Below are 115,343 nucleotides of genomic sequence, written 5' to 3'. Positions count from 1 at the left end.
ACCTTGTCCTGGTCCAGCCAGCCGTTCTGGAAGGCCGCCATGTGCATGGCGTATTCGCCACTGACCTGATAGGCATACACCGGTACCTTGAACTCGTCCTTCACCCGCCGCACCACGTCCAGATAGGGCATGCCGGGTTTGACCATCACCATGTCGGCCCCTTCGGCCAGATCCAGGGCAATTTCATGGAGGGCTTCATCGGAATTGGCCGGGTCCATCTGGTAGGTGGTCTTGTCCGCCTTGCCCAGGTTGCCGGCGGAGCCCACCGCGTCCCGGAAGGGGCCGTAGTAGGCGCTGGCGTACTTGGCGGAGTAGGCCATGATGCGGGTATGGATGTGGCCGTGGGCTTCCAGGGCGTTGCGGATCTCGCCGATGCGGCCGTCCATCATGTCAGACGGGGCGATCACATCCGCGCCGGCCTCGGCCTGGGACAGGGCCTGTTTGACCAGGGCGTCCACGGTCTCGTCATTGAGCACATAGCCGTTGTCATCAATGATGCCGTCCTGGCCGTGGGTAGTGAACGGGTCCAGCGCACCGTCAGTGATGATGCCCATCTCTGGCACGGCTGCCTTGATCGCTCGCACGGCGCGCTGGGCCAGCCCTTCCGGATTCCAGGCCTCGCGGCCGTCCAGGGTTTTGACGTCCGACGGGGTCACCGGGAACAGGGCCATGGCGGGAATGCCCAGCCTGGCCAGCTCCTCCGCTTCCTTGACCAGCAGGTCGATGCTCATGCGTTCGACCCCCGGCATGGACGGCACCGCTTCGGTCTGGTTGCTGCCTTCCAGCACAAAGACCGGGTAGATCAGATCGTCCACGGTCAGGGTGTGCTCGCGCATCAGACGACGGGAAAAATCATCGCGGCGCATACGACGCAGACGGGTGGCGGGCCAGGGGGCACGGGTGACAGACATGGGGTGGAATCCTCTAGTAACATGGGGCGCCTGATGCGAACCCTGCCGGTGGCAGCCATGTGTGCATGGCAATCCGGGCTTCGGGACGATCCCCACAGGCGCGGTGCCTGAGGCCGGGTCGTAGAGATGACATCAGACGCAATCACGAGAGTTTAGCAAGAGCCGTAGACGATGGAAAAACAGCCGGCCTTTCATCTGGCCTTTCTGGTAAATGATCTGGAAGACGCGGCAGATTTTTATGTCCGGGTGCTGGGTGGTCGCCGTGGTCGCGATGCCCCGAACTGGATCGATATCGATCTGCACGGCCACCAGTTATCGTTGCACAAGGGTGAGGGTCTCACCCCGATCCAGGGCTACAGCGAGGTGGATGGTCATCCTGTTCCCATGCCTCACTTTGGGGTGGTGCTGGATTTTGCGAGCTGGGAAACCCTGGCGGCGCGGATCCATGAACACCAGTGGCCGTTTCTGCTCAAGCCTCGCGAGCGGTTTATGGGGCAGCCTGCCGAGCAAGGCACATTCTTCGTGCAGGATCCCTCCGGGAACACCCTGGAATTCAAGGGGCTGCGCGAGCTGGAACGGATTTTTGAGGTGTAGCCATGGGCCGCTGGCGACCGAAGGGCAAGCCCGCCTCCAAGTACATTACCGCGGAAGGCTACCGCAAACTGAACGATGAGCTGCAGTATCTGTGGAAGGTCAAGCGTCCCGAGGTGACCCAGGCCGTGCAGGAGGCTGCCGCTCAGGGGGATCGTTCGGAAAATGCGGAATATATTTACGGCAAGAAGCAGCTGCGGGAAATCGATCGGCGAGTGCGCTTTCTCAGCAAACGACTGGATGACATGACGGTGGTAGAGCGGCTTCCGGAAGACCAGAGTCGGGTGTTTTTTGGTGCCTGGGTTGAGCTGGAAAACGAGCACGGTGATCTTGAGACCTATCGTCTGGTGGGACCGGACGAGACTGATGCCGAGCGTAGCTATATCAGTATTGATGCGCCGTTGGCACGGGCCTTGCTGAAAAAACAGGTAGATGACGAGGTAGAAGTGCGAACCCCGGCGGGGGAGCGTTGTCTGTTCATCAATCGTATCTGGTACGTGAAAGCGTAACCACCGAAGGGCGGAAATAGGCGTGAGCCCATCCCCGCCATTGTCAGCGGAGATTGCCGAGACAATTTCCACCCTGCGAACAGAGGAATTATTCGCCCATGAGAGCCAACCGACGCGTCTGGTTTTTTATCCGGAAATCCCTGCTGGGCGGGCTGACCATTCTGTTGCCCATCTCCATCATCGTGTTCTTTTTCCGCTGGATCTACCAGACGGTGACGGACATGATTTCCCCGTTTACCTCGGTGTTCATCAATGCCTTTGGACTGCCCAAATTTGTAGCCGACTGGCTGGCGGTGCTGGCGGTCATGGTGTTGTGTTTTCTGGTTGGTACCCTGGTGGCAACCCGGTTGGGCAGCTGGCTGTGGCAGCAGTGGGAAGAGAATGTCATGACCCGGTTGCCCGGCTATACCACAGTGCGGGAAGTGATTGCGCAGCTGATGGGCAACAGCAGCGACAGCCCGTTCAGCCGCGGTGAGGTGGCGCGGGTCTGGCTGTATGGCCGCAACGTGGATGTGTCGGTCACTGCCCTGGTCACATCCCGCCATGCCGATGGCCACGTTACGGTGTTCGTGCCTACCGGCCCCAATCCCACCAGTGGCTTTATCTATCATGTGGATGAAACGCTGGTGGAACTGCACCCGGAAATCGGTGTGGAAAACATGATGAAAACCGTGGTCGCCTGCGGCGCCGGCACCGCATCGTTGTTCAAGACAGACTCCCCGAAAAAACCGTAACCTGCTCCGCGCTGAAGCCGCTGCAGGAGTCCGGAAAACCGGGCGGCAGCGCGGAGTTAAAAGGGCCTCACAATCGAGTCACGAAAAGCGAGTTTCGAAAGGCAACAAGTTTGTGGCGTTTGAAGGCCCAGGTCTTGATCTTCGAAACTCAAAACTCGCCCGACATTCTCTCCGCACTCAACTCCACCGATTTCTCTGCCAGCGCATCGTGCATGAAATCCCGCATGGCTTTCAGATAACGCCCCTGATCCAGATGCAGCATGTGGTTGCCCGGGAACCAGTGGATATCGCAGTCCTGCCAGTGTTGTTTCAACAGGAAACTGTGCTTGGGAGGCGCAAAACGATCGCCGGCACCGCCGATGATCATGCGGCCCTTGTGGGGTACCTGGCAGGGCCAGGTGAGCGGCGAGTGTAGCGCCGTGAGTTGGCGCAAGCCGGCCAGATCCGTGTCGTATACTTTGTGGAACAGCGGGAACTGCAGGTTCACCGGGAACCAGCTTTTCATCAGGTCCATGATGCTGACCAGTGGTACATTGGGAATGGCGAAGGACAGGTCTTTTTCCAGTGAGGACAGCAAGCCGGTGGTGTAGCCCCCCAGCGAAATGCCGGTGGCGCCGATGGCCGGGCTGCCCTCGTCGCGCAACATGTCGAGAAAAATGCGCAGGTCATGAATCGCCTGGGCAAAGGTCTCGTTCAGCATGGCCATGCCCTGGCTGAAGAACTGCGCGCCACTGAACGGTGCCAGCGCGCCCTTGCGACGGCCATGGAAGGGCAGGGTGTAGAGCAACACATCAAACCCTTGTTTGTAGAACCAGGGCAGGGCCAGCCAGCGGGTGTTCAGCCAGTACGGATCGGCCACAAAGCCATGAATCATGACCAGGGTCGGGCGCGGTTCGCCGTGGTGCTTCCAGTGTTGGGCGCAGGCAATGCGGTTGCGACGGTGTGCCTGGTAACGTTCGCTCAGGGCCGGGTTCACGGTGTCGAACGGGGAACGAAACTGCAGGGTGTGGGCCTGGCCGTCTTCCGGCTGGAAGTGGTAGCGGGCCACCGGGCCTCGCTGGATTCTGGGGCGCACGGTGGGCGGGCGGAAAAAGTGTTGCGGGTCACCGCTGTCCAGATACTGGCGATAAAACGCCACCAGGTCGCGCTCTTCTTTTTGCTGGCGCACATTCAGGCTGGCGGGCAACGCGGCGGCGCCGGCCATGCACGCCAGCCCGGTGCGGGCCAGGGTGTCGACGCCGGCGGTGTAATCGATGCGCCAGCGCGTGTCGTTGTCGGCCAGGAAGTGGTCTGGCATGGCGTGAAACCCGCGTGGCAGGGTTTGCCACCAGGGTTGGGTCAGCCGGGGAAGATCATCATCACAATAGTCCTCCGGCCGGATGCGCGGCAGTTCGGTCATGGCCTGCTCCCGTCGTTATTCTGCGATGTCTCAGTAGACGCTGCAGGAAAGAGTGCTGCAATGACCGAATCTGTCGCAGGGTAGGCGGTCAGAGGCTTTTGATGAAACCGACAATGCGTTTCAGATCCTGGCGGGCTTCCGGCAGTAGCGGCACCATGATCGGCCAGACATGGAACAGGCCGGGGCGCTCGATCCATTCCACCTTCACTCCCGCCTGTTCGGCCGCCCGGCGTACCAGCTTGCTGTCTGAATAGAGCACTTCGTCCGGGGTGACCGTGATCAGTAGTGGGCAGATGCCTTCATAGTTGCCCTTGCAGGGCGATGCATAGGGATGGTCGCGGTCATTTTCATTGGGGATATAGAGGTTGATGGCCGAGCGCACAATGTCGGCTGACAGCATGGCGTCACTGGCATCCAGTGCATCCAGCACGCGGTCGTCCGGAGTGGCGTTGCTGCCCGGCGACAGCAGGACCGCACAGCGCGGCTGTGGCAGACCCTTGTCACGGATATGCAGCAGGGTGGCAAGGGTAAGCCCGCCGCCAGCGGAGTCGCCAGTGATCACAATGTCCTGTGGCTGTTTGCCAAGGCCCAGCAGGTATTCATAGGCCTCCATGACCCGATTGACCGCCTCCGGGTAGGGGTGCTCGGGGGCAAACGGGTAGGTGGCCAGATACACCTCGCCTTTCAGTTTTTTGGCCAGACGACCGGCAAGGTTGTGGTAGGTGCGGGTGACGCCGCCAACATAGGCGCCACCATGCAGGTACAGCACGGTGACGGCGGGGTTCGCCACACTCAGGCGTTCGCCACGAAACTGGGGCTGATCCACCTGGCTGAGTTTTACCCCGAAAGGCATCAGGGTCAGGCTGGGGGTGCTGTTGAACACCTTGCGAAGGTGGCGAACCACCTGCTCATCACTCAGTCCTGAACGTTTGATGGTGCGACGGGTAACGGCTTTAACGAGGGTCGCCTGAAGACTCATGGGGAATCCGCTGTGTTGTTATTCAGGGCATCTACCTTAATGGCCGTTCCGTCTGAATGGCAGGGGTGAAGAGGCCAGTAAACAGTCGCCTGGGGTCAGGTTTGCGGCATAACAGGCCAATCGGGTTGATCGAGCTTGTGGTATGCGGGCGGCTTGCCTATGTTGCAGTGTGGTTTTTACGACATTGAGGCAGGTCATGCAGTCAGGAACAGTCGCCAGCAATGGTATTGAGCTTTTCTACGAAAGCCGTGGCCCCGAGAATGGGGAAGCGATCGTGTTCGTTATGGGGCTGTCTGCCCAGATGGTGTTCTGGCCGGAATCGTTGCTCGACAGTCTGGTTGAGCGGGGCTACCGGGTGATCCGCTTTGATAATCGGGACGTGGGCAAGTCATCGCGTATTCGTCGGCGTCTCAAGCATGGTCCGCTCACGGCCATCATGCGGGGTTATATCGGTCTGTCTGTCGATGCCCCCTACACGCTTCATGACATGGTGGACGATACCGTGGGCCTGCTGGATGCGCTTGCCATCGACAAGGCCCACCTGGTTGGGGCATCCATGGGCGGCATGATCAGCCAGCTGATGGCGGGTAAATACCCCGAGCGGGTGTTGTCACTTAGCTCCATCATGTCGAGCAACAACAGCCGTCTGGTGCCGCCGCCGAAGCCGGAGGCCCTGAAGGCGCTGGTGGCGCCGCGGGTGAAGATTGAAACAGAAGACCAGTTTGTGGCGTTCGGTCTTGAGATGATGGGCAAGCTGGCGGGCACTCTGCCCCAGGGGCGGGACGAACTGGCAGACATTTATCGCCAGTGTTGGGCGCGCGGCATCAACCCGCTGGGGATTCGTAACCAGTTCCTGGGGATTGTCGCTACCGGTGCCCTGACGCCCTGGCTGAAGAAAATCACCTGCCCGACCACCGTTATTCACGGTGGCGCGGACCCGCTGATTCGCCCTGCAGGCGGCAAAGCTTCTGCCCGTCATATTCGCGGCGCCAAGTTGGCGATCCTGCCGGGCATGGGGCACGACTTCCCGCCGTCCTTGCTGCAGCGTATGGGTGAGCTGATTGCCGAAACCGCGGGGCGTGCCAATTCGGTGGGACAGCCAGCGGTGGCATGAGAGAGTGAACAGTGAACAGCGCGCGGTGGCGGGCTGTTTTTGCTGGAAGGGATGAGGCCGCCCCTGTCAGAGGGGGCGGCCTTTTGTTTGGCTTATCGCGGATTTCCGGGAAAGCCTGATTTAATCCTCCTTTGCCGTAGGAGCGTCGCTGGCGGCGCGATTCCCAACGCCCAAAATCGCGCCGCCAGCGACGCTCCTACAAAGAAACCGATCCGCGCTCTGTACCCTGGTGATGCCACCTGTGGGAGCTTGCCTGCAAGCGATTCTCTCCCACATCGCCTGCAGGCAGGCTCCCACACACAAATAGAAAACACCCTGCAAGGAGAGTCGGTTCTTCGCTCGCTCACCTTGCGGGCGTTCCTTCGCTACGCTCGCTGGCGGCGCGATCCCGGACCAAGATCAAAAGCATTTTCACCAAAGAGGGCACAAAGGGTACTGAGGAAAGACGGCTGTTCTCTGTGGGCGATTCCCGTTAATCCGCGATGTGCCTTTTGTTTTTTTGGGGGGCGTTACTGGGGTGGAGCTTAGGCTCGATCCATGGGGAAGCTGATGACCTGATCGATGCGGCCGGCCTTTTGTTGTGCCATGAGCAATCTTTCTACCCCCATGGCCACGCCGCTGCAGTCTGGGAGGCCGTGATTCATGGCTGCGAGCAGGTGAGTGTCCGGAGCCATGGGGGGGAATCCCTGCTGTTTTCGCACGGCGTTGTCCTGCTGAAAGCGGCGCGATTGCTCCTGCGGGTCGGTGAGCTCCTGGTAGCCGTTGGCCAGCTCCAGCCCGCGGTAATAGATCTCGAAGCGTCTTGCGACCAGTGCGCCGTCACTGTCCTCATGGGTTTGTGCCAGCGCGGCGGCCCAGCCGGGGAAGTCACTGACCACCGAGAGCTGGTCGACAGGCAGGGTGGTTTCGACCTGTGTCGCCATCAAGTAATCCACTGCCGCGGTTTTTTCCAGACCTGCCGGGGCGCCATGATGCTCGGCGCATTTTCTCAAGGCTTCGTCTGTGGCGGTCAGGGGGTCCAGGCCGGTGGCCTGCAGGAAGAGGGAGCGGAAGCGATAGTGCTGACGGCAGGCATCCGGAAACAGCTCGGCCAGCAGCGCCAGGCACTCGTCGATCAGCTCCTTGAGCGCAAAGCCGGGGCGGTACCACTCCAGCATGGTGAATTCCGGGTTGTGTCTCCCTCCGGCTTCGCCATCTCTGAATGCCTTGCAGGTCTGGTAGATCGGTCCACTGCCGGCGGCCAGCAGGCGCTTCATGTGATACTCGGGGGAGCTCTGCAAATAGCCGTAGCCGGGTACCGGTATGCACTGGATGTGGGGGTCGCTGACGCCGAAGTGCGCCAGTTGTGGGGTGTCCACTTCCAGCACTTTGCGGGCATCAAAAAAGGCGCGCACCGTGCCTAGCAGCTCGGCGCGCGCCTTGATGGCCTCGAGGGAGGCGGTGGGGAGCCAGTCGCTCACGCCTAGCTCTTGATGCGGCCCACGTAGTCACCGGTACGGGTGTCGACCTTGACGATTTCTCCGGTCTGAACAAACAGCGGAACACGGACCACTGCACCGGTGGTCAGGGTGGCAGGCTTGCCGCCAGTGCCCGCGGTGTCGCCCTTCAGGCCCGGGTCGGTTTCCACGATTTCCAGTTCCACGAAATTGGGGGGGGAAACGGACAGCGGCTCGCCGTTGTAGAGGGTGATCTCGCACACGTCCTCTTCTTTGAGCCACAGCTTGGCATCGCCCACGGCGGCCTCATCGGCGGCTTTCTGTTCGAAGGTGGTCTGGTCCATGAAGTGCCAGAACTCGCCATCGGCATACAGATACTGCATGGACACGTCCATGACATCGGCACCTTCCAGAGAGTCGCCAGACTTGAAGGTGCGCTCCCAGACCTTGCCGGATTTCAGGTTGCGTAGCTTGACGCGATTGAAGGCCTGGCCCTTGCCGGGCTTCACAAATTCGTTCTCGATGATGGCGCAGGGGTCGCCGTCGAGCATGACTTTCAAGCCAGACTTGAATTCACTGGTAGAATAGTTGGCCATAAATAATGTTCCAAAGGTTGATGTATGGCATTGGAAAGGCTGGCAATGATAACGCAGGACGCGCCCGGTTGGGAGTTACCCGACTGGCGGCGTCAGCAGGCCGATCTGATCACGGATCCGGCGGAGCTGCTGTCAATGCTGGGATTGGCAGCGGATGCATTGCCCGAACAGCTGGCGGCGGCCCGGGATTTCCCGCTGCGGGTGCCCCGTGCCTATGCGGCGTTGATGACGCCCGGTGACCCGGATGATCCCCTGTTGCGGCAGGTCATGAGCGTGCCGGAAGAGCTGCTGGAGCAGCCGGGGTACACCGCCGACCCGTTGGACGAGTCCGATCACACCCCGGTGCCTGGCCTGCTGCACAAGTATCACGGTCGCGCCCTGCTGGTGGTGACGGGCGCCTGTGCGGTGCACTGCCGCTACTGCTTCCGCCGGCATTTCCCTTACCAGACCCATCTGAGCGGCAAGCGCTGGGAGCAGGCTCTGGCATGGTTGTCAGAGCGGCCGGATATCAACGAGGTGATTCTCAGTGGCGGTGACCCTCTGACGCTCAACAACCGTCGCCTCGGGCAGTTGCTGGAGGGGCTCGCCGCACTCCCGCATCTGGTGCGGTTGCGGGTTCACAGCCGGACCCCGGTGGTGATTCCGGAGCGCCTGGACGACGGATTGCTGGCGCTGATGGCCGACCCGCGCTGGCGATCGGTACTGGTGTTGCACGCCAATCATCCCCGGGAGCTGTCGCCGTCGCTGCTGGAGCGTACCCGGCAGTGGCAGCGGGCCGGCATCACGCTGCTGAATCAGAGCGTGTTACTGGCGGGGGTCAACGATGACCTTGAGACGCTGGTGAGACTGTCTGAGCGTCTCCATGAGGGGGGGATTATGCCGTATTACCTGCACCTTCTGGACAAGGTTCAGGGGGCGGCCCATTTTGCCGTGTCGGATGATCAGGCAAGGGGCCTGCATCACCAGTTGCGCGGTCGTTTGCCGGGCTTTCTGGTTCCGCGGTTGTCCAGGGAAGAGCCGGGTGAGGCGGCCAAAACGGTGCTCGCTGGCTGAAAGCCTGAAATAGCAAGAACTTGCGACATTTACAGTCATGTAACTGTGTCGTAAAGTCATGTGACACAGGACTCATAATAAGGAACCCGGTTTGGCGCCTCGCATGCGCTGGCTTCTGGCCCGCAGGGGGAATAGGTGCTACGCAAAGGGTTTCTCAACAAGAACCCGCAGGTAGCCTGGATGCCGCCGAGATAAGGACTATCTTCATGGAGCAACCAGCCCAGACGGTACGGTTGAAACTGCCCGAGCAGGACTTGCCGCACCTGACGCTAGGCGCTGACCAGCCAAAAAAATTGCAGCAGTGGGTAGACGCTCTGCCGGTAATGAACATGGGGGAAACGGCCAAGCAGCTGTACCAGTTCATTCAGGAGCTAAATCGCTTGCCGCTGGATTCCAAGGTGCGCTTCCAGTTACTGGAAATTGTCCGCCCTTCTATTCTGCACGTCTGCCAGTCCCTCCAGAAACATTACCTGAACCAGGCTCTGGTGCTACCGGAGAAGGCTCGCCGGGTGGCGAGCCTGGCTCAGGCGTTGCAAGGGCATCTCGCCAACGGCTATAAGCTGGTTTCTGTCCGGGCGGTGCGTCGTTTTGGCGACAAGGCCGCCCGTAAATCCATCACTATTTCGATTCACCGAGCGATTTCTGCGCTTGGCGACACTTTGCTGCGCTGTTATCAGTTGTATTTCCCCAGCCCTCGTAACCTCTGGCTGGAGTTGCATCAGCTGTTCTTGTTGGCAGAGCTTCACGGTATTGCCGATAGTCCGGTTGAAGATGTGGGGGGCGAGTCTACGATTCAAGCGGCGTATGCGCGCTGTTTGCTGCTGGCAACAAGCAAACCCAATCAATTGCGCCAGCAGGAGCTGGCGTTAGTGTATCAAGGGGCATACAGCTGGGCGTCACTGGTCTCCATCCGTGAGGCCAGCAGCGACGACGACTTGTTTGTGTTTGACCTGCAAGCCGACCGTCCACCGGTTTACCGGACCCATGCATCGCAGGCTTCTGAAAGCTGGCGTTACATCGATTCTGCGAAACTGACCGAAGCTATGTTGGCCTGGCGCAGTGATCCGGATGAGGAGACCCTGGCGGTACCGAAGGGGCTGGAAGAAGGATTGATGGATCACCTGCAACAGGTCTGGGGCGCACTTACCGAACGCGCATTCAAGCGGATGCCGGAGAATGGTGAAGTCGAGCTTTGCTTCGGGCTGGTGGGGGTGCACTACTTTCTTTCTGGCAAGGTGCCCTTTGAGGCTATCGTCGAACGAGGCAATCTTTCGGTGCTGGGCGAAGAGGAAGAAAATAACCCTTTCCTGCTGAACATCAAGATGACCTCCAAGGAAAAGCAGCATAAGTCAGACCCTTGGGCGTCGGCGTATCAGTCTGACTTCGTCGGTGAAACCATTGAGATGGATAGCTCTACCGGCAGTAAAGCGGCAGAAGTGCGATTGCCTGAGAGCTATCACTGTCAAAAGGTCAATGCCAGTCCGGGAGGCTACTGCCTCTCCTGGCAGGGGAATACCCCCAGTCTGCTTCGCACCGGAGAATTACTGGCGCTTCGCGACAGTACGCATAGCCAGTGGATGCTGGCGGTGGTTCGCTGGGTGACGCAGTTGCCAAACCACGGTGCCCGTTTTGGTGTGGAGCTGCTGGCGCCAGGCGGGCGGCCTGTGGCGGCCCGGGCGCTGCGCAAACAGGGACAGGAAAGTGATTACATGCGCGCCATCCTGTTGCCAGAATTGTCGGCGGTAGGGCAACCTGCCACCTTGTTGCTCCCTACCGTAGGTTTTAATGAGGGGGTGAAGGTGGAATTGGTTGAGCAAGGTGAGCCCAGTCGCGTACAGTTGCTGCGACGCGTGCAGGGGGCATCAGGGTTCAGTCAGTATCCGTTTCGGGATTTGGCGGCGCCTGCGACTCCCCCACCGAAGCCGCCTTCCGAGGACGGTGAGGACGATGAACTGGATTCTATCTGGTCCAGCCTATAATAATAAAAGAGGGTGGCGGATACCGGCACCTGAATACTGAATTTGCCGTGAGGATGCGGCAACTGAAGTTGTTCTGCCATGGGTCAGGTGCTTCCCTTGTGCTGGGTGTATGGGTTTCCATGCTTCGGCTGTTCGGAAGTTGCCATAACAGGATTGTTCGACGGTATGGCAGACAGAAGTGGTGACTGACCCATGAGCTATGCCCTGGACAACCTGCGTTTGCTGATCGCCCATGATTCACAGGACGAGGCGGAGCAGTTGATCAATATGCTCCGGAATGCGGGCAGGGCCACCCGGGCGCAGTTGGCTCTGGGAGAAGATGACCTGCTGCGGGCACTTAAAGCCGGCGCATGGGAGTTAATGCTGTGCCGCCCTACCTTTGGTGATGGCACCTTCGAGAGTGCCATGGGGCACCTCAATCGGTTGGGGAAGGCGATCCCCGTTATCCTGCTTGAAGATGATTTTTCCGCCAAGACCCTCAAGGCGGGCCTGGAAATGGGCGCCCGTAGTGTTGCGCCAGCAGGTGACCGTGAGTTGCTGGCTCTTATGGTCGATCGTGTTATCGAATATGTGCGTGTCCGCAAAGAGCTGCAGCATTCCGAGATCGCCCTGCACGATGCCGAGAAGCGCCTTTCCCTGCTGATGGATCAAAGCCGCGATGCCATTGCCTATGTGCTGGACGGCATGCATATCCACGCCAACGATAACTATGTCGGCATGTTTGGCTACGAGAATCCTGACGATTTGGCCGGTGTCCCGATCATGGACATGGTGTCGGCCGCAGATCATGACAAGTTGAAGAAGTTTCTCCGCAGCCGCGCTCAGGATGAAAACCAGACCCAGGAGTTGGAGTGCAAGGGGGTGAACACCAATGGTGAAGAGTTTGATGCCACTTTCACCTTTTCCCCCAGTACCTATGACGGAGAGACTTGCACCCAGATTGTGATTCGTACTTCTGGTGTGGATCAAAATGATCTGGAAGAGCGTCTTCAGGAGATGAGTCAGAAAGACCAGGTCACGGGGCTGTTCAGCCGATCCTGGTTTGTCGACCAGCTTGATGATGCCGTTGCTGCAGCGGCCCGTGATAGCCAACTGGCGGCGGTGCTCTACCTGCGTCTTGATGATTTTGAACACCATCAATCATCGCTTGGGATCGATGGTGCGGACGATATTTTACGTGCGGTGGCGCAGTGGTTGCCCTCGGAAATCGCGGAGGCCTGTCTGGCGAGAGTCGACGGCGAGGATTTTGCCGTGTTGTTGCCGGTGGAAGATACCGACCAAGCGGCTGAGCTTGCGGAAAGACTGCGAACCGGGGTTGAAACCTTGATGCCGGAAGTGTCCGCCCGCACCGTGCAGATCACTGCCAGTGTGGGGGTGTCATTCGTGCGCGAAGATGCGCGCAGCAGTCAGGATACCCTGACTACTGCTCTCAAGTGTTGTAATCAGGCGCAGAGAGATAACGAGGGCAAAGGCAACAGCGTCAAGGTGCATGACCCCATGGATGAAGTGGCGGCAGGTTCTTCGGAGGCCATTGCCATGCAGCTTCGTCAGGCGCTTGAGCAGGGTGGGTTCAAGCTGCACTACCAGCCCCTGATGAGCCTTGAAGATGATGGCGAGCATATGTTCGAGGTGTTCGTAAGCCTGCCCCAGAAACAGGGCGATGTGCTGCAAGCGAAGGACTTCATGCCTGTCGCGTCGGAACAGGGGCTTGCGGGGACGGTGGATCGTTGGGTTGTTCTGAATGCCATGCGGGCCGCGGCGGCAATGACGGTTCCAGTCAAACTGGTCTTCAATATCAATGGCAGTTCCCTGGCAGATGCCTCTCTGGTTGATTGGCTGCTCAAGGCCATGAAAGCAGCAAAGATGGATGGCGGCTCACTGGTTTTCCAGCTGACGGAAGGGGATGCAACAACCTACCTCAAACAGGCAGGCGTCTTCGCGCAAAAGGTAAAGAGTGCAGGCTGTGGGGTGTCAATCAGCCGTTTCGGTGGGGGGCTGGATCCGTTCAAGCTGTTCCAGCACATTCCGGCTACCATGGTGAAATTCGAGGGTTCCTTTACCCAGGAGCTGTCCAAGGCAGAAGGCCGTCAACGTCTCGCCGAGATCGTCAAACAGGTCAAAGAAGGGCATCGCAAAACCGTCATCGGGTTTGTGGAATCCGCGGCCCAGATGCAGGCCCTGTGGACTCTGGGCGGGGTGGATTACCTGCAAGGGTTCTATCTGCAAGCGCCGATGGATAGCTTGCAGATCCCGGAAACAGCGTAAAAGGCAGTTAACAGTTAACAGTTAACAGCGACGCGGGCGAGGTTGTCTGTTGGTAGAAGCAAAGAGGCCGCGCCCAAACCATGGGCGCGGCCTCTTTCGTTTCAGGTTAATGCCACGTTTCGTCGCGCAGCTGTCAACTGCTCTTGAGTAGCTCAGCCTGGTCCTTGTCCCGCACGCCGATCAAATACAGGATACCGTCCAGTCCCAGGGTGGAGATGGCTTGTTCGGCGTTTTGTTTGACCAGGGGTTTGGCGCGGAAGGCGATGCCCAGGCCGGCTTCGCCGAGCATGGGCAGGTCGTTGGCGCCGTCGCCGACGGCGATCGCCTGTTCCAGGCTGATACCTTCCTGGGCGGCGATTTCCCGCAGCAGCTCGGCTTTGCGTTGGCCGTTGACGATCTGGCCGACCACCCGGCCGGTAACCTTGCCGTCTTCGATTTCCAGTTCGTTGGCGTGGACATAATCAATGCCCAGCAAATCCTGTAACCAGTGCCCGAACCAGGTAAAGCCGCCAGAGAGGATGGCAGTACGATAACCCAGCGCGCGCAGTGTGCTCACCAGGCGTTGGGCGCCTTCGGTGAGCTGGATGCGCTCGCGCACCCGTTCCAGGGCGCCTTCATCCAGACCTTTAAGCAGGGCGACACGGGCAGAGAAGCTCTCATTGAAGTCCAGTTCTCCGCGCATGGCGCGCTCAGTAATTTCTGCCACCTGATCGCCTACTCCTGCTTCCACGGCAAGTTCATCAATCACTTCAGAGCGAATCAGGGTGGAGTCCATATCGAAGACTACCAGTCGGCGATTGCGGCGGTAGGCATTGTCGCGCTGGAACGCGATATCCATGTTCTGTTCGTTGGCGATCCCCAGGAAGGCGGCACGCATGGCGGAGGCGTCCCTGGGCTCGCCACGCACCGAAATCTCAATGCAGGCCCGGTTGTCTTCGTTCAGGGATTCGCCTTCCAGATGCACGCGCCCGGATAACCGGGTAATGCTGTCGATATTCAGGTCGTTGTCAGCCACGGTCGCGGTCACCGCGGCCAGCTGCTCGGCGGTAATCTTGCGGGCCAGCAGCGTGATGATATGGCGATCTTTACCTTGTCCAGCCACCCACTCTTCGTAGCGGTCCTCGTCGATGGGGCGGAAGCGCACATTGATGTTCAGTTTGTGGGCCTCGAAGAGCACATCTTTGAGTACCGCAGAGGAATCTGCGTCCTTGGGGGTTTCCACCAGCATGCCCAGTGACAGGGTGTCGTGGATCACTGCCTGGCCAATATCAAGAATGTTGAGCCGGTAACGGGCCAGAATCCGGGTGAAGGCGGCAGTCAGGCCGGGGCGGTCACTGCCGGATACCTGAATCAGAATGATCTCGCGCACGCAGGGGGCTCCAGTGGCTGAACTCAAACGAAGGGAAGCAGACCGCTCCCGGTAAAAACCGCGTAAGAGTAGCAGATATCTGCCGCCTGACATACGCCAACACCCAGCAGACCCGCGTAGGTGTTATGTCAGCTTGCAGTGCCCGGTTCCGTCAGGAGCGGTGTTGTCATCCCGGTCAACGCAAAGTCGTCCGGTCAGGGTATACTCCGGGCCAGACAAAACCGGATGGAAACCCCTATGTCCCTTTGGGAGCAATGGCGATCATGGATCGGTCGTCAACACACGCTGCTGCGCGAATTGATCCTGATGCTGCTGGCGATGCTGGTGGTGGGGATTTACTTTCTCGAACACTTTTCCGCGCGCCTGGAAGAGGAGCGCGAAGTGCAACTGTTGGCGCTGGCAGAGCAGACCGCCAAACGGGCCGCCGAAGCGCTGGCCAGTGAAGATTCCATCAGCATTAACCTGATCGGGCGTGAGACCGTGGCGCTGGAGCCTGTGGCCGGAATCCGCTTCCAGAATCCGGCAGAAGTTCAGGTCGGACTGGCGGGGTTGAGTGAGTCGACCCTCAGGGTATCGGTGCCGGTGGCCTTGCCTGATGGAGAGTTGGCGGGAAGTCTGACTTTGCTCGGCGATGATACGCTTATCCCGCGTCAACAGATTGAGGCGGGTTTTGTGCTTGCCGTGCTGTGTGTGTTGCTGTTGCGCCTGGCATTCACTGTGGCGCGTGAGCGCCTTGTGCCTCCGGTGCCACTCGCTGTGCCAGAGTCGCAGGCTATACCTTGCAACGAGTCGAATGCGGACCCTGCGCTTTACCGACAGGAAGGGGGAGTGGCAGGCCTGGCGTTGCCCAACTCTGAGGATGTCTCGGCACAGTTGCGGATCAGCATTGTGAATTTCGAATCTATTCGCCAGCGTTTCACGCAGGATGCGCTTGACGATGTGCTGGCGGATTATCAGCAGATTCTGGTTCGGGCGGCTGGAATATACGGTGGTCAGGTCAGTGTTCCTGTAGGTAAGCAGGCGGCGGTTGTGTTCACTCAGCAGCCGCCTTCCCAGGCTGGCTTTGCCGCATTATGTTCCGGTCTGCTGTTTCTGCGTGTCGTGCGGCTGCTGGCGGCACAGCGAAAGGAGGCCGGCCAGATGACCCTGGAATTCAAGGCGCTGATGACCACGGACAACGATCAAGATGAGGCCTGGTCTTTGTGTGTCGCGGGTGTGCCTGGTCGTTTGCATGTACCAGAAACACAATTGTCCAGCACAGAGCTGGATGTGAAAGCACTGTATCAGCCAGAGAAAGCGCAAGTGGTTATCGCCGGGGATCATCGCGTGCGCCTGCAGCCTGTGGAGCAGTTGGCGCACCGGTACCAGATGTTGTTACGGACTCAGGCGGAGACGCTGGTATCCGAGGCCGGGGAGGCCACCGGGCCCAGCAAATAGCGCTGCATGGCCTCGGAGACACGCGTTGACAGGTCTGGAATGCCGGTATTGCCGAACAGCCGGTTGAATTCCAGGATATAGGGGTGGCCATCCACCATGGCTACATCAAAACCCGCGTGGTTGATGTCCAGATACCGTGCCAGTCCCGACACCAGTGATAATGCCGCTTCTGGCACAGGGAGGTCGGTGCGAACGCGGCCGCCCTGGCTGACGTTATTGAGAAAGCCGGACCCTTCCCGCCAGTAGCTGGCCACGATCTCTTCACCGACAACCACAATCCTCAGATCGCGGACGATCGGCAGCAGTGTCTGCACGTAAAGTACGGATTCGCGTTCGGCATACTCATACAGTTGCTGACGGTTTTCGATCATCCACACGCCCATTCCCTGACTGGAGCGGACCGATTTGGCGACAAACGGAAATGACCATTGATCCAGAATCTGGCTCAGGCCGTAGCTGTCCGCGCTGGTGATCAGCGTTGCCGGTATGTGATCGGGGCAAGCGGTTTGCAGGGCACGGGTCATTTCCACCTTGTCATGGCCAAGGTGGTAGCTGCTCATACTGGGAAAAATGCGCCGTTTCAGAACGTAGTGAAGGCTATGTATCTGCCAATACCCGGGAAATAGCAACCAGTCAGCCGCTGCCAGCTCTTCACGGTGCTGCTGCATGTGTTCAGGCTTGATATAACGGACGCCGGGCAGGCCCAGGGTGCGAAAAGGGTCAAAGGTAACCAGCTTCACGGATGGCATCTCAGGTAAGGTGCGCTTTTTTAATCAGCTTTGACTGGCGGGTCAATCATTATCTGTCGTGATTCGCCCTTGGCAGGGGAGGGCGCTGCGGCTAGCCTTGCTCGACAAAATACTTTGGGAGAGTCGTCGTGACCATGCCGACATTGGAAAGTGATCTGATTCTGGTGAAAAACACCGAATCTGTAATGGAAATTACCCTGAACCGCCCGGACAAGCTCAATGCCCTGAGCAGTGTCATGTACTGGGATCTGGTCAAGCTGCTCAAGGCAGCGGAAGAGAGCGATGATATCCGTGTGGTGTTGTTCAGTGGTGAGGGCAAGTCCTTCAGTGCCGGTAACGACCTGGTGGATTTCCTCAATGCTGCGCCCGGCGAAGCCCCGGCTGCTGCCGCATTTATCGAAGCTATCCATGATTTCCCCAAGGTGGTAGTGGCCGCTGTGCAGGGGAATGCAGTCGGCGTGGGGACCACCATGCTGCTGCACATGGATCTGGTGGTGGCCTCCGAAGACGCCAAGTTCATCACTCCTTTTGCGGATTTGGGCGCGGTGCCAGAAGCCGGCTCTGCCAAGCTGATTCCTGCCTGGCTGGGTTATCAGCGGGCCGCTCGCCTGCTGCTGTTGTGTGAGCCGATGCTGGCACAGGAAGCCTACGAAACCGGGCTGGTGGCCAAGGTGGTGAAACGTGAAGAGCTGGAGGCCACCGCACGCAACTGGGCCGTGGCACTGGCGAAGAAACCGCCCCGCGCTCTGCGCGAGAGCAAGCGCCTGATGCGCGAGTCCATCAACAAGCCCCTTTACGAAGTGGTGAAGGAAGATCTTGCCTTGTTCGGTGACCTGCTGCAGGGCGACGAAGCCAAGGCCGTTATCGCGGCCATGCTGAGCAAGAGTAAAGGCTAAGAGCCGTTGAAAGTTTAAACGCGGTATGGCTCGGCGGGGTTTGCCTCGCCGTGCCCGCGATTCAGGGGCTTGGTCGCGGGAGCGACACCTGACCTGCTGCCGATTTACCAGGCGCTTTTCAACTTTGAACGTTCAACTCAAATAATCCCCGCATCCAGCCCCGCTGCCAGATACATCCCCAGCTCCTCCACCTTGGCTTCAAACGCATCTTGCCAGTCGCCGCGTAGCACCAGTGGATCCTGCACCCAGTTCCAGCGTAATCCTGTGACGATGGTCTCCACTGCACGCCGGGTGCCGGTGCCGTCGTGGCCGGCGCGGATGTAGATCGCACAGGGCAACCCCTGTTTTTCTTCCAGCACTGGATAGTAGCTGCGGTCAAAGAAATCCTTGAGAGTTCCGCTCATGTAGCCCAGGTTTTCGGTGGTGCCGAGCAGAATGGCATCACAGGTCCGAACATCCTCCGGTCCCGCCTCCAGTGGTGCCTTCACCGTCACGCAGACGTTCTCGATATCCTCATGCCCGGCCCCGCGGGCCGCAGCCTCGCGCAGCTTGAGCGTATTGGGTGAGGGGGCGTGGGCGACAATCAGTAGATGTTTCATGATCCGAATATTCAACGCGGTCGATGGAGGCAGCATATCAGCTGCTCCTCACGCCTCAACATAGTTCAACGGCAGCGCCGCCGTATCCACCACCCGCCGCATGACAAAGCTGGAATGCACCCCGCTGACGCCTTCAATGCGGGTGATCTGGTTGAGCAGAAAATGTTGGTAGGCGTCGATATCCGGTACCACCACTTTCAGCAGGTAATCCGCATCCTGTCCGGTAACCAGATAGCACTGCTGGACCTCCGGAAAGCTGGCCACCTTGTCCTCGAAGTTGGCGAAGCGCTCCGGGGTATGGCGATCCATGCTGATCTGGATCACCACGGTCAGATCCAGCCCCAGCTTGCGGGCATCCAGCACGGTTTCCCGTTTGATGATGATGCCGGCCGCTTCCAGCTTCTGTACCCGCCGTGAGCAGGGCGAGGGCGACAGGCCCACGGCTTCCGCCAGCTGCTGGTTGCTCAGGCCGCCATTGCCCTGCAGCGCTTCAAGAATGCGCAGGTCGGTGCGATCCAGTTTTGCCAGTTCTGACGTCTTCATGTGTGGTTTCTCTCGTGATCTGCGATTTTTGGCAATAATATTGCCAATAAAGCCGAAATCGGGCTGATAAAGCAAGCACATTGCGCGCGTTGCGCCGTAAAGTATCTCTCGTAGGGTGATGACGCAGACGGCCACAAGCCAGGCGCCTCTCTTTGCCGCTACCGGTGCCTACCGGCGCCCTGATCGACAACTAAGGAGTTATTCAGAGGCTCCTTAAGATCACGACATGATTGTTGGCCGCATCAAGCAGTATCCCTGGGAGAGCCGGTTAGACATTCTGGGGGGCAGAGTCTGCCCCTTTTTACTTTGAGGATTCGACATGAGCTTTGATCACACCAAATACCAGCCATTTCCTGTTATCGACAAGCCCGACCGACGTTGGCCGAGCCAGCGGATCGAGAAAGCCCCCCTGTGGGCGGCGGTGGACCTGCGTGACGGTAACCAGGCGCTGATCAAGCCCATGTCCGTGGCCCAGAAACGCACCTTCTTCCAGATGCTGGTGGAGCTCGGTTTCAAGGAAATCGAGGTGGGTTTCCCGTCTGCCAGCCAGATCGATTTCGACTTTTGCCGTGCCTTGATCGAAGAGGATCTGGTGCCCGATGACGTGCACATTCAGGTACTGACCCAGGCCCGGGAAGACCTGATCGCGCGGACCTTTGAATCGTTGAAGGGTGCAAAAAACGCCATCGTGCATATCTACAATGCCACCTCGCCCACCTTCCGTGAGCAGGTGTTCAATGTGGACAAGGCAGGCTGCAAGACCATTGCCGTGCGGGCGGCCGAATGGGTGCGTGACTTCGCCGCGCAGCAGCCCGATACCCACTGGAGCTTCCAGTATTCCCCGGAAACTTTCAGTGCCACCGAGACCGATTTCGCCATCGAAGTGATCGATGCGGTGAACGCGGTATGGCGCCCGGACCAGGGCCAGCGGGTGATCATCAACTTGCCGGCCACTGTCGAGGTGAGCACCCCCAATGTGTTTGCTGATCAGGTGGAGCTGGTCCACGAAAAGATTCAGTACCGCGATGATGTGATCATCAGCGTGCATACCCACGATGACCGGGGCTGCGGTGTGGCTGCGGCTGAAATGGCGGTGATGGCTGGCGCTGACCGGGTGGAAGGCACCTTGCTGGGTAACGGTGAACGCACCGGCAACATGGATCTGGTGACCGCCGGTATGAACCTGTACAGCCAGGGGATCGACCCGCAGATCGACTTCTCGCGAATGAAGGAAATCGTCGCGTTGGTGGAAGAGATTACCGACATCCAGACACACCCGCGCCATCCCTACGCAGGGGATCTGGTGTTCAGCGCCTTCTCCGGCAGCCATCAGGATGCCATTCGCAAATGCCTGGCCCGGTATCAGGAAGGCGATATCTGGAACGTGGCCTATCTGCCTATCGATCCTGCGGATGTGGGGCGCCGCTACGAAGAAGTGGTGCGCATTAATTCCCAGTCCGGCAAGGGGGGCGTGGCCCACGTGCTGGAGCGGGATTTCGGCATCGACTTGCCGCGCTGGTTGCAGCAGGAGCTGGCCAAGGTGGTACAGCAGGACGCCGAGGAAGACGGTGGCGAAATTACCAGCGAGCGCGTGCACCGTCGTTTCAACAGCGACTACCTGAGTGTGCCAATGGGGTGGGTGTTGCGTTCCTACGATCTGAATCGCAGCAACGATCAGGTGCAGGCACAGATCAGTATTGGCGATAACAGCCAGCCGGTGACCTTGTTGTCCGGCCGCGGAGACGGTGCCATGTCAGCGTTGGTGGATGCCCTGAACCGTCGCATTGGTGGTGACGTCAAAGTGGTGTCGTTCGACGAGTATTCGTTGGGCGACAACACCGAAGCCAACGCCATGGCCTGTGTGCGGGTGCAGGTGGGGGAGACCGTGCAGAGCGCGGTGGCCACCGCGGCCGACACGACCGCTGCGGCCTTGCAGGCGATCCTGTCTGCTGTGGGGCGCGTGCAGGCTGCCGCCGAGGTTCGCGACGTCGTCGACGCCTGAGGGAACACAACACCGCCTTGATGGGGCGGTGTTTGTAGTGGGAACTCGTCTGCGAGAGTGTGCTGATCGTGGGCGGATCGCTTGCAGGCACGCTCCTGCAGGTTGTTTCCCTGCCAGCCTTTCCTGCTCTCTTCTCGCGGTGGTTCCTCCGCGAATAAAGACCGGGGCGAGAGCCGTCGCGGTCGGGCGACCGCTCCCACTTGACTGCCCTGCCGATTGAGAGGGTCAGCCGAGAAACGTGGTCAGCACCCGGCCCAGTAACAGGCGAGCCTGATCGAAGCGCGGTGTCTTGCCCAGCAGCGTGTCGCGCGGTTCTACCCACTGGCCAGGTGAGAGATCGTCTGGGCACGCCTCGCAAAGCGCCTCGGCATTCTCTTGTGCCAGCTCCAGATGGAACTGCAGCGCCAGCACATTATCCCCGTAACGAAACGCCTGGTTCGCGCAGCCGTCGCTTTCCAGTAGCGGTACAGCACCCTGCGGAATAGCAAAGGTGTCACCATGCCAATGCAGTACCTGGGGTTGGCTGGCAAACAGTTTGCCGATGCTGTCCGTAACGCCCTGACGGGTGGGGCGCACGGCAAACCAGCCCACCTCTTTGTCCGGGTTGGCGGTGACAGCGGCGCCCAGCACCCGGGCAATCAGTTGTGCCCCGAGGCAGACCCCCAGTACCTTTTTTCCGGCCGCGATGCTTTCCCGAATCAGGGCCTTTTCGGCCGCCATCCAGGGGTGATCGCTTTCGTCATCGGCGCCCATGGGGCCCCCCATGACAATCAGTACATCGAAGTCATCCACCCCGGGAAGCGGGTCGCCCTGGTAGAGCAGGGAGTGGCTGATGCTGGCATCCCGCTCCCGGAACCAGTCGGCCATGGTGCCAAGTTGTTCAAAGGGAACATGGGACAGGTAATGAATGCGCATGGCCGCTCCTGGTCGGTTCAGAAATAGATGGCCTGAAAGCTGGCCACCGCCTGGTCTTCGGCGTCGAACAACGTCAGTAACTCACCTTCAACACGATAACGCCGGGTATGTTTCAGGGCATCCATCATCCCGGATTCGGTGTTCATGTCCGGGCAAGCCTTGCGGGTCAGCCCCAGCTGCGACAGCGCCAGGTTGTCACCCTGTTGTTCGTACTGGCCTTGCAAGGTGTTACAGCCTGCCAGGCCGCGGACGCTGCTGTCGTTGCCGAACACCAGGTGTGGTGGGCGCTCTTGATCGGCAGTGCTCACGGCGTTGTCGCCCAGGTGGGTCAGCTGCCAATGGGTATTGGCAAACTCGGCAGTGGGTTGTTCGCAGGCGCTTTTCAGGGCCTCAAACGCATAGCTTTCCACGCTGAGGGCAGCTTCAGTGCTGCCTGCTTGCTGCCCCGGCACCTTGCGCACCAGGCCGCTGATGGTGGCCTGACGGGGTTGGTGCGGGTACTCCGCGCTATCCTGAAAATCTTCCAGAATCGCTTCCTGCTGCGGGCCAGTCAGCAGCAGACGCCGGTCGGTGTTGCAGGGGATGAAAACCGTTCGACCGGCTTGCCATACGAGGGTGCCGGCCAGTGTCTCGCTGTCCGTCATGACGGCGCTGAGTGCCAGCACAGCGGGATCGAAACCATTGGTCTTATAGGTCACGGTCAGTGGCTCGGAGCGGTAGTAGATGCCGCCGCTGGCCAGCACCTGGGCAAACAATTGGTACTCGCTATCTGCGTCCAGGGCCCCGGAGGGGAAGTACAACCGGAACGGCGGGACGGGCTCGCCGGCGTCGAGCGGGATGACCCGTTTCACGACGATGTCGCTATCGGTCAACAGGGATACGGTCAGGAATGCCTGATCCGGCAGTTCGCTGTCTGGTGGCAGCTGGATCTCACCACTCAAGTGACCGACCGCCGCATTGCTGCGCGTGTAGGTGCCGCTGAACTGTGGTTCGCTAGCCGGTGTGTTGCTGTCTGTGTCTTGCGTTGCCGATGCTGGGCTCGGGTTCAGTGTAAGCGTGTCGCCCTGTTGCAGGCCCTCTCGTGAGACCCGCTCCACGGTCATGGCTTCAGAATCCAGGAATTGCAGCGAGAACTGACCGTCATTGTTGTCCCAGTGCAGCCCCTGGCGATTGGCATCATTGGGCAGATAAAGGTCGCCATTGTTTTCCAATACCAGAATCTGTTCTTCCTGTTGCCAGACCCCTGCCACCGGGTTGCCGGTGTCTACCGTCGCCGGCTGGCTGGCGGGTGAGGAGGGTGTATTGTCATCACAGCCTGTCAGCGCCAGGGCGCCTAAAAAAAACAGGGCATACTGCTTCATTGAGAGGTTCCTTCAAGGGTGCCTTCGGTGCTCGTGTCTTGAGCCGGGTCGTTGGTGGTGTCGATGGATTGTACCGGGAGCGTATTGCGGCCAGGGTTGGCCGGTTGCTCAACAGGAGCGGCCTCTGGTGTCGAGCCCGGTTGTGCTGGGGTGTCGGTAGACACCGAGGGAGCCGGCACCGGTGCTTGCGTGTCCGTGTCGCTTTTTTCAGCAGGCTCAGGAGCTGGGCTGGCAGGCCACACATTGAGCGCCGGGTCCGGGATACGCACCAGCTGCATTTGCTCCAGAATCCAGTTGGCGCGCTGATTGAGATGGTCGGTTGGGCCTTTGAAATCGTAGTAGTTTGGGCGCGGTAGCATGGCGGCGAGCTGGGCGGCCTGAAACGGACTCAACTGTGCTGCGCTCACCTGGAAATGGTGGCGGGCCGCAGCCTCGGCACCATAAATCTGGTGGCCCCACTGGGCCATATTCAGATACAGCTCCAGAATCCGGCGTTTGCTCAGGCAGATCTCCAGCAGTACGGCAATCATGGCTTCCTGGGCTTTGCGCAGATAGGAGCGCTTGCCGGAGAGATACAGGTTCTTGGCGAGCTGCTGGGTAATGGTGGACCCCCCGGCAACGGGCTTGCCGGCTTCCATGTTGCGTTTGATGGCATAGCGAATGCCGTCCCAGTCGAAGCCGGTGTGCTCGGTAAAGCGGGCATCCTCGGAAATCAACACGGCGCGCTTCAGGTAGTCGCTGATCTGATCATAGTCGCGCCAGGACTGCTGCACCTTCCCTTGGGCCTCGGCGCGCTCCATATAGGCGCTCTGGGTTGGGTTATGGTGCTGTAAGCGCATGACCAGCCCGGTATACCAGAGCACGTAAAGCCCCAGGCCCATGGCCAGTAGTGCAAGCAGTTGTCCGAATCGTCTTCTCAGCCTCATGGTCAGCCCGGTGGGGCAGCAGTCTCCCTTGATCTGGGGGCAGGCTTGGCACGAACGCCATGGCCTGATGCTTCAGGAGCTTCTGAATCAGGTCTTGCGGGTTCAGCATGACCCGGAGACAAGGCGCAGCAGATGGGCGCTCGGGGCCTCGGGGCAGTCTGAAAGACGGCGTGATTCAGAGGCTTTCGTTGTTACAGGCCCCCAATTGTCGGTGAAAGTTCCATTTTTGTCAGGTCATGGTGGTAAGCTGTCCCAAGGCAGTTCAAATAGTAATCAAAAGAATAATTCTGCTGGATGCAAATAATGTCGCTACTGCTGATCGGGGCAGCAATGATCTCCGGGGTTCTACTGGGGCTGATGGGGTTTTCGTGGCTGTTGAAGAAACGTCATGGGCAGCGAATGGCCGCCCTGGAACATCGGTCCCGATTGCTGGTGGAGCAGGCGGCCACCGGAATGGCGTTTTTAGACTCTTCGGGTAAGTGGGTACATGCTAACCCCTCGTTTCTCTCCTTTCTTGGAATTGATCGTTCTCGGCTGAAGGGCAGGAGCCTTGTTTCTCTGGTTTATCCGGATGACATGCCGTGCTTGCCGGATTTATCCCGCTTCAATATTGGTGGCCAACCCTTTGTCGAGGAGCTGCGTTTTGCAGGGCCTGAGGGCAGCATCAGGTGGGCCCGGCTCACCCTGTCGCTGATTGAGCCGCAGCTGTACCTCATTCAGATTGACCCGATCCAGGCGACCAAGGATGCCGAGAAGGCCTTGCAGGAGAACCGTCGCCGGCTGGAGCTGGCGGTAACCGCTGGCGGTGTTGGAATCTGGCAATATCATCTGGGACGCGATGAGCTGCTGTGGGACGACAAGATGTACGAGTTGTACGGTGTCACACCCGGCGGGGAAACCGAGGGAACCCTGGCCATGTGGAGCGACCGGGTACATCCAGACGATCTTCCGGCGGCAAACGAGGCGCTGGCAAAAGCCATTGATGAGCAGGGCGAGCTGGATATTGGCTTTCGGGTTTTTCGGCCAGATGGAGAGCGTTGTTTTATCCGTGCCAAGGCGGTTTATCTTCCTGGCGACGGAGATGGCATGGTGCTCGGAACCAACTGGGATATCACTGCCGAGCAGGCCATGCAGGCTTCGCTTGCCCGAGAGAAGGAACAGCTCAGAGTCACGCTGAGTTCCATTGCCGATGCGGTCATCGCTACCGACCACAACGGCATAATTACCTTCATGAACCCGATTGCTGAATCCCTGACCGGCTGGCGAGAAAAAGAGGCTTGTGGTCAGCATGTGGACAGTGTCCTGGTGTTGTCCACGGAAGAGCGACGGGGGCCCAAAATCAGCCCTGTCAGTGTGGCCCTGAATGGGGGCGATGTTTGTTTTCTGAGAGAAGGGTCATTCCTTCTGAGTCGTGACGGTAGCCGTTACGAAATCCAGGATTCTGCCGCGCCCCTTAAAGACAATGCCGGTGTGGTGACTGGCGCCGTCATGGTATTCAGGGATGTGACCACCCGGCGTGCCATGCAGAAAAAACTCCGCTATCACGCAACCCATGATTCTCTCACCGGGCTTACCAACCGGCGGGAATTCGAGAATATCCTCCAGCTCACACTCGATGAGCGAGAGAAAGAGCAGGGCATGCTCTGCTTTATTGACCTGGACCGTTTCAAAGTGGTCAATGATACGGCGGGGCATGTGGCCGGGGATGCGTTGCTGCGTGAGTGCGCCCGGGTTATCGCGCGTCAGATCCGGGACGGCGATGTACTGGCCAGGCTCGGTGGGGATGAGTTCGGGCTGCTGTTACGCGGTTGTCCTGCCGATCAGGCGGTGCAGATTGCCGAACGGTTGATACAGGCGCTTGATGAGATGCGCTTTGCCTGGAAGGACTCGCTCTACGATATTGGCGGCAGTGTTGGTCTGGTGCAACTGGATGAAAATGTTGCCACCGTGGAAGAGGCGATGAGCCGGGCAGACGTTGCCTGTTATGCGGCCAAGCACCGTGGCCGAGGGCAGGTGTCGGTGTACACACCGGATGACAGTGAAGCCTCTCGCCGGCATGTTGAGTTACAGATGGCCGCTGGCTTGCGGGAATCGTTGGAAGCGAACCGGTTCCTGTTGTTTGCCCAGGAGATACGGCCGATTGCCAATCCCGATTGCCCCGGGCATTACGAAATCCTGCTGCGACTGCGTGACAGGAATGGTGACATTCTGAATCCCGGTGCCTTTATCCCGGCGGCAGAGCGCTACCAGATGATGCCGCACATCGACCGCTGGGTACTCACTCAATTGCTGGTCAAACTCGGTGAGCAGCTGCTGGCGTATCCAAAGTTGAATCTCGCAATCAACTTGTCGGCGACCTCCCTGGATGATCCCTCGTTTATTCCCTTCCTGGATGAGTTGCTGGCGGCAACACCGGTGCCGCCCCAGCGGCTCACCTTTGAAATTACCGAGACGACGGTGGTGAACCAGCTCTCTACCGCCAGTGAGGTTCTGAGCCGATTGCGCGAGCAGGGCTGTAAGGTCGCACTGGATGATTTTGGCAGTGGTTTCAGTTCTTTCAATTACCTCAAGCATTTTCCGGTAGATTTCATCAAGATTGATGGCAGCTTTGTCCGCAACCTGATGTTCTCCAGTGTCGATCACACCATTGTGGAATCGATTAATGAGGTGGCGCACCGTTTGGGAGTGAAGACCGTTGCCGAATATGTGGAGGACGACGCCCTGATACCGGTGTTACAGAAAGCCGGTGTGGACTACGTTCAGGGCTACGCGATCGGGCGCCCACAGCCCCTGGATTACTTGCTGGAGCAACTTTCCAAACCGGCGCAGCCGGATCAGCCGAAAAACAGGGCAATGGCGTCACCCCGATCCTCATAATACGGGCTGGTGCTGTGCCATCTTTGAGCAGTTGCCGGCACCTTCTTCCGTGTTTACCCGCCGCCCGTTGGGCAGGGGAGGGTGTCTGCATACGTCAGCGCGAATGACGGTGACGTCGCGCTTCCCCCTCCACCCTGCCGTCCTGAAACGGTGCTCGATCTGACCCTCTCCCTGAGCCGCATTCGAGGATCTGCCCGCCGGGCCCCTGCCTGTGGTTCGGCAAAGCCCGTTACAGCGGGGCGTACCCGGCATGCTTGAAAAGTACCCGCGCCGGCGGCATCTGATAACACGAGGCATGAGCGCGGGACATGCTCTGTTAGGTAATTCCTATGGATGCCATAAATGCTTTTGAATTTACCAATTGCCAAGAATTACGCATCCTGTCTCTGGCCTAAACGACTTAATGACCAACACCTAGGGAGTCTTAGACACATGGCACTTATCAACAGTGAGATCAAACCGTTCAACGCCACCGCATTCAAGCAGGGCGAATTCGTTGAGATCTCTGAAGCAGACGTAAAAGGCAAGTGGGCGATCTTCTTCTTCTACCCGGCCGACTTCACTTTCGTTTGCCCCACCGAGCTGGGCGACGTGGCTGACAAGTACGAAGAGCTGCAGAAGATGGGCGTGGAAGTGTTCTCTGTCTCCACCGACACCCACTTCACCCACAAAGCGTGGCACGACACGTCTGACACCATCGGCAAGATCAACTACTACATGGTTGGCGACCAGACCGGCACCATCACCAACAACTTTGAAGTGATGCGTGAAGGCCAGGGCCTGGCAGATCGTGCGACCTTCCTGGTCGATCCGGATGGCATCATCCAGGCCATGGAAATTACTGCCGAAGGTATCGGCCGTGACGCGGACGACCTGCTGCGCAAAGTGAAAGCGGCCCAGTACGTCCGTAACCATCCCGGCGAAGTGTGCCCGGCCAAATGGAAAGAAGGCGAAGCTACTCTGGCCCCGTCTCTCGACCTGGTCGGCAAGATCTAAACCGGCCTCACCCACTCCCTGATTTTCCTCCATGTATGGAGGCTCCTCTCCCCTGTCATGGGGGAGGGGCAGGGGGAGGGTTTGCCTTCATGTCACTGAATACTGAATCACGTTAAGGGAATACACATGCTCACGAATGAAATTTTGCAGGCTCTCAAGGGCTACGCCGCCAACATGCAGAAGAAAGTCACTTTCGTGCTGCAAAGCGGATCCCATGACAAGCGCGACGAACTGGCCAGCTTCCTTTCTGATATTGCCGGTGTCAGTGACAACCTGGCGTTTGAAGAACGCGATCTGGGTGACACACTGCGCAGCCCGATCAGTTTCCTGCTGGAAGCCGACGGTGAAGACACCGGTATCCGTTTCTCCGGTATTCCCGCAGGCCACGAATTCAATTCCCTGGTGCTGGCTTTTTTGCAGGCATCCGGGACCGATATCAAACTGGATGACAGCCTCCAGCGTATGGTGGCAGGCGCCAAAGGCGAGCTGAACTTTGAAGTGTTCATCAGTCTCAGCTGTCACAACTGCCCGGATGTGGTCCAGGCGTTGAACCAGTTTGCACTGCTTAATCCGAATATCACGGCAGAGATGATCGACGGCGGCCTGTATCAGGACGTGGTAAGCGAGCGTGATATTCAAGGTGTGCCCAGTGTCTACCTGAATGGCGAACTGTTCGCCAATGGCAAGGTGACCGCTGCCGAGCTGATCGACAAGCTCATGGCGCACGACCCGACCCTCGCCCAGGCGGGCGCGGGCGAAAAACTGCCGCTGCAGGACGTGACCGTCATTGGGGGTGGCCCGGCGGGTGTCGCCTCTGCGATTTACAGTGCCCGTAAAGGCCTGAAAGTGACCCTGATTGCCGACCGTATTGGCGGCCAGGTGAAAGACACCATGGACATCGAGAACCTGATCTCGGTGAAGAAGACTACCGGTCCGGAATTGTCTGGCGCCCTGCAAGCGCACATGAACGAATACGATGTCACCGTGAAAGAGCACCTGAAGGTGGCACGCGTTGAAAAAGGGGAAATCAAAAAGGTCGTGCTGTCTTCCGGTGAAGAGATCGACACCAAGACCCTTATCGTCGCCACCGGCGCCAAATGGCGCGAGCTGGGTGTGCCCGGCGAGAAAGAGAACGTGGGCAACGGCGTGGCCTACTGCCCGCACTGTGATGGGCCCTTCTTCAAAGGCAAGGATGTGGCGGTGATCGGTGGCGGTAACTCTGGTATCGAAGCGGCCCTGGATCTGGCCGGCATCGTGAAGTCGGTGACCGTGTTCGAATTCATGCCGGAGCTGAAGGCCGACAAGGTGCTGGTCGACAAGGCAGAAGAAAAAGCCAACGTCACCATTCACAAGAATGTGGCCACCCGTGAAATCAAGGCGACCAATGGCAAGGTCAGCGCTATCGAGTTTGTGGATCGCGCGACCGAAGAAGTGAAAGAGCTGCCATTGGAAGGTGTGTTCGTGCAGATCGGTCTGGTGCCCAACAGCGAGTTCCTGGGCGATGTGGTGGCCCGCACCCGCTTTGGTGAGATCGAGATCAACGAAAAATGCCAGACCTCCGAGGAAGGCATTTACGCAGCTGGCGACGTCACCACCGTGCCGTACAAGCAGATCGTGATCAGCATGGGTGAAGGCGCCAAGGCTTCGCTGGCCGCCTTTGAATACCTGATGACCCAGGGCGATCGACTCGAAGCCCTGTACGAGAAGAGCAAGGACGAGCAGAAGGAATCTGCCGTCGCCTGACCCGCAGGCGCTCACCCGCGGAACCCCCAAAAGCCACCGCATTGCGGTGGCTTTTGGGTTTATGTGCAGAGTCGTCAGTGCAGGCGTAGAGGTCTTCACCTTTCCTGTACAGGCTGTCTTCCATCATGCCCCGTAAAGGTGAATATCCGCAGGGGGCATGGGTGAAAATCGGTATCATTCTCGGCGATCAGCTCAGCCTGAGCTTGCCAACCCTTGCGCACCTGGATAAACAGCGGGACAGGCTGGTCATGGCCGAACTGGCCGATGAAGCCACTTATGTAAAGCATCACAAGCAGAAGATCGCCCTGATCTTCAGTGCCATGCGCCACTTCGCCACCGACCTGCAGCAGCAGGGCTGGCAGGTGGATTACTACCCGTACGGCGAGCACCGTCACCGCGATTTCGAGTCCTTGCTGGCCGACCATTATCGAGAGGCGCAAGGCATCGTGGTCACCCATTGTGGTGAGTACCGCTTGCAGCAACGCATCGATCAACAGTGGTCTGCGTCCTGCGGGGTAGAGGTGACTTGCCTCGATGACACACGTTTTCTGTGTGCCCCCGGTTTTTTCCCGCGCTGGGCGGCGGGCAAGAAACAGCTGCGCATGGAATTCTTTTATCGCGAAATGCGTCGCCATACTTCCCTGCTGATGGAAGGAAGCGAGCCGGTCGGCGGCAAGTGGAATTTCGACAGCAGCAACCGCCAACCCTACAAGGGCAAGACGCCACTGCCACCTGTCCTGACCTTTACACGCGATGCGATAGACGAGCAGGTGCTGGCGCTGGTGGCGGAGCATTTCGCCGATCACCCCGGTTCACTGCAGCATTTCCAGTGGGGCACCACTAGCCGGCAGGCGCAGCAGGCGCTGGCGTATTTTATCGAACACCGGTTGCCGTGCTTTGGCGACTACCAGGATGCCATGGTCACCGGCGAGGACACCCTGTTTCATAGCTTGCTGTCCCCTTACCTTAATCTTGGTCTGCTTGATCCCATGGCCGTCTGCCAGGCCGCAGAGCAGGCCTATTATGATGGCGATGCGCCACTCAATGCGGTGGAAGGGTTCATTCGCCAAATCCTTGGCTGGCGGGAATATGTGCGCGGAATCTACTGGCTGTTGATGCCGGATTACGCAAAGGAAAACCGGCTGGGTAATCACCGGCCTCTGCCGTCGTACTATTGGACCGGCGAGACCAAAATGCACTGCATGGCGGAGTGCTTTCGCAATACGCTTGAGCATGCCTACGCTCATCATATTCAGCGACTTATGGTCACCGGTAACTTCGCGTTGTTGTTGGGTGTGCTGCCCGATGCGATCTGCCAGTGGTATCTGGAGGTCTATGCCGATGCGTTTGACTGGGTGGAATTGCCCAACACCCTTGGCATGGTGATGCATGCCGATGGCGGCTACCTGGGGAGCAAGCCCTACGCCGCCTCGGGCAGTTACATCAATCGCATGTCGGATTATTGCAAGCACTGCCAGTACGATGTCAAAACCGCTAGCGAGTCAGACAGTTGTCCTTTTAATAGCCTGTACTGGCATTTTATTCACCGGCATCGTGGACAATTTTCCACTAACCACCGGATGAAAATGATTTACCGCAATCTTGATCGCATGGACAGCGACAAGGTGAATGCCATGCTCACGCGAGCGGAATCCTTGCTGGCCAACCCGGACCTGTTATGACCGCCAGGACCGCAAGTGCGAAATGGAAAGGTAACAAGGCCGCCTTGCCCAGCAAGATCTGCACGGTCTGTCATCGCCCGTTCCAGTGGCGAAAAAAATGGGAAAAGCACTGGCACGAGGTGGTTTATTGCAGCCAACGGTGTCGTCGCGGGCGCGGCGCTCGCGTACGCCGGCAGATTGAAACACCATGATCACGGTAGTGTGGTTTCGCCAGGACCTGCGCGTCCACGATCAGCCCTTGCTGCATCGGGCGGCGGCACTGGGGGCGCCGGTGGTCCCCTTGTATGTGTTGCCTGCTCACTGGACAGTCCCCGGGCCGGAAGGTGAAGACCGGCTTGGGGCGCCCAAGTCGGCATTTCTGGAGGAGTGCCTTGCGGATTTGTCCCTGTCGCTGGAGGCCCTCGGGTTAGCGCTGGTTACCGTGGTTGCGTCGCCTGTGACGCTGCTTGACGATTGGCATCAGCGCGAACCCCTACAGGTGGTCACGGCTGAAGCGGATGCCCCGGAGGAAGCGCAGGCCATTGCGTCGTTGCGGGCCCGGGGGCTAACGGTTCACGAGGTCGGTTCGCGGACATTGCTGGCCGCCACAGCGTTGCCCTGGCAAGGCACGTTTCCTGCCACCTTCAGCCGTTTTCGTCGTCAGGTTGAGCGTCATTCGGGCCCCTTCGTCGACAGGCCGGAGGGGAAGCCTCCCGCGCTGGGCTCTGCCCTCGCGCCCCCCGTGCCAGCAGGGACAAAGGGGGTGGCTCCCGTGCTGGCACAACGGCGTGCCGGCTGGCAGCGTTGCGATAAAGACTATTTCTCCCTGCCCGGGGGAGAGCAGAGCGCCCGGCAGTGGCTGCAACGCTATCTCTTTGACGCGCGGCACATTGCCCATTACAAGCAGACACGCAATCAGCTGATCGGCGAGGGCTACTCCAGTCGGCTCAGTGCCGCGCTGGCCTGGGGCTGCCTGTCGGTACGGCAGATCTGGCACGCGATCCTCGAGTATGAACAGCACTATGGAGCGAACAGCCACAGCTATTGGCTGCGATTTGAACTGCTATGGCGTGAATTCTTCCACTGGTCCCTGCGTGAGCACGGCGTGCAGAGTTTTTGCTTTACCGGCCTGTCAGACCGCCAGGCTGAGCCCCCCTGCCTGGACTCGCTTGCGCAGCGACGCTGGCTGGCCTGGCAGTCCGCCACCACAGGGTTGCCCTTCATCGATGCCAGTCTGAGGGAGTTGCTGGCGACGGGATATGTATCCAATCGGGGACGTCAGGTATTGGCCAGTTTTCTGGTACAGGATTTGGGGTTGGACTGGCGCCTGGGGGCCCGCTGGTTTGAGCGCCACCTGGTGGATCATGATGTGGCGTCAAACTGGGGGAACTGGGCTTATATCGCGGGGTATGGGCATGATGCCCGTGGCGGTCGGCGTTTCAGTCCGACCCGCGAGTGGTGGCGTCATGACCCGGATGCGAGCTACCTGTATTACTGGTTGCCAGAACTGGCAGGGCTAAGCCGGGCAGCCTGTCTGGAATGCCATTTTCGTTCCGTGGATCAGTATCATGAGCTGGCGTATCCCGCGCCGGTCATTTCCCTGCCGGATTCTGACCGGGTTGTGTCATGACCGTGCAAGTGGTCTGGTTCAAACGCGATCTGCGCATCCGTGATCACTGGCCTTTGGCTAATGCCTGTCGGGCTGGGCCGGTATTGCCGCTGTACATTATTGAGCCCGCGTACTGGCAGCAACCCGATAGCAGTGCCCGGCAATGGGCGTTTATTGCTGAAAGTCTGCGCGAGCTGCGCAATCAGCTGGCCACCCTGGGTTTGCCTCTGTGGGTGGTGGAGGGGGATGCGCAAGCCGTGTTGAGCGGGCTGCACAAACGGTTTGCGGGCATCGCCCTGCACAGTCATCAGGAATATGGCGTGGCATGGACCTATCGCCGCGACCGACAGATCAAACAATGGTGTCAGCAGCAGAGAGTGGAATGGGAGGAAACGCCGCCCTTTGGTGTAATGCGCCCATGCCTCGATCGCGACCTGTGGGGAAGTCACTGGCAAGCGTTCATGACCTCGCCTCAGGCCCCTTTGCCAACCGCAATCCAGGCCGCCGCGCCATCGCCGTCGTGGCCATCCTTGAATGCCCCGCGAGGCGTGGGCCGTGACCCTTGCCCCGGGCGTCAATGTGGCGGCGCAGAGACGGCTGAGTCGGTCTGGGCCAGTTTCCTGGAGCACCGGGCCAAAGGCTATCGTGGAGGTATCAGCGCCCCTCAACGGGCCGAGCACAGTGGCTCACGTATCAGTCCTTATCTGGCGTGGGGGTGTCTGAGTTTGCGTCAGGTTGTGCAACAGTTGTGGGAGGCGCAGGACGCTGCTCCGTCTGGTTCACTGTCTGCTGGCCTTGCGGCATTCGAGTCTCGCTTGTGGTGGCATTGCCACTTTATCCAGAAGCTCGAAGATCAGGTGGAGATGGAGCACCAAAGCCTGCATCCGGCGCTGCGTAACCTGCGCGAGGCGCCCGGCAATCCGGGCTGGTTACTGGCCTGGCAGCAGGGGCAAACCGGTTGGCCGCTGGTGGATGCCGCCATGCGCTACCTGCACCACCACGGCTGGATCAACTTCCGCATGCGCGCCATGTTGGTGTCCATGGCGTGCTATCCCCTGTGGCTGGACTGGCGGCAACCCGCCCTGCATCTGGCCCGGCTGTTTGTCGATTACGAACCCGGTATTCACTATCCCCAAGTGCAGATGCAAGCAGGGGTGACGGGCATCAATGCCTTGCGAATGTACAACCCCACGCTTCAGGCTCAAAAACTCGACCCCCAAGGACGATTTATCCGCCGTTGGGTGCCTGAACTCAGAGAGGTGTCGACCAGCTGGATTCACCAGCCATGGCGGATGGGCGCACGCCAGCAACAACACAGCGGGGTTCGCATTGGTGAGCACTATCCGGCCCCGTTGGTGGATTTTGACGTTGCGGTGCGTCACGCCAGAGCTCGCTTGGCTGAAGCCCGCCAGCAGGCCGGCTTTCGCGAGCAGAGCCGTGCGGTGAACCACCGCCACGGCAGTAGACGCCGGCGCACAAGGCCATCACGCCGCGCTGACGACGATCAGTTGCCGTTGTTCTGAAGGTCAGACCCGCGTGCATGTCGCGTGACCCAAAGTCACAAGCGCTTTTCTGGTGACACAAAAAAGCCGGCGCACCAGGAGGATAACGCCGGCAATGCTTAGGCAGAAACGGTCAAGGAACGATGGCGCTCCTCAAGGATTGGTCAGCAGGGTGTATGTGCCGGAACCACTTTGCGCGCTAACCTGCCAGCGATACACGCCGCTGCCCACATTGGTGTGGATTTCGGCCATGCCCCCTTGCGGGCTGGCGGAGGCCACATTGTTCCAGCTGCAGAAGAACAGGAAGCAGCTCTGGCTTTGCAGTGTCACGGTAAAGGTGGCGCCGGCAGGGCTTTGCAGCCAGCCGTCAATGGGACCGCCGGCGTAGCTGAAGCCATTGGACGGCAGCACTACGCTGCTCCCGCCATTCAGTTGGCCTTCGTAGCGAGTGCAGTCCGGACAGGGAGAGGTCTCGCTACCCACCGTCACGGTTTGCTCCGTGGAGCCGGTCTGGTTGGCGGTATCTGTCACGGTCAGGGTAATGGTGAATTCCCCCTCCGCCCCGTAGTCATGGCTGATTTGCTCGCCACTGGCCACGTTGCCATCACCCAGGGTCCAGTCCCAGGCGGCTACCGCCACGTCATCGGTGGAGCCACTGGCATCCAGTGAACACACCGTGCCCTGACAATCCGCGCTAAACGCCGCGGTCGGTAGCCGGTCAATGCCAGAGCCATCCTGTTGAGTGATTTGCAGCAGACGGTTAGGGGACTGGCTGCCCACGTTGCCAATCACCCCGGTGACGGCATCGTTGACCAGGGCCAGGTTGACCGCCGATGGTGACGCACTGGGGTTGGCCGCCAGGTAGAGTGCCGCGGCCCCGGCCGCATGAGGGGCGGCCATGGAGGTGCCGTTCAGACTTGCGGTCTGGGTATCAGATTGATACCAGGCCGAGGTGATATCGCTGCCCGGAGCAAACAGGTCCACACAGGCACCGTAATTGGAGAACGACGAGCGCCGGTCTTCACGAGTTGTCGCGCCGACGGTCAACGCTTCCGCTACACGGTTAGGTGAGCCGTTGCAGGCATTCACGTTGTCGTTGCCCGCCGCCACCACCATGGTGACCCCCGCATTGACGGCATTGCGGACAGCCGTATCCAGCGCGGTTGAGTTAGTGCCCCCAAGCGACATATTGGCTACGGCGGGTTTGCGGTGATTGCCGGCTACCCAGTCAACCCCGGCAATGACACCGGAATTGCTGCCACTGCCGTTACATCCCAGCACGCGAACCGGGGCAATGTTGGCCTGCTTGGCGACACCCCACGTGGTGCCCACCGCCGTGCCGGCCACATGGGTGCCGTGGCCATTACAATCTTCGGTATCCGCAGGGTCGACCGAGCCCCCGCCGAACAGGAAACCGCCCGAGCTGACAAAGTTGCGGCCTGGCGAGACGCGGCCGGTAAAATCGCTGTGGGTGGAGCGCAAGCCCGTGTCGACCACATAGACGGTGACATCCTGACCGCCACTGTTGGGGTACTGATAACGGTTATCCAGGGGAAGCAGAGGCTGGTCTACGCGATCCAATCCCCAGGTCGCGTTGTTTTGTGTGGCAATGGCGGCCACAGTGCGATCTGGTTCAATGGCCAGCACCCCGGGCAGTATGCCGAGCAGTGAGGCCTGCAAGTCTGTCAGCTGGACGGTCATCCCTGTGAGGGCGTGCTGGTAGGTAAAAAGCACATCGCCGCCACCAATGCCCGCGAGCAGGGTGCGGATCGCGGTGGTCAGGTCATTGACGCCCAGCAAGTCAGTAATGTTGGGGGCCAAAGTGACAATATATTGGTTCTCAATGATATCGCCTGCTACGGGCGCAGAGTCTGTGGCGCTGTCTGCCCATGCGGGTGACAGCACGCTTCCCCCAAGAATAGCCGCCAGCATAGCGGCGTTGAATGTCGATCGCGGCATTGCGTTCCCTCCAGTACGTGAGTATCAGAACGCTATGGAAACGCCGTGTATCTCTCCATGGGTTGGGTGTAGTGTTTTTGTTGTCAAAAAAAGCGCTTAGGCGCGGAAAGCCCTTGTATCAAGAGGGTTTGGCAGAAATGTGAACTGGTCGTGAACAATGCGTGAGCTCGTGGTCCCCGTGCACGATTGGCGGCCAGCAAGCAACCCCCGCTATAACCGCTTTTCCAGTTGCGCCCGGGTTTTCCACACCAGCATCTGCATTCGTTGTGAATTGATCGCAGGCCTCGCCAGGCAGGCAAACACCATATCCTTAACTGGCCAGATGCTGATGCACCCCTGCCGACAGCGGATAAATATCTCTTCGCTGTGCCCCAGCTTCAGATTGCGAAGCACCCGGTCGCAGGCCTTCCTCATCTCGAAAAACAGTGCACTTTGATCATCAAAATCCAGCCCCTCACCAAAATGCACCACAGGCAGCCCGTCATGGCTGATCAGAGAGACCAGAAGAATGTCGTCGCAGGAGGCATGCAGAGCTTCCAGAGGCGGGGTGAGAGTGGTGAGCTTCATTGTTGTTATCCATCCGTGGCGCTTTTGTTCAGCTTAGGGGTGGGCTTGCGGAGGGTCAAAGAGAAGCAGATGAACGTTACTTATCGCGGGCCGGTGCAGCACTTAGGGGGGAGCTTCCCAGGCATTTTGCCTGATTGTTGGGCTTAGAGGCTGAGGGTAAAAAAGGGGGCAGTAAGGAGTGCGCATGAAGTTTGAAGTGAATTACTTGTATCGAGATGCCAGCAACTACAAGCAATATGAATCTGTCGTTGTGGAGTTAGAGGGAGTCGAAAGCCCTGAGGAAGTTGAAAGCATGCTGCGTGATCGGTTTTCCGATCTGCAGATCTGGCCCGATGTTTTGCATTTTCGACCAGAAGATCTGGGTTGGCCTACGGCCTACTTTGAGGGCCATGGTTTAGATGGTGATGATCTGGCTCTTCATGAGATCGAATCAATCTCTAAGTCGACTTAGCTTGTTACAACGAAGTTGGCAGACGTCCTGTCATGATAATTTCTGCTTTGGCGACTCGCTCCCGTGCTGTTAGGCTCTGAAAGCTATGGGGATTCAATAAGTTAAGGGTGGTCATGGCGAATACGCTAGATTATTACAACAGCAACGCCAAGGCGTTTGTGGACGCGACGCTTTCTGTGGATATGCGGAAAATTTACGATGATTTTTTGCCTCTCGTCCCCGAGGCAGGCCATATCTTAGATGCAGGTTGTGGGTCCGCTCGTGACGCACTGTATTTTCAAGGCTTAGGTTATCGAGTTTCTGCATTTGATGGATCTGAAGCGATTGCCAAACTGGCTTCTCAAGAAACGGGAGTAGCGGTTGAGCAGCGTCTATTCTCTGATGTGAAGGAGCGGGCTGCCTATGATGGAATTTGGGCTTGCGCCAGTCTTCTTCATCTTCCAAAGCATGATTTAGTGATTGCTATTCAGGCTTTATGGATCGCATTAAAGCCCGGCGGCGCTTTTTATATGAGCTTTAAAGCCGGCAGCGGTGAGCGAGAAGAGTTAGGACGGCACTTCACTGATGCCAGTGAGGAGGTTGCTAAAGATTGGGTTAGCCAGTTAGATCAGGTTGATAGTCAGCGTTTCTGGCATACAGAAGATACCCGTCCAGAACGGGATCATGGTTGGTTAAATATCGTTGTGGTCAAGAAAAAGGAAAAGCCTCAAAAGTTGATCGCGGGTGGGAAATACCAGCATTTTCTGCCGAGATTGTGCCAATCAATTAGCCAGGCAAGCCAGATTGATTTGGCTGTGGCATTTGTGAAAAAAACAGGGTTAAACCTAATTTATCCTGATCTACAGAATGCGATTAGCGACGATGAGTTAAAAAGCCCGGCACAGATTCGAATTCTTACTAGTGACTATCTCGACATTACTGACCCGGCTGCCCTCAGAGCGTTGCTGTTACTCAAACAACAGGGGGCTGATGTCCGGGTTTATGAAAGTAAGGGATCTAGCTTTCATCTAAAGGCGTATCTATTTTCTGGCCATGATCATGGTTCGAGAAGGTGGGGGCGCGCTTTTATCGGGTCTAGCAATATTAGTGCTCAGGCATTGCAGGCGGGTATTGAGTGGAACTATCAAGTGGATTTCCCGCCTGACGAAGGTTTCTTAGAAGCTGCGCAGCGTTTTGACGAGCTTTTTGAATCTCCTAATGTGGTGGGGCTTTCGGATCAGTGGGTCGATGATTATGAGGCGCGGCGAGTTCCTCCACCTATAGCCATTGCTCCAGGTAGTGACGAAGCTGAGGCCCCTCCTGTGCCAACCCCGGTACAGAGTGCGGCATTGAGTGCTCTCGACAAGACCAGAGAGGAGGGGTTTGGACGGGGGTTGGTAGTTTTGGCAACGGGGCTAGGGAAAACCTGGCTTTCTGCATTTGATGCCAATCAAATGGGGGCGAGGAGAGTGCTCTTTGTCGCTCATCGAGAGGAAATTCTAAAGCAAGCCGCGAAGACCTATATCCGAATTAGACCTAAAAGCCGTGTGGGGTACTATATGGGCAGTGTCCGCAATAAGACCGCGGATATACTCTGTGCCTCGGTGCAGACGTTGGGGAAAGAGGAGCATTTGCGCGAGTTTGACCCTCGTCATTTCGACTATATCGTTGTTGATGAATTTCATCATGCATCGGCGCCGACCTATCATCGCTTGCTTGATTACTTTGCTCCACATTTCTTACTTGGCTTGACAGCGACGCCTGATAGAACGGACAGATCTGACATTCTTTCGCTGTGCGACGACAACCTTGTTTATGAGTTTCCATTGCTTGATGGGGTGAAGGAGAAGCACCTTGTTCCCTTCCATTACTATGGAATCTTTGATGAATCAGTGGATTACAAAGAGATTCCTTGGCGAAATGGGACGTTTGACCCCGGGCTGCTGGGAAATAAATTGGCCACCATGGCACGGGCAAGGCATGCCTTGAGAATATGGCGACAGCACTGTCAAACCAGGACGTTGGCGTTTTGCGTTTCAAGAAAACATGCTGATTTCATGGCTGAACAGTTTGCTAAGGCTGGAGTCTCCTCGGCTTCGGTTCACGGGGATTCTGCAATGTCCCGTGGAGAGGCTCTGGAGCTATTGAGTAATGGCGAATTACAGGTTGTTTTCTCCGTTGATTTGTTCAACGAGGGGGTGGATCTCCCGTCTATCGATACTGTTCTTCTGCTTAGGCCTACCGAATCTAAGGTTCTATTTCTTCAGCAAATTGGTAGAGGGCTGAGAAAAAGCCCGGGTAAAGAAAAGCTAGTCATCATGGATTTTGTGGGTAACCACCATTCCTTTCTACATAAGCCCCAGGCTTTGATGGGGGAGTCGATGACCCATCGGCAGCTGGTAGATTTTGCTCGTAGAGCAGAATCCGATGAGCTATCTCTGCCTGATGGCTGTTTTGTTAATTATGATCTGAAGATTATTGAGTTCCTTAAAGGGTTGGCTTCCACAGGAATCGAAGATGAGTACCTATCCTTAAAAGAAACGCTGGGGAGAAGGCCAACGCTAACCGAGTATTACCGATATGGTGCTAGCGTATCTCGGATGAGAAAACAGCATGCAAGCTGGTTTGATCTGGTGGGGGGGATGGAGGATCTGCAGCCTACTCAGATTGAGATATTCAAAAGCCATAAGGCATTGCTTTTAGAGATCGAGACAACAGCAATGTCGAAGTCCTTCAAGATGATACTGCTTGAGGCCTTTATGCAAATGGATGGTTGGAGTAAGCCGCCATCGCTAGAAGCGCTATCGTCCGTATCCTGGAGAGTTCTTCAACGAAGACCGCGACTGTTCACGGAAATATCGGATGCGGTTAGAGATGTCCCCGGTGAATCAGAGCAATGGTTTCGATACTGGAAGAAGAACCCGATCGATCATTGGGTAAATAAGACGCCTCCTTTATTCAAGGTTAGCGAAGGTCGTTTTGAAAGCTGTATTCCTCTTCCCGATGAGGGGAGTGAAGCGTTGTCGGAGATGGCTCGTGAGATTGTGGAGTACCGATTAGCTTCCTATGAGGCCCGCTCATCAGTGCAACAGATGCTGGATCACTCAAGTTATGCTCGCCCCAATGCAAAGTTTGGCGTCGAGCTCCCTTATTTCTCGTCCCTGAAAATAGCCTGCGGTCATTTCAGAAATAGTCAGGCGGAATCTGAAGAGTATCGTTCTCTGGGAGCGGGTTATGGTCGCCTAGACCCCTCTAGGCATTTCATTGCAAGAGCCTCTGGTAACTCAATGAACGGTGGTAAATCCCCTATTCATGATGGTGACTACCTGCTTCTTGAACATGTGACCCCAAACAATGCGGGGTCAATTACGGAAAAAACATTCGCGATTGAGCGTTTAGATGAAGCTGGGGATACTCAGTATCTTTTGAGAACGGTGAAGAAACGTGGGCAAGGTGAGTATTTCCTAAGAGCGGCCAATCCCGACTATGAAGATATTGAGGTATCCCCCGAGCTAAGTGATCAAATCCGAACTTTTGCTCGTCTCAAGTCAGTAGTGAGTCCTTTGGACATGGCCGTCGGCCAGAGGCTCATGAGAGATGAAATACCTCCACTTTTTGGTGAGGTTTATAACCCGGGAAACTGGCAGAGCGGACATGTTTGCCTAAACGATGCTTCTGCTCATGTGCTACTGGTTACGCTGAATAAGCAGGGAAAGGCTGAAGATCACCGGTATGTGGACCATTGGATTGATGAAAGCACTTTCCATTGGCAAAGCCAGCGTTCTGTTACGCCAGAGCATAAGAAAGGTCGAGAGATCATCGGCCACAAGGATCTAGGGATCTCTATCCATCTGTTTGTTCGTGAAAACAAGCTGGAGAAGGGAAAGGCTGCCCCCTTTACCTACTATGGACCGGTTGATTACCGGACGCATGAAGGAAGTGAGCCAATGAGTGTGGTGTTTAAGTTGTCCGCTGTGGTGGAGTGATGGGCGAGTTAAAATGATTCTCCTCGTTGGGCTCGGCGGTAATAGATCGCGGCGATCGGCTTGACGCCGATTTCCGCGCTAGGGTGATCATTGGCATCAGGTGTTGGCATAACGCCACAAAAAAGGGCCACCCCGATGGGGTGGCCCTTTTTATTGGTGCTGTTTGGTGGAGCCGGCGGGAATCGAACCCGCGTCCGTCAGCAATCCATCTGCAGGTCTACATGCTTAGCCAGATCTATTGATTTAAGCCTTCACAACCCGATTGGCAGGACGTGAAAGCCGAGCCCCTAAGAGTTTTAACAGCGCGATCCGGGGCGGACGTTGCTGCGAGCCTGTGTTGCGATGCTCGCCGCTCTTCCCCACAGGCAGGGTCGATTGGCGATAAGCAGGGTTTAAGCTGCTAGTGCGTAAGAATCGTCGTTTGCGATTACTTTAATGTGCCACAAATGATTTACGAGACTCGTGACCTTCTCGACATGCACCACAGAGTTCAATACCGGCGTCGAATCCAGGTCGGCCCCTGTGATCGGCTATTGTAGGAGATGGGGTGGGGGAAGTCGATCGACAAGTGTGTCGGACGATTAAAACGGGTTTCGCATATTTTTTGATCGATTTTGAGCTGAAGGCAGTTCATAAAGTAACCGGGCTGTGAAAAGTGTTACCTGAATACACATCTGTTGTCCGACAATCTGACCTTTTGCCCTTGTTGTGTCATCTTTCCGGCGCAATATAGCGGTGTGCCACGGAATAATGTCATCGATAAATGATGAGGTCTTCGGTGGCAAGGTCGAATCCATGTGCGGGGTAGCCAAAAGCCACCATGACGCATGGGGTTCGAGATTGTGTATCCACACAATGGCTTTACAGCGAGCCTTGAGATTGATGTTCATGAAGGCCGCTGATCAAAGCATTGTCGTTCATTAAGGAGAAGGAAGATGAACACGATCTTTCGGTCAGCAGGGCAAGTTTCCGAGAAGGCGCTGTCGCCTTTGAAGGCTCAGCCGCTGCTCTACAGAGCGCTGCAACTGGTATTCGCCCTGGCGGCTTACGCTGCAGGTGTCTACCTGGTGGACCTGGCAACGCCGGACGCCCGTATTCCGGTGATCCTGTTTGCGGTCTACTTTCTGCCGGCGGTACTGCGTGCCTGGCTCCAGTTTTACTGGCAGCTGCGCGGCGACAGTCGGGCGGACAGCGTAGAGCGCCCTACGGCGTAATTTGCCGGCTCTAGACAGTGTCTTGAGGTTTGTCGGGGTGGAGTTTGCCAACCCCGGCGGGCCGGGGCGGGGCTGGTGATCAGCCCTGCCGCATGAGGCGCTGCTTCTGCCGGTTCCAGTCGCGCTCTTTCTCGGTGGCGCGCTTGTCGAATTTCTGTTTGCCCTTGGCCAGTGCAATGTCGCACTTGGCGAACCCTTTCTTCCAGTACAGGCTCACCGGTACGCAGGTGAAGCCGTCTTTCTGTACCCCACCAAATACCTGCCCCAGCTCGCGACGGTGTAGCAGCAGCTTGCGTGTGCGTACCGGGTCCGGGGTGATGTGGGTGCTGGCCGTGTTCAGCGGCTCGATGCGGGCACCAAACAGGAAGGCCTCGCCATCCTTGAGCAGGATGTAGGCTTCGCTGAGGTTGGCTTTGCCGGCACGCATGGACTTCACTTCCCAGCCTTCCAGAACCAGGCCGGCTTCAAAGTGCTCTTCCAGATGGTATTCGTGACGCGCCTTGCGATTTTGCGCAATGGTGGCGGACGGTGCTTTGGCTTTTTTGTTGGCTTTTCCCATAGGCGGGCGATTATAGAGCATGGCCGGGGCGTCGAATAGCGCTTTGTCTATGGCAAGCGCCTGTATGTGAGTGGTTACTTCGGGTTGAGCCCGCATGGCAAAAAATAAGAGAATAGCGCCACGTTAACCAGGGTGCAGATGTTATGAAGCAAGAGAGCAAGCCGGTTCACGGCATGTGGGCCAGCCGTTGGGTTTTTATTCTGGCGGCGACCGGTTCTGCGGTCGGGTTGGGGAACATCTGGCGTTTCCCTTACATCACCGGCGAAAACGGGGGCGGGGCATTTGTCTTGTTGTACCTGCTGTGTATCGCGGTGGTGGGTGTGCCGATCATGGCGGCGGAAGTGATGCTGGGCCGCAAGGGCGGGATGAGCCCGATTAACACCATGCGCAAGCTGGCGGCGGAGAGCAAGGTTACCCAGCGTTGGTCCTGGATCGGGTATATGGGGGTGCTGTCGGCGTTCCTGATCTTGTCTTTCTATTCCGTGGTGGCCAGCTGGGCACTCTACTACACGTGGGAAGCGGTGCAGGGTGCCTTCCAGGGGATTACGGCGGCCCAGTCCGGTGCCCGTTTTGATGACATGCTGGCCAGTCCCTGGCTGATGATGGGGTATCACACCCTGTTCATGCTGCTGACCATGGTGGTGGTTGGCCGTGGCGTAAAAGGGGGGCTGGAAAAAGCCGTGCAGATCCTGATGCCGCTGCTGTTTGTGCTGTTGCTGGTGCTGGTGGGCTACGCCGCCACGACGCCGGGTTTCATGCAGGGTATCGAGTTCCTGTTTGCCTTCGACTTTTCCAAGCTCAATGGTCAGGCAGTGATTACCGCTGTCGGCCAGGCCTTTTTTACCCTGAGTCTGGGTATGGGCGCGATCATGGCCTATGGGGCCTATATGCCGCGGCAAGTGCCCGGTAAGGCTGGCAAGAAGAAGCCGGTGTCCATCATGTCCACGGTGATCATTATTGCCTTGCTGGACACGCTGGTCGCACTGGGTAGCGGTGTGGCCATGTTCCCGTTGCTGTTCTCCGGTGGGCTGGAGGCGGGGCAGGGACCGGGCATGATGTTTGTGACCTTGCCGCTGGCGTTTGGTCAGATGCCGGGCGGTCTGCTGTTCGGTTCGCTGTTTTTCGTACTGGTGGTGTGTGCCGCCTGGAGCTCCTCTATCAGTCTGGCGGAGCCGGTGGTGGCCTGGCTGGTCGAAAAGGGTGTTAACCGTGCCATGTCGTCGGTGATTGTGGGTCTGGGCGCCTGGGTGCTGGGGCTGGGGTCGGTGCTGTCGTTCAATATCTGGAAGGACAAGACCTTCCTGGTCGGTACCTTCTTCGACAACATGGAATTCCTGTCTACGACGATCATGTTGCCGTTGGGCGGATTGTTGATCGCGGTCTTTGCCGGGTGGGTGATGAAAGAGACCCATGCCCGCAAGGAGCTTGCCATGAAGAGCTTCCCGCTATACCTGGTTTGGCGGGCGCTGGTGCGCATCTTCTCGCCGGTGGCGGTGATTGTGTTGGTGGTGTACTCCGTGTGGAGCACCTTTGCGCCGGAAAAGGCGGATGAGCCGGTTGCTGAGGCGCCTGTGGCTGAGCAGCCTGCACCTGTCGAGCCGGCAGATCAGCCCCCCGTGACCGAGCTGCCCGGGGTGCAAGGGGAGTCGTTGCCCGAGACGCCTGCCGCGGCGGATGTGCCTGCGGCGAAGGAGGCCCGGTAATGGCTGATACCCTGATTCATGTGGAGGTAGCGTTTGCCTTGCCGGAAAAGCAGCGTCTCGTCGGGCTGGACGTGCCGGAAGGCACGACCATGCTGGAGGCGGTGCGGCTCTCGGGGATCAGTGAGCAGTTCGAAGGCTGGGACCTGGAAAAGGCCTCCATGGGGGTGTTTGGCAAGGTGGTAGCCAACCCCGCTGCGCACGCGTTGAAGCCGGGGGAGCGGGTGGAAATCTACCGTGGGCTCAAAGCGGACCCGAAGCTCAATCGCAAGAAGCGGGCACAGGAAAAGGCGGAGAAAGGCTGAGCGTCTGCCCCGGTGTGCCGGGGCGGATACGCGGGCGAGCGCTGGAGGCTTTTACTCGGCGTCTTCCTTGCGCTCTTCGGCGCGTTGGTTAAGTTGGCGGTCGCTGCGGCCGCTGGTCTTCGCCTTGAAGTCGTCGATCACCTTGCCTTCGTAGCGGCTGTATTGGCCGCCATCAAAATAAATGGTGATCTTCTGGCGGACGTTATCGCCTTTCCCGGGGCGGTATGTCATGGGGTAGAACCAGACGTCGGGAGTGAAGGGGTCGACCAGGGTGGGCGCCCCCAGAACAAAACGAACCTGATCCGGGGTCATGCCGGGCTTCAGCTCGGCGAGCATGTCTTCCGTCACGAAATTACCCTGCGGGATATCGATACGGTAGACCCCGGGGAAACGCAGGCTGCTACAGCCAGACAGGGCGAGCAGGGCAGTGATAAGCAATGTGACGGTAATACGTGGCATGGTTTTTCGACTTCATTGAGTGTTCGGGCGATAATACAGACTTGGAATCGCGGTACAAGTTTCCGGACATCGACATAATAGCCACCCAATGGCAGATGGAGCATACGCAGTGGATAATCAGGATCTGAGAAAAGCGGGCCTTAAAGTGACTTTGCCGCGGGTGAAAATCCTGCAGCAACTGGAAAAGTCCGAAGAGCGTCACCTGAGCGCGGAAGACATCTACAAGTCGCTGATGGAAGCGGGCGAAGACGTGGGGCTGGCAACCGTGTACCGGGTGCTGACCCAGTTCGAGCAGGCCGGCATGGTGTTGCGCCACAATTTTGAAGGTGGCTCGGCGGTTTTTGAGCTGGCCGACGAAGACCATCATGACCACATGGTGTGCATGGAAACCGGGCAGGTTATCGAGTTTATGGACGAGGTGATCGAGAAACGCCAGCACGCCATTGCAGAAGAGCACGGTTACGAGATTGTGGACCACTCGCTGGTCCTGTACGTGAAGCCCAAGAAATAAGGCGCTTCGCGCAGCGGCACGCAACACGCGGGGAGTCCCGGGTGTTGCGTGGGCTGTTCCCCCTCCCCTCCCGGCCAGTTCCCCCCAGAACACTCTTTTCCCTGCAGGCGTTCATGCTTGCATGATGATGCGTTGGCCTTTTACCGCCATGCGAGCATGGGCTCCTGCGGCGATGGCACTGGATTGGATGTTGGCGTGTGGAGATATCGAGCTGTGGGAGTGGTCGTTCGGCCACGATCCCGGCGTTGCCGGGAAACTCGCGGTGGAACCACCGCTCCCACAGGAAGGTCGGGGTTATGGGGTGCTCTGTGTAATGTTGGGTATGCCTGCGGGAGGTGTTTTCCCGAATCCTGCCTTTCTCTTGCAAGCAGGCGGCCACAGGAGGCTGATGACAGTGGTTTGAGCGCGGGCACGGCATGTCAGTCCGCCCAACCTTTCCCGCGCAGCTATTAACTATTCACTGTTAACTGCCTTTCAGGCCGCCTGTGCCTTGTTCAGCATTTCTTTCGCATGGGTGCGGGTGGATTCGGTGATTTCCACGCCCCCCAGCATTCTGGCCAGTTCTTCGACTCTGGCCGCGTTATCGAGCCCGTGGATGCGGGTGTGTGTGGTGTCGTCGCCCTGAATCTTGCTGACTTGCCAGTGCTGATGGCCCTGGCTGGCGACCTGGGCCTGGTGGGTAATACACAGTACTTGCGCGTGGCTGCCCAGCTCGCGCAGCAGGCGCCCGACAATTTCGGCGACACCGCCGCCGACGCCCACGTCGACTTCATCGAAGACCAGGCTGGGCACGGTGAGGTTGCGGGCGCAGATCACCTGGATGGCCAGGCTGACCCTCGACAATTCACCGCCGGAGGCCACCTTGCCCAGCGGTTTCAGGGGTTGGCCGGGATTGGCGGAGAACAGGAATTCGACGTCCTCGAGCCCGTCGGCGCCGGGGTTGCATTCGCTCAGGCGCGCTTCCAGTACGGCCGCTTTCATGCCCAGTGCGGTGAGTTGTTTCTGGACTTGCTGGGTGAGTGATTGGCCAGCCTTGCGGCGGGCCTTGCCCAGTGTCAGGGCGCTGTCCATGTACTGCTTTTCTGCTGCGCTTTCCGCTTCTGCCAGGGCATGGAGGTGGGCGTCCACATTGCCGAGTGCTTCGGATTCCGACAGCAGTCCCTGGTGGTGTTCTACCAGCTCCTCGGGGCGAATGCGGTATTTTCGGGCCAGGGTGTAGCACTGGCTCAGGCGCTCTTCTACCTGGCTAAGGCGCTCCGGATCCAGATCAAGTTTTTCCAGGTAGTGGCGCAGGTCATCGGCCGCGGCTTCGACTTGCAGGCGGGCGGATTCCACTGTGTCGGCAATGCTGGCCAGGCCTTCATCTTGCCGGCGCGCATCATCGAGCCAGTGGCTTACCTGGCTGAGGTGATCGTTGCAGGTGCCGTCGTCGCCTTCGTACAAGGCGCCAAGGGATTGCTGGCAGATACGAATCAGCCCTTCGGCGTTGGCCAGACGCTGCTGTTCCTGTTCCAGCTCCTGCAATTCGCCTTCCTGCAGGGCGAGCGCGTCCAGTTCTTCCAGCTGGAAGCGCAGCAGTTCTTCACGCTCGTTTTGCTCGCGGGCCTGGTTGAGGGCGTCGTCGTGGGCGCGGCGGGCCTTCTGCCAGCTGCGCCACTGCTCACGCACGGTGCCGGCCAGATCGCGGGCATCGGCGAAATTGTCCAGTAGTTGCCGGTGGGCCTCTTTCTTGAGCAGGGCCTGGTGTTCATGCTGGCTGTGGATGCTGATCAGGCGTTCGCCCAGATCGCGGACTTCTGCCAGCGGGGTCGGCGTGCCATTCACGTAGGCCCGGGAGCGGCCATCGGCGCGCACGGTGCGGCGCAACAGGCACTGGTTGTCGTCGTCCAGTTCCCGTTCCGACAGCCATTGCCGGGCGGCCGGATTGTCGCTGACATCAAAGGTGGCGAGCACCTCAGCCCGGTCATGCCCGTGCCGTACCACGCTGGAGTCGGCCCGATCGCCCAGGGTCAGCCCCAGCGCATCGATAATGACAGACTTGCCCGCGCCGGTTTCGCCGCTGATGACGGTAAGCCCGTTCTCTGGCTCCAGCTCTAGCTGATCGACGGTGGCGAAGTGGCGAACACTCAGGTGGGTCAGCATCGGGCTCTCCTGCATTTGCCTGCACTGATGAAGGTGCTGTCCTTATGGTCAGTAAGGCCAATACTAGGGCAAACAGCGGGGAAGTGTAAGTCCCTGTGGGGCTGTATAATGACCGGGACTTTCTGGTACATATATTCTCATGACCAAACTGGACCTCAACGAACGCAAACAACGCCTGCTGATGACGCTGGTGGAGCGCCATATTCGCGATGGCCAGCCGGTGGGTTCCAAGACGCTGGCTTCCGGCAGTGGTCTCAAAGTCAGCCCGGCCACCATCCGCAATATCATGGCGGAGCTGGAGGATCTGGGCATTCTGGCCAGCCCGCATACGTCTGCCGGGCGGATTCCGACCGAATTGGGTTACCGCATGTATGTGGATTCCCTACTGGCGACCAGTGTGATGGAGCGGCCGGATCACAGGGATCTGAAGCGCGAGTTGAACCAGCTGCTGGCGCCGGAGCAATCGCCGCAAGAGTTGATCGCCCAGGCGTCAAAGACGCTGGCGGAGCTGACGCGTATGGCGGGGCTGGTGGCGGTGCCACGTCGTGAGGTGAGCACCCTGCGGCAGGTGGAGTTTCTACCGTTGTCGGGTAAGCGGGTGCTGGTGGTGCTGGTGGTGAACCGCTCTGAGGTGCAGAACCGTATCATTCATACCGACCGGGATTACGATGAGGTGGAGCTGCGGCAGGCCGCCAACTACATCAATCACACCTATGCCGGTTGCGACTTGAACAGTATCTGCGATGGCCTGCTCAATACCATGAATGCGGACCGTCAGCAGATGGATGCCCTGATGCAAACGGCGGTGGCGGTGGCCGACAAGGCCCTGCGTACGGAGCAATCTGATTCTGATTATGTGGTTTCCGGAGAGTCCAACCTGATTCAGTCTGCCGAGGCGGACAATCTGGGCCAGCTGCGGGATCTGTTTGATGCCTTCAACCACAAGCGCGACATCCTGCACTTGCTGGAGCGTTCCATGAAGGCCGACGGGGTGCAGATTTTCATTGGTCGGGAGTCCGGTTTTCGTCCCTTCGAGGATTACTCGCTGATTTCTGCCCCTTACCGTGCCGAGAACGGCCCGGTGGGCGTCCTCGCCGTGGTGGGCCCCACCCGCATGGACTACGAAAAAGTGATCCCCACCGTGGATATCACCGCCAAGATCCTCTCGGCGGCCCTCACCCAGCTGTAATTCAGTTGACAGTTGAGAGTGGACAGTTGACAGCTAACTGCCTGTAGTCGAAGGCTCTGTGGGAGTGGTCGTTTGACCACGGTCCCTCGGCAGGGTGCTGAAAATCGCGGTGGAACCACCGCTCCCACAGCATGATCTGACGCGGGCAGGGGGCGGAGGGCCATCGCTTGCAGGCAAGCTCCCACAGGATGCGCTGACAGCCGCCTGAACGCGCCCTGCGCCGTCCCGGCACCCACCAACCCCTCTCGCGGCGCTGTTAACTGTTCACTATTAACTATTCACTGCCTTTCCCTTGAATCCCCACCAACAGTTCCCATATCTTTGCCGGCTTTCCTGGAAAAGCCCGGTTTAGGGATGTGGAGTGACAAATGAGTGAGCAGGAAAAAGACCAGAAGGCCGCCGAGCCGCAGGTAGAAACCGTGGAAGAGCAGCAGGCTGCTCAGGCCGAGGCAGAGGCCGCCGAGCCCACCGCCGAAGAGGCGCTGGCAGAGGTGGAAGCCGAACTGGCGAAGGTAAAGAAGGCACTGGGTGAGGCGGATATCCGTGCCCAGGCCGAAGTGCAGAACGTGCGCAAGCGTGCCGAGCGAGATGTGCAGCACGCCCACAAGTTCGCGCTGGAAAAATTCGCGGGTGATCTGCTGAGTGTGGCAGACAACCTGGAGCGTGGGCTGGCGGCGCTGGATGCGCAAGACGAGGCCCTGAAGCCGGCCCGTGAAGGCATCGAGCTGACCCTCAAGTCCCTGCTGGATGTGTTCGGCAAGTACAACCTGGAGCAGATCAGCCCCAGCGATGAGCCGTTCAATCCGGAATTGCATGAAGCCATGACCATGGTGCCGGTACCCAATGTGGACCCGAACACGGTGATTGAGGTGCTGGAGAAAGGCTATCAGCTCAATGGCCGTCTGATTCGCCCGGCGCGGGTGGTGGTCAGCAAGGCGCCCTGACACAGGGGTGGCGATAAATGCGTGAAGGCCCCTTGAAACGGTATGAAATACCGCCATATAGGAGCCAGACGAGTTAACAAGTTCAACTGACCGAATCGCCGAAAGGGATTCGGGTGGTGTGAAGGAGAAAGAGACACATGGGCAAGATTATCGGTATTGACCTGGGTACGACCAACAGCTGTGTGGCGGTACTGGAAGGCGACAAGGCCAAGGTTATCGAGAACAGCGAAGGCGCCCGTACGACGCCTTCCATCATCGCGTACACCGACGACAAGGAAACCCTGGTCGGTCAGGCAGCCAAGCGTCAGGCCGTGACCAACCCGGAAAACACCCTGTACGCGGTGAAGCGTCTGATCGGTCGTCGTTTTGAAGACGATGTGGTTCAGAAAGACATCAAGATGGTCCCTTACAAGATTGCCAAGGCCGACAACGGTGACGCCTGGGTAGAAGTGAAGGGCGAAAAGATGGCGCCGCCGCAGATCTCTGCGCAGGTGCTGAAAAAGATGAAGAAGACCGCGGAAGATTACCTGGGTGAGACCGTCACCGAGGCCGTTATCACCGTGCCGGCTTACTTCAACGATTCCCAGCGTCAGGCCACCAAGGATGCAGGTCGCATCGCCGGTCTGGATGTGAAGCGTATCATCAACGAACCCACTGCTGCGGCCCTGGCCTACGGCATGGACAAGAAGGGCGGCGACCGCACCATCGCGGTATACGACCTGGGTGGTGGTACCTTCGATATTTCCATCATCGAGATTGCCGAAGTGGATGGCGAGCACCAGTTTGAAGTGCTGGCCACCAATGGTGACACCTTCCTGGGTGGTGAGGACTTTGACCTGGCCGTGATCAACTATCTGGCGGCCCAGTTCAAGGAAGATTCCGGTATCGATCTGGGTGGCGATCCGCTGGCCATGCAGCGCCTGAAAGAAGCCGCCGAGAAAGCCAAGATCGAGCTGTCTTCCAGTGAGCAGACGGAAGTGAACCTGCCGTATATCACTGCCGATGCCACCGGTCCCAAGCACCTGGTGGTGAAGTTGACCCGCGCCAAGCTCGAGTCACTGGTGGGCGATCTGGTGACCCGTTCCCTGGAGCCGTGCAAGACCGCGTTGAAAGACGCCGGTGTGAGCGGTGCCGAGATCACCGATGTGATCCTGGTGGGTGGTCAGACCCGTATGCCGATGGTGCAGAAGAAAGTGGCCGAGTTCTTCGGCAAAGAGCCGCGCAAGGACGTGAACCCGGATGAAGCGGTTGCCATGGGTGCGGCCATTCAGGGTGCGGTACTGAGCGGCGATGTAACTGACGTACTGCTGCTGGACGTGACGCCGCTGACCCTGGGTATCGAAACCATGGGTGGCGTGATGACTCCGCTGATCGAGAAGAACACCACCATCCCGACCAATGCGTCGCAGGTGTTCTCCACCGCGGACGACAACCAGACGGCGGTAACCGTGCATGTGCTGCAGGGTGAGCGTAAGCAGGCCGGGCAGAACAAGTCTCTGGGTCAGTTCAACCTGGAAGACATTCCGCCGGCGCCTCGTGGCATGCCGCAGATCGAAGTGACCTTCGATATCGATGCCAACGGTATCCTGCACGTAAGCGCGAAAGACAAGGCCACTGGCAAAGAGCAGTCCATTCAGATCAAGGCCTCTTCCGGTCTGTCCGATGAAGAGATCGATCAAATGGTCGCGGATGCCGAAGCGCACGCGGACGAAGACAAGAAGTTCGAAGAGCTGGTGCAGACTCGCAACCAGGCCGACCATCTGGTGCACGCGACTCGCAAGACCCTCGACGAAGCAGGCGACAAGGCCACGGACGAAGAGAAAGAGTCCATTACCAAGGCCTGTGACGAACTGGAAGAAGCCGCCAAGGGCAGCGACAAGGACGACATCGAAGCCAAGATCAAGGCGCTGTCTGAAGTGTCTGCGCCGCTGGCCCAGAAGCTGTATGCCGAGCAGGCTCAGCAAGCCGAAGGCGCCGCTGATGCCGACGCGGGTCAGCAAAAAGCGGGTGATGACGTTGTCGACGCGGAGTTCGAAGAAGTCGACGACGACAAGAAGAAGTAAGCGAAAGGCGTCGGACGTTGACGTCAGACGAACGACGCCGGGCCCTGCCCGGCGTCGTGGTTTGAGCCCAGAATACGGACCTGTATATGTCCAAACGCGATTATTACGAAGTGCTGGGGGTGTCCAAGGATGTCAGCCAGCAGGATCTGAAAAAAGCTTATCGCCGACTGGCGATGAAATACCATCCGGACCGTAATCCGGATGATGAAGAGGCATTGGCCAAATTCAAGGAAGCCAAGGAAGCCTACGAAGTCCTCGCCGATGAGCAGAAACGTGCGGCTTACGACCAATTCGGCCATGCCGGTGTGAATGGTCAGGGCGGCGCTGGCGGTTTCGGTGGCGGCGGTGCTGGCGGCTTTGGCGATATTTTTGGCGATATCTTCGGTGATATTTTTGGTGGTGGCGGCGGCGGTGGCCGTCGTGGCCCGGCCCGTGGTGCCGATCTGCGTTATACCCTGGAGTTGACGCTGGAACAGGCGGTGCGAGGCTGCGAAGAAAAGATTCGTGTGCCCACCTGGGATAGCTGCGGCGTCTGTCATGGCTCCGGGGCAAAGGAAGGCTCGCAGCCGGTGACCTGTACCACCTGTGGTGGTGCCGGTCAGGTGCGCATGCAGCAGGGCTTTTTCACCGTGCAGCAAGCTTGCCCGACCTGTAAGGGCGAAGGTCAGATCATCAAGGACCCTTGCGGCAGTTGTGGTGGCCAGGGCCGGGTGCAAAACACCAAGACCCTGTCTGTGAAGATTCCGGCCGGTGTCGATACCGGTGATCGCATTCGTCTGGCTGGCGAGGGCGAGGCGGGGATGCACGGTGCGCCGTCCGGTGACCTTTACGTTCAGGTAGCGGTACGCGAACACGACATCTTCCAGCGCGATGGCACCAATATCTATTGCGAGGTACCCGTCAGCTTTGTGGATGCCACTCTCGGTGGTGAGCTGGATGTGCCGACCCTGAACGGCAAGGTAAAGCTGAAAGTGCCGGCCGAAACCCAGAGCGGAAAAATGTTCCGTCTGCGCGGCAAGGGTGTGACCTCTGTGCGGGGGGGCGCCCCCGGGGATCTGCTTTGCAAGGTGGTGATCGAAACGCCGGTGAAGCTGTCCAGTGAGCAGAAAGACCTGCTGCGTCAGTTCCAGGATTCGCTGGAAAACGGTGGCGATCGTCATAATCCGCGAAAGAGCAGCTGGTTTGAAGGCGTGAAACGGTTCTTCGACACCAAGTAAGTGTGGTGCTCAGTGAATCGGGTAAAGCGGAGCCGGGCAGCCGGCTCCGCTTTTTTGTGCCGACGAATCGGGGAGGCGGCCCGTTTGGTGGTCTGACGATCACTCCCGCAGGGACGATCCACTGTCTGGAGGCGTTCCGGTACGGGCTCAGCCGATAGTATGAAAATTGACCGGGTTCATTGTCCCGCTTCTGTTCGCTGCTATATTCTGCATAAAAAACAACAACAAATATCGAGGCAGTTATGGGTGCGTGGCGACTGGCATGGATGCTGGGGGCGATCCTGATGTTTCCGGTTTCTCTTTCGGCGGCGCCTGTGGATCAGGCTTACCAGCGGGTGGAGGAAACCTTTTCCCAGCGAGCCCCCTTGCCGCTGGAGGATGCTGTCATTAATGGGATCTGGGTGTCAGTACCCTTCGACCAGGCGCCTTACACCTATACCTACGACGAGATTCGCGAACACTGGGCGACCTTCATGCGTGGGTTGCAGTTGCCCTATCCGTCTGCAGAGTACCTTCAGTCCCGCTATCAGCGTTTCCCGGCCCTGTATCGTGATCTGCGCTATCAGGATGCTGACTGGCAGCAGCACAGTCGCAATGTGCTGGAGGTCTGGCAGGCCTTTTTTCGCGGTGATCTGCGTCACGCCCGGGATCTTGGGCGGCGCTATGGGGGCTATGCCCGGGTGCCTGCGGTGGTGGCGCAAATCGTCTACGCCACCTATCTGGCGCCGACCCACACCCAGAAGCAGCAATTGCTTCAGGAAGTGATTAACGAGATGGAGTGGTTCGGCCGCAATGCGCCCGTGCTGCCGGGGGATAAGGGCATGCAGTCGGATTACTGCATGATGCGCCTCGGCTTTGGCTACGCGGTCGCGCGGTTGGCCGAGGATGAATCGGTGCCGGCCACCCTGCAGCGCAACTATGCAGCCATGGTTATCAATGCGGCCACAGAGATGCTGGCAGTAGAACCGCAGCACCCGTTGGCGCTGTCGCTGAGCGCTGCCTTCGAAGCCAATGTGCTGCGACGGGTGGGCAAGGCGGCAGGGCGGCTGACCCTGGCGGCCGACAGTCAGGATGCGATCCGCCCGTTCGAAGTATCGGTGGAGCAGGTGCCGGATCTGGCCATTGTGCGCTATGAGTATGCCAATAGTCTGCTTTACACCTACCAGGGCGATCAGGCGCAGCAGGCACTGGCGCAATTGATGCTGGCGGCGCAGTTGCCTGCCCGTTTTTCCATGGAATGGCTGGATCGGGCCTATGCTCGCAAGCGCCTGAAGGAAATCCAGGCCTGGCAGGCCAGCGGCATGAGTTTCAAGCGCTTTGACCGCAAGCGCCGCAAGTTCATGGAGAAGGAGGATCGCAACCTCTACGCAGTGAATCAGCCCCCCTTTCTGGTAGACTAGCCGCCTTTCACAATATTGGCGGGGCTGTGTGGTTGAGCAGTTGCTGCCCGGTGCGATGTTCAAGGAATTCAGCATGAAAGTAGGCATTATCGGCGCTGCCGGCCGCATGGGCCGTATTCTTATCGAGGCAACTCTTGCCAACCCGGATACCACTCTGGCGGCAGCGGTGGATGTGCCCGGGTCCAGCCTGATTGGCGCCGATGCCGGAGAGCTGGTGGGGCAGGGTAATGCGGGTGTGGCGTTGGCGGATGACCTGGCGGCAGTGGTTAACGATGCGGATGTGTTCATCGATTTCACCGTGCCGGAAGCCACCGTAAAGAATATTGAGGTGTGTCGTGCGGCGGGTACCAAGCTGGTTATCGGTACCACGGGCCTGGATGACGAGCAGATCGCGGGCCTGCGTGCGGCCAGCGAAGAGATCGCCATTTGCTACGCTCCCAACTACTCCATTGGTGTGAACCTGTGCTTCAAGCTGCTGGAAACGGCGGCTGCGGTGTTGCAGGACGAGGTGGATATCGAAGTGATCGAGGCTCACCACCGTCACAAGATCGATGCCCCTTCCGGTACCGCCCTGCGCATGGGCGAAGTGGTGGCCCAGACCCTGGGGCGTAACCTCAAGGAGGTGGCGGTCTACGGCCGCGAAGGTCGCACCGGCGAGCGTGACCGCCAGACCATCGGTTTCGAGACCATTCGTGCCGGCGATATCGTTGGGGATCATACGGTACTGTTCGCTGCCGATGGCGAACGGGTAGAGATTACCCACAAAGCTTCCAGCCGCATGGCCTTTGGCCGTGGTGCGGTGCGGGCCGCGGCCTGGTTGGGCGGTCAGGACAAGGGGCTGTTCGATATGCAGGACGTATTGGGTCTTGCCGGTGATTCGGTGGGCTGGGGCAAGGGCTAAGAGGGTCGAGCCAAAATCGATCGTGGGAGCTTGCCTGCAGGCAATTATCGCTTGCAGGCAAGCTCCCACGGAGGCCTTTCCTGCAGCTCGTCGTGTGCTGGCGGCTTTGAGGGTGACATTTGTTCTCCAAAGCCCTAAAATAGCGCGCAGCCCGTGATGGGCGTGCGGGGCACACGAATGAAGAATTTCACGAAAAAGCGAGGTGGAGCAATCCATCTCGCTTTTTTGCGACCGGAAAGCTGTATCCGGTCACGGTGCCCTGCCGCATATCTCCCTTTATTTCTGCCAGCCTGGAGGTTGCGTTGACGGTTCCCGCCATTCTCGCTCTCGAAGACGGAAGCATCTTTCGGGGTGTTGCTATCGGTGCCACGGGTGAAACCGTGGGTGAAGTGGTGTTTAACACCGCGATGACCGGCTACCAGGAGATCCTGACGGATCCCTCCTACGCCAAACAGATTGTGACCCTGACCTATCCCCACATCGGCAACACCGGTGTGACCGCCGAGGACGAAGAGTCCAGCCAAATCTGGGCCGCCGGCCTGGTGATTCGCGATCTGGCCATGACGGTCAGCAACTGGCGTAGCGAAAAGTCCCTGCCGGACTACCTGCGTGAAAACAACATTGTTGCTATCGCCGATATCGATACCCGCCGCCTGACCCGCATTCTGCGCGACAAGGGCGCCCAGAACGGCTGCATTATCGCCGGCGATAACCTGGATGAGGCCAAAGCCCTCGACGCGGCCAAGGGTTTCCCCGGCCTGAAAGGCATGGATCTGGCCAAGGAAGTGACCGTCAAGGAATCCTACAGCTGGACAGAGTCCACCTGGGATCTGGAAAACGGACACACCGAGCAGAAAGACGCTCGCTTCCACGTGGTGGCCTACGATTACGGCGTCAAACGCAACATTCTGCGGATGCTGGCGGAGCGTGGCTGCAAACTCACCGTGGTGCCGGCGCAGACCCCGGCTGCCGACGTGCTGGCCATGAATCCCGATGGCATCTTCCTGTCCAACGGCCCGGGTGATCCGGAGCCCTGTGACTACGCCATCGCGGCGATCAAGGACATCGTTGCCACTGGCAAACCGGTGTTTGGTATCTGCCTGGGCCACCAGCTGCTGGCGCTGGCCAGCGGGGCAAAGACAATCAAGATGGGCACCGGCCACCATGGCGCCAACCATCCGGTTAAAACCCTGGATGACGATACCGTAATGATCACCAGCCAGAACCACGGTTTTGCGGTGGACATGGACAACCTGCCGGACAACCTGAAGGTGACCCATGTATCGCTGTTCGATGGCACTCTGCAGGGGATTCATCGCACTGACGTGCCGGCGTTCAGCTTCCAGGGGCATCCGGAAGCGAGCCCGGGGCCGCATGACTGTGCGCCGCTGTTTGATCACTTCATCGAGTTGATGGAAGCCAAGTAAAAGCGTCTGACGTCCGACGTCTGACGTCCGACGCTAAGACAACCGCAACATACGTCTGACGGTTAGTGAACTATGCCGAAAAGAACCGACATCAAAAGTATTCTCATCATTGGCGCTGGCCCGATCGTGATCGGCCAGGCCTGTGAGTTTGACTACTCCGGCGCGCAGGCTTGTAAAGCCCTGCGTGAAGAGGGGTTCCGGGTGATCCTGGTGAACTCCAACCCGGCCACCATCATGACCGACCCGGCCATGGCCGATGCCACCTACATCGAGCCGATCACCTGGGAAACGGTCGCCAAGATCATCGAGAAAGAGCGTCCGGACGCGCTGCTGCCCACCATGGGCGGTCAGACGGCACTGAACTGTGCGCTGGATCTGGACCACAACGGTGTGCTGGAAAAGTTCGGTGTCGAGATGATTGGCGCCACCGAAGATGCCATCGACAAGGCGGAAGACCGCTCCCGTTTTGACAAGGCCATGAAAGCCATCGGCCTGGAGTGTCCGCGTTCTGCCATTGCTCATAACATGGAAGAGGCCAATGCGGCGCTGGAAGAGCTGGGTTTCCCCTGCATCATCCGCCCCAGCTTCACCATGGGTGGCTCCGGCGGTGGGGTGGCTTACAACCGCGAAGAGTTTGAAGAAATCTGTCAGCGTGGTCTGGATCTTTCTCCGACCAATGAGCTGCTGATCGACGAATCCCTGCTCGGCTGGAAAGAGTACGAGATGGAAGTGGTCCGCGACAAAAAGGACAACTGCATCATCGTTTGTTCCATCGAGAACTTCGATCCCATGGGTGTGCACACCGGTGACTCCATCACTGTGGCGCCGGCCCAGACGCTCACCGACAAGGAATACCAGATCATGCGGGACGCCTCGTTGGCGGTACTGCGTGAGATCGGTGTGGAAACCGGCGGCTCCAACGTGCAGTTCGGGGTAAACCCGGACAACGGCCGCATGGTGGTGATCGAAATGAACCCACGGGTGAGCCGTTCTTCCGCGCTGGCCTCCAAGGCGACCGGTTTCCCGATTGCCAAGGTGGCGGCCAAGCTGGCGGTGGGCTACACCCTGGACGAGCTGCAGAACGAGATCACCGGTGGCAAGACCCCGGCCTCTTTCGAGCCGTCCATCGATTACGTTGTTACCAAGATCCCTCGCTTCAACTTTGAAAAATTTGCCGAAGCGGATGCGGTGCTGACTACCCAGATGAAGTCTGTGGGCGAAGTGATGGCGATTGGCCGTAACTTCCAGGAATCCTGCCAGAAAGCCCTGCGTGGCCTGGAAACGGATTCGGTCGGCTTTGATCCCAAGGTAGATCCGGCGGCGCCGGATGCCCGTGAACAGGTGGCACAGATGCTGGCCACGCCGGGTCCGGAACGGATCTGGGTCGTGGGCGATGCCTTCCGGGTTGGTATGACCGTGGAAGACGTGTTCAACATCACCAAGATCGATCGCTGGTTCCTGGTGCAGATCGACGATCTGATCAAGGCAGAACAGCAAGCGGTGGCGCTGACGTTCTCGGGACTGAATCGCGATAACCTCTACGGCTTCAAGCGCAAGGGCTTCTCGGATGCGCGTCTGGCCCAGCTGCTGGGCGTCAAGGAATCGGACGTGCGCGGCAAGCGGGAAGAGCTGGATGTGCTGCCGATCTACAAGCGTGTTGATACCTGTGCGGCCGAGTTTGCGACGGATACCGCTTACATGTACTCCAGCTACGACGAGGAGTGCGAAGCGAATCCGTCTGACCGTGACAAGATCATGGTTATCGGCGGTGGCCCGAACCGTATCGGCCAGGGTATCGAATTCGATTACTGCTGTGTGCACGCGGCGTTCGCCATGCGCGAAGACGGTTACGAGACCATCATGGTCAACTGTAACCCGGAGACCGTGTCCACTGACTACGATACCTCCGATCGTCTGTTCTTCGAGCCGATTACTCTCGAAGACGTGCTGGCCATCGTGGCGAAAGAAAAACCCAAGGGCGTGATTGTGCAGTATGGCGGTCAAACTCCGCTGAAACTGGCCCGTGCCCTGCAGGCTGCTGGCGTGCCGATCATCGGTACCCCGCCGGATGCCATCGATGAAGCGGAAGACCGCGAGCGCTTCCAGCAGATGGTCAACAAGCTTGGCCTGAAGCAGCCGCCGAACCGTACCGCCCGTTCTCTGGAAGATGGCGTGCGCCTGGCAGAAGAAATTGGTTACCCGCTGGTGGTGCGTCCCTCCTATGTACTGGGTGGTCGCGCCATGGAGATCGTGTACAACGAAGCCGAGCTGCGTAACTACATGCTAAATGCCGTGTCGGTGTCCAACGATTCGCCGGTACTGCTGGACCGCTTCCTGGATGACGCGATCGAAGTGGATGTGGATGCCATCTGCGACGGCACCGATGTGGTGATCGGCGGCATCATGCAGCATATCGAGCAGGCTGGTGTTCACTCCGGTGACTCCGCCTGTTCCCTGCCGCCGTACTCCCTGGATGAAGACGTGCAGAACGTGATGCGTCAGCAGTCCCGCGACATGGCGCTGGAGTTGGGTGTGGTCGGTCTGATGAACGTGCAGTTCGCCGTCAAAGGTGGCGAGGTGTATGTTCTGGAAGTGAACCCCCGTGCGTCGCGAACAGTGCCGTACGTGTCCAAGTGTATTGGTGCTTCCCTGGCCAAGGTGGCCGCCCGCTGTATGGCAGGTGTCAGCCTCAAGGAACAAGGGTTTACCGAAGAGGTCAAACCGCAACACTACTTTGTGAAAGAAGCCGTGTTCCCGTTTGCCAAGTTCCCGAAAGTGGATCCGATCCTTGGCCCGGAAATGAAGTCTACCGGTGAGGTAATGGGCGTAGGAGCAACCTTTGCCGAAGCCTTTGGCAAGGCCTCTCTGGGTGCGGGTGAGAAAATGCCGGAAAAAGGCACTGCCTTTATTTCTGTGCGTGAGGTGGACAAGCCCGCCGCGGTGGATGTGGCGCGCATGCTGATCGAGCGCGGCTTCGATCTGGTGGCAACCCGTGGCACCGCCAAAGTCATTGCTGATGCCGGGCTGGCAGTAAAAGAAGTGAACAAGGTACTGGAAGGGCGTCCGCACATTGTGGATATGATCAAGAACGACCAGATCGCCCTGATTGTAAACACCACTGAAGGCAAGCAGGCGATTCGCGATTCCTTTGCGATTCGTCGCTCCGCTTTGCAGCACAAGGTGTTCTACACCACCACCATCACTGCGGCCCACGCCGTGTGTCAGGCGCTGGGTATCAGCGGCGAGCCCACCGTGCGTCGTCTGCAGGATTTGCACGCAGAAATGCAGTAATCGTCCCATGGAGCGCTCGGAGCTGAGTGCTCCGGGCGATTCGATGGAATTGACGAGGAAAACTATGCAACGCGTACCGATGACCGCCAATGGGGCGAAGGCCCTGCGTGCGGAACTGGAAAAACTGAAAAAAGAAGATCGCCCGCGTATTTCTGCTGCCATTGCGGAAGCGCGCGAACACGGCGATCTGAAGGAAAACGCCGAGTACCATGCTGCCCGCGAGCAGCAGGGGTTCTGTGAGGGACGGATCAACGAGATCGAATCCAAGCTGTCGGCGGCCCAGATTATCGATATCACCGAGCTGGAAAACACCGGCAAGGTGATCTTCGGCACCACCGTGACCATCATCGATGTGGACACCGATGAAGAGAAGGTCTACCAGATCGTGGGTGACGATGAAGCGAACATCAAGCAAGGCAAGCTGAGTGTGAACTCTCCCATTGCCCGTGGCCTGATCGGCCGGGAAGAGGGTGATGTGGTGCAGATTGATACCCCCGGCGGCACCCACGAATATGAGGTCGACAAGGTCGAGCATATTTGAACCCGGGTGATCCGCAGGCAACAAAAAAGGCGACGTGATACGTCGCCTTTTTTGTTGTTGGCCCCGCGGGTGGCGTGGGCCTCAGGTCGGGTGTGTTGCGATCAGGTATTCTGGTAGCGCAACAGATTGGAGAGCTTGGGGTTGGGCTTTTCGGCGGCCCGGTACAGCAGGGCGATGTTGCCAATGCGCTGGATCAGCTCGGCGCCGCTCTGTTCACACATGGTCTGCACGATGGCGGCCCGGTCGTCGCGGTTTTCGGCGTTGACCTTCACTTTCATCAACTCGTGATCTTCCAGGCGGCTGTTGAGCTCTTCCTGGACGCTTTCAGTGAGACCCTTGTCGCCAATGATCAGGATGGCCTTCAGGTGATGGCCAATGCGGCGAAGGCGTTTGATGTCCTGGGAAGATAGCGGCACGGTGGTAGGCTCCGAATGAGTGTGGAGCGCTATTCTACAGCAACCGGGCTGAGGGTATAGGGGCGAGGACGCTGCGAGGCACGGGTTTCGGATTGGATAGGCAAAATCGGAGCCCTGGCAGTCCCGCTGGGGGAGGATGGGTTTTCGCAACCCGCCCCCGCCCTTCGAGACGGTGTGCCCCGCAGGGCGGAAATCGGCGAATGCCGATCTCCGCTATGATGATTGATCGAGATACCGGTTGAGATCGGCATTCGCCGGTTTCCACCCTAAGAAAGGCAGGAGATTCTTTGCATGGCCAAATCCAGCCGCTCCAAGTCCAGCAAGGGCTGGCTCAAGGAGCATTTTAGTGACCAGTGGGTGGCCAAGGCCCAGGAGCAGGGTTACCGGTCCCGTGCCAGCTTCAAGCTGTTGGAAATGCATGAAAAGGACAAGCTGTTCCGGCCCGGCATGACGGTGCTGGACCTGGGGGCGGCGCCTGGCGGCTGGAGCCAGGTGGCCGGGCAGCTCATCGGTGGCAAGGGGACGGTGATTGCCAGCGACATCCTGGCGATGGATGCGCTGCCGGATGTGACCTTCATTCAAGGTGATTTCCGGGAAGATGACGTCTACGAGCAGATCCTGGCGGCGGTGGGGGATCGCAAGGTAGACCTTGTAATGTCGGATATGGCCCCCAATATGAGTGGTAACAGTGGTGTGGATCAGCCGCGAGCCATGTATCTGGCGGAATTGGCGCTGGAGATGGCGGAGCGGGTGCTGGAACCCAATGGCCTGTTTCTGGTCAAGGTATTCCAGGGAGAGGGGTTTGAGGAGTACCGCCGCGCCCTGCAATCACGCTTTCGCAAGGTGATTACCCGCAAGCCGGCCGCAAGCCGTGCCCGATCCACCGAGGTCTACCAGTTGGCGGTGGGCCTGAAGTAGAGCGTAAAAGCTGTAAAACCGGCTTTTTGCTGTCCGAACCGGCATTACGCTGCCATTGATAAATGGTGTAAGGTACAGGTTCGCAAGTGTGCGCAGATGCGCCAGGAATTGATCGAGGTCTCCCTTGAACGACATGACCAAGAATATTGTGCTGTGGCTGGTAATTGCCGGCGTGCTTTATGTAGTGGCATCCAGCATCAGCAATCAGCCTGCCAATAGCGACATCCCTTATTCCACCTTTATTTCCCGGGTGGAAAGCGGCGGTGTGCAGGCGGTGACCATCGGTGAGAGTGATATTTCCGGCACCTACAGTGATGGTAGCCGGTTCTCCACGATCAAGCCGCCGACCCTGGACACCAACCTGATGCCGACCCTGATCCAGAACGGTGTCGAGGTGAAAGGGACCGAACCCAAGCGCGACAGCTTCCTGATGCGTCTGTTCCTGTCTGTGCTGCCGATCCTCCTGATCCTGGCCATCTTTATCTTCTTCATGCGTCAGATGCAGGGTGGCGGCAAGGGCGGCGGCGGCCCCATGACCTTTGGTAAATCCAAGGCCAAGCTGCTGGGTGAAGACCAGATCAAGACCACCTTTGCCGATGTGGCAGGCGTGGAAGAAGCCAAGGAAGAAGTGCAGGAGCTGGTGGAGTTTCTGCGTGACCCGGCCAAGTTCCAGCGCCTGGGCGGCAAGATCCCCCGTGGTGTGCTGATGGTGGGCTCTCCGGGTACCGGTAAGACCTTGTTGGCCAAGGCTATTGCGGGTGAAGCCAAGGTGCCGTTCTTCAGCATCTCAGGCTCTGACTTTGTGGAAATGTTCGTGGGTGTCGGTGCCAGCCGGGTTCGTGACATGTTCGAACAGGCCAAGAAGCATTCACCCTGCATTATCTTTATCGATGAAATTGACGCTGTGGGTCGCTCCCGTGGTGCGGGTTTGGGCGGTGGTCACGATGAGCGTGAGCAGACCCTCAACCAGCTGCTGGTGGAAATGGACGGCTTCGACGGCAATGAAGGCATCATCGTGATTGCGGCCACCAACCGTCCTGACGTGCTGGATCCGGCGCTGCTGCGTCCTGGTCGTTTCGACCGTCAGGTGACCGTACCGCTGCCGGATATCCGCGGCCGAGAGCAGGTGCTGAAAGTGCACATGCGTCAGGTGCCGATTGCCGACGACGTGGAGCCTGCGGTGATTGCCCGTGGCACCCCTGGCTTCTCCGGTGCGGATCTGGCCAACCTGGTCAACGAAGCTGCCCTGTTCGCTGCCCGTGCCAACAAGCGCATGGTGTCCATGGAAGAGTTCGAGAAGGCCAAGGACAAGATCCTGATGGGTGCCGAGCGTCGTTCCATGGTCATGAACGAGAAAGAAAAACTGAATACGGCTTACCATGAGGCCGGGCATGCCATCGTAGGGCGCCTGGTGCCTGAGCATGATCCGGTTTACAAGGTGAGCATTATTCCTCGTGGTCGTGCCCTGGGGGTGACCATGTACCTGCCGGAAGAGGACAAATACTCCCAGTCCAAGCGGGCATTGGAGTCCTCCATTTGCTCCTTGTACGGCGGCCGTCTGGCGGAAGAGATGACACTGGGTTTTGATGGTGTCACGACCGGTGCATCCAACGATATTGAACGTGCCACCAAGCTGGCCCGTGCGATGGTGACCAAGTGGGGCTTGAGCGAAAAACTGGGCCCACTGGCTTACGAGGAAGAAGAAGGTGAAGTGTTCCTCGGCAAGCAGATGTCCCAGCGCAAGGCCATGTCCGAGCAGACCGCAGAAGAAATCGACCGGGAAGTGCGCGCCATCATTGATAGCTGCTATGGCCGCGCCAAGCAGATCCTGGAAGATAACCGGGACAAGCTGGACTTGATGGCGGATGCTTTGATGCAGTACGAGACCATTGATGCCGACCAGATCGAAGACATCATGTCCGGTCACAAGCCGCGCCCGCCGAAAGACTGGCGTGATCAGGGGCCGGGCAACGGTGCTGCAGCGACCGGTGATCCCAAGCCGGGTGATGACGCTATTGGCGGCCCTGCCAACAATCATTGATAGTCAGACACGCCGTGCGTCACGGGTTGACGCACGGCGTTGTTGTTTCTGATCTTTTACGGTCCCCAAAGCCCTCAATCAAGGCGCGTCTTATTGCGTATGGCGTGTTGCATTGGTCTGGATTCAGGCGACAGGTCCCGTAGTATCCTATTGATGAATTTTCTGGTGGCTTTGCGATGACCCGACTTCCCTGTGGTGCCCGCACGCTGGATCTGTCAGCCCCCGTGGTGATGGGGATCCTGAACGTGACTCCCGACTCCTTTTCTGACGGTGGCCGCTTTAACGAGCGTGATGCGGCGTTGCGCCAGGCTGAACGCATGCTGGCTGATGGGGCCGCCATCATTGATGTGGGGGGCGAATCCACTCGTCCCGGGGCGGCGCCGGTGACCGAGCAGGAAGAGCTGGATCGCGTGGTGCCCATTGTCGAGGCGTTGGCGCGGGAGTTGGGGGCGTTGGTGTCCGTGGATACCAGTACAGCGGCGGTGATCCGTGACAGTGCTGCGGTGGGGGCCGGGTTGATCAATGATGTGCGCTCTCTTCAGCGCCCCGGAGCGCTGGCGGCCGCGGCGGCCACGGATCTGCCTGTGTGTCTCATGCATATGCAGGGTGAGCCGGGCACTATGCAGGATGATCCTCGTTATGAGGATGTCACCGCCGAGGTGGTGGCATTTCTCGAGGCCCGGGTGAAGGAATGTGAGCGGGCGGGGATTCTGCGCGAACGTTTGTTGGTGGACCCTGGTTTCGGTTTCGCCAAGACCGTAGCGCATAATCTCACGTTGATGCAGCAAATGAATGCGTTGCAATCGTTGGCATTGCCCGTCCTGATCGGTGTGTCCCGCAAGTCGTTGTTTGGCAGGGTGTTGGGGCGTGAGGTCGATGAGCGGCTGCCAGGGAGCCTGGCGGCGGCGGTAATGTGTGTGGAGCGTGGCGCCAGAATCGTACGCGCCCATGATGTTAAGGAAACCGTGGACGCTGTGCGTTTTGCGCATGCAGTCCGCGAAGCGGGAAAGGAGTCACAGTAATGGCGCGTAAATATTTCGGCACAGATGGGGTGCGCGGCACGGTGGGGCAGTTTCCGATTACTCCGGATTTTGTGCTCAAGCTTGGCTGGGCGGCCGGTAAGGTCTTGGCGGCACGCGGTGGTAGCAAGATTTTGATCGGCAAGGATACCCGTATCTCCGGGTATATGTTTGAGTCTGCTCTGGAGGCGGGGATTTCTGCTGCAGGGATTGATGTGCGCTTGCTGGGGCCGCTGCCGACTCCGGGGATTGCCTATCTGACGCGCACCTTGTCTGCCCAGGCGGGCATCGTGATCTCGGCTTCACACAATGCCTATACCGATAACGGGATCAAGTTTTTTGGCCCGGACGGCCGCAAGCTCAACGATGCGATTGAGCAGGAGATCGAGAGGCTTCTCGATGAGGAAATGTCGGTGGTGGCCACCGACCAGATCGGCAAGGTACGTCGTATTGATGATGCCCGTGGCCGCTACATCGAGTTCTGTAAAAGCACCACGCCTGGACTGGATTTGAAAGGCATGAAGGTGGTGGTGGATACCGCTAACGGCGCGGCGTACCACATCGCGCCAGCGGTGTTGGAGGAGCTCGGGGCGGAAGTGATCGCCATCGCTCATCAGCCGGATGGATTCAATATCAACCGTGAGTGCGGTTCTACTCATCCCGAGCAGCTGCAGGAAAGGGTGGTCGCGGAAAAGGCGGACTTGGGGATTGCCCTGGATGGCGATGCGGATCGCCTGATCATGGTGGATCACACAGGCAAGTTGGTAGATGGTGATCAGCTCCTGTATGTGATCGCCCGTGATCGCAAGGAGAGTGGCGCTGCGGTCGAGGGTGTGGTTGGCACACTGATGACCAATTTTGGATTGGAGCTGGCGCTCAAGACGCTTGGTGTGGAATTTGTGCGCGCCAAGGTCGGTGACCGCTATGTGATGGAGCAGCTGGATCAACGTGGTTGGTTGATTGGTGGCGAGTCCTCGGGGCACCTGGTCTGTCTCGATCGAACCTCTACCGGTGACGGCACTGTCTCTGCCTTGCAGGTGCTGGCGGCCCTGGCCCGCCGGGGCGATAGCCTTGCCGAGGCGGTGGCCGATGTGGCAATGCTGCCGCAGGTAATGATCAACGTGCGTGGGCCTAATCGCGATGGATTTGAGGCGCTGCCGGCGGTCAAGGCCGCGGTGGCCGATGCCGAGGCAAAACTTGCGGGGAATGGTCGTATTTTGCTGCGTCCGTCCGGCACGGAACCGCTGGTGCGGGTCATGATTGAAGGCAAGGATTCCGAACAGGTAGAAACGCTCTGCCGCGAGCTGGCGGATGTCGTAGAGGGTGCCATCGCCTAAGGGTGACTGGCGTCCAGGTGGATGGCTCACGTAATGATCAGGCTGGCACTTTGTGTGCCGGGGGAAGAGCGGCGGCATGGGTGTCGCCGGGTAATCAAGGAATGCACATGAACAAAAGAACGCCGCTTGTTGCTGGCAACTGGAAGATGAATGGCGATCCTTCCCTGGTTGAGGGTATGGCAGCGGCCCTGGCGGGATATGACGGTGCGGCGCAGATGGTGATCTGTCCGCCGTTTCCTTTTCTGGCCCAGGCCAGGGAGTTGTTTGCTGGTCATGTCGCCATTGGGGCGCAGAATCTCAGTGATCAGGAGGAGGGGGCCTATACCGGTGAGGTGTCTGCCTCGATGCTGGCCGGTGCGGGTTGTGGTTATGTGATTATCGGGCATTCCGAGCGGCGCGCCCTGTATGGCGAAACCGATGCATTGATCGCGGCGAAGTTTGCTCGTGCACAGACAGAAGGGCTGGTGCCGATTCTCTGTGTCGGCGAGACCCTTGAAGAGCGGGAGGCGGGCAAGACCGAGGCGGTAGTATGTGGGCAGTTGCAGGCGGTGATCGATGCGGCAGGGATTGAGGCGTTTGCCCGAGCCGTCGTCGCCTATGAGCCGGTCTGGGCCATTGGTACCGGCATGACGGCGAGCCCGGAGCAGGCACAGGAAGTGCACGCCACGCTGCGCCAAACAGTGGCGTCTTACAGTGCGGATATTGCCGCTTCCCTGCCGTTGCTTTACGGCGGCAGTGTAAAGGCGGATAATGCCGCCCTTCTGTTTGCCCAGTCAGACATCGATGGGGGTCTGATTGGTGGGGCATCGTTAACTGCCGACAGTTTTCTTGCTATCTGCCGGGCGGCGGAATAGCGGAACCAATGAAAATATAGAGTAACTATGGATATCGTCGTTCACGTAGTACATGTGCTGGCGGCCCTGGGCCTGATTGGTCTGGTCCTGATTCAGCATGGCAAGGGTGCCGATGCTGGCGCCTCATTCGGTGGTGGTGGCTCCCAGACTGTGTTTGGCAGCGCGGGCTCTGCCAATTTTCTGACTCGTGCGACTGCCGTGCTGGCGGTAGTGTTCTTCGTGACCAGCCTGGTGCTGGCCTGGATGGCACGCCAGGAGGCGGAAGGGGCGCGTACCTATCTGCCTGAACTGGAAACCATCGAAGAGCAGGCGGATGTTCCTGCGCCTGCCGATCAGGTGGAGTTGCCGGCAGCGGCGAGCGAGGTTCCTGCGGTAATCGGTGAGAATTCTGAAAAAGAAGTTTCAGATCAGCCGCAAGCTGATGTAGAATCCGCGTCCCCGGCTGAGGTGCCTCAGCCGGCGCAGTAAGTTAAGCGTTCTTTGCCGAAGTGGTGGAATTGGTAGACACGCTATCTTGAGGGGGTAGTGAGCTTCGCTCGTGCCGGTTCAAGTCCGGCCTTCGGCACCAATTTGGGAAAGATGGATGGCGCTGAATTTCAATGTCTCCATCTGGTCAAGAAAGCATCAGGTTAAGCGGCTTTTCCTGATGCTAAGGCTTCGAAAAATAAATACTTTTTTCACGAAGTCTCCTTGACAGCGCAAAGCACTCTAAGTAGTATTTGCGCTCGGTTTTGAGGTGATTTGCAGCGCTCACAGGCGCAGCAAGTCACGGTTCAGAATGCTGAACCAGAGCCCTGGTGCATCGGGCTTTAAAGGGCACAAGGTTTATTGCGGGGTGGAGCAGTCTGGTAGCTCGTCGGGCTCATAACCCGAAGGTCGTAGGTTCAAATCCTGCCCCCGCTACCACTTAGAAGGATCAGCTTCGGTTGATCCAAAGCGGACAAAAAGCCCCTCTAGCAGGGGCTTTTTGTTATCCGCGACAGTGGAATGGGCGGTGGATGTGCGGTCGGTTGCGTGTTGTCCTGCAGTCGTCGGTGATGTCCCCAGGCCCATTTTTTGTTTGTACCTGAAGCAACCATTTCTTCGGGAGTAATGTCGGAAAAGGCATGTCGAAACGCGTAGAACAGTTAACGGCGCTATTTGCACCGGTAGTGGAAGATCTCGGCTTCGTGCTTTGGGGTGTGGAATACATCCAGGGGCGCGGAGCTGTTGTGCGTGTGTTTATCGACCATGAAGACGGCATTACGGTAGATAACTGTGCGGCGGTGAGTCACGAGATCAGCGGCGTGCTGGATGTGGAAGATCCAATTTCCGGGGAGTACAACCTGGAAGTGTCCTCTCCGGGCATGGATCGTCCCATGTTTGAACTTGCGCAATATGCCGACTACATCGGTGAAGATGTCCAGCTCAAGCTGCTGGCACCGATTGCAGGCAAGCGCAAATTGACCGCAGCCATTGTGGCTGTGGATGGTGAAACGCTGGTGGTGGAGCTGGATGGCGAAACCCTGCGTATTCCTTACGGTCAGGTTGATCGTGCCCGGCTTCAGCCGCGCTTCGATTAAGCCTGAGAGAACCTTGTCTTTGTAAAGGCCTGGCCATGAACAAAGAGATCCTGCTGGTAGCGGAAACCGTTTCAAACGAGAAGGGCGTTAGCCGCGATGTAATTTTCGAGGCTATTGAACTGGCTCTCGCGGCGGCAACCAAGAAGCGTTTTAAGGAAGAAGACGTGGAAATCCGTGTGGACATCGACCGTGTTTCCGGCGATTCCCGCACTTTCCGTGTCTGGCATGTGGTGCCCGACGAAGATCTGTATGAATTCGGCAAGCAGCTGACGCTGGATGAAGCCCACGAGCAGGATACCTCCCTGCAGATCGGCGACACCTGGGAAGAAGAGATCGAGTCCGAAGCATTCGGTCGTATTGCGGCCCAGACTGCCAAGCAGGTGATTGTTCAGAAGGTTCGTGAAGCCGAGCGTCGCCAGATCATTGAAGAATATCGTGACCGTATTGGTGACCTGGTCAGCGGTACCGTGAAGAAGGCCAACCGTGATTCCATCGTGTTGGACCTGGGCGGTAACGCAGAAGCGCTGATTACGCGTGAGCACATGATTCCCCGTGAAGCGGTGCGTCAGAACGATCGCATTCGCGCCTACTTGCTGGGTGTGAACGAAGAAAACCGTGGCCCGCAGCTGTTTGCCAGCCGTGCCTGCCCGGAAATGCTGATCGAGCTGTTCAAAATCGAAGTGCCGGAAATCGGTGAAGAGCTGATTGAGATCAAGGGCGCTGCCCGCGATCCGGGTTCTCGCGCCAAGATTGCGGTGAAGACCAACGATCAGCGGATCGACCCGGTGGGCGCCTGTGTGGGTATGCGCGGTGCGCGTGTCCAGGCGGTCTCCAACGAGCTGGCCGGTGAGCGTATCGATATTGTCCTGTGGGACGACAACCCGGCACAGCTGGTCATCAATGCCATGCAGCCGGCGGAAGTGGCGTCCATCGTGATGGACGAAGAAAGCCACGCCATGGATATCGCGGTGGAAGATGAGTCCGCCCTGGCACAGGCCATCGGCCGTAGTGGCCAGAACATCCGTCTTGCTTCCGAGCTGACTGGCTGGGAACTGAACGTGATGACGCTGGACGACGCCGAGAACAAGCAGCAGGAAGAAGCTGCTCAGGCGCTGGAAACCTTTATGAACGAGCTGGACGTGGACGAAGATATCGCCGGCGTGCTCGTGGAAGAAGGCTTTTCCACGCTGGAAGAGGTGGCCTATGTGCCGGAAGAAGAGATGCTCGCTATTGACGGGTTTGACGAGGATATCGTCGAAGCCCTTCGCCAGCGTGCCAAAGATGCCCTGCTGACCAAGGCACTGGTATCTGAAGAGAAATTTGAACAAGCCGAGCCTGCGGACGACCTTCTGAGCATGGAAGGTATGGATCGTGAGTTGGCTGTGGAACTGGCTTCCCGTGGCATCGTCACGATGGAAGATCTCGCCGAACAGGCGGTGGATGACCTGCTCGAAATTGAAGGCTTGGATGAGGAGCGCGCTGCGCAACTGATCATGACCGCCCGGGCTCCCTGGTTCGAAAACGAAGACGGGGAATAACAGCCGTATTTTTCCGGCTGAGGCAGTGCAGGCACCATAGAGCGGACAGGAGAGTGTTGCTGACATGGCAGAAACGACCGTAAAGAAACTGGCCGAAACCGTAGGTATGCCCGTTGAGAAACTGCTTTCTCAAATGAAGGAAGCGGGCTTGCCACATGGGGACGCCAGCGAAGAGGTCTCCGGTGAACAGAAGCAGCAGCTGCTGGCGCATCTGCGCAAGTCTCATGGTGCCGCGGAACCTGAGGGCAAGAAAATCACCCTCAAGCGCAAGTCCACCAGTACCATCAAGACCACCGGTGCGGCGGGTAAAGCCAAGACCGTAAACGTGGAAGTGCGCAAGAAACGCACCTACGTGAAGCGTGAAGTGCTGGAAGCGGAAGCCCGCGAGGAAGCCGAGCGCAAAGCGGCTGAAGAGGCGGCACTGAAGGCCGAACAGGAAAAACGCGAGGCAGAAGAAGCAGCCAAGCGTCAGGCGGAAGAAGAAGTCGCCCGCAAGAAAGAGGAAGAGGCCAAGGCCGCTGCAGAAGTTGACCGCAAGGCAGCTGAAGAAAAAGCAGCGGAAGAGAAGGCCAAACGCGTTGCTGTGCCGAAGACTGCAGCAGCCAAGAAGCCGGCCAAAGAAGAAACGCCGGAAGAAAAGGCCAAGCGCGAAGAGGAAGAGAAAAAGCAGCGTGAGGCAGAAGAAGCCAAGCGCAAGCAAGAATCCGAAGCCCGTAAAAAGGCCGAGGAAGAGGCTGCCCGTCGCACCGCTGAAGAAGCGGCCCGTATCGCTGCCGAACTGGAGCAGCGTGGTGACCAGCCCGAGAAGAAAGAAGAGGAAGTGGACGATGGTTCTTCCATCGTGGTGGCGGCCCAGGAGGCCAGCTATCAGCGTGAAGAGCGTCAGTCCCGTCGTCGTCGTCGCAAGCCGAAGGCTGCCGGTGTTGCTCATGGTCAGATGAAGAGCTCCATGAACAAGGCGCACGGATTCAAAGCCCCGACGGAGAAAAAGATTCTGGAAGTTGAAGTCCCGGAAACCATTACCGTAGGCGATCTCGCCCAACGCTTGAACATCAAGTCCAAGGAACTGATCAAGTCCTTGATGAAGATGGGCGAAATGGCCACCGTGAATCAACATATCGACCAGGAAACCGCCATCCTGCTGGTAGAAGAAATGGGCCACAAGGCCGTTGCCGGCAAGGGTGAAGAAGAGGTACTGGAAGATCACCTGGCAACCATGGTTAACCGTGACGGTGCCGAGCTGTCTCAGCGCGCGCCGGTCGTGACCATTATGGGCCACGTTGACCACGGCAAGACCTCGCTGCTGGATTACATTCGTAAGGCCAAGGTAGCGGCCGGTGAGGCGGGTGGTATTACCCAGCATATCGGTGCGTACCACGTGGACCACGAGAAGGGCATGATTACCTTCCTGGATACCCCGGGTCACGCCGCCTTTACGGCCATGCGTGCCCGTGGTGCCAAGGCTACGGATATCGTCATCATCGTGGTGGCAGCGGATGACGGTGTCATGCCGCAGACCGAAGAAGCAGTTAACCACGCGAAAGCGTCTGGTGCACCGATCATCATTGCGGTCAACAAGATCGACAAGGAACAGGCTGATCCGGATCGTGTGAAGAACGAGCTGGCGGCCAAGGACGTGATCCCCGAAGAGTGGGGCGGTGACTACCAGTTCATTAACGTCTCTGCCCATACCGGTGAGGGTGTTGATGAGCTTCTGGATGCCATCCAGCTGCAATCCGAACTGCTTGAGCTGGAGGCCTCTGCCACTGGCCCGGCGACCGGTGTGGTGATCGAATCCCGTATTGAGAAAGGTCGCGGTACCGTGGCCTCTATCCTGGTGCAGGCCGGTCAACTGAATATCGGCGACATGCTGCTGGCGGGGGCCCACTTCGGCCGCGTCCGTGCCATGGCTGATGAGAATGGCCAACCCATCAAGAGTGCCGGTCCTTCCATTCCGGTGGAAGTGCTGGGTCTGGACGGTGCACCGGAAGCGGGTGAACAGGTTCAGGTGGTGTCTGACGAGCGCAAGGCCCGTGAAGTAGCCGAGTTCCGTCAGGAGCGCGACCGCGATGTGAAGCTCAAGCGTCAGCAGGCTTCCAAACTGGAAAACCTGTTTGCCAACATGGGTGGCGCCGAAGCCAGCACCGTGAACATCGTTCTCAAGACGGATGTTCGTGGTTCTCTGGAAGCGCTGCAGGGTGCTCTCCATGATCTGGGCACCGACGAAGTGAAGGTGAACCTGGTTGCTGCCGGCGTGGGTGCGATCAACGAATCCGATGTAAACCTGGCCATGACCAGTGAAGCGGTACTGCTGGGCTTCAATGTCCGTGCCGATTCCAAGGCCAAGAAGCTGTGTGAGCAGGAAGGTATCGACCTGCGTTACTACAGCGTGATCTATGAGCTGATCGACGATGTGAAGCAGGCCATGAGCGGCTTGCTGGCACCGGAGAAACGCGAAGAGATTCTGGGTACTGCCCAGGTCCGCGACGTGTTCCGTTCTTCCAAGTTCGGTGCCGTGGCCGGTTGTATGGTGATCGAAGGTACCCTGTACCGAAACCGCCCGATCCGCGTTCTGCGCGACGATGTGGTGATCTTCGAAGGCGAGCTGGAATCCCTGCGTCGTTTCAAGGACGACGTGCCGGAAGTTCGCAACGGCATGGAATGTGGTATTGCCGTGAAGAGCTACAACGACGTGAAGGAAGGCGACAAGATCGAGGTCTTCGAAGTGAAGGAGGTGGCGCGCTCCCTGTAAGGGGCGTGCCCGGCCGCAACTGCCATGAGTCGTCATCGTCGCCCGCAGGGGTTTAACCGCACCGACCGTATCGCGGACCAGATCCAGCGTGAGCTGTCCCGGTTGCTGCAGTTTGAAGTCAAAGACCCGCGGGTGAACCTGGCGACCGTGCAGGATGTGACGGTCTCCCGGGACCTGTCTTTTGCCGATGTCTACTTCACGTTGCTGGGCAAAGGTGAAGAAGAAGGGGCAGAAGCCGAGAAGGTGCTGGAAAAGGCCAGTGGCTTTCTGCGCAGTAGCCTGGCTCAGAGCCTGAATACCCGCACCACCCCCAAGTTGCGTTTCCACTATGACATGACCCCGGAAAACGCCGCGAAGATGTCTCGTCTGATTGACGATGTCCGCGCGGAAGACCGGGAGTTGCGTCCGGACAACGACCAACCCGAGCAGGATTAACGGAGCACTCCGGTGGCAAAACGTCGTCCCCGTGGCCGCAATATCAGCGGCATTTTGTTGTTGGATAAAGTGACCGGCGTGAGCAGTAACGGTGCTCTGCAGATGGCGAAGAAGATGTTCGCTGCCGCCAAGGCGGGCCACACTGGCAGCCTGGATCCCCTGGCCACCGGTATGCTGCCAATCTGTTTTGGTGAAGCGACCAAATTCAGCCAGTTCCTGCTGGAATCCGACAAGAGCTACCGGGTCACGGCCAAACTGGGTGTCACCACGGAAACCGGTGATGCCGATGGTGAGGTGGTGAAGACCACTGAGGTCACGGCCTCCGCAGCGGATATCGAAGATGCGCTGATGTCTTTCATGGGGGATATCGAGCAGATTCCCAGCATGTATTCGGCGATCAAGCATGAGGGGGTTCCCCTCTACAAGCTGGCGCGGGAAGGCAAGACCGTAGAGCGCAAGCCTCGCGCGGTGACCATTTATGACATCCGGATTCTGCGCATCGAAGGCGATGAGCTGGAATTCGAGGTGGACTGTTCCAAGGGCACTTACGTGCGTTCGCTGGTGGAAGACACCGGAGACAAGCTGGGCTGTGGCGGCCATGTCACCGTTCTGCACCGCTTGTCGGCGGGGCCCTATCCGGCGGAAAAGATGCTGACCCTGGAGCAACTGGGCAATATCAAGGCCGAGGGCGGGTTCGAGGCAATCGACGAACTGCTCTTGCCTTTATCAACCAGCGTGGCAGACTGGCCGCGCGTTGAACTGGGTGACAATGCTGCCTATTACATTCAGCAGGGTCAGCCAGTGATGGCCTCAGACCGTCCGGCGGATGGCTGGGTCAGTGTTTACAAGGCATCCAGCGGCGAGTTTTTGGGCGTCGGTGAGGTGCTGGAAGACGGGCGAATTGCGCCGCGTCGACTGGTTTCAAACTGAGTTGCCCTTGCGGTAACCGGCTTGGAAAACCCGACGGCAGCTATAAATATGCATGGCTGACCGTGACATTCATTGTGCATATTGGAGCAAAACCATGGCTTTGACCGTAGAACAGAAAGCGGAAATCCTGAAAGAGCACGGCCAGAAAGAAGGCGATACCGGTTCTCCGGAAGTGCAGGTTGCACTGCTGACCGCCAACATCAATGGCCTGCAAGGTCACTTCAAGGACCACAAGAAGGATCACCACAGCCGTCGCGGCCTGATCCGCATGGTAAACCAGCGTCGTAAGCTGCTGGACTACCTGGCCAAGAAAGACCGCACTCGTTACCTCCAGCTGATCGAAAAGCTGGGTCTGCGTCGCTAACAGGCTGTGCAGATCGGGTAACCGCAACAGAAGCTCGGCTCCGCCGGGCTTTTGTTGTTTCTGGAGGGGCACAATTCCCTCCCCCTGCGGTCGCTTGCTGGCAAGCGATGTTTTTGGCGAGGATCGGCTCACGCCGATTTCCGCCCTGCGGGCTAGCGGGTTATGATGCGCGAGCGAAAGAAGATGTTGTCAGAGGCATGGGCCTCGAAGATTGTCGTGAAGAGAGAAGAGACGAGATATGTTCAATAAAATCACCAAAGAGATTCAGTTCGGCCGTGACACGGTCATCCTGGAAACCGGGCAAATCGCCCGCCAGGCCACCGCCGCTGTCATGGTGCGCATCGGTGCCACCGAAGTGCTGGTCACCGTGGTGGGCAAGAAAGAAGCCGACCCCAGCAAGAACTTCTTCCCGCTGACCGTGAATTACCAGGAAAAGACCTACGCAGCCGGCCGTATCCCCGGTGGATTCCTGAAGCGTGAAGGTCGCCCGAGTGAGAAAGAAACCCTGACCTGCCGCCTGATCGACCGTCCGATCCGTCCGCTGTTCCCCAATGGCTTCATGAATGAAGTGCAGGTCGTGGCGACCGTGATGTCCGTGGACAAGGAAAACGATCCAGACATCGCTGCCATGATTGGTACCTCTGCGGCTCTGGCAATTTCCGGTATCCCGTTCAGTGGCCCCATCGGTGCGGCCCGCGTCGGCTTCAAGGATGGCATGTACATCCTCAACCCGAGCTACGCAGAGCTGGCCGAATCCGCTCTGGATCTGGTGGTTGCCGGTACCGAGCCCGCCGTACTGATGGTGGAATCCGAAGCCAAAGAGCTGTCTGAAGACCAGATGCTGGGTGCAGTACTGTTCGGCCACATGGAAATGCAGCCGGTCATCCAGGGCATTCGCGAGTTCGCTGCCGAAGTGGGCACCCCTGCCTGGGAGTGGACTGCTCCGGCCGTAAACACTGAGCTGAAAGATGCCATCAAGGCCAAGTTCGAAGCTGGTCTGGCCGAGGCCTACACAATTACCGAGAAAATGGCCCGCTACGCCAAAGTCGGCGAGCTGCGTGACGCTTGTGTGGCCGAATTCGCTACCGGTGAAGAAGGCGCGCCAGAAGCGGGCGAAGTGAAAGAGCTGTTCGGCAAGATCGAGAAAAACGTGGTGCGTGAAGCGGTTGTATCCGGCAAGCCGCGTATCGACGGCCGTGCCCTGGATGCGGTGCGCGCCATCGACTGTCAGGTCGGCAATCTGGCCAAGACCCACGGTTCTGCCCTGTTCACCCGTGGCGAGACGCAGGCCATCGTGGCGGCGACCCTGGGCGGTATGCGTGATGCCCAGTTCATCGACGCGCTGGAAGGATCCCGTCAGGATCACTTCATGCTGCATTACAACTTCCCTCCTTACTGCGTGGGCGAGACCGGCATGATCGGTTCTCCGAAGCGTCGTGAGATCGGTCACGGTCGCCTGGCCCGTCGTGGCGTGCAGGCAGTACTGCCCACCGTGCAGGATTTCCCCTACACCATTCGTGTGGTCTCCGAGATCACCGAATCCAACGGTTCCTCTTCCATGGCGTCCGTGTGTGGCACTTCCATGGCCCTGATGGATGCCGGTGTTCCCCTGACTGCACCGGTGGCGGGTATCGCCATGGGTCTGGTGAAGGAAGAAGACGGCCGTTTCGCGGTACTGTCTGACATCCTCGGTGACGAAGATCACCTGGGCGACATGGACTTCAAGGTGGCCGGTACCGCACGCGGTGTGACTGCCCTGCAGATGGATATCAAGATCGAAGGGATCACCGAAGAGATCATGGAGAAGGCGCTGGAACAGGCTAACGCCGGTCGTCTCCATATCCTTGGTGAAATGTCCAAGGCCATCGGCGCGTCCCGTACCCAGGTATCCGAGAATGCACCGACCCTGCTGACCCTGAAGATCAATCCGGACAAGATCCGTGACGTGATCGGTAAAGGTGGTGCGACCATCCGTGCGCTGACCGAGGAAACCGGCTGTACCATCGATATCGAGGACGATGGCAGCGTGAAGATCTACGGTGAAACCCGTGAAAAAGCGGATGAAGCGGTACGTCGTGTTGAAGAGATCACCGCTGAAGCAGAAGTGGGCGTGATCTACGAAGGCAAGGTCACCCGTGTGGTTGATTTTGGTGCTTTCGTTGCCATCATGCCGGGCACGGAAGGTCTGCTGCACATCTCCCAGATTGCTGAAGAGCGTGTGGAGAAGGTGACCGACTACGTGAACGAGGGTGACATCATCAAGGTGAAAGTCCTCGACGTGGATCAGCGTGGCCGTATCAAGCTGTCCATGAAGGAAGCCAAGGAAGACTGATTAGACCCGCTTCCAGAAGTATAGAAGGGGCCGGCATTTGCCGGCCCTTTTTTTGGTTCATCGCGGATTAGCGGGGAATAGGTTACAGAAAAGCCCCCTTGCTGTAGGAGCGTCGCTCGCGGCGCGATAACCCACGTGGTTAAAGACTGATTTACCGCAGAGGGTGAAAGGGCCAACAGAGGAAAACCGCCTTCCTCAGTGAACGCTGTGCCCTCTGTTGTGAAAGTGCTTTTGTTTCCTGGTCTGGGATCGCGCCGCCAGCGACGCTCCTACGGCAAGGGCGGGGATTAAATTGGACTTTCCCGGAAACCCGCAATGAACCTTTTTTGGGGGTTCTTCGCAGATTTGAGGGAAAAGCCTGATTAACTCTTCCCTGCTTGCCGTAGGAGCGCCGGTTATTCGCTCCGCTCACCCTTCGGGCCGCCCTGCGTACGTTCCTTCGCTACGCTCGGTGGCGGCGCATTCCGGGTCAGGCAAAGGCATTGTTAGGACTGGGCAGGACGTTTTTCTACCAGTCTTGCCGCAAGCAGGCCCATCTCGAACAGGAACCACATGGGAATGGCCAGCAAGGTCTGGCTGATCACATCGGGTGGGGTCAGCAGCATGCCCAGTACAAAGCAGCCCACCACCACATAGGCGCGGGCCTTGGCCAGTTTTTCCACCGTGGTGGCGCCGGTGGCGACCAGCAGCACAATGGCAATGGGCAGTTCGAAGGCCAGGCCGAATGCCAGGAACAGGGCCAGTACGAAGTCCAGATAACTGCTGATGTCGGTGGTTACGGCCACGCCTTCCGGCGCGATGGCGGTAAAGAACTGGAACATCAGCGGGAAGACCACGAAATACGCAAAGGCGGCGCCGGCGTAGAACAGCAGGATGCTGCTGCCCAGAAGCGGAATCGCCAGTTTCTTTTCGTGCTTGTATAGCCCGGGAGCTATAAACGCCCACCCCTGATGCAGAATGAACGGCATGGCAGCGAACACACTGAGGTAGAGTGTCAGTTTGAACGGCGCCAGAAACGGCGCGGCGACACCGGTAGCAATCATGCTGGTGCCGTCCGGCATGGCATCCATGAGGGGCTTTGCCACCAGGGTGTAGAGCTCGCGGGAAAAGTAGAACAGACAGAGGAAAATCACGAACACGACTGCCATGGCTTTGAGCAGACGGTTACGTAATTCCAGCAGATGCGCGATCAGGGGTTGGCCGGGATCGTTACTGGCGTCAGTCATTGCGGGGTGGTTCCTGGCCTTGGTCTTCATCCTGGGGAGGATCGGGGTGGATGCGGTTTTCCTTGCTGGCAGGTTGGCGCGCCTTGTGGATCTGTTCCGGGCTTAGCAGGCTTTCTTTGGCTTCACGAATGCTGTCTTCGTCCAGCCCCATCTGCCGCATCTGTTTTTCCATGCGCTCGCGCATGTCCAGGGTCACGGCTTCGCGTTCCAGTTCATTCTTCAGATTATTGAAGGTGGAACGGGCACGCCCCATCCAGTGGCCCAGGGTGCGGGCCACGGTGGGCAGGCGTTCCGGGCCGAGCACTACCAATCCGATCACGAAGATCAGGGCGAGTTCGGTAAAACCGATATCGAACATGGACGCCTCGCTTCAGGTCAGGCCTGATCCTTGTCCTTTTCGGTTTTTTGATCTGCCTGGGTCTTTTCGTTTTCAGCCAGGCGTTTCTGGTCCTGCTCTTCTTCGCCGTCTTTCATGGCGTTCTTGAAGCCCTTCACGGCGCCACCCAGATCGCCACCCATGTTGCGCAGTTTCTTGGTGCCGAACAACAGGACGACGATGGCGAGGAGGATCAGTAACTGCCAGATGCTGATGCCGGAAAACATGATGCTTTACTCCAGAAATGTTGTCCCTGTAACGCTAGCACGCTACGGGACACGCTTTTAGTGATTCTTTTAATGGTTTGGTTGTGCTCAGTGCTTGTTGCCGCGGGCGGCTTTTTCGTCGTGGCCGGACAGGCCGAAACGGCGCTCCAGCTCGGCCAGTACCTTGTCAGGGTGTTCGCCCAGCTTGGCCAGCATGACCAGACTGTGAAACCACAGGTCGGCGGTTTCGCTGATCAGGGCCTGGTTGTCGCCACTGACTTCGGCGTCGCGGGCGGCGAGGAGGGTCTCTACCGCTTCTTCGCCCACTTTCTCGAGAATCTTGTTGAGGCCCTTGGCATACAGGCTGGCCACATAGGAGCTGTCCGGGTCGGCGCCCTTGCGGGATTCCAGAACGTCGTGCAGCTGGCTGAGAATATCTGACATAGTCTGTGCTTCGTTATGGCCTGACGTGTGTCTTTATCGGGACCTTGTCAGGCGCAGTGATCATTGCTGACGACAGTCTAGCGTCGCCAGCCCCAGCTCACCAGTACCAGAGCAGCGGCCGACAATGGCCAGCTGTAGGGATTGGCCAGCCACAGGGCGGCCCCGGCACAGCCAAGACCGGCGAGGCCGGCCAGCAGCTTGTGGCGGTGGCGCACCAGCTGCTGTTCGAGGCGCGCCTCGAGGCGATCCTGCTGGTAAGGCAGGTCACGCAGGGTCTCCAGCCCGTCACGCAGCAGATCAGGCATGTCCGGTAACTGGGCGGTCCATTCCGGCAGGCGATTCTGCAGTTTCTTGAGGGTGGCGCTGGGGCCGTATTCGGCCAGCATCCAGGCTTCCAGTAGCGGGCGGCCTGTGTTCCAGATGTCCAGTTGCGGGTAGATACTGCGGCCGAGCCCTTCGATATGCACCAGGGTCTTCATCAACAGGATGTACTGCACCGGCATTTCGATGTGGTAGCGACGAGCCAGATCGAACAGTTTCATCACCAGCGGGGCGAACTCCAGCTGGTCCAGCTGGGCCGAGCGCACCGGTTCTACCAGATCGATGACGGCCCGTTCGAAGCGGGGCCGGTCAATGGGCGTCTGGTTCCAGCCGGCACGAATGACCGCGTCCACCAGGGCGCTGTAGTCCTCACGCATGACGGCCAGCACCATGCGCCCCAGCACATTCAGGTCTTCTTTCGACAGGCGCCCGGCAATGGCGGCATCGATGGCCATGTATTGTGGGGATTCCGGGTGTTCCGGGTTAACGAAGATGTTGCCCGGGTGCATATCGGCATGGAACAGGTTGAAGCGGAAAACCTGGGCGAAAAAGATTTCCACGCCGCGTTCAGCCAGCACTTTCGGATCAATGCCGGCGGCTTTGATGCGTTCGATATCATTGACCGGGATGCCGTTGATGCGGTCCATGATGATCACCGTGGGGCTGGACAGCTCCAGGTGAATGGCGGGCATGTAGAGCAGCGGGCTGAACAGGAAGTGACGGCGCATGGCTTCGCTGTTGCGGGCCTCGGCACTGAGGTCCAGTTCACCAAGAATGATGTCGCGGTAGTCTTCCACCACACGCACCGGGCGGAAGTAACGGGCATCGCGCCACAGTCGCTCCAGCCAGCGGGCGCCAAAGGCCATGACCTTCAGGTCGCGCTGGACCACCGGGCGAATGGTGGGCCGCAAGACCTTGGCGACTACTTGCTGGCCGTTCTTCAATGTAGCGGCGTGCACCTGGGCCACCGACGCGGCGGCCATGGGGGTGGTGTCGAACTGTGCGAACACCTCATCAAAGGGCAGTGGCAGGCTCGCTTCGACCAGATCTCGGGCCTGTTCCCCATCGAAGGGGGCCACCTGATCCTGAAGCCGCGCCAGTGCTGCGGTCCATTCAGGCGGCAACATGTCCTGGCGAGTGGCGAGCAGCTGGCCAAACTTGATGAAAATGGGGCCAAGGCGTTCCAGTGCCTTTTGCAGGCGCTCCCCTTCACTGAGCTTGCCGGTACCCGCCCAGCTGGAGGGAACCAGAAACGACAATGTCAGCAGCAGGGTCCGTAGCGGATGGGCCGGTAACAGGGCAATCAGTCGGTAGCGGCACACCACATGGGTGACCATGAGGATGCGGGTAATGGGGGGCATCAGTGGTTGGCGTCCCTGTTCTGGTCGGCGTTGAGTCGCTGGATGCGGGCCTCAAGGCGGTCCACGTCCAGGCGCAGGTCGTCCACATCCTGGCCAAATTCATACACCTCGCGGCGGGACGGGGTGAGGCCGGATTCGTTGCCCACGTAATCGCCCAGTTGTTCTGCCAGTCGTCCGGCGGCCTGTCTGGCCCAGCCGAACAGGCGCCGGGCGCCGTAATCCAGCTGCTGGGCCAGCTCAGAGCCGGTAATCGGTTCCAGTACGGCGCCCCAGTCGATGTGCAGCTCACGGGCCAGCTGTTGCAGTTCCAGCAGCAGTTCGCGGTTGCCTGAGATGTCCACCGGCCCGGCGATGGCGCCGGGCCGGGTTTTCCATTCCAGCAACAGAGCGGCCAGATCCATGGGGCTGCCTTTCACCGCCACGTCCGGGGTGGCATCGCTGCGGTGGTATAGCTCCACGCCGTCTTCCACGATCAGGGCGTAGATCGCCAGAGGTGGCAGGGTGACGTCTACCGCCACCAGGCGCCCGGCATGCACGGCCAGTTTGTCTGCTGTCACCGGGTCGGAACGCAGCGCCGTGTTGATGGCGCGCTCAACGGTGGCCAGGGCAGTGGTGGAAATCAGGCCCGGGGAGCGTGACTGGTCTTTCAGACTCATCAGAACTTGAATCCTCTGTGCAGTGCCACGATGCCGCCCAGCATGTTGAAATACTCGGTACGGGCAAAGCCGGCGTTATCCATCATGCCTTGCAGGGTGTCCTGATCCGGATGCATGCGGATGGATTCGGCCAGATACTGGTAGCTGTCGGCGTCGTTGACGATCAGTTTGCCGAGCCGCGGCCAGACTGCAAAGGAATAGGCGTCGTAGGCCTTGGCCAGGGTCTTGTTGGTGGGGGTGGAAAACTCCAGCACCAGCAAGCGGCCGCCGGGTTTGAGCACCCGCAGCATGGAGCGCAGGGCGGCGTCCTTGTCAGTGATATTGCGCAGGCCGAAGGCGATGGTGATGCAATGGAAGGTGTTGTCCTCAAAGGGGAGGCACTCGCCATTCACCTGGGCGACCTGGGTGTTGTGGCTGCAGCCTGCGTCGAACAGTCGATCACGGCCAACCTCGAGCATGGCGTCGTTGATGTCGGCCAGCACAACCTGACCGGTTTCGCCGACCAGGCGGGAAAACTTGATGGCCAGATCACCAGTGCCACCGGCCAGGTCCAGCACCTTGTGGCCAGGGCGAATGCCGGCCAATTCGATGGTCATGCGCTTGAGAATGCGATGACTGCCCATGGAAATCAGGTCGTTCATCACATCGTATTTGCCCGCTACCGAGCGGAATACGCCGGCCACCTTTTGCTGTTTTTCCTGCCACGGTACCTGCTGGTAGCCGAAGTGTGTGACCTTGTTGTCGTCGGACATATCAATTCTCGAAAGGCGTGGGGTGGCCGGCATAGACCTTTTGCATAATGGCTTCTTCGCGGGCGGCAAGCTGCTCCAGCAGCCGGCCCACACTGGGTACCGGTTTCATCACCCGGAAACTGCGATCCATGAAATCATACAGGTTCGAAAAGCCCGCCGCATGGACTGGCTTACGCACCATACGAAAGGTGGCATGGAGCATGCGTGAGCGAATGTAGCGATCCAGCCTGTGGCCCAGTTCGGCCACCAGCTGCACTTGCCGCAGGCGGTCATTGTGATGGTGGTCCTGGCGGAAGCCCTTGAGGTAGGTCATTTCCGTGAGCGGTTGATCCAGTGCCTCGCCCAGCGTTTGGGTGACGGCTTCGTCCAGTTCCTGGGTCAGAATGGCGGCCTCCAGTGCGGCGGCAGAGGTGGCCATGACCTTTTCAGGCAGCAACTTCATGGCCTTGGGCAAGGCGCGGCGAATCTCCCGGGCAACCGGCAGCAGTTCTCGACCTCCGTAGACATCGTCCAGTAAAAACTGAATGCCCTCGGCGGTAACGGGATCGTCGAGCAGGTGCGCATGGGTATGCTTGAGTCGCTCGCCTTGCCACTCTTGAAGGCGGCGCAGACGGGCCAAAAAAAGGGCGTCGTCGCCGTGCTGGCGCAAGGCAAAGAAGCGATCGAGATAGTGTTGAAGCTGTTCGCCGGCGGTCATGGTTTTTCCTCCGGCGGGGATAATAGCAGGAAAGCGGCCCGGCGTCGGAAGCCAGACGTCTGACGCAGGGTGATAGCGTCAGACGTCCGTCGTCAGACTTCAGCCGTTTACAGGATATACCGGCTCAGGTCTTCGTCGTCTGCCAGCTCTCCGAGGTAACGGTCTACCGCTTCGGCATCCAGCACCAGAGGCTTGTCATGGTATTGGGTGGACAGCGAATCAGCGTCGAAGCTGATTTCTTCCAGCAGTTTCTCGAGTACCGTGTGCAGGCGGCGGGCGCCAATGTTTTCGGTGCGTTCGTTAACCTGCCAGGCCACTTCTGCAATGCGGCGGATACAGTCCTCGGTGATCTCCAGCTTCAGGCCTTCGGTGTCCAGCAGCGCCTTGTACTGTTCAGTGAGCGAACACTTGGGCTCGGTGAGGATGCGCTGGAAATCTTCCGGGCTCAGGGCGCTGAGTTCGACGCGGATCGGCAGCCGGCCTTGCAGCTCCGGGATCAGGTCGCTGGGTTTGGCCAGATGGAACGCACCTGAGGCGATAAACAGTACGTGATCGGTCTTCACCATGCCGTATTTGGTGGACACAGTGCAGCCTTCGATCAGGGGCAGCAAATCGCGTTGCACGCCTTCACGGGACACATCGGTGCCGCCGCCTTCTCCGCGTTTGGCCACTTTATCGATTTCATCGATGAACACGATGCCGCTGTTTTCCACCACATCGATGGCTTTCACTTTCAGTTCGTCTTCATTGACGAAACGGGCGGCCTCTTCGTCACGGATCAGGCGGTAGGCTTCGCGCACACGGAGTTTTTGTGTCTTGCGCCGGCCGCTGCCGCCCATTTTGGAAAACATCTGTTGCAGCTGGCTGGTCATTTCTTCCATGCCGGGCGGGGCCATGATTTCCACCCCTGCCGGATTGGCCGCCACGTCGATCTCGATTTCCTTGTCATCCAGTTCGCCTTCACGCAGCTTTTTGCGGAAGATCTGGCGGGTGCTGTTGTCGGTTTTGTTGTCTTCCTCTGCGCCTCTGGCAGTGGGCAACAGCGCATCGAGGATGCGGTCTTCGGCGGCATCGTCAGCCTGACTACCGACACGGGCAATTTCCTGCTCGCGCAGCATCTTGATGGCCATTTCAACCAGGTCACGGATGATGGATTCCACATCGCGACCCACGTAGCCCACTTCCGTGAACTTGGTGGCTTCCACCTTCAGGAAGGGGGCGTTGGCCAGCTTGGCCAGGCGGCGGGCAATTTCGGTCTTGCCGACGCCGGTGGGGCCGATCATCAGAATGTTCTTGGGGGCGACTTCGGCGCGCATTTCGGCGGGCAGCTGCATGCGCCGCCAGCGATTACGCAGGGCCAGGGCAACGGATTTCTTGGCCGGTTCCTGGCCGACAATGTGTTTGTTCAGTTCCTGAACAATTTCGCGGGGAGTCAGGTTAGGCATCGGGTTACCAGTTCAGTTCTTCAATGGTTTGCTGTTGGTTGGTGAACACGCAGATATCGCCGGCAATGGTCAGGCTTTTTTCCACAATTTCGCGTGCACCCAGCTCGGTATTCTGTAGCAGCCCGGTGGCTGCGGCCTGGGCAAAGGGGCCGCCCGAGCCGATGGCAATCAGGTCATTTTCCGGTTCGATCACATCGCCGTTACCGGTAATGATCAAAGAGGCTTCCTTGTCGGCGACGGCCAGCAGGGCTTCCAGTCGTCGCAGGGCGCGGTCGGTGCGCCAGTCCTTGGCCAGCTCCACGGCGGCCCGGACCAGGTGGCCCTGGTGTTTTTCCAGTTGCGCTTCAAAGCGTTCGAACAGGGTAAAGGCGTCGGCGGTACCCCCGGCAAAACCGGCAATGACCTTGCCGTGAAAAAGGTGGCGTACCTTGCGGGCATTCCCTTTCATGACGGTGTTACCCAGTGACACCTGGCCGTCACCGCCGATGACAACGCTGTTGCCGCGGCGTACGGATACGATAGTGGTCACGTTAAGCTCCTTTCATAGTGATTCTGTTGATGTGGGGCTGGCGGGCGGGGATTCAAGCTTCAAAGGGAGTGAATAGTTAACAGTTAACAGTGAATGGTGGCGCGGGTTGGTCCGGGTGTGGGCTGATAGGTTGGAGGTCGCGCCCCTGGCGTTGGCCGGGGTGTTGTTGTGGGAGCTTGCCTGCAAGCAAGGGGCATTGATTGGGGGCTATCGCTTGCAGGCAAGCTCCGACAGAGGGCACGTTTCCCGCTGCAGGCCAAGCTGTGGGAGCGGTGGTTCCATCGCGAATGAAGCGCCGGGCTTGGGCTGTCACAGCCGGACAACCGCTCCTGCGCTATCGCCTTCCGCCTGCGGGTGCCGGCGTCTATTTTTTCATCTTGATCGGCAGGGTTTCGATGCCGTTGCTGGCCAGTTGGTCCTGGGCGCGGTGCATGGCGTTGAGGTTGTTGTAGGGGCCGATCATGACCCGGTGCCAGCTGTCGCCGCTATCCAGGTTTACGGACTGGATGGAGGCCTCGAAACCTTTGAGGATCAGCTCGGCGCGGCGGCGGTCGGCGTCCTCGTTGCGGCGGAAGCTACCCGCCTGCAACAGGTACTTTTCATCGCTGTTGCGGGTGCCCGCATCGGGCTTTGGCTGACTGTTGTTTTGTTTGGGTTTGTTGTCGGTGCTCGACTGACGGGTACTGGTGTCCGTTTCGTTTTGCGGAACGATCACTTCCATCTTGGGCAGGACGGCATAGAAGTCGAATTGCGGGGAGTCGTCGCCTTTCGGTTCTTCCTTCTTTACGGCAGGCTTGTCGGTTTTGACCGTGGTGGGCGTGTTGTCGCCCTGGGCCATCTGGGTTTTGCCCAGGTGAAACAGGAAGGCGCCAAACAGACCCACCATCAGACCCGTGAACAGCCATACCCAGCCAGGCACCTGGCGCTGGGTTTTTTTCTTGCGAGCGGGGCTACGGCTGGCCCCGCGTTTTGTGTTCTTTGCCATGATCCTTCCTGGTTCTTGCCAGCCTGGCGGTCAGGGTTACATGCGTTCGAGTGGCGACAGGCCCAGCAGTTCCATGCCCTGTTTCAGGGTGCGGGCTGTCAGGGCGGCCAGCTTGAGCCGGCTCTGTTTCAGGGCCGCGTCCTCGCTGTTGAGGATCGGGCAGTGCTCGTAGAAGCTGGAGAACAGCCCGGCGAGCTCGTACAGGTACAGGCACAGCAGATTGGGCAAGCCCTTGTCGGCCACACTTTGCAGGACTTCACCAAACTGCACCAGCCGCGCGGCCAGCGCTTGTTCGGCGTCTTCCTGAAGCAGGAAGGCTCCGTTGACATCGGCCATGTCCAGGCCAGCCTTGCGGAAGATGCTGGCGACCCGGGTGTAGGCGTACAGCAAGTAAGGGGCGGTGTTGCCCTCGAAGCTGAGCATCTGGTCAAAATTGAAGATGTAGTCGCTGCTGCGGTTCTTGGACAGGTCCGCATACTTAACCGCGCCGATGCCGACCGCACGGGCGATGGTGCGCAGCTCGCTGTCTGCCAGCTCCGGGTTCTTTTCCTTCACCAGCGCGTAGGCACGCTCTTCGGCCTCGTTGAGCAGGTCTATCAGCTTTACGGTGCCGCCGTCGCGGGTCTTGAAGGGGCGTCCATCCGGGCCATTCATGGTGCCAAAGCCCATGTGCGACAGGTCTGTGCTTTCCGGCACAAAGCCCGCCAGCTTGGAGAGGCTGAACATTTGCTGGAAGTGCAGGGCCTGACGCTGGTCGACAAAGTAGAGTATGCGGTCAGCGTCAAGTGTGCTGGCGCGGTAGCGCAATGCGGCCAGGTCGGTGGTGGCGTACAAGTAGCCGCCGTCGGCTTTTTGCACGATGACGGGCAGCGGGTCGCCTTCCTTGTTCTTGTATTCGTCCATGAAGACGCATTGGGCGCCCTGGTCTTCACTGAGCAGGCCCTTGCTGGCCAGGTCTGAGACCACGTGTGGCAAGTCGTCGTTGTAGGCACTTTCGCCGCGTACATCGTCTGCGGTCAGGCTGACGCCGAGGCGGTCATAAACGGCCTGACAGTGACTCAGGGAAATGGCGTTGAACTCGCCCCACAGTTTCAGACATTCCGGGTCATGGGCCTGCAGCTTGACCACCAGGCCACGGGCCCGGGTGGCGAACGCCTCCGATTCGTCGAAGCGCTGTTTGGCGGCACGGTAGAAGCCTTCCAGGTCGCTCAATTCGCTGGACAGTTCGGCGGCGCTCTCTTCGTCCTTCTGCTCTTCCAGATAGGCGAGCAGCATGCCGAACTGGGTCCCCCAGTCGCCCACGTGGTTCTGGCGAACCACGTTGTGACCCAGGAATTCCAGCGTTCGTACGACCGCATCGCCGATGATGGACGAACGCAGGTGCCCCACGTGCATTTCCTTGGCCAGGTTCGGGGAGGAGTAGTCCACCACTACGGTCTGGATCTGTTGTGGGCGGGGCACGGACAGATGCGCATCTGCCAACGCCTGATCCAGCAGGCTGTTGAGCCAGTCGCTGGCCTGAAAGAAGTTGATAAAGCCGGGCCCGGCAATCTCGGTCTTGGCAATGGCGCTGTCCTGCGGCAGGGCGGCAATCAGCTTGTCGGCCAGGTCGCGTGGCTTCATGCCGGCGGGTTTGGCCAGCATCAGCGCGATGTTGGTGGCGAAATCGCCGTGGCTCTTGTCCTTGGTGCGGTCGATTTGCACCGGGCGCTTGGCGTCGGCAGGCAGCGTGCCCTCGGCGATCAGGGTGTCGAGAGCGGTTTCAATCAGGGAAATCAGGCGTTCTTTCATGGGGTCCGTCGGGGCCGTTTGACTGGCCGGCGATTGTACGGGAAAAGGGCGGTTGACGCATGGGTCAGGCCGTTTTTTTACCACATAGAATAAAGGAAGCGCCGAGTCGAAAAGCTGCCAGTCCCCGGGCGCTTTTGCCGTTTCTCTCCGCCAAGAGGGGGCGTCATGCCGGCCAATCCGAGGTCGGGCGCCAGTTCAAATCTCATGCCCGCGCATCCGCGACACGCCCTGATAAAGCCACTTTTACAGCATGTCGATGGGGTCGACATCCACATGCCAGCGGCACTGGCGTGACTGTGGTGATTGGCGGGCGGCGTCCAGCAGGCGCTCCAGGGTCTGATGCAGGGGCGCCCGCTGGCTGGCCTGCAGCAGCAATTGGGCTCGGTAGCGGCCGGCCCGTTTTTCCATGGGGGCGGGGACCGGGCCGAGCACATTCACGCCGTCGGCGACCGGTTGTTGGGCGAGCTCCTGAAGGAATGCCATGGCCTTGCCCAGCGTCATGGCTTCGCAGCGGAACAGAGCCAGATGGCCGAAAGGAGGCAGGGCGGCCATGCGCCGCTCTTCGAGCAGGGCGCTGGCCAGGGCCGGGTAGTCACCGCTGGCGGCCAGCTGCAGTAAGTGATGGTCCGGGTGGCGGGTCTGGAGCAATACCCGGCCCTGACCTTCGCGGCCACTGCGCCCTGCAACCTGTAACAACAGTTGGGCGGCTTGCTCGGGGCCGCGAAAATCGGCGCTCAGGAAACCGGCGTCCATATCCAGAATCACTACCAGTGCCAGCTTCGGGAAATGGTGCCCCTTGGCGAGCATTTGGGTGCCGACCAGCACGGCCGGGTCGCCCTGGCGGATGGTCTTGAGTTTGCTGTCCAGTTCCCCTTTGCGGCGGGTGGCATCGCGGTCGATGCGGATCACCGGCACCGGCAGGGACTGTTCCAGCAGCTCGGTGAGCTTTTCGGTGCCGCTACCGGCTTCATGGATGGCGCTGGAACCACAGCTGGGGCAGCGTGATGGTACGCGCTGCTGGCTGTCACAGTGGTGGCAGCGCAGGTTGTTTTCGGCCCGGTGCCAGGTAAGAAAACTGTCGCAGCGTTTGCACTCTGCCTGCCAGCCGCAATCCTGGCACAGGATCATGGGGGCATAGCCTCGGCGGTTGATAAACACCAGAGCCTGGTTGCCGTTGTCCACACACTGCTTGATGGCTTGCAGTGACAGGGGTAGCAGAGGCTGATTGGGAGGCGCGAGGGTGGCGTCCAGAATTTCGATGCCTGGGCGCTGTTGCTCGGTGGCCCGGCGCGACAGTTTCAGCCAGTGGAAGCGCTGGTCGCGTGCCAGCTGCAGGGTTTCCAGTGCCGGGGTGGCGCTGCCGAGCACTACCGGGATGTTCAGGGTCTGGGCTCGCCAGGTGGCCAGGTCGCGGGCGTGGTAGCGGAAACCGTCCTGCTGCTTCAGGGAACTGTCATGGGCCTCGTCGACAATGATCAGGCCGGGATTCGCCAGCGGCGTGAAGATGGCCGAACGGGTGCCGATGATGATGCGTGCCTTGCCGTCCCGGGCCGCCAGCCAGTTATCCAGTCGCTCCCGGTCGGTGAGGCCGGAGTGCAACGTGGTGACAGGCACGGCAAAGCGTTGCCGGAAGCGCTGCACGGTTTGCGGGGTCAGGCCGATTTCGGGGACCAGCACCAGTACCTGCTTGCCGGCGGCCAATTGGGGCGCCATGGCCTGCAGGTAGACTTCGGTTTTGCCGCTGCCGGTGACTCCATCGAGCAGGAAGGGGGTAAAGCCCTCTGCATCCTGAATGGCATGAATGGCTTGCTGTTGCTCTCCGTTGGCGGCCAGTGGAGGCTCGGCCAGTACCTCCTTGCTGATGCCGGGGCCGTTTTCGACCACGAAGTGTTCGGCCCAGCCCTTGTCGCGCAGGGCGTTAAGGGCCGGGGAGGCCACGTCGAGGGCGTTGAGCATGGCACTGCTCAGGCCTTTGGGGTGTTCGCGCAATACTTGCAGGGCCTGGTGCTGGCGGGGGGCTCGGCTGACCTGTTCGTCGCTGACATGGGTGCCGCGTTCGGTGAGCCGCCAGCGTTTTTCCTGGCTGGGCTGGGCATCGCCACCCTGGCGTAGCAGGGCGGGCAGGGCGTAATTGAGCACCTCGCCCAGCGGGTGATGGTAATAACGGGCGGCCCGTTCACAAAGGGCATAAAGTTCTGCGGTGAAGACCGGGGCGTCGTCGAGAACCGCGCTGACGGCCTTGAGTTTGGGATAATCGCTTTGGGTCTGGCCATGCACTACACCGACCAGGGTGCGGCGCCCAAACGGGACCTGGACGCGGGTGCCCTGTGCCGGCGCCGGTGAGCCGGAATACAGATAGTCGTAGCAGCCAGGCAGGGGGACTGGCAGGGCAATTTGCAGCACGGGTTTGGTCGACACGGAGTTTCCTGAGCCTGCAGCCCCCATAGCGGGGCATAATGGCGCTTGCGGATTGGAATCAAGCTGTTATGATTCGCCTTCTTTTTCCCAGACGCAAGCCGTGTGGTGCCTGTCGTAGAGGCAGGTAGCGACACAGATTGGAGCTCAGCAATGAAACCAGAGATTCATCCCGAATACCAGGCAGCCACCTACTCCTGTAGCTGTGGCAATGTGATCGAGAGCCGTTCCACCCGTGGTGGTGACATGTCCCTCGACGTTTGCTCCGCCTGCCATCCTTTCTATACTGGCAAGCAGAAGCAGGCTGACAGCGGCGGCCAGATCGACAAGTTCAAGCAGCGCTTCGGCATGATGCGCAGCAAGAAGGGTTGATCGCGAGAGCGAACACCCCTTTTGAGACTTGCCAAAAGCACCCTGCCGGGTGCTTTTTGCTTTATTGACCTTGCGTACACAGTGTATATCCCTCAAAGGGACCAGCGGAGACCACCATGTCCGAGGATTTGAAAACGGCGGCTTTGGAATATCATGCTAAACCGCGACCCGGGAAAATCAGTGTTGAAGTGACCAAGCCAGCGGCGACCAGCCGTGATTTGAGCCTGGCCTACAGCCCCGGGGTGGCCGAGCCAGTGCGAGAGATCGCACGGGAGCCGGAGCTGGCCTACCGTTTTACCTCCAAAGGCAATCTGGTTGCAGTGATCAGCGATGGTACGGCCATCCTTGGTCTCGGCAATCTGGGGGCGCTGGCTTCCAAGCCAGTGATGGAAGGCAAGGGGATCCTGTTCAAGCTTTTTGCCGGTATCGATGTGTTTGACATCGAGGTAGAGGCAGAAGATTCCCAGGCGTTCATCGACACGGTGGTGCGTATTCATCGCACGTTCGGTGGGATCAACCTGGAAGATATTCGTGCCCCGGAATGCTTCGAGATCGAGCGCATTCTTAAAGAGCAGTGCGATGTTCCCGTCTTTCATGATGATCAGCACGGTACCGCCATTGTGGTGGGGGCGGGCTTGATCAACGCTCTGGAAATCCAGAAAAAGCGTATCGAAGACATCAAGGTGGTTTGTGTGGGCGCAGGTGCTGCGGGTGTGGCTTCTGTGCGTCTTCTGATCGAGATGGGGGCCCGCAAGGAAAATATTCTTGTACTGGACCGCAAAGGTGTCATTCATAGCCGACGTGATGATCTGAACCAGTACAAGGCGGCTTTGGCCAACGATACCGACAAGCGCACCTTGAATGATGCTGTTGAAGATGCTGACGTCTTTATTGGTGTGTCAGGCCCGGACATGCTGACCCCGGACATGGTGAAGAAGATGGCCGAGAAACCGATCATCTTCGCCCTGGCGAACCCGGATCCGGAGATTCGCCCGGAGGTGGCCAAGGCGGCACGCCCCGATGCCATTGTGGCCACCGGCCGTTCTGACTTCCCGAACCAAGTGAATAACGTACTGTGTTTTCCGTACATGTTCCGTGGTGCGCTGGATGTCCGCTCGACTTCCATCACGGAAGAGATGAAGATTGCGGCAGTGCATGCCATTGCCGAGCTGGTTCGCACGGCGCCCCCGCAAGAGGTGCTGGACGCCTACGGCGGCGAGCCGCTGACCTTCGGTGCTGATTACATCATTCCGAAGCCGAATGATCCGCGTTTGCTGGGCAAGGTGTCAGCAGCTGTTGCTCGTGCGGCAGTGGACTGCGGTGTGGCGCGTAAAGGTTATCCCTCGCATTACCCGCTAAACTCTCTGGACGAAATTTTTCCTGAGCTTTGATTGTTTCCGGGTAACTCAGAGCGACATAAAAAAAACCGCCGTAGGGCGGTTTTTTTATGTCTGTACGCGGAGGGAGGGGGCCCGCCAGCGAATCAGAATATCTGCTCAGGTGCGCGATGACCTCCAGCGGGGCCCAGAGGTGGCTCCAGGTCGGGAACCTGGCTTTCAATGAAGTATTCCTTGATGGCATCCGGGTTTTCGGGGCGGGCGAGCAAGCCGCTTTCCGGATTGATTCTTACCGTCGCGATACCGGAAGGTTGCTCCAGTTGATGGTCGGCAACGCCGTCCAGGGCGGGCCCCATATAGTCCATCCATATCGGTAGAGCGGCCTTGCCGCCATACTCGCCCCAGCCAAGGTTGGCCGGGTTGTCGAAGCCTACCCAGACGGTGGCCACGACATCCGGGGAATAGCCAGAGAACCAGGCATCCATCTGATCATTGGTTGTGCCGGTTTTGCCCGCCAGATCCCGACGGCCCAGTCGGTTGGCCATGTGCCCGGTACCGCGACGAACCACATCCTGCAGCATGGAGTTCATGAGCCAGGCCACGCGGGCGTCCAGCGCGCGCGGTGCCATCAATGGTGCTGGCTGTATGTCCGGGTTTCTGTCTGTGTTCGACGGCGCCGAGCACGGGCTCTCGCAGCGAATAACCTGCGGAGCCTCCCAAAGCACCTCGCCATCTTCGCGCTCAATCCGTTGGATGCCCCAAGCAGGAACCCGGTAGCCGCCATTCGCGAAGATGCTGTATGCAGTGGCAATTTCCAGTGGGGTAACGCTGGCGCTTCCCAGTGCCAAAGAGAGATCGCGCTGGAAGGTGTCTGTCGGTAGCCCAAAGCGTTTCAGGGTGCCCATGGCCTGGCTGATGCCAACCTGGCGGAGAATGCGAATGGATACCAGGTTCAGGGAGCGATACAGCGCTTCGCGCATCCGGGTCGGGCCGTAGAACTTGCCGCTGGCACCGGTTGGGCGCCAGGCGGTTTCCAGTTTGTCATCGTCGAAAACAACGGGTGCGTCGTTAATGATGGAGGCTGGGGTGAACCCGTTTTCCAGGGCGGAAGTGTAAATGAAGGGCTTGAATACCGAGCCTGCCTGGCGCTTGCTCTGTACCGCACGGTTAAAGTTTGATGCTTTGAAGCTGTAGCCGCCTTGCAGGGCAAGGATCGCTCCGGTTTGTGGGTCGAGAGAGATCAGTGCGGATTGAGCGCGTGGGAGCTGGGCCAGTCGCCAGCGGCGGTTGTCATCACTGCCGACAGGGCGAACGTGGATGATATCGCCGATGGAAAGGGGCTCGCTGGCCTTGCTGATTTCGTTGCCAACGTACTTGTCGCTGATGAAACGCCGTGCCCAGCGGATGTCCTCCCAGGCCAGCTCTGCCCGCTTGCCGTCGTTAAAGAGGATTTCGGCCTGCTGGTCGCGGACTTCGGTCACCAGGGCGGGCCGCAGTGGGCCGACCCGCTGATGCTCTTTCAGTGCTTTCACCCACGCTGCTACTTTGGGATTGAGGCCGGTGATGGTTTTTTCCAGTTCGACCTTACTGTCTTCGGAGGTCTGGGGTGCTGCGGCTTCCCCGGGAGGGGCTTGCTGGTCGTTATGCTGCATGGGGGGCAGTGAAGGGAGCGACGAGGTGTCAATCTGGGCAACGGGCCCCCGGTAGCCATGTCGCTCATCGTAACTGTGTAGCCCTGTGCGAAGGGCCTGTACTGCGGCAGTCTGCTTGTGGCTATCCAGAGTGGTGATGATGCGGATGCCGTCGGTGTAGATGTCGGCCTCAACCCGGTCCATGGCCTGGAGGCGGATCATTTCGGCGAAATAGGCGCCTTCAACCTCGGGTTGGGCAGCGTGGAAACGGGCGGATACCGGTTGCTCCTGGGCCGCCAGTCGTTCCTCATGGCTGATGGCTCCGGTTTCCTCCATGCGGAACAGGATCCAGTTTCGCCGCACCAGGGCTCGCTCCGGATTGGTGATGGGGTTGTAGGCGGAGGGCGCTTTGGGGAGCCCGGCAATCATCGCCATCTGGGCCACATTCAGTTCGCCAATGTCTTTCCCGTAATAGACCTGGGAGGCCGCCTGAGCGCCGTAGGCGCGGTGGCCCAGGTAGATCTTGTTGAGGTAAAGCTCAAGGATTTCCTGCTTGCTGAGTACCCGCTCGATCTGTATGGCCAGTACGATCTCGTTGAATTTACGGAGAAAACGTTGTTCTCGCCCCAGAAAAAAGTTTCTGGCGACCTGCATGGTGATGGTGGAGCCTCCGGAACGGATTTCCCGGTAGCGGGCGAGTTCCACGGCCGCTCTAAGCAGACCTTTGAGGTCGACCCCGTTGTGGGTGAAGAAGCGCTCATCCTCGGCGGCCAGCACGGCCTGTATCAGCGGTTGCGGCAGCTCCTCGAAGGTGACCGGTTGACGCCGTTTCTCTCCGTACTCTGCAACCAGCTTCATATCGCTGCTATAAATGCGCAGGGGGATCTGGTACTCCACCTCGCGGATCTGGCTGGCTGGCGGTAGCTGAGGGGCCAGATAGAGGTAACTGGCTGCCAGAATCAACAGGCCGCCACCGGCGCCGGCGATGAGGAGAAGGAGCGGGTATCGGATCCAGAGGGGTAAACGCATGTTTTCGACAACTACAGGCTGGGATCAGAAGAAGGGCCTAGCCGGCCCGTGAAGTGGGTCATTATATGGCGGAAAGGTTGTTGTGATCTAATATCTGTTCTGCTATTACTAACTCCTAAAGTAATTCGACATAAAAAACCTGTAAGTGTATCTTTAGCAAGAAAAAACACTTCAATAATAACCAGACGGGACGACGACAGTGCTGCCTTTCCTCAGAAAAAAGGCCCAGACACTACTGGGGATCGACATCAGTTCTACCGCAGTCAAACTGCTGGAACTGTCCAAATCCGGGGGCCGCTACAAGGTCGAAAGCTATGGGGTTGAGCCCCTGCCGGCCAACGCGGTTGTCGAAAAGAACATCACCGATGCGGAAGGGGTGGGCGATGCGATTGCCCGTCTGGTGAGCCGCGCGCGCCCTGGGGTAAAAACGGCCGCTGTGGCGGTGTCGGGCTCTGCGGTGATCACCAAGCTGATCGAGCAAGACGCCAATCTCAATGAGGATGAGCTTGAGGCCCAGCTGAAATCCGAAGCAGATCAGTACATTCCCTACCCCATGGATGAGGTCCGTATGGACTTCCAGGTCGTGGGGCCGGTAGAGGGCAATGAAGAGCGCGTAGAGGTTCTGGTGGCGGCGTCCCGCACCGAGAATGTGGAAATGCGCACCGATGCCCTGGAAATCGGCGGGCTGCAAGCCAAGGTGGTGGATGTGGAAGCCTACGCCATGGAGCGTGCCTACCAGCTGGTGCTGCCGACCCTGCCGAATGCCGATGAGCTGGAAACCGTCGCTGTGTTTGATATCGGCGCGACCATGACTACGCTCAATGTGTTTCATCAGGGGCGCAGCGTGTATACCCGCGAGCAATTGTTCGGTGGCAAGCAGCTCACCGAGGAAATTCAGCGGCGCTATGGCATTTCCATGGAAGAGGCAGGCCTGGCCAAGAAGACCGGTGAGCTTCCTGATGATTATGAAAGTGAAGTGCTGCAGCCGTTCAAGGATGCAGTGGTGCAGCAAGTAAACCGTTCACTGCAGTTTTTCTATGGTTCCACCCAGTTCAATGAGGTGGACTATATCCTGCTGGCTGGGGGGTCGGCTTCGATTCCGGATCTGGATAACTTGATTCAGGAAAAGGTGGGGGCCAGTTGTTCTGTGGCCAATCCTTTCAGTGACATGGCGCTCGCGAACAAGGTAAGCGCCTCTGCCATTGCCAATGATGCGCCGGCGCTGATGATTGCCTGTGGTTTGGCCCTGAGGAGCTTTGACCAATGACAACAACAATCAACCTCCTGCCGTGGCGTGAAGAGCGGCGCAAGCAGCAACAGAACGAATTTGTCGTGATGCTGGTGATTGCCGCGGTTATCGGTGGTCTGCTTTTTTATGCATGGAACAGTGTGGTCGAGCAGAACATTGCTGATCAACGGGCTCGAAATAGCCATATCCAGAGCAAGACATCAGAGCTTGATGCGCGTATCGAAGAGATTAAAGAGCTCCAGCAAAGACGTGATGAACTGGTGGCTCGCATGGAAGTTATTCAAAGCCTCCAGGGCAACCGGCCGACCATTGTCTATGTGTTTGATGAGTTGGCCAGAACGCTGCCGGACGGCGTTTACTATGCCGAAATCAAGCGGGCCGGCGCGACGTATACCATCAACGGGATTGCCGAAAGTAACAACCGTATTTCACGGCTGATGCGTAATCTGGATGGCTCCGACTGGTTTCAGGATGCCTCCTTGCTGAATGTGACGGCGCTGGATGACAAGACTGATGCAAGCCAGTTTGTGTTGACCGTAAAGCAGGCAACGCCGGGCAGCAAAAAAGAGGGAGAAGAAAAATGAAAGCCTCTGAGCTGAAGAATATGGACTTGCGAGAGCTAATGGATGAGCTCAACAGTCTGGACTTCGAAAATGTTGGTAGCTGGCCAATCGCCGTCAAGGTGACCAGTGCTGTCCTGGTGCTGGTGGCGGTTCTGGCACTGGGTTACTTCTTCTTTATCAAGGATGCCAACACCCTGCTTGATCAGCAGCGCAGGGAGGAAGCCTCCTTGCTGAAGAGTTACGAGAAGAAAGCATTCAAGGCGCATAATCTGGAGCAGTTTCGAGCCCAGTTGGCAGAAATGGAGCAGACTTTCGGCGCGTTGCTCAAGCAGCTGCCCAAGGACACTGAGGTGCCCGGGCTGCTGGAAGATATTACCCATACCGGTCTGGGAAGTGGTCTCGAGTTCGAGAGTATCGAACTGAAGGAGGAGGCCAAGAAAGAATTTTATGTCGAATTGCCCATTGATATCAGTGTGATCGGTGATTACCACTCTTTCGGTGCCTTCGTCTCCGGTGTGGCTGCGTTACCGCGAATCGTTACCTTGCATGACTTCTATGTTCGCCCACCCAAGGAGAAAGCGCTGGCGGGTCTGGGACTGCTGTCCATGGATGTCACGGCAAAAACCTATCGATACGCCAGTTCGGATGACAGTCCGAAGCCGGCAAAGAAGAAAAAGAAGAAGTGAGGTAAGAACATGAAGATTCTACGGATCATTGCCTCATTGCTCTTCTTGTCCTCAGCAATGATGCTGACGGGGTGCGGGAGTGGTGCGAACCTCGGGGAGCTGGACGCCCGGCTGGAAGAAATCAAGGCTCGCCCCCGCGGGCGTATTGAGCCTCCGCCGGAATTCAAGCCTATCGCAACCTATGCTTATTCCGCACAAAAGCTGCGCTCTCCTTTTAATCCTCCTGTGGAGCAAGAGCTTTTGGAGGTTACAGATGGTCGACCAGTGGAGCCGGATCTTGCCCGGCCACGTGAATATCTCGAGCGTTTCCCGCTGGATGCGTTGAGAATGGTAGGAACAATCAACAAGCCGGGAGCGGAAGTCCAGGCGCTGATTGCTGATCCGACCGGGGCTGTCACACGGGTAAAACCGGGCAGCTATATGGGGAAGAACTTTGGCCGGGTCAGAAGTGTGAACGAAGCCAAGGTTGGTCTGATCGAAATTGTGCCGGACGGCAGGGACGGCTGGGTTGAGCGAGCCAGCTCAGTCTCCATTTCCGAATAACAGTCGCTGGGGATCCAGTTATGAAACGTGTAACAGTTAAAACAAAAAAATACGCTTCCCGGCGTCTGGCAGGGCTTCTGCTTGGCGGGGTTCTGGGGGCAATGGGGTCACTGTCGTTCGCTGCTACCCTGCAGTCGATCGAGGCGAATGCGCTTTCCGGTGATGAGATGGAGGTGCGACTGCGCTTTGATAGTGCGGCGCCGGAGGTCAAGGGATACAGTATTGAGCAGCCGGCGCGCATTGCCCTGGATTTGCTCGGTGCGGATAGCGAGATTACCGGGAAACGCCAGAATCTTGGCTCGGGTAACGCGAGAAGCGTGACCATTGTCGAGGCCAAGGATAGAACCCGTCTGATTTTCAACCTTGAGTCGCTGACCGGGTATACCACCAGTACAGAGGGCAATGATCTGGTGGTGCTGCTGGGTGTCGAGGGCTCGCCGTCATCTTCTGCAGCTCAATCAGCAGCTGGCGCCAGCTCAGAGGCGAAAGTGAATAATGTTGATTTTCGCCGTGGTTCTGAGGGTGAGGGCCGTGTCATCGTGCAGCTGTCCAAGCCTTCAATTCCCGTCGATGTGCGTGAGGAAGGGGGCAAGATTGTGGCCCGCTTTGTCGGCGCAGGTGTGGAAAACGATCTGTTGCGCAAGCTTGACGTCACCGATTTTGCGACCCCGGTCTCGATGGTCGAGACGAAGGCCTCTGATGGCAGTACTCTGATTGAGATCCTTCCAACGGGTACGTGGGAGTATCTGGCTTATCAGGCCGACTCGGAATTCAGCATCAATGTGAAACCGGTATCCAAGGTGGATGCGGATCGCAAGCGAAAAGATGCCTTTGAATATACTGGTGAGAAGCTTTCGTTGAACTTCCAGGATATTGAAGTGCGTTCTGTGCTGCAGCTGATTGCGGACTTTACTGGCTTGAATCTGGTTGCATCGGATACGGTGAATGGGCGAATTACTCTTCGTCTTCAGAATGTTCCGTGGGACCAGGCACTTGAGTTAATCCTGAAAACTAAGGGGCTGGATAAGCGTCAGGTGGGCAATGTCCTGCTGGTGGCCCCGGCGGATGAAATTGCTGCCCGTGAGCAGCTTGAACTCGAAAGCCAGAAAAAAGTTGAGGCCCTTGCGCCGCTGCGTACAGAGTACATCAGCATCAACTATGCCAATGCCAGCGAACTGAAGGCGCTGATCAGCAGTGCGGGTGGCAAGGCGGCTTCCTTGCTGAGCGAGCGAGGCTCTGTCGTGGTTGATCAGCGTACCAACACCCTGATTATCCAGGATACAGCAGCGAAGCTGGAGGACATTCGTGGCCTCATTCAGGAGTTGGATGTGCCGATCCAGCAGGTGCTGATTGAGGCGCGTGTTGTGGTTGCCACCAACGATATTTCGGATGAGTTTGGTGTCCGTTGGGGTGGCCTTGGCTTTGATGGTGAAAGCCTGATTGAAGATCAGCGGAGCTTCGGGGTGGCAGGCCGTCTGCAGCCCTTGCGCGACCTTCACGCTACCAATGTGGACGGTGCGCTGTACGGGGCCGGTGACTTCAGCGGTATTACTCCTGGTACCGACCCGGGAGATGTGGATTTCGGCCCGGATTCCTACTCGTTCACCGAGCCAGAAAACGGTGACGACCTGATCGTGGATCTTGGCGTCGATTCTGCCAACGCTTCCCGGTTTGCTGTGGGCTTCACTTCGTTGACATCCGGGCTCATTGAACTGGAGCTGTCTGCCCTTGAGGCTGAGGGGCATGGTGAGCTGGTGGCAACACCGAAGGTGCTCACTGCCGATCAGCAGCCGGCAGTGATTGCCTCTGGTCAGCAGGTGCCGTTTGAAGTGGCAACGTCGTCAGGCGCTACCTCCATTGACTTTGTTGAAGCAGAGCTGAGACTGGAAGTGACTCCGCACATCACCCCGGACGGTAATATCATTATGAACCTGAAGGTCAATAATGACTCCCTGAATGCGGTTGCGGCGGATGGCTCTTTTACTATCAATACCAGCCGTGTAGAGACCTCGGTTCTGGTTGATGATGGCGAAACGGTCGTGCTTGGTGGTATCTTCCAGCAGGAAAAAATCAATTCAGTGACCAAGACGCCTTTCCTGGGTGACTTGCCGTGGATTGGTAACCTGTTCAAGAAGACCGTGAATCGTGATAACAAGCAGGAACTGCTTATCTTCATTACGCCGCGGTTGATGAAAGATGCGCTGGCGAGTCGGTGATAGATAATACAACTCCTTCCTTGATATTGGTCGGCCCGATGGGTGCAGGTAAAAGCACCCTGGGCCGACATCTCTCCCAGATACTGGAACGCCCTTTCTACGATTCTGACCGGGTAATCGAAGAGAAAACCGGTGCAGATATCCCCTGGATTTTCGATGTGGAAGGCGAGTCCGGCTTCCGTCGTCGTGAGCACGAAGCCATTGATGAGCTGACCTCCATGCCGGGCATCGTGCTGGCGACAGGGGGTGGTGTGGTGACGACGCCGGAAAATCTGGCGCTAATGCATGACCGGGGTTGCGTGGTCTATCTGTGGACGCCGGTTGAGGTGCAGCTTGCTCGCACCCGTAATGACCGAAACCGTCCCCTGTTGCAGACAGCGGACCCCCAGGCAAAGCTGGAAGCATTGTTTGCCGAGCGCGATCCCCTCTATCGCAAGGTGGCTCATCATGTGGTGTCAACGGCATCGGGTAACCTCAAGAAAGTCGCGGATGACGTGCTTGCTTGTTTGGTCTCTCGCGGCCAAGGATAATGTGCCCCAGTCCACGTAACTGATTGGGCGCTTGCTGGCTCAGCATGCGCCGCTCTGCAGGTTGCGGCGATTCTCACCACGGAGACATGATGCGCACACTTCAGGTGGCCCTGGCCGAACGTAGTTATCCCATTCATATCGGGCAAGGCTTGCTCGACACTTTTCCGCTTGCTGAGCAAGTTCGCGGCAACCAGGTGATGATCATCACCAACGAAACCATTGCGCCGCTCTATCTGGACAAGCTTCAGTCACAGTTCAGTCAAATCCAGTGCGATACCCTGGTGCTGCCCGATGGGGAGAAGTACAAGACCCTGGCGACGCTGGAGAGCATCTTTGACGCGTTGCTCGAGAAGCGCCATTCGCGCACAACGACGCTGATTGCCCTGGGTGGTGGCGTGGTCGGCGACATGGTCGGGTTTGCGGCGGCGTGCTACCAGCGAGGTGTCGATTTCATTCAGGTGCCCACGACATTGCTGGCCCAGGTGGATTCGTCCGTGGGTGGCAAGACGGCGGTGAATCACCCGCGTGGCAAGAACATGATTGGAGCCTTTCATCAGCCGCGGTTGGTATTGATTGATACCGATGTGCTTGAGACGCTACCGACCCGTGAGGTGGCGGCCGGTTATGCCGAAGTGGTGAAGTATGGCCTGATTCGGGATCCGGAATTTTATGACTGGCTGGAAACCAACAACCCTCGGTTGTTGTCCAGAGACTCAGAGCTGATGGCAGAGGCGATCTATCGCAGTTGCGAAAACAAGGCTCAAGTAGTGGCCGATGATGAGACCGAACAGGGTAACCGCGCGTTGTTGAACCTTGGCCATACTTTCGGTCACGCCATGGAAACGGCCACCGGCTACAGCGAGTGGCTGCATGGTGAGGCCGTAGCTGCCGGGATGGTCATGGCAGTGAGCATGTCGGCAAGGCTTGGCTGGCTGGATGAAGGCCTGGAGTCGCGCTTGATGGCATTGCTGGAAAGTTGGGGGCTGCCTGTTGCGGTGCCGAAGGGTATGACCGCAGCACAATTTATGGATTTGATGGCGCTGGACAAGAAAGTGCATAACGGCCAGTTGCGCCTGGTGTTGATGAAGGCGCTGGGCGATGCTGTGGTCACTGCCGATTATCCGGCGGCCGCACTGCAAGAAACCCTGGAGGCATTCTGTGGAGTTTGATGAGGACCGTTTTTTCAGTGGCGCATCCCGTGGAGATTTTCTGGATGCACTGACGGCCCATGCGGGACTGGGTTCCGTGGCTGTGCTGGAGGGGGATGAAGGCAGCGGCGTGTCCACCCTGTTGGGTCAGGCGGTCATGGCCTTGCTGGATGATATGGAAGTCGTGCGTCTGGACGGCGCAGATGAACATGATGCCAATGCGGTGATTGATGCGTTGCTGCGGCACTTCAATATCGAGCGTGCAGCGTTACCTGAAGTGCTGAAAGCGGCGTTGGCTGAGGGGCGCCTTGTTGTTGTTATCGACAACACGGAGCAGCTGGAGAGTGCTGCGGTTGCCACCATGCTGGCCCTCAAGCAAAAGCTGGGTGCGCGTCTGGGTTACCTGTTCGGCGGCTTGCCCGGTATTGCCGAAAGCCTTAAGGGCGCAGATTTCGTTGTTGATGACGTACTGGATCTTCCGGCGCTGACGGCGGAAGACGTGCAGGATTTTGCCTGGTTTGTGCTCGGTATGGAGCTGGATGATGCTGCGTCGGGCGCGCATGCTGAAGCGGTATCAGGGAATCTGGGTGCGCTGAAGGCGCGACTTCACGAGAGTGGCGAGTCGCCGTTGGTTGCCACGTCCGGTGCGGCCGGAATTGGGGCAGGCAGTGTTGAGGAGGTGCCGGAAGAGGCTTCCATGCGTTTTGCTGCCCGTCAGGAAGAGGACGACGATTTCGATGACGCCGAGGCCCGGCAGGATGCCGAAGAGTATGACGAACCGTTAGAGGAAGAGGCGGGCGCGACCCGTGCGGCTCCTCCCTGGCGGCATTTGGCGGCAGTGGGCGGTCTTCTGGTTGCCGTGGTGCTGTTGTGGGCAGTTTTCTCCGGTAGCGATGAGGTCGATCCGGTGCCTGAGCGGCGGGATCTGGCCTTGCCCATGCCGGAAGCGGTTGGTGAAACGGAAAGGGCGCCCGCTGCAGCTGAGCCGCAGGTGCAGCCGCTGCAGCCGACCATGAAGCCGGTGGCCCGGCTGGAGGATCTGGATAATCCTGCCTCTGACGACGGAGCAGGTGAGTCTCCCCTGAATGATGCTGGCGAAGAAGGCGCTCGCTCGGCCCCGGAAAGTGGTGTGGTGCTGACGCCGGTTTCCGATCCGGTGATGCAGTCGTCGCCGGCGGCCAGAGAGAGGGAGATGCAGGTCACTCAGGCGCCAGCCGCGGATAATGAGGGCGAGGCGACGAAGCCCGAGTCGCAAAGCAAGCCCGCCTCCGAGGCCATGTCGGCCAGCAAGCCGGCGCCGAAGGCATCCGAGGGGGAGTCGGGTTATCGGCAGGCCGATTGGCTGGCGACCCTGGATAACAGTCGTTGGTTTCTGCAGATTACGGTGACAAGCCAAGAGGCCAATGCTCGCGGTGTGCTGGACCAGCTGGCGCGAAAAGGGGCTTATTATGCGGCCCGCCGCAATGGAAAGTCCGTTTGGCTGGTGCTGGCGGGGGATTATTCCAGTCGACAGGCGGCGCTTGACGCAAAGGCGGAGTTGCCTGCAAAGTTGCGTCAGGCTGGCCCTTTTCCCCGCAAGATGGCCGACATTCGCAACGAGTTGTAGGTCCTGTTTCAAGAAAAAAAGCGGGTTGGGCGACTGTTCAATTTGTCGCCCAACCCCGCAATGTGTAGAATGCATATCCCTTTTTTGCCGTCACCACTATCCTGACGCCATTTGCCTTCTGTAAGTCTCTGAATTTCAAGAGGAAAGGTTTTGATGCAGCAGAACTCAACGCTGGTGCGGGGGCTCACTGAGCCCGGAGAATTCCGGGACAACTGTGGTTTTGGTCTGATTGCCCATATGGAAGGCAACGCCAGCCACGAGCTTTTGCAAACCGCCATCGAAGCACTGACATGTATGACCCACCGGGGCGGTATTAACGCCGATGGAAAAACCGGTGACGGCTGCGGTCTGTTGCTCAAGAAACCCGATTCTTTCTTCCGCAAGGTTGCGCAGGATGCGTCTATTGCCTTGCCGGACAACTACGGTGTGGGGATGGTGTTTACCCATCCTGACAGCGCCGAGGCCGACAAGCAGAAGGCCGCCATCGATGCTGCTCTTGAAGCGCAGGATGTGAAGGTGCTGGGCTGGCGTGAAGTGCCCACGGATGACGCCTGCCTGGGTGAGCTGGCGCGCGCCTCTCTGCCGGGTTTCTGGCAGGTGCTGGTCGCTGCAGACGGTAACTCCGAGCAGGAGCTGAACCGTCGCCTGTTCTTTGCCCGTCGCCATGCCGAAAAAGCGATCGAGAGCGATGGCTATTTCTATGTCTGCTCCCTGTCGGCGTCGGTGATTTCCTATAAAGGTCTGATGATGCCGGTGGATCTGCCGGCCTTCTTCCCGGATCTGGGCGATGAGGCCATGGAAACCGCCATCGTGGTCTTCCATCAGCGCTTCTCCACCAACACCCTGCCGCAGTGGCCGCTGGCGCAGCCATTCCGCTACCTGGCTCACAACGGTGAGATCAACACCGTTCAGGGTAACCGTAACTGGGCGTTGGCGCGGGAAAGCAAGTTTGCCAACGAACTGTTGCCCGGGCTGGAAGAGCTGAGCCCGCTGGTCAACCGTACCGGTTCTGACTCTTCCAGCATGGATAACATGCTGGAAATCCTGCTGTCCGGTGGTATGGATCTGTTCCGCGCCGTGCGCATGATGATCCCGCCGGCCTGGCAGAATGTGGAAACCATGGACGCGGACCTGCGTGCCTTCTACGAATATAACTCCATGCACATGGAGCCGTGGGATGGCCCGGCGGGTCTGGTAATGACCGATGGCCGTTACGCGGTCTGTATGCTCGACCGTAACGGTCTGCGTCCGGCGCGTTGGGTTGTGACCAAGAACGGCTTCATCACTCTGGCCTCTGAAATCGGTGTCTACGGCTACAAGCCGGAAGATGTCGTCGCCAAGGGCCGTGTCGGTCCGGGCCAGATTCTGGCCGTGGACACGGAAACCGGTGAAGTCCTGCATACCCGGGATATCGATAACCGGTTGAAAGTACGTCACCCCTACCGTGACTGGCTGAAGGGTAACGCCCTGCGTATTGAGGCGGACTACGATCACGAGGTGGGTCGCACCGACGAAGTGGATCCACAGGATCTGCTCAGCTATCAGAAATTCTTCCAGATCAGCTTTGAAGAGCGTGATCAGGTGCTGCGTCCGCTTGCCGAAACCGGGCAGGAAGCCACAGGTTCCATGGGGGACGATACGCCCATGGCGGTGCTGTCCAAGCGTGAGCGTCCGCTGTACGACTATTTCCGTCAGCAGTTTGCCCAGGTGACCAACCCGCCCATCGATCCGCTGCGTGAAGCGATCGTCATGAGCCTGGAAACCTGTGTGGGTGCTGAGCGGAACGTGTTCGAGGAAACGGCGGACCATGCGGACCGGGCAATTCTGTCCACGCCGGTGTTGTCGCACTCCAAGTTCACCAATCTGCTGAATATCCAGCGTCCGGGCTATGAGCACGCCAAACTGAGCCTGCATTATGATCCCAAGGCCGGCCTGAAACAGGCGGTACTGGATCTGTGCGACGCCGCGGAAAAAGCGGTACGTGATGGCAAGGTCATTCTGGTGCTCACCGATCACGGTATTGGCCAGGATACCCTGACCATCCCGGCGCTGATGGCCACCGGTGCCGTTCACCATTCTCTGACCGAGAAAGGTTTGCGCTCTGACGCCAACATTATTGTGGAAACCGCGACGGCTCGCGATTCCCATCACTTTGCCGTGTTGTTCGGCTTTGGTGCTACCGCGGTCTATCCGTACCTGGCTTATGACGTTATCGCCGACATGGTGCGCTCCGGCGAGCTGCTGGGCGATGCGGTAGAGCTGCAGAAGAACTTCCGCAAGGGCATCAACAAGGGCCTGATGAAGATCCTCTCCAAAATGGGGATCTCCACCATCACCTCTTACCGGGGTGCCCAGCTGTTTGAAGCGGTGGGTATTGACCGTGAGGTGGTGGACCTGTGCTTCCGGGGTGTGGCGAGCCGCATCCAGGGGGCCGGCTTTGTCGACTTCGAGGCGGACCAGAAGAATCTGGTCAAAGATGCCTGGAAGCAGCGTAAGCCGATTGATGCCGGCGGTGTTCTCAAGTTTATCCACGGCAAGGAATATCACGCCTTCAACCCGGACGTGATCCATGCCCTGCATCATGCCACCCAGGATAACGACTGGAACGCTTACCGCGAATACGCGGAGTTGGTGAACAAGCGTCCGGTAGCGACCCTGCGTGATCTGTTCGCCTTGCGTGATGATGTGGATGCCATCAGCGTGGATGAGGTCGAGCCGCTGGAAAATATCCTGCTGCGCTTTGACTCTGCGGGCATGTCGCTGGGGGCACTGAGCCCGGAGGCTCATGAAGCCATTGCGACTGCCATGAACCGTCTTGGTGGGCGCTCCAATTCCGGTGAGGGCGGTGAAGACCCGGCCCGTTACGGTACCGAGCGGGTCTCCAAGATCAAGCAGATTGCCTCGGGTCGCTTCGGTGTCACCCCGCACTACCTGGTGAATGCAGAAGTGCTGCAGATCAAGGTCGCCCAGGGTGCCAAGCCCGGTGAAGGCGGCCAGTTGCCCGGCGGCAAGGTGAACACCCTGATTGCGCGGCTGCGTCATTCCGTGCCCGGTGTCACCCTGATTTCACCGCCGCCGCACCATGATATCTATTCCATTGAGGATCTGGCCCAGCTGATCTTTGATCTCAAGCAGGTTAATCCGGATGCCCAGGTCTCTGTGAAGCTGGTGTCCGAGCCCGGCGTAGGCACGGTGGCCTCCGGTGTGGCCAAGGCCTATGCTGACCTGATCACCATCTCCGGCTATGACGGCGGTACTGCTGCCAGTCCGTTGACCTCTATCCGCTATGCGGGCTCTCCGTGGGAGCTGGGGCTGGCAGAAGCGCATCAGGCGCTGCGTGGCAATGATTTGCGCGACAAGATCCGCCTGCAGACCGATGGCGGTCTGAAGACCGGTCTGGACGTGATCAAGGCGGCTATTCTGGGGGCGGAATCCTTCGGGTTCGGTACCGTGCCGATGGTCGTTCTCGGCTGTAAGTACCTGCGGATCTGTCACCTGAACAACTGCGCCACCGGCGTGGCGACCCAGCGTGAAGACCTGCGTAAGGAGCACTACATCGGTGCGCCTGAGCTGTTGATCAACTACTTCACCTTCGTGGCGCGCGAAGTTCGTGAGCTGCTGGCCATGCTGGGTGTGAAGAGCATTCCGGACCTGATCGGCCGTACCGACCTGCTGAAAGTACTGGAAGGGGAAACCGAGCGTCAGGGCAAGCTGGATCTCACTCCGATTCTGCGCAACGACCTGGTGCCGGCAGACAAGCCCACCCACTGTCAGGTGGATCGCAACGAGCCGTTCGACAAGGGGTTGCTCAGCGATACCATGATCAATGACATGCAAGTGGCGATCGACAACAAGTCCGGTGGTTCTTTCCACTACGCGATCACCAACTGTGATCGTAGCGTGGGTGCCCGGGTCTCTGGAGCCATCGCCAAGCAGTATGGCAACCTGGACATGGAAAGCGCGCCGATCAAGGTTCGTTTCACCGGTACAGCAGGGCAGAGCTTCGGTGTGTTCAACGCCGGCGGCCTGCACATGTACATTGAAGGGGATGCCAACGACTACGTGGGCAAAGGCATGGCCGGCGGCAAGCTGGTGATTCGTCCGCCCCAGGGTAGCCCGTTCAAGAGCCAGGAAACGGCCATCATTGGTAACACCTGTCTGTACGGTGCCACCGGAGGCAAGCTGTTTGCCGCTGGTACCGCCGGCGAACGTTTCGGGGTGCGTAACTCCGGAGCCCATGCGGTGGTAGAAGGCGCTGGCGATCACTGCTGCGAATACATGACCGGCGGGTGCATCACGGTACTTGGCCGGACCGGCCACAACTTTGGTGCCGGCATGACCGGAGGCTTTGCCTTCGTGCTGGACGAGGACAATGATTTCTTCGACCGCATCAACCCGGAACTGATCGAACTGCATCGCATCAGTTCCGAAGCCACCGAGTCTCACCGCAGCCATCTGCGCGGCGTAATCAGCGAATATGTTGAAGAGACCGGCAGCGAATGGGGCCAGTACATTCTGGATAATTTTGATGCCATGAGCCGCAAGTTCTGGCTGGTGAAACCCAAGGCCGCGAGCCTGGACAGCCTGCTGAACACCACGCGCGCCAATCCGGCATAACGGAGGTTGGGGAGAACATGGCTGAACGTTTGAGCAACAATTTCCAGTTTCTGGATGTGCCACGGCACGATCCCAAGAAAAAGGACATTGACGACCGCAAGCACAAGTACGAGGAGATCTACTACCCGTTTGAAACCCGGGAAGTGGAGCATCAGGCGCACCGTTGCCTGCATTGCGGTAACCCGTACTGTGAGTGGAAGTGTCCGGTACACAACTACATTCCCAACTGGCTGAAACTGATCAGCGAAGGGAATTTGATGGAAGCGGTGGAGTTGAGTCACCAGACCAACTCCCTGCCGGAAGTCTGTGGTCGTGTGTGTCCCCAGGACCGTCTGTGTGAAGGGGCCTGTACCCTCAATGACGGCTTTGGTGCGGTGACCATCGGTGCTACCGAGAAGTACATCACCGATACCGCGTTGGCCATGGGCTGGCGTCCGGACATGTCCAAGGTCGTCTGGACTGACAAGAAAGTGGCGGTTATCGGGGCGGGCCCGGCCGGGATCGGCTGTGCTGACGTGCTGGTCCGCAACGGGGTGAAACCGGTTGTCTTCGATCGTTATGAAGAAATTGGTGGCCTGCTGACGTTCGGTATCCCCGAGTTCAAGCTGGAAAAGCCGGTCATGGCCAAGCGCCGTGAAGTCTTTGAAGGCATGGGTGTGGAATTCCGTCTGGGCGTGGATGTGGGCAAGGACATCAGCATCGATGAGCTGTTGGCCGAGTACGATGCCGTGTTCATGGGCATGGGCACCTACACCTACATGAAAGGCGGTTTCCCGGGTGAAGATCTGGATGGCGTGCACGAAGCGCTGCCGTTCCTGATTTCCAACGTGAACCGTAACCTGGGCCTGGAAAAGGCTGCCGCTGACTTCATCGACATGAAGGGCAAGCGGGTGGTGGTGCTCGGTGGTGGTGATACCGCCATGGACTGTAACCGGACCTCCATTCGTCAGGGTGCCGACACCGTGACCTGTGCCTACCGTCGTGACGAAGAAAACATGCCGGGTTCCCGCAAGGAAGTGGTTAACGCCAAGGAAGAGGGCGTGCAGTTCCTGTTTAACCGCCAGCCCATCGAAGTGGTGGGTGAAGACGGTAAGGTGGTTGGCATCAAGGTGGTGGAAACCAAGCTGGGTGAACCTGATAACAATGGCCGTCGCCGCCCCGAGTCGATCCCGGGCAGCGAGGAAATCCTGCCTGCGGATGCCGTGATCATTGCCTTCGGTTTCCGGCCCAGCCCGGCGGACTGGTTCGCTGACAAAGGTATCAACACCGATGATTCCGGTCGCGTGACTGCGCCGGAAGAGCAGGAATTTCCCTTCCAGACCAGCAACGAGAAGATCTTTGCCGGTGGGGATATGGTGCGTGGCTCTGACCTTGTGGTGACCGCCATCTGGGAAGGCCGTGAAGCCGCCAAGGGGATTCTGGACTACCTGGATGTGTAATCCCGGTTTGTGCCCATCCTGACAGAAAGGCCCGCGAATGCGGGCCTTTCTGTATGTGCAGGGAGGGGGCGTATTGGTTGCCAATCAGGTAAAGTTCGCTATTCATACTCGTTCGGCACACCGTGTGCCAGTCAGATTCAGGATATTGCATGACCAGCTTTGCGCCACTTCAGAATGATCTCTTCCTGCGTGCACTCAACCGAGAGAATGTTGAACGTACCCCTATCTGGATGATGCGGCAGGCCGGACGTTATTTACCGGAGTACCGTGCCAGCCGTGAGCATGCGGGGTCGTTCATGGATCTGTGCATGAACGCGGATCTTGCCTGTGAAGTTACCTTGCAGCCGCTGGAGCGTTATCCGCTGGACGCGGCGATCCTGTTCTCCGACATTCTTACCATCCCGGATGCCATGGGGCTGGGGCTCTATTTCGAAACGGGTGAAGGGCCGAAGTTCAAGAAGGTAGTGCGCACCGAGGCGGATGTGGCAGCCTTGCCGATTCCCGATCCGGAGACCGATCTCGGCTATGTGATGAAGGCGGTCAGCACCATTCGAGGGGCGCTCAATGGCCGTGTGCCGTTGATCGGCTTTTCCGGTAGCCCGTGGACCCTGGCCACCTACATGGTGGAAGGCGGCTCCAGCAAGGATTTCCGCCACCTCAAGGCCATGGTTTACAGTCAGCCGGAGCTGGCACATGCCATGCTCGACAAACTGGCGCAGTCCGTCACCAGTTACCTCAATGCGCAGATTCGTGCCGGAGCCCAGGCAGTACAGATCTTTGATACCTGGGGTGGGGCATTGTCCGCCGAGGCGTATCAGCAGTTTTCGCTCAAGTACATGAAGCAGATTGTCGACGGGCTGATCCGTGATCATGATGGCCGCAAGGTTCCTGTGATCCTGTTTACCAAAAACGGCGGGCTGTGGCTGGAGTCCATGGCCGAGACCGGTTGTGATGGTCTGGGGTTGGACTGGACCATCAATATTGGGGAAGCCCGTCGCCGTGTCGGTCACAAGGTAGCCCTGCAGGGCAATATGGATCCGGCAGTATTGTATGCAGCACCCGAGGCCATTCGTGCTGAAGTAAAGCGTATCCTCACGGACTTCGGCGATCACCCGGGGCATATTTTTAACCTGGGGCATGGCATTACTCCGCAAGTGGATCCGGAGCATGCACGGGTGTTTATCGAGGCGGTGCACGAGTTCAGCCAGCGCTGAGGCTGGCGCTCACGGATGGGATAGAGTGGGGGGAGCGATGCGTATCATCTGGGGTTTGCTGCTGCTGATGGTCGGGGCACAGGCTATGGCCATGTCGCTTGCATTGGCAAAGGTTGAGCGAGCCGGTGAAGGAGAAACCGAACAGCAGGTTTGTGCGCGTGCCCTTGAGAAAATGACGGATGAACTCCACACCAGCCTGCTGAGTGTGATCGCGGCAACGGATGCCTATCGGAAACGCAAGCTGGCTTATCGTGAGCGGGCGCTGGATGAAGCCTTGCTTGAGGATGCCTACCGCAGTCAGCTAATGAGTGAAAAGCCTGCGGTAGACGGGCAGCGCTGGAGTGGAACACGCTGCTCATTGCGAGCGCGGTATCGCGCGGATATCGATGCCTTGGCGCGTCGGGTGCCCATGCCGCAGACCAAACTGGCGGCCGTGCCGGAAAAAGAGCCTGTTCCTCCGGGAATTGATCCCCATACCTGGGACTTGTTCAGCGCTAGCCGCGACCGTGCAGAGTTGTCGCAAACCTTTTCGACGGTAGCCGCCTTGCGCATGTATATGATGGAGTATTACATGCACTCCGGAGAGTGGCCGGAAAGCCTCTCTGATCTAGGTGTGGCCCAGGAGCAGATGATCAGTGAGCGGGTGAAGCGGGTCTATCTGCTTCAGGATGGCATGCTGAAGCTGGAATTGGCCGGTCGCCTGGAAGGGCATGAACTGACCACATGGCCTGTGGACAGTCGCGGTCCAAGGGGAGTGGAGTGGAAGTGCACAACAACGGTGGATATGGGGCCGTCCGGTTTTTGTGATCCGGTGGAGTGAGCCGCGGGGTAGATGTCATTCCAGTCGCAAGGTGCTTGAAAGAGCACGGGTGACCCGGCTGATACGACAAGAGGCCGCCTCCTCGGGGAGGCGGCCTCTTGCATGTCGGGGCGATGGATTACGGTCAGTCGTTGAAATTCAACGTATGACTTGCCGCTCTGATTACGCCCCGATCTTGCGCATCTGATAGACGTTGTGAGAAATGGCAACCACTTCCCCGTTGGCGTCCTTTAGCTCTACATCCCATTCGAAATCACACTTGCCCACCTCTTCAGTGGTGCTTTCGATACGGGCAATTTCCTCTTCGCTCAGGGTGACTTCCACAGTGACATCGGTGGTCGCGGGGCGACGGAAGCGAATCGACATGTCCTTGACGATGGGATAGAACTTCTTGGTGTCGAAGGATGTCAGGTAAATGGTGCCGCCAGGCAGCTCGGCAATGGTGTACAGGGCGCCAGCATACATGATGCCCACGTGATTAATGTTGGGCTTGAACGGCATCAGCATCTTGCAATAGCCACGGTCGACTTCCAGCGTCTGTACTTCGCAACGCTCCACGAACGGGAAGGTCTTGTCGCTGGCAGCTTTGATCAGGGTTTTCTGTTCTTCAGTCAGGGCCATGTCAGTTTCTCCTCAGTTACCGGGGATGCTAACAAAGCCTGTGGACGCGTCGGAAAACCGTTTAGTTCAGCGGGATGGCGCAAACGGTCAGTCGTTGAGCAGAGCGTCTGTCTTGGCGGCACAGATAAAGTCGTTGCGGTGCAGGCCACGGATCTTGTGGGTCCACCAGGTCACTGTCACCTTGCCGTACTCCGTGAGAATGGCTGGGTGGTGGCCTTCCTGCTCGGCCAGTTCGCCGACCCGGTTGCTGAAGGCCAGTGCCTGGACGAAATTCCTGAACGGAAAATGCCGCTGCAGTTTCTCGATGCCGTCTTCTTCTACCTGAATCCACTCCGGGATCTGCGGGAACAGCAATTCACGTTCCTGTTCGGTCACCTGGGGAGCATCGGCGCGGCAGGCGTCGCATTGCTGATGGTTGAGTGAGGATGTGCTCATGGGGATGTGATTACCTTGCGTGGATGCATGCGCTTTTCATTGTGCATGCATCCACTGCGGCTAATCAATCAGGCTGGGGCAGCCGGTTCGCACAGCCGCACCGGGTCACCATCGGTGCCACCAGGGGCCATTTTCTTGAGGATTCGGCGCAGTTTCTCAAGATCGGTGTCATCGCGAACCCGGCCCGGAATCTCCATGCCTGCCGCCAGATTGAGCAGTACTGCCTTCATTTTTTCGGGCATCAGTACAGGCTGACGGTGCTGAAGGACGTAAATCAGATCGCCACGTTTGAACAGCAGGAAACCGTAGTAGTAGGTGCCGCTTTCCACGTCAGTGTCCTTGACCTGGGCGGCGTCCACGTTAATCCCGATGATGGCAAACAAGGCCTTGGGGTCAGCGTCTTCGATAAACTCGCGATAGGAGGCTTCGGCGCTGGTGATCATTGGGGCCTTGGCCACCACATCACGCAGATAACTGTTCAGTGTCAGGTTGAGCAAGGTGAGATCCGAGGCGAAGCGCGGGGCCTGGATCATGGGGTGTGTCTGAACGTTCAGGTAATCCACCCGGAACAGACGCCCGTTGCCATCCCAGAAAGTCGCGGAGCCACCATTACGGTCGCAGCGTTCATCCAGCACCACTTCCCCGCGGAAAGTATTGATGCTCAGGTCAAGAATATAGGCGCCGGCCGGTGAGAAGTAGTAATCCCCTTCACGGTCGCCCTGCATACCCTGGCAGCCGGCCAGTAGCGTTACGCTCAGGAGAGACAGCAGGAACGCGGCAGTTTTGATTATTTTCATTATTCGCCCCGAAGATAAAAAGCCTGAAGATCATAGCATAACAGGGGAGGCCTGCCGCCAGTGCAGTGTGGCGCCTTACAATGCGGGCAGATCGGCCAATGGGACAATGGTCTTGCCCGGGGATTCCCTGAGGCTGCGGCCATAGTGCCAGGTGGCTTTCTGGGGATTGTCATACACCCGTACGGGGATCTCGGTCAGGGGGGTGTCACAGGCGTCAATGTTACCGGCTGCCCCGTTGAAGGCCGTTAGCAGAGCGTCGTGCACGTCTTGCTGACGCTGGGCCACTGCCTCGGCACAGCGCAGGTTGCCACTGTTCAGATAGTTAACGGATGGCGAAACCAGCACGTACTGCTCAATCTTGCGCTGGCTGGCGTCGATCACGTTGAGGCATTGATGAACCCAGTAATAGTAGCAGTCGTCAGCTTCAGCCGGGTTGGTGCCGCCCAGCAGAAAGCCGGCCAGCAACAGTGAGCAAAAACGGTATTTCATGAGGGTAGCCCGTCGCGTTGCTGGCGCGCAGGCTCCCACTGCAGCAGCACGTTTTCGGTGATCAGGTGCTCGGGAATTCGGTGACGAATCTGCTCGTGCAGTTCGGGGAGTTGGCTCCAGTGGAGGCCAGGCAGCATATGGTGCGCGGTATGGTAGCCCAGATTCCATGACGGCAAATTGTAGCGTTTGAGCTCCACATTGCGCGACGCATGAAAATGGTCTTCAAAGCCGGTGCCCGCATGCTGACCGTAGGTATTGTCCAGCAGCATGAACAGCATGGAAACCATCGGCAGGACGAATACCAGCAGGGCATTGCGCGGGTCGTACAGCAGGGCGGCGATCAGAGGGAGGTTAGCGAGTACCAACAATCGGAGAAAGCGGCGGTAAAGCACAGGGTGTCGTTTTCCGATCTGGTGAATTTCCGGGTAGATACGCAGTGTATTGATCAGCACATAGCGCCAACGAGGCATTAAACTGCCATCAGCCATTTGCCACGGAGAGGGGTCGTTTTCCGGGTCCAGATAGAGTTTGTGGTGGCCAATATTGTGGTGCAGGGTCCAGCTCAGGGGGCTGGTTCCTGTTTGCAGGTAGAGAATGCATTCAAACAGGCGATTCAGGGGCTTCCTGACAAACGTATTCACGTGGTGATGGTTATGGCAGATGGCGCCACAGGAGACCTGAACCGGCATCAATGCAAGTACGGCCAGCCAGGTTGTCAGCCCTGAGCTGAAGAAAAACAGCAT

The 115,343-nt window shown here is 58.6% G+C and carries 96 protein-coding genes, 2 tRNA genes and 1 other RNA gene (2 of these 99 cut by a window edge); 61 read left to right on the top strand and 38 right to left on the bottom strand.

Going from position 1 to position 115,343, the window contains the following annotated elements; genetic code table 11:
• A protein-coding gene (gene hemB, locus D4A39_RS06050; protein WP_022985376.1) for a porphobilinogen synthase crosses the window boundary here: on the bottom strand, positions 1–911 show its 5' portion. 94 nt of this gene lie to the left of the window's left edge; only the first 911 of its 1,005 coding nucleotides appear in the window; it begins with the start codon at positions 909–911; its stop codon lies off the left edge, out of view.
• A 171-nt stretch (positions 912–1,082) separates the two neighbouring features.
• Here hemB and D4A39_RS06045 point away from each other — a divergent pair, with 171 nt between their 5' ends.
• From D4A39_RS06045 to D4A39_RS06035, 3 genes are all read left to right on the top strand, one after another.
• Complete coding sequence (locus tag D4A39_RS06045) at positions 1,083–1,505, top strand: VOC family protein (protein WP_022985375.1); 423 nt, start codon at positions 1,083–1,085, stop codon at positions 1,503–1,505.
• A 2-nt stretch (positions 1,506–1,507) separates the two neighbouring features.
• Positions 1,508–2,011, top strand: a complete 504-nt coding sequence (gene greB / locus D4A39_RS06040) for a transcription elongation factor GreB (RefSeq protein WP_022985374.1) — start codon at positions 1,508–1,510, stop codon at positions 2,009–2,011.
• Between the two features lie 98 nt (positions 2,012–2,109).
• Complete coding sequence (locus D4A39_RS06035; RefSeq protein WP_119917707.1) at positions 2,110–2,745, top strand: DUF502 domain-containing protein; 636 nt, start codon at positions 2,110–2,112, stop codon at positions 2,743–2,745.
• A gap of 148 nt (positions 2,746–2,893) precedes the next feature.
• Here D4A39_RS06035 and D4A39_RS06030 read toward each other — a convergent pair whose 3' ends face one another.
• Positions 2,894–4,144 carry an alpha/beta hydrolase gene (locus D4A39_RS06030; protein WP_119917706.1) on the bottom strand — a complete coding sequence of 417 codons (1,251 nt, stop codon included), beginning with the start codon at positions 4,142–4,144 and terminating at the stop codon, positions 2,894–2,896.
• Between the two features lie 88 nt (positions 4,145–4,232).
• Positions 4,233–5,123, bottom strand: a complete 891-nt coding sequence (locus D4A39_RS06025) for an alpha/beta hydrolase (RefSeq protein ID WP_119917705.1) — start codon at positions 5,121–5,123, stop codon at positions 4,233–4,235.
• A gap of 196 nt (positions 5,124–5,319) precedes the next feature.
• On the opposite strand from D4A39_RS06025, the gene D4A39_RS06020 reads away from it, so the two are divergent.
• Positions 5,320–6,237 (top strand): alpha/beta fold hydrolase, encoded by a 918-nt coding sequence (locus D4A39_RS06020; RefSeq protein ID WP_119917704.1) that lies wholly within the window; start codon positions 5,320–5,322, stop codon positions 6,235–6,237.
• Positions 6,238–6,761: 524 nt separating this feature from the next.
• On the opposite strand, the gene epmA is transcribed toward D4A39_RS06020, so the two are convergent.
• Positions 6,762–7,697 carry an EF-P lysine aminoacylase EpmA gene (gene epmA, locus D4A39_RS06015; protein ID WP_022985369.1) on the bottom strand — a complete coding sequence of 312 codons (936 nt, stop codon included), beginning with the start codon at positions 7,695–7,697 and terminating at the stop codon, positions 6,762–6,764.
• Positions 7,698–7,699: 2 nt separating this feature from the next.
• The gene (gene efp / locus D4A39_RS06010; protein ID WP_022985368.1) at positions 7,700–8,269 is read right to left on the bottom strand and encodes an elongation factor P; all 570 of its coding nucleotides are present in this window, start codon (positions 8,267–8,269) and stop codon (positions 7,700–7,702) included.
• A 45-nt stretch (positions 8,270–8,314) separates the two neighbouring features.
• Between efp and epmB the strand changes: the two genes are divergently transcribed.
• The 3 genes from epmB (at position 8,315) to D4A39_RS05995 (ending at position 13,566) form a co-directional block, all read left to right on the top strand.
• Complete coding sequence (epmB, locus tag D4A39_RS06005; protein WP_031226451.1) at positions 8,315–9,322, top strand: EF-P beta-lysylation protein EpmB; 1,008 nt, start codon at positions 8,315–8,317, stop codon at positions 9,320–9,322.
• Positions 9,323–9,528: 206 nt separating this feature from the next.
• Positions 9,529–11,301 (top strand): cyclic-di-GMP receptor FimW-related protein, encoded by a 1,773-nt coding sequence (locus D4A39_RS06000; RefSeq protein WP_022985366.1) that lies wholly within the window; start codon positions 9,529–9,531, stop codon positions 11,299–11,301.
• 192 nt (positions 11,302–11,493) lie between these two features.
• A complete protein-coding gene (locus D4A39_RS05995; protein WP_022985365.1) occupies positions 11,494–13,566 on the top strand; it encodes an EAL domain-containing response regulator in 2,073 nt (690 codons plus the stop codon).
• Between the two features lie 133 nt (positions 13,567–13,699).
• Here D4A39_RS05995 and serB read toward each other — a convergent pair whose 3' ends face one another.
• Positions 13,700–14,935 carry a phosphoserine phosphatase SerB gene (gene serB, locus D4A39_RS05990; protein WP_022985364.1) on the bottom strand — a complete coding sequence of 412 codons (1,236 nt, stop codon included), beginning with the start codon at positions 14,933–14,935 and terminating at the stop codon, positions 13,700–13,702.
• A 237-nt stretch (positions 14,936–15,172) separates the two neighbouring features.
• Between serB and D4A39_RS05985 the strand changes: the two genes are divergently transcribed.
• Positions 15,173–16,372, top strand: a complete 1,200-nt coding sequence (locus D4A39_RS05985; protein ID WP_022985363.1) for a hypothetical protein — start codon at positions 15,173–15,175, stop codon at positions 16,370–16,372.
• On the opposite strand, the gene D4A39_RS05980 is transcribed toward D4A39_RS05985, so the two are convergent.
• Complete coding sequence (locus D4A39_RS05980; protein WP_022985362.1) at positions 16,318–17,121, bottom strand: ATP-grasp domain-containing protein; 804 nt, start codon at positions 17,119–17,121, stop codon at positions 16,318–16,320. The two genes, D4A39_RS05985 and D4A39_RS05980, sit on opposite strands and share 55 nt — an antisense overlap.
• A 134-nt stretch (positions 17,122–17,255) precedes the next feature.
• Between D4A39_RS05980 and D4A39_RS05975 the strand changes: the two genes are divergently transcribed.
• Entirely contained in the window at positions 17,256–18,017 is a 762-nt protein-coding gene (locus D4A39_RS05975; protein WP_031226449.1) for an enoyl-CoA hydratase-related protein, read from the top strand.
• 137 nt (positions 18,018–18,154) lie between these two features.
• On the opposite strand, the gene D4A39_RS05970 is transcribed toward D4A39_RS05975, so the two are convergent.
• Complete coding sequence (locus tag D4A39_RS05970) at positions 18,155–18,616, bottom strand: flavodoxin family protein (protein ID WP_119918008.1); 462 nt, start codon at positions 18,614–18,616, stop codon at positions 18,155–18,157.
• Positions 18,617–18,664: 48 nt separating this feature from the next.
• Positions 18,665–19,159, bottom strand: a complete 495-nt coding sequence (locus tag D4A39_RS05965) for an Lrp/AsnC family transcriptional regulator (protein ID WP_031226446.1) — start codon at positions 19,157–19,159, stop codon at positions 18,665–18,667.
• A gap of 319 nt (positions 19,160–19,478) precedes the next feature.
• Between D4A39_RS05965 and D4A39_RS05960 the strand changes: the two genes are divergently transcribed.
• Entirely contained in the window at positions 19,479–21,161 is a 1,683-nt protein-coding gene (locus D4A39_RS05960; RefSeq protein WP_022985358.1) for a 2-isopropylmalate synthase, read from the top strand.
• Between the two features lie 225 nt (positions 21,162–21,386).
• Here the strand turns inward: D4A39_RS05960 and D4A39_RS05955 are convergent, their stop codons facing one another.
• Genes D4A39_RS05955 through mtgA form a run of 3 tightly spaced genes read right to left on the bottom strand, consistent with a single transcriptional unit; the run spans position 21,387 to position 24,363 of the window.
• The gene (locus D4A39_RS05955) at positions 21,387–22,076 is read right to left on the bottom strand and encodes a type 1 glutamine amidotransferase (RefSeq protein WP_022985357.1); all 690 of its coding nucleotides are present in this window, start codon (positions 22,074–22,076) and stop codon (positions 21,387–21,389) included.
• A 17-nt stretch (positions 22,077–22,093) separates the two neighbouring features.
• Positions 22,094–23,437: an META domain-containing protein gene (locus tag D4A39_RS05950; protein WP_119917703.1), complete on the bottom strand. Its 1,344-nt coding sequence runs from the start codon at positions 23,435–23,437 to the stop codon at positions 22,094–22,096.
• Complete coding sequence (gene mtgA / locus D4A39_RS05945) at positions 23,434–24,363, bottom strand: monofunctional biosynthetic peptidoglycan transglycosylase (protein WP_233552429.1); 930 nt, start codon at positions 24,361–24,363, stop codon at positions 23,434–23,436. Before mtgA ends, D4A39_RS05950 begins: the two co-directional genes overlap by 4 nt.
• 303 nt (positions 24,364–24,666) lie before the next feature.
• On the opposite strand from mtgA, the gene D4A39_RS05940 reads away from it, so the two are divergent.
• The 7 genes from D4A39_RS05940 to D4A39_RS05910 all read left to right on the top strand — a co-directional run bounded on the left by D4A39_RS05940 (position 24,667) and on the right by D4A39_RS05910 (position 34,772).
• On the top strand, positions 24,667–27,240 hold the full coding sequence (locus tag D4A39_RS05940) for an EAL domain-containing protein (protein WP_022985353.1): 2,574 nt from the start codon (positions 24,667–24,669) through the stop codon (positions 27,238–27,240).
• A gap of 432 nt (positions 27,241–27,672) precedes the next feature.
• Entirely contained in the window at positions 27,673–28,236 is a 564-nt protein-coding gene (ahpC, locus tag D4A39_RS05935) for an alkyl hydroperoxide reductase subunit C (RefSeq protein ID WP_022985352.1), read from the top strand.
• A 126-nt stretch (positions 28,237–28,362) separates the two neighbouring features.
• Positions 28,363–29,979, top strand: coding sequence for an alkyl hydroperoxide reductase subunit F (ahpF, locus tag D4A39_RS05930; RefSeq protein WP_119917701.1), 1,617 nt, complete (start codon positions 28,363–28,365; stop codon positions 29,977–29,979).
• Positions 29,980–30,140: 161 nt separating this feature from the next.
• Positions 30,141–31,661 (top strand): cryptochrome/photolyase family protein, encoded by a 1,521-nt coding sequence (locus tag D4A39_RS05925; protein WP_119918007.1) that lies wholly within the window; start codon positions 30,141–30,143, stop codon positions 31,659–31,661.
• Complete coding sequence (locus D4A39_RS18160) at positions 31,658–31,852, top strand: DUF2256 domain-containing protein (RefSeq protein WP_119917700.1); 195 nt, start codon at positions 31,658–31,660, stop codon at positions 31,850–31,852. Before D4A39_RS05925 ends, D4A39_RS18160 begins: the two co-directional genes overlap by 4 nt.
• Complete coding sequence (locus tag D4A39_RS05915) at positions 31,849–33,270, top strand: DASH family cryptochrome (protein WP_022985349.1); 1,422 nt, start codon at positions 31,849–31,851, stop codon at positions 33,268–33,270. Before D4A39_RS18160 ends, D4A39_RS05915 begins: the two co-directional genes overlap by 4 nt.
• The gene (locus D4A39_RS05910) at positions 33,267–34,772 is read left to right on the top strand and encodes an FAD-binding domain-containing protein (protein WP_119917699.1); all 1,506 of its coding nucleotides are present in this window, start codon (positions 33,267–33,269) and stop codon (positions 34,770–34,772) included. The genes D4A39_RS05915 and D4A39_RS05910 overlap by 4 nt, the downstream gene beginning before the upstream one ends.
• Before the next feature lie 132 nt (positions 34,773–34,904).
• Here D4A39_RS05910 and D4A39_RS05905 read toward each other — a convergent pair whose 3' ends face one another.
• The gene (locus D4A39_RS05905; protein WP_119917698.1) at positions 34,905–36,710 is read right to left on the bottom strand and encodes a S8 family serine peptidase; all 1,806 of its coding nucleotides are present in this window, start codon (positions 36,708–36,710) and stop codon (positions 34,905–34,907) included.
• Positions 36,711–36,920: 210 nt separating this feature from the next.
• Positions 36,921–37,277, bottom strand: coding sequence for a roadblock/LC7 domain-containing protein (locus D4A39_RS05900; RefSeq protein WP_119917697.1), 357 nt, complete (start codon positions 37,275–37,277; stop codon positions 36,921–36,923).
• Between the two features lie 184 nt (positions 37,278–37,461).
• Between D4A39_RS05900 and D4A39_RS05895 the strand changes: the two genes are divergently transcribed.
• Both D4A39_RS05895 and D4A39_RS05890 read left to right on the top strand, forming a co-directional pair.
• Positions 37,462–37,728 (top strand): hypothetical protein, encoded by a 267-nt coding sequence (locus D4A39_RS05895; RefSeq protein WP_119917696.1) that lies wholly within the window; start codon positions 37,462–37,464, stop codon positions 37,726–37,728.
• A gap of 113 nt (positions 37,729–37,841) precedes the next feature.
• Complete coding sequence (locus tag D4A39_RS05890) at positions 37,842–41,693, top strand: DUF3427 domain-containing protein (protein ID WP_119917695.1); 3,852 nt, start codon at positions 37,842–37,844, stop codon at positions 41,691–41,693.
• Between the two features lie 164 nt (positions 41,694–41,857).
• Here the strand turns inward: D4A39_RS05890 and ssrA are convergent.
• Positions 41,858–42,214, bottom strand: a transfer-messenger RNA (tmRNA) gene (ssrA, locus tag D4A39_RS05885).
• 414 nt (positions 42,215–42,628) lie between these two features.
• Here ssrA and D4A39_RS05880 point away from each other — a divergent pair.
• Positions 42,629–42,907 (top strand): hypothetical protein, encoded by a 279-nt coding sequence (locus D4A39_RS05880; protein WP_022985339.1) that lies wholly within the window; start codon positions 42,629–42,631, stop codon positions 42,905–42,907.
• A 79-nt stretch (positions 42,908–42,986) separates the two neighbouring features.
• On the opposite strand, the gene smpB is transcribed toward D4A39_RS05880, so the two are convergent.
• Positions 42,987–43,466, bottom strand: a complete 480-nt coding sequence (gene smpB, locus D4A39_RS05875) for an SsrA-binding protein SmpB (RefSeq protein WP_022985338.1) — start codon at positions 43,464–43,466, stop codon at positions 42,987–42,989.
• Positions 43,467–43,609: 143 nt separating this feature from the next.
• On the opposite strand from smpB, the gene D4A39_RS05870 reads away from it, so the two are divergent.
• The gene (locus D4A39_RS05870) at positions 43,610–45,169 is read left to right on the top strand and encodes a sodium-dependent transporter (RefSeq protein WP_119917694.1); all 1,560 of its coding nucleotides are present in this window, start codon (positions 43,610–43,612) and stop codon (positions 45,167–45,169) included.
• Positions 45,169–45,471, top strand: a complete 303-nt coding sequence (locus tag D4A39_RS05865; RefSeq protein WP_022985336.1) for an RnfH family protein — start codon at positions 45,169–45,171, stop codon at positions 45,469–45,471. The genes D4A39_RS05870 and D4A39_RS05865 overlap by 1 nt, the downstream gene beginning before the upstream one ends.
• A gap of 51 nt (positions 45,472–45,522) precedes the next feature.
• Here D4A39_RS05865 and D4A39_RS05860 read toward each other — a convergent pair whose 3' ends face one another.
• A complete protein-coding gene (locus tag D4A39_RS05860; RefSeq protein WP_119917693.1) occupies positions 45,523–45,930 on the bottom strand; it encodes an outer membrane protein assembly factor BamE in 408 nt (135 codons plus the stop codon).
• A gap of 109 nt (positions 45,931–46,039) precedes the next feature.
• Here D4A39_RS05860 and fur point away from each other — a divergent pair, with 109 nt between their 5' ends.
• Positions 46,040–46,441, top strand: coding sequence for a ferric iron uptake transcriptional regulator (fur, locus tag D4A39_RS05855; RefSeq protein ID WP_022985334.1), 402 nt, complete (start codon positions 46,040–46,042; stop codon positions 46,439–46,441).
• Positions 46,442–46,915: 474 nt separating this feature from the next.
• Here fur and recN read toward each other — a convergent pair whose 3' ends face one another.
• On the bottom strand, positions 46,916–48,583 hold the full coding sequence (gene recN, locus D4A39_RS05845) for a DNA repair protein RecN (protein ID WP_119917691.1): 1,668 nt from the start codon (positions 48,581–48,583) through the stop codon (positions 46,916–46,918).
• Between the two features lie 139 nt (positions 48,584–48,722).
• On the opposite strand from recN, the gene hrcA reads away from it, so the two are divergent.
• From hrcA to greA, 9 genes are all read left to right on the top strand, one after another.
• Entirely contained in the window at positions 48,723–49,772 is a 1,050-nt protein-coding gene (hrcA, locus tag D4A39_RS05840; protein ID WP_022985331.1) for a heat-inducible transcriptional repressor HrcA, read from the top strand.
• Between the two features lie 368 nt (positions 49,773–50,140).
• On the top strand, positions 50,141–50,716 hold the full coding sequence (gene grpE / locus D4A39_RS05835; protein WP_119917690.1) for a nucleotide exchange factor GrpE: 576 nt from the start codon (positions 50,141–50,143) through the stop codon (positions 50,714–50,716).
• A 137-nt stretch (positions 50,717–50,853) separates the two neighbouring features.
• Positions 50,854–52,779, top strand: a complete 1,926-nt coding sequence (dnaK, locus tag D4A39_RS05830) for a molecular chaperone DnaK (protein ID WP_022985329.1) — start codon at positions 50,854–50,856, stop codon at positions 52,777–52,779.
• Positions 52,780–52,865: 86 nt separating this feature from the next.
• Positions 52,866–53,996 carry a molecular chaperone DnaJ gene (dnaJ, locus tag D4A39_RS05825; protein ID WP_119917689.1) on the top strand — a complete coding sequence of 377 codons (1,131 nt, stop codon included), beginning with the start codon at positions 52,866–52,868 and terminating at the stop codon, positions 53,994–53,996.
• Between the two features lie 242 nt (positions 53,997–54,238).
• Positions 54,239–55,396 carry a hypothetical protein gene (locus D4A39_RS05820; RefSeq protein WP_233552428.1) on the top strand — a complete coding sequence of 386 codons (1,158 nt, stop codon included), beginning with the start codon at positions 54,239–54,241 and terminating at the stop codon, positions 55,394–55,396.
• Positions 55,397–55,469: 73 nt separating this feature from the next.
• A complete protein-coding gene (gene dapB / locus D4A39_RS05815; protein WP_031226430.1) occupies positions 55,470–56,297 on the top strand; it encodes a 4-hydroxy-tetrahydrodipicolinate reductase in 828 nt (275 codons plus the stop codon).
• Positions 56,298–56,599: 302 nt separating this feature from the next.
• Positions 56,600–57,724, top strand: a complete 1,125-nt coding sequence (gene carA, locus D4A39_RS05810) for a glutamine-hydrolyzing carbamoyl-phosphate synthase small subunit (RefSeq protein WP_022985325.1) — start codon at positions 56,600–56,602, stop codon at positions 57,722–57,724.
• A gap of 72 nt (positions 57,725–57,796) precedes the next feature.
• A complete protein-coding gene (carB, locus tag D4A39_RS05805; RefSeq protein ID WP_022985324.1) occupies positions 57,797–61,015 on the top strand; it encodes a carbamoyl-phosphate synthase large subunit in 3,219 nt (1,072 codons plus the stop codon).
• 64 nt (positions 61,016–61,079) lie between these two features.
• Positions 61,080–61,556, top strand: a complete 477-nt coding sequence (gene greA / locus D4A39_RS05800) for a transcription elongation factor GreA (RefSeq protein ID WP_031226429.1) — start codon at positions 61,080–61,082, stop codon at positions 61,554–61,556.
• Between the two features lie 101 nt (positions 61,557–61,657).
• On the opposite strand, the gene D4A39_RS05795 is transcribed toward greA, so the two are convergent.
• On the bottom strand, positions 61,658–61,972 hold the full coding sequence (locus D4A39_RS05795; RefSeq protein WP_022985322.1) for a YhbY family RNA-binding protein: 315 nt from the start codon (positions 61,970–61,972) through the stop codon (positions 61,658–61,660).
• Positions 61,973–62,263: 291 nt separating this feature from the next.
• Here D4A39_RS05795 and rlmE point away from each other — a divergent pair, with 291 nt between their 5' ends.
• The 15 genes from rlmE (at position 62,264) to pnp (ending at position 78,054) form a co-directional block, all read left to right on the top strand.
• A complete protein-coding gene (gene rlmE / locus D4A39_RS05790; RefSeq protein ID WP_022985321.1) occupies positions 62,264–62,890 on the top strand; it encodes a 23S rRNA (uridine(2552)-2'-O)-methyltransferase RlmE in 627 nt (208 codons plus the stop codon).
• A 133-nt stretch (positions 62,891–63,023) separates the two neighbouring features.
• Positions 63,024–64,931 (top strand): ATP-dependent zinc metalloprotease FtsH, encoded by a 1,908-nt coding sequence (ftsH, locus tag D4A39_RS05785; protein ID WP_022985320.1) that lies wholly within the window; start codon positions 63,024–63,026, stop codon positions 64,929–64,931.
• 176 nt (positions 64,932–65,107) lie between these two features.
• Positions 65,108–65,953 (top strand): dihydropteroate synthase, encoded by an 846-nt coding sequence (gene folP / locus D4A39_RS05780; RefSeq protein WP_022985319.1) that lies wholly within the window; start codon positions 65,108–65,110, stop codon positions 65,951–65,953.
• Positions 65,953–67,287, top strand: coding sequence for a phosphoglucosamine mutase (glmM, locus tag D4A39_RS05775; RefSeq protein WP_022985318.1), 1,335 nt, complete (start codon positions 65,953–65,955; stop codon positions 67,285–67,287). The genes folP and glmM overlap by 1 nt, the downstream gene beginning before the upstream one ends.
• Positions 67,288–67,388: 101 nt before the next feature.
• Positions 67,389–68,141, top strand: a complete 753-nt coding sequence (tpiA, locus tag D4A39_RS05770) for a triose-phosphate isomerase (RefSeq protein WP_438502571.1) — start codon at positions 67,389–67,391, stop codon at positions 68,139–68,141.
• Positions 68,142–68,168: 27 nt separating this feature from the next.
• Entirely contained in the window at positions 68,169–68,609 is a 441-nt protein-coding gene (secG, locus tag D4A39_RS05765; RefSeq protein ID WP_022985316.1) for a preprotein translocase subunit SecG, read from the top strand.
• A gap of 14 nt (positions 68,610–68,623) precedes the next feature.
• Positions 68,624–68,709 (top strand) — tRNA-Leu (locus tag D4A39_RS05760).
• Between the two features lie 261 nt (positions 68,710–68,970).
• A tRNA-Met gene (locus tag D4A39_RS05755) sits at positions 68,971–69,047 on the top strand.
• A gap of 200 nt (positions 69,048–69,247) precedes the next feature.
• A complete protein-coding gene (rimP, locus tag D4A39_RS05750) occupies positions 69,248–69,703 on the top strand; it encodes a ribosome maturation factor RimP (RefSeq protein ID WP_022985315.1) in 456 nt (151 codons plus the stop codon).
• A gap of 35 nt (positions 69,704–69,738) precedes the next feature.
• Positions 69,739–71,241, top strand: coding sequence for a transcription termination factor NusA (gene nusA / locus D4A39_RS05745; protein WP_022985314.1), 1,503 nt, complete (start codon positions 69,739–69,741; stop codon positions 71,239–71,241).
• A 64-nt stretch (positions 71,242–71,305) separates the two neighbouring features.
• Positions 71,306–73,993, top strand: a complete 2,688-nt coding sequence (gene infB / locus D4A39_RS05740; protein WP_022985313.1) for a translation initiation factor IF-2 — start codon at positions 71,306–71,308, stop codon at positions 73,991–73,993.
• Positions 73,994–74,017: 24 nt separating this feature from the next.
• Positions 74,018–74,428: a 30S ribosome-binding factor RbfA gene (gene rbfA, locus D4A39_RS05735; RefSeq protein ID WP_119917688.1), complete on the top strand. Its 411-nt coding sequence runs from the start codon at positions 74,018–74,020 to the stop codon at positions 74,426–74,428.
• A 12-nt stretch (positions 74,429–74,440) separates the two neighbouring features.
• Entirely contained in the window at positions 74,441–75,358 is a 918-nt protein-coding gene (truB, locus tag D4A39_RS05730; RefSeq protein WP_119917687.1) for a tRNA pseudouridine(55) synthase TruB, read from the top strand.
• A 94-nt stretch (positions 75,359–75,452) separates the two neighbouring features.
• Positions 75,453–75,722: a 30S ribosomal protein S15 gene (gene rpsO / locus D4A39_RS05725; protein WP_022985310.1), complete on the top strand. Its 270-nt coding sequence runs from the start codon at positions 75,453–75,455 to the stop codon at positions 75,720–75,722.
• A 238-nt stretch (positions 75,723–75,960) separates the two neighbouring features.
• The gene (pnp, locus tag D4A39_RS05720; protein ID WP_022985309.1) at positions 75,961–78,054 is read left to right on the top strand and encodes a polyribonucleotide nucleotidyltransferase; all 2,094 of its coding nucleotides are present in this window, start codon (positions 75,961–75,963) and stop codon (positions 78,052–78,054) included.
• A gap of 485 nt (positions 78,055–78,539) precedes the next feature.
• On the opposite strand, the gene tatC is transcribed toward pnp, so the two are convergent.
• From tatC to D4A39_RS05655, 13 genes are all read right to left on the bottom strand, one after another.
• A complete protein-coding gene (tatC, locus tag D4A39_RS05715; RefSeq protein ID WP_022985308.1) occupies positions 78,540–79,280 on the bottom strand; it encodes a twin-arginine translocase subunit TatC in 741 nt (246 codons plus the stop codon).
• Positions 79,273–79,638, bottom strand: a complete 366-nt coding sequence (gene tatB / locus D4A39_RS05710) for a Sec-independent protein translocase protein TatB (protein WP_022985307.1) — start codon at positions 79,636–79,638, stop codon at positions 79,273–79,275. The genes tatC and tatB overlap by 8 nt, the downstream gene beginning before the upstream one ends.
• Before the next feature lie 17 nt (positions 79,639–79,655).
• Complete coding sequence (gene tatA, locus D4A39_RS05705) at positions 79,656–79,883, bottom strand: Sec-independent protein translocase subunit TatA (RefSeq protein ID WP_022985306.1); 228 nt, start codon at positions 79,881–79,883, stop codon at positions 79,656–79,658.
• A gap of 87 nt (positions 79,884–79,970) precedes the next feature.
• Positions 79,971–80,306, bottom strand: a complete 336-nt coding sequence (locus D4A39_RS05700) for a phosphoribosyl-ATP diphosphatase (RefSeq protein WP_022985305.1) — start codon at positions 80,304–80,306, stop codon at positions 79,971–79,973.
• Positions 80,307–80,383: 77 nt separating this feature from the next.
• The gene (locus D4A39_RS05695; protein ID WP_119917686.1) at positions 80,384–81,988 is read right to left on the bottom strand and encodes an AarF/UbiB family protein; all 1,605 of its coding nucleotides are present in this window, start codon (positions 81,986–81,988) and stop codon (positions 80,384–80,386) included.
• Entirely contained in the window at positions 81,988–82,644 is a 657-nt protein-coding gene (locus D4A39_RS05690) for a ubiquinone biosynthesis accessory factor UbiJ (RefSeq protein WP_022985303.1), read from the bottom strand. Before D4A39_RS05690 ends, D4A39_RS05695 begins: the two co-directional genes overlap by 1 nt.
• A complete protein-coding gene (gene ubiE, locus D4A39_RS05685; protein WP_022985302.1) occupies positions 82,644–83,396 on the bottom strand; it encodes a bifunctional demethylmenaquinone methyltransferase/2-methoxy-6-polyprenyl-1,4-benzoquinol methylase UbiE in 753 nt (250 codons plus the stop codon). Before ubiE ends, D4A39_RS05690 begins: the two co-directional genes overlap by 1 nt.
• A 1-nt stretch (position 83,397) precedes the next feature.
• The gene (locus D4A39_RS05680; RefSeq protein ID WP_022985301.1) at positions 83,398–84,093 is read right to left on the bottom strand and encodes a DUF8198 family protein; all 696 of its coding nucleotides are present in this window, start codon (positions 84,091–84,093) and stop codon (positions 83,398–83,400) included.
• A 107-nt stretch (positions 84,094–84,200) separates the two neighbouring features.
• Positions 84,201–85,538, bottom strand: coding sequence for an ATP-dependent protease ATPase subunit HslU (gene hslU / locus D4A39_RS05675; protein WP_022985300.1), 1,338 nt, complete (start codon positions 85,536–85,538; stop codon positions 84,201–84,203).
• 4 nt (positions 85,539–85,542) lie between these two features.
• Positions 85,543–86,067 carry an ATP-dependent protease subunit HslV gene (gene hslV / locus D4A39_RS05670; protein ID WP_022985299.1) on the bottom strand — a complete coding sequence of 175 codons (525 nt, stop codon included), beginning with the start codon at positions 86,065–86,067 and terminating at the stop codon, positions 85,543–85,545.
• Positions 86,068–86,431: 364 nt separating this feature from the next.
• Entirely contained in the window at positions 86,432–87,052 is a 621-nt protein-coding gene (locus D4A39_RS05665) for an SPOR domain-containing protein (protein WP_119917685.1), read from the bottom strand.
• Positions 87,053–87,088: 36 nt separating this feature from the next.
• Entirely contained in the window at positions 87,089–88,843 is a 1,755-nt protein-coding gene (gene argS / locus D4A39_RS05660; RefSeq protein WP_119917684.1) for an arginine--tRNA ligase, read from the bottom strand.
• Between the two features lie 243 nt (positions 88,844–89,086).
• Positions 89,087–91,261 carry a primosomal protein N' gene (locus D4A39_RS05655; RefSeq protein ID WP_119917683.1) on the bottom strand — a complete coding sequence of 725 codons (2,175 nt, stop codon included), beginning with the start codon at positions 91,259–91,261 and terminating at the stop codon, positions 89,087–89,089.
• Between the two features lie 150 nt (positions 91,262–91,411).
• On the opposite strand from D4A39_RS05655, the gene rpmE reads away from it, so the two are divergent.
• Complete coding sequence (rpmE, locus tag D4A39_RS05650) at positions 91,412–91,630, top strand: 50S ribosomal protein L31 (protein WP_022985295.1); 219 nt, start codon at positions 91,412–91,414, stop codon at positions 91,628–91,630.
• A 116-nt stretch (positions 91,631–91,746) separates the two neighbouring features.
• On the top strand, positions 91,747–93,021 hold the full coding sequence (locus D4A39_RS05645) for a malic enzyme-like NAD(P)-binding protein (RefSeq protein WP_022985294.1): 1,275 nt from the start codon (positions 91,747–91,749) through the stop codon (positions 93,019–93,021).
• Positions 93,022–93,113: 92 nt separating this feature from the next.
• Here the strand turns inward: D4A39_RS05645 and D4A39_RS05640 are convergent, their stop codons facing one another.
• Positions 93,114–95,627 (bottom strand): penicillin-binding protein 1A, encoded by a 2,514-nt coding sequence (locus D4A39_RS05640; protein WP_119917682.1) that lies wholly within the window; start codon positions 95,625–95,627, stop codon positions 93,114–93,116.
• A 199-nt stretch (positions 95,628–95,826) separates the two neighbouring features.
• Between D4A39_RS05640 and D4A39_RS05635 the strand changes: the two genes are divergently transcribed.
• The 12 genes from D4A39_RS05635 to D4A39_RS05580 all read left to right on the top strand — a co-directional run bounded on the left by D4A39_RS05635 (position 95,827) and on the right by D4A39_RS05580 (position 112,258).
• The gene (locus D4A39_RS05635; RefSeq protein WP_022985292.1) at positions 95,827–96,894 is read left to right on the top strand and encodes a pilus assembly protein PilM; all 1,068 of its coding nucleotides are present in this window, start codon (positions 95,827–95,829) and stop codon (positions 96,892–96,894) included.
• Entirely contained in the window at positions 96,891–97,460 is a 570-nt protein-coding gene (locus tag D4A39_RS05630; RefSeq protein WP_022985291.1) for a PilN domain-containing protein, read from the top strand. Before D4A39_RS05635 ends, D4A39_RS05630 begins: the two co-directional genes overlap by 4 nt.
• Positions 97,457–98,125, top strand: coding sequence for a type IV pilus inner membrane component PilO (locus D4A39_RS05625; RefSeq protein ID WP_022985290.1), 669 nt, complete (start codon positions 97,457–97,459; stop codon positions 98,123–98,125). The genes D4A39_RS05630 and D4A39_RS05625 overlap by 4 nt, the downstream gene beginning before the upstream one ends.
• Before the next feature lie 9 nt (positions 98,126–98,134).
• Complete coding sequence (locus D4A39_RS05620; RefSeq protein WP_031226424.1) at positions 98,135–98,668, top strand: pilus assembly protein PilP; 534 nt, start codon at positions 98,135–98,137, stop codon at positions 98,666–98,668.
• A 20-nt stretch (positions 98,669–98,688) separates the two neighbouring features.
• The gene (locus D4A39_RS05615; protein ID WP_022985288.1) at positions 98,689–100,884 is read left to right on the top strand and encodes a type IV pilus secretin PilQ; all 2,196 of its coding nucleotides are present in this window, start codon (positions 98,689–98,691) and stop codon (positions 100,882–100,884) included.
• Positions 100,881–101,414, top strand: a complete 534-nt coding sequence (gene aroK / locus D4A39_RS05610; RefSeq protein ID WP_031226422.1) for a shikimate kinase AroK — start codon at positions 100,881–100,883, stop codon at positions 101,412–101,414. Before D4A39_RS05615 ends, aroK begins: the two co-directional genes overlap by 4 nt.
• 89 nt (positions 101,415–101,503) lie before the next feature.
• The gene (aroB, locus tag D4A39_RS05605) at positions 101,504–102,583 is read left to right on the top strand and encodes a 3-dehydroquinate synthase (RefSeq protein WP_022985286.1); all 1,080 of its coding nucleotides are present in this window, start codon (positions 101,504–101,506) and stop codon (positions 102,581–102,583) included.
• Positions 102,573–104,168, top strand: coding sequence for an SPOR domain-containing protein (locus D4A39_RS05600; protein ID WP_119917681.1), 1,596 nt, complete (start codon positions 102,573–102,575; stop codon positions 104,166–104,168). The genes aroB and D4A39_RS05600 overlap by 11 nt, the downstream gene beginning before the upstream one ends.
• Before the next feature lie 153 nt (positions 104,169–104,321).
• On the top strand, positions 104,322–108,785 hold the full coding sequence (gltB, locus tag D4A39_RS05595) for a glutamate synthase large subunit (protein WP_119917680.1): 4,464 nt from the start codon (positions 104,322–104,324) through the stop codon (positions 108,783–108,785).
• 17 nt (positions 108,786–108,802) lie between these two features.
• A complete protein-coding gene (locus D4A39_RS05590) occupies positions 108,803–110,224 on the top strand; it encodes an FAD-dependent oxidoreductase (protein ID WP_022985283.1) in 1,422 nt (473 codons plus the stop codon).
• A 149-nt stretch (positions 110,225–110,373) separates the two neighbouring features.
• A complete protein-coding gene (gene hemE / locus D4A39_RS05585; protein ID WP_022985282.1) occupies positions 110,374–111,438 on the top strand; it encodes a uroporphyrinogen decarboxylase in 1,065 nt (354 codons plus the stop codon).
• Positions 111,439–111,475: 37 nt separating this feature from the next.
• Positions 111,476–112,258: a pilin gene (locus D4A39_RS05580; protein ID WP_022985281.1), complete on the top strand. Its 783-nt coding sequence runs from the start codon at positions 111,476–111,478 to the stop codon at positions 112,256–112,258.
• A 162-nt stretch (positions 112,259–112,420) separates the two neighbouring features.
• On the opposite strand, the gene D4A39_RS05575 is transcribed toward D4A39_RS05580, so the two are convergent.
• The 5 genes from D4A39_RS05575 to D4A39_RS05555 all read right to left on the bottom strand — a co-directional run.
• Positions 112,421–112,879, bottom strand: a complete 459-nt coding sequence (locus D4A39_RS05575; RefSeq protein WP_022985280.1) for a PaaI family thioesterase — start codon at positions 112,877–112,879, stop codon at positions 112,421–112,423.
• An 87-nt stretch (positions 112,880–112,966) separates the two neighbouring features.
• Positions 112,967–113,314: a 4a-hydroxytetrahydrobiopterin dehydratase gene (locus D4A39_RS05570; protein WP_022985279.1), complete on the bottom strand. Its 348-nt coding sequence runs from the start codon at positions 113,312–113,314 to the stop codon at positions 112,967–112,969.
• Between the two features lie 68 nt (positions 113,315–113,382).
• Positions 113,383–114,111: a hypothetical protein gene (locus D4A39_RS05565; protein WP_022985278.1), complete on the bottom strand. Its 729-nt coding sequence runs from the start codon at positions 114,109–114,111 to the stop codon at positions 113,383–113,385.
• A 75-nt stretch (positions 114,112–114,186) separates the two neighbouring features.
• Positions 114,187–114,600: a hypothetical protein gene (locus D4A39_RS05560; protein ID WP_022985277.1), complete on the bottom strand. Its 414-nt coding sequence runs from the start codon at positions 114,598–114,600 to the stop codon at positions 114,187–114,189.
• Positions 114,597–115,343: the 3' portion of a fatty acid desaturase family protein gene (locus tag D4A39_RS05555; RefSeq protein ID WP_022985276.1), read on the bottom strand. It continues 69 nt past the right edge of the window; 747 of the gene's 816 nt are visible here — the last part of the coding sequence; its start codon lies beyond the right edge, outside the window; the stop codon is at positions 114,597–114,599. Before D4A39_RS05555 ends, D4A39_RS05560 begins: the two co-directional genes overlap by 4 nt.

The sequence above is a fragment of the Alcanivorax profundi genome (genome assembly GCF_003597125.1).
Lineage (GTDB): Bacteria > Pseudomonadota > Gammaproteobacteria > Pseudomonadales > Alcanivoracaceae > Alcanivorax > Alcanivorax profundi.
The sequence above is the reverse complement of the archived record's forward strand: the minus strand, read 5'-3'. Positions and strand labels throughout refer to the sequence as shown.

Excerpts from the sequence above, each read along its gene's own strand:
- D4A39_RS06045 (WP_022985375.1), top strand. The coding sequence starts at position 1,083 with ATGGAAAAACAGCCGGCCTTTCATCTGGCCTTTCTGGTAAATGATCTG.
- greB (WP_022985374.1), top strand. The coding sequence starts at position 1,508 with ATGGGCCGCTGGCGACCGAAGGGCAAGCCCGCCTCCAAGTACATTACC.
- D4A39_RS06035 (WP_119917707.1), top strand. The coding sequence starts at position 2,110 with ATGAGAGCCAACCGACGCGTCTGGTTTTTTATCCGGAAATCCCTGCTG.
- D4A39_RS06030 (WP_119917706.1), bottom strand. The coding sequence starts at position 4,144 with ATGACCGAACTGCCGCGCATCCGGCCGGAGGACTATTGTGATGATGAT.
- D4A39_RS06025 (WP_119917705.1), bottom strand. The coding sequence starts at position 5,123 with ATGAGTCTTCAGGCGACCCTCGTTAAAGCCGTTACCCGTCGCACCATC.
- D4A39_RS06020 (WP_119917704.1), top strand. The coding sequence starts at position 5,320 with ATGCAGTCAGGAACAGTCGCCAGCAATGGTATTGAGCTTTTCTACGAA.
- efp (WP_022985368.1), bottom strand. The coding sequence starts at position 8,269 with ATGGCCAACTATTCTACCAGTGAATTCAAGTCTGGCTTGAAAGTCATG.
- epmB (WP_031226451.1), top strand. The coding sequence starts at position 8,315 with ATGATAACGCAGGACGCGCCCGGTTGGGAGTTACCCGACTGGCGGCGT.
- D4A39_RS06000 (WP_022985366.1), top strand. The coding sequence starts at position 9,529 with ATGGAGCAACCAGCCCAGACGGTACGGTTGAAACTGCCCGAGCAGGAC.
- D4A39_RS05995 (WP_022985365.1), top strand. The coding sequence starts at position 11,494 with ATGAGCTATGCCCTGGACAACCTGCGTTTGCTGATCGCCCATGATTCA.
- D4A39_RS05985 (WP_022985363.1), top strand. The coding sequence starts at position 15,173 with ATGTCCCTTTGGGAGCAATGGCGATCATGGATCGGTCGTCAACACACG.
- D4A39_RS05980 (WP_022985362.1), bottom strand. The coding sequence starts at position 17,121 with ATGCCATCCGTGAAGCTGGTTACCTTTGACCCTTTTCGCACCCTGGGC.
- D4A39_RS05975 (WP_031226449.1), top strand. The coding sequence starts at position 17,256 with ATGCCGACATTGGAAAGTGATCTGATTCTGGTGAAAAACACCGAATCT.
- D4A39_RS05970 (WP_119918008.1), bottom strand. The coding sequence starts at position 18,616 with ATGAAACATCTACTGATTGTCGCCCACGCCCCCTCACCCAATACGCTC.
- D4A39_RS05965 (WP_031226446.1), bottom strand. The coding sequence starts at position 19,159 with ATGAAGACGTCAGAACTGGCAAAACTGGATCGCACCGACCTGCGCATT.
- D4A39_RS05960 (WP_022985358.1), top strand. The coding sequence starts at position 19,479 with ATGAGCTTTGATCACACCAAATACCAGCCATTTCCTGTTATCGACAAG.
- D4A39_RS05955 (WP_022985357.1), bottom strand. The coding sequence starts at position 22,076 with ATGCGCATTCATTACCTGTCCCATGTTCCCTTTGAACAACTTGGCACC.
- D4A39_RS05950 (WP_119917703.1), bottom strand. The coding sequence starts at position 23,437 with ATGAAGCAGTATGCCCTGTTTTTTTTAGGCGCCCTGGCGCTGACAGGC.
- mtgA (WP_233552429.1), bottom strand. The coding sequence starts at position 24,363 with ATGAGGCTGAGAAGACGATTCGGACAACTGCTTGCACTACTGGCCATG.
- D4A39_RS05940 (WP_022985353.1), top strand. The coding sequence starts at position 24,667 with ATGTCGCTACTGCTGATCGGGGCAGCAATGATCTCCGGGGTTCTACTG.
- ahpC (WP_022985352.1), top strand. The coding sequence starts at position 27,673 with ATGGCACTTATCAACAGTGAGATCAAACCGTTCAACGCCACCGCATTC.
- ahpF (WP_119917701.1), top strand. The coding sequence starts at position 28,363 with ATGCTCACGAATGAAATTTTGCAGGCTCTCAAGGGCTACGCCGCCAAC.
- D4A39_RS18160 (WP_119917700.1), top strand. The coding sequence starts at position 31,658 with ATGACCGCCAGGACCGCAAGTGCGAAATGGAAAGGTAACAAGGCCGCC.
- D4A39_RS05915 (WP_022985349.1), top strand. The coding sequence starts at position 31,849 with ATGATCACGGTAGTGTGGTTTCGCCAGGACCTGCGCGTCCACGATCAG.
- D4A39_RS05910 (WP_119917699.1), top strand. The coding sequence starts at position 33,267 with ATGACCGTGCAAGTGGTCTGGTTCAAACGCGATCTGCGCATCCGTGAT.
- D4A39_RS05905 (WP_119917698.1), bottom strand. The coding sequence starts at position 36,710 with ATGCCGCGATCGACATTCAACGCCGCTATGCTGGCGGCTATTCTTGGG.
- D4A39_RS05900 (WP_119917697.1), bottom strand. The coding sequence starts at position 37,277 with ATGAAGCTCACCACTCTCACCCCGCCTCTGGAAGCTCTGCATGCCTCC.
- D4A39_RS05895 (WP_119917696.1), top strand. The coding sequence starts at position 37,462 with ATGAAGTTTGAAGTGAATTACTTGTATCGAGATGCCAGCAACTACAAG.
- D4A39_RS05890 (WP_119917695.1), top strand. The coding sequence starts at position 37,842 with ATGGCGAATACGCTAGATTATTACAACAGCAACGCCAAGGCGTTTGTG.
- D4A39_RS05880 (WP_022985339.1), top strand. The coding sequence starts at position 42,629 with ATGAACACGATCTTTCGGTCAGCAGGGCAAGTTTCCGAGAAGGCGCTG.
- smpB (WP_022985338.1), bottom strand. The coding sequence starts at position 43,466 with ATGGGAAAAGCCAACAAAAAAGCCAAAGCACCGTCCGCCACCATTGCG.
- D4A39_RS05870 (WP_119917694.1), top strand. The coding sequence starts at position 43,610 with ATGAAGCAAGAGAGCAAGCCGGTTCACGGCATGTGGGCCAGCCGTTGG.
- D4A39_RS05865 (WP_022985336.1), top strand. The coding sequence starts at position 45,169 with ATGGCTGATACCCTGATTCATGTGGAGGTAGCGTTTGCCTTGCCGGAA.
- D4A39_RS05860 (WP_119917693.1), bottom strand. The coding sequence starts at position 45,930 with ATGCCACGTATTACCGTCACATTGCTTATCACTGCCCTGCTCGCCCTG.
- recN (WP_119917691.1), bottom strand. The coding sequence starts at position 48,583 with ATGCTGACCCACCTGAGTGTTCGCCACTTCGCCACCGTCGATCAGCTA.
- hrcA (WP_022985331.1), top strand. The coding sequence starts at position 48,723 with ATGACCAAACTGGACCTCAACGAACGCAAACAACGCCTGCTGATGACG.
- grpE (WP_119917690.1), top strand. The coding sequence starts at position 50,141 with ATGAGTGAGCAGGAAAAAGACCAGAAGGCCGCCGAGCCGCAGGTAGAA.
- dnaK (WP_022985329.1), top strand. The coding sequence starts at position 50,854 with ATGGGCAAGATTATCGGTATTGACCTGGGTACGACCAACAGCTGTGTG.
- dnaJ (WP_119917689.1), top strand. The coding sequence starts at position 52,866 with ATGTCCAAACGCGATTATTACGAAGTGCTGGGGGTGTCCAAGGATGTC.
- D4A39_RS05820 (WP_233552428.1), top strand. The coding sequence starts at position 54,239 with ATGGGTGCGTGGCGACTGGCATGGATGCTGGGGGCGATCCTGATGTTT.
- dapB (WP_031226430.1), top strand. The coding sequence starts at position 55,470 with ATGAAAGTAGGCATTATCGGCGCTGCCGGCCGCATGGGCCGTATTCTT.
- carB (WP_022985324.1), top strand. The coding sequence starts at position 57,797 with ATGCCGAAAAGAACCGACATCAAAAGTATTCTCATCATTGGCGCTGGC.
- greA (WP_031226429.1), top strand. The coding sequence starts at position 61,080 with ATGCAACGCGTACCGATGACCGCCAATGGGGCGAAGGCCCTGCGTGCG.
- rlmE (WP_022985321.1), top strand. The coding sequence starts at position 62,264 with ATGGCCAAATCCAGCCGCTCCAAGTCCAGCAAGGGCTGGCTCAAGGAG.
- ftsH (WP_022985320.1), top strand. The coding sequence starts at position 63,024 with ATGACCAAGAATATTGTGCTGTGGCTGGTAATTGCCGGCGTGCTTTAT.
- folP (WP_022985319.1), top strand. The coding sequence starts at position 65,108 with ATGACCCGACTTCCCTGTGGTGCCCGCACGCTGGATCTGTCAGCCCCC.
- glmM (WP_022985318.1), top strand. The coding sequence starts at position 65,953 with ATGGCGCGTAAATATTTCGGCACAGATGGGGTGCGCGGCACGGTGGGG.
- tpiA (WP_438502571.1), top strand. The coding sequence starts at position 67,389 with ATGCACATGAACAAAAGAACGCCGCTTGTTGCTGGCAACTGGAAGATG.
- secG (WP_022985316.1), top strand. The coding sequence starts at position 68,169 with ATGGATATCGTCGTTCACGTAGTACATGTGCTGGCGGCCCTGGGCCTG.
- rimP (WP_022985315.1), top strand. The coding sequence starts at position 69,248 with ATGTCGAAACGCGTAGAACAGTTAACGGCGCTATTTGCACCGGTAGTG.
- nusA (WP_022985314.1), top strand. The coding sequence starts at position 69,739 with ATGAACAAAGAGATCCTGCTGGTAGCGGAAACCGTTTCAAACGAGAAG.
- infB (WP_022985313.1), top strand. The coding sequence starts at position 71,306 with ATGGCAGAAACGACCGTAAAGAAACTGGCCGAAACCGTAGGTATGCCC.
- rbfA (WP_119917688.1), top strand. The coding sequence starts at position 74,018 with ATGAGTCGTCATCGTCGCCCGCAGGGGTTTAACCGCACCGACCGTATC.
- rpsO (WP_022985310.1), top strand. The coding sequence starts at position 75,453 with ATGGCTTTGACCGTAGAACAGAAAGCGGAAATCCTGAAAGAGCACGGC.
- pnp (WP_022985309.1), top strand. The coding sequence starts at position 75,961 with ATGTTCAATAAAATCACCAAAGAGATTCAGTTCGGCCGTGACACGGTC.
- tatC (WP_022985308.1), bottom strand. The coding sequence starts at position 79,280 with ATGACTGACGCCAGTAACGATCCCGGCCAACCCCTGATCGCGCATCTG.
- tatB (WP_022985307.1), bottom strand. The coding sequence starts at position 79,638 with ATGTTCGATATCGGTTTTACCGAACTCGCCCTGATCTTCGTGATCGGA.
- tatA (WP_022985306.1), bottom strand. The coding sequence starts at position 79,883 with ATGTTTTCCGGCATCAGCATCTGGCAGTTACTGATCCTCCTCGCCATC.
- D4A39_RS05700 (WP_022985305.1), bottom strand. The coding sequence starts at position 80,306 with ATGTCAGATATTCTCAGCCAGCTGCACGACGTTCTGGAATCCCGCAAG.
- D4A39_RS05695 (WP_119917686.1), bottom strand. The coding sequence starts at position 81,988 with ATGCCCCCCATTACCCGCATCCTCATGGTCACCCATGTGGTGTGCCGC.
- D4A39_RS05690 (WP_022985303.1), bottom strand. The coding sequence starts at position 82,644 with ATGAGTCTGAAAGACCAGTCACGCTCCCCGGGCCTGATTTCCACCACT.
- ubiE (WP_022985302.1), bottom strand. The coding sequence starts at position 83,396 with ATGTCCGACGACAACAAGGTCACACACTTCGGCTACCAGCAGGTACCG.
- D4A39_RS05680 (WP_022985301.1), bottom strand. The coding sequence starts at position 84,093 with ATGACCGCCGGCGAACAGCTTCAACACTATCTCGATCGCTTCTTTGCC.
- hslU (WP_022985300.1), bottom strand. The coding sequence starts at position 85,538 with ATGCCTAACCTGACTCCCCGCGAAATTGTTCAGGAACTGAACAAACAC.
- D4A39_RS05665 (WP_119917685.1), bottom strand. The coding sequence starts at position 87,052 with ATGGCAAAGAACACAAAACGCGGGGCCAGCCGTAGCCCCGCTCGCAAG.
- argS (WP_119917684.1), bottom strand. The coding sequence starts at position 88,843 with ATGAAAGAACGCCTGATTTCCCTGATTGAAACCGCTCTCGACACCCTG.
- rpmE (WP_022985295.1), top strand. The coding sequence starts at position 91,412 with ATGAAACCAGAGATTCATCCCGAATACCAGGCAGCCACCTACTCCTGT.
- D4A39_RS05645 (WP_022985294.1), top strand. The coding sequence starts at position 91,747 with ATGTCCGAGGATTTGAAAACGGCGGCTTTGGAATATCATGCTAAACCG.
- D4A39_RS05640 (WP_119917682.1), bottom strand. The coding sequence starts at position 95,627 with ATGCGTTTACCCCTCTGGATCCGATACCCGCTCCTTCTCCTCATCGCC.
- D4A39_RS05630 (WP_022985291.1), top strand. The coding sequence starts at position 96,891 with ATGACAACAACAATCAACCTCCTGCCGTGGCGTGAAGAGCGGCGCAAG.
- D4A39_RS05625 (WP_022985290.1), top strand. The coding sequence starts at position 97,457 with ATGAAAGCCTCTGAGCTGAAGAATATGGACTTGCGAGAGCTAATGGAT.
- D4A39_RS05620 (WP_031226424.1), top strand. The coding sequence starts at position 98,135 with ATGAAGATTCTACGGATCATTGCCTCATTGCTCTTCTTGTCCTCAGCA.
- D4A39_RS05615 (WP_022985288.1), top strand. The coding sequence starts at position 98,689 with ATGAAACGTGTAACAGTTAAAACAAAAAAATACGCTTCCCGGCGTCTG.
- aroB (WP_022985286.1), top strand. The coding sequence starts at position 101,504 with ATGCGCACACTTCAGGTGGCCCTGGCCGAACGTAGTTATCCCATTCAT.
- gltB (WP_119917680.1), top strand. The coding sequence starts at position 104,322 with ATGCAGCAGAACTCAACGCTGGTGCGGGGGCTCACTGAGCCCGGAGAA.
- D4A39_RS05590 (WP_022985283.1), top strand. The coding sequence starts at position 108,803 with ATGGCTGAACGTTTGAGCAACAATTTCCAGTTTCTGGATGTGCCACGG.
- hemE (WP_022985282.1), top strand. The coding sequence starts at position 110,374 with ATGACCAGCTTTGCGCCACTTCAGAATGATCTCTTCCTGCGTGCACTC.
- D4A39_RS05580 (WP_022985281.1), top strand. The coding sequence starts at position 111,476 with ATGCGTATCATCTGGGGTTTGCTGCTGCTGATGGTCGGGGCACAGGCT.
- D4A39_RS05575 (WP_022985280.1), bottom strand. The coding sequence starts at position 112,879 with ATGGCCCTGACTGAAGAACAGAAAACCCTGATCAAAGCTGCCAGCGAC.
- D4A39_RS05570 (WP_022985279.1), bottom strand. The coding sequence starts at position 113,314 with ATGAGCACATCCTCACTCAACCATCAGCAATGCGACGCCTGCCGCGCC.
- D4A39_RS05565 (WP_022985278.1), bottom strand. The coding sequence starts at position 114,111 with ATGAAAATAATCAAAACTGCCGCGTTCCTGCTGTCTCTCCTGAGCGTA.
- D4A39_RS05560 (WP_022985277.1), bottom strand. The coding sequence starts at position 114,600 with ATGAAATACCGTTTTTGCTCACTGTTGCTGGCCGGCTTTCTGCTGGGC.